Here is an 87596-nt window from a genome sequence, read left to right as displayed (position 1 = left end):
TTGAAAAACAATATGTCGCTTAATGCGGTGTCCAGTCTTACTGGAGCAGATCACTCTGCACCACCCACCATGTTAGACACTGCTTGTACCGAGAATAGATTGTAAAGCCAGTTCATTGCTGGGTGGTTTGCAATTAAAGGCTCAATTAGCATCGCTTCAGTTGGCGTAAACTTGTAAATACCAATCCAAGCTAACACTAATGCTACACCAATCACGCCTAGGTTGTATCCGACATTACTCTGTTTTAAATCATAGGTTTGAACATGCATAAAAGTACTCCATTTAATAAAATCTCTGAATATGACCGCAAGAATTCAGATTAAATTTCGCGTTGAGAGTAATACTTAATATATTTATCTAGAGACTCAATAGATGGTGATTTATTGTTTTGATATTAATGCGTAGGCTAGTGATGTTGAACACCAAAGTCATAGGTTGGCGATAGTGCTGTTTTGCAGGTACTACGAGCTTTCTAATTTTTGTTTTCAATGTTAGGAATTTGGATTAGATTACGCTGATGTGCACCCTAATTATAAGAAGAGTATAACCAGTGAAAATCCATAGAATTAACCCGACCAAACGTTGGTCTGATGTGACTGTGTTTAACGGTATTGCAAGCTTTGTTGAAGTACCAGAGACGGATACAACGGCAGGAATTAAGAGTCAGGTTCAGCAAATCTTCGAACAAGCTGAAGAAATGATGAGTTTGGTTGACAGCGATAAATCTCGTGTATTGTCAGTGACTATTTACCTAACGGATTTCGCTAACTTTGATGCACTCAATGAAGTGTGGGAAGCGTGGTTCCCTGAAGGCTGCGCGCCAAGCCGTGCGTGCGTGAAAGCAGAACTCGCTAACCCTGAACTATTGGTTGAGATGTCATTCATGGTTGCTGCTGGTGAAAAGTTTCAATAAGCCGAAATCTCGGTAGATACAAGCGCTAGTAGACATAACTATTAATAAAGTCGACAGCGAACAGATAAAAAAAGCCACTCAGGTGAATCACTTGAGTGGCTTTTTAGTGTTCTACGCTATCCGAAACTAAATCGGATTAGGTATTAAGCGAGACCTTGATCTCTTGCCATCTGCTTCGCGATCTTCGGTGCATGCCATAGACATGGCAGCAAGATAAACGAAACAGGAACGGCAGTGATCACAATGAACGACTGCAGAGCTGAGATGCCGCCAGAGCCCATTGAGATAAGCGCGATAGCCACTGCCCCCATAATGACGCCCCAGAACGTTCTAACTGCTGAGTTAGGTTCTGTAGTACCAGTCATTACTACACTGATGGTGTAGGTCATTGAGTCACCTGTGGTCACAATGAACGTGGTCGTCAGGATAAGGAACAGGATTGCAATCAGAGTCGGGAACGGTAGTTGCGAAGTAATAGCTAGTAGTACAGCTGGAAGGTTGAAACCTTCGAATGCGCTAGATATTACGCCTGGGTTCTCTAATTCAAACGCTAAGCCACTACCACCAACAATGCTGAACCAAAAACAAGTCACAAGCGGTGCAACGATGCTGATGGAAACGATCATTTGGCGAATAGTTCGGCCACGTGAGATACGAGCAATGAAGATCGCCATCATTGGGCCATAACCTAAGAACCAACCCCAGAAGAATACAGTCCAGCCACCTAGCCACGCAGTATCTTGGCGGTATAGCGCCATTGGGATAAAGTTGTCGACCATTTCACCGATGCCTTGTAGGTAGCCATCAATGATAAAGCTGGTTGGGCCAACAAGGAGAATGTAAACGATTAGGCACACCGATAAGATGATGTTGTAACGGCTTACCAGTTGGATGCCTTTACTTAGACCACTTAATGCCGACAGCGTATACATTGCAATAGCGAATAGAATAACGACGCTTTGGGTAGCAAAGCTGTCAGAAATTCCAAATAGTTCGCTCAGTGCGTAGCTGATCTGTAGGCCAAGGAAGCCGATAGGGCCGATTGTACCTGCGGCTACTGCCACAATGCTGCACGCATCAACGACGTTACCAATCCAGCTGTTGATTGCCTTGTCGCCCAGTACTGGGTAAAGCAGGGTGCGTGGCTTAAGAGGAAGGCCTTTTTCGTAGTGCAAGTACATAAGCACAATCGAAGAGAGACCACCTAAGATAGCCCATGCAAGGAAACCCCAGTGCATGAAAGATTGTGATAGTGCATTGAATGCCATCGCTTGAAGGTCTGCATTGCCATACAGCGGTGGAGCTGAAACAAAGTGAGCAATTGGCTCTGCAGCTGCCCAGAACACGCCACCACCCGCAAGGAGTGTACATAGGACGATAGACATCCATTTAAACGTAGTCATTTCTGGTAGGGCAAGCTTCCCTAAACGAACATGGCCTGTGCGACTTAGTGCAAGCACTAAACCGATAATGAAATTGAGTAGTAGTAGGACTTGCCAGAAAGCACCGAACCATTTAGTTGAGTAACTAAAGCCGATGTTGACAAGTTCGGACAATACGGAGGTGTTGGTGAAAGCAAGGATGACAAAGAGGGTCAGGAAACTGCCACTCAGCCAAAAGACTGGGTTTCCGAGTTCCAGTTTTTCACCCAAAGATTGAGCTCTATTGAAATCGATAGAAGTAGATTCTGCGTTGATGTTTTCGTTGGCGACTTGCGTCAAGTTGGACATTATTTCTTCGCTATATTTGGCTCTTTCAAGCCTATGTATTTCTCCCACATTCGGATAAAAATGTGAGGCTCGTCAAAAAAGCCGCTGATACTAACATATTTGTAATCAAAAAGTGGGCGATTTCATAAAATAATCCCGAATCGCCAATAAATCCCTACTTTTTGGTTAGTTTTGATACGAATTTTTCTCAAACTCAAATCACATTTCTGACTCTTGAGACACTATTTTTTTAGCTTTGCGAAATAAATTAATATTAGTTGTTGGTGCAAAATAAGTGTCGAGTCATTGCATGCTATAAACAAATTAATGCGAGTCATTTTATAAATAAGGAATATTTTAGGTGTTTAATTGGCACTGTTACCTACAGTTGTTTTGCGAAGGAATTTAAGTGGCAAGAAAAGTGTCATTTACTTTAAATATCTTAAAACAACAACTTAAGGGACTGCAAACATGCACCTAAATCAAGGAAGAGTGGCCAAAAAGGTTTTTACACTCAGTACTCTCACTGCGTCATGCTTAATGGCTTTCAATAGCTATGCGGCTGTGGATTGCTCAACGTTAGAAGCGTGGGATCCTGCCACGGTTTACACCGGCGGCGATCAAGTTTCACATGACGGTAGTGCTTACAAAGCCAATTATTGGAATCAAAATAACAACCCAAACCAATTCGAAGGTGACCATGCACAATGGAAGAAGGTTGATGTGTGTAGCGGTGGTGGTACGCCCAATGAAGTGCCAACGGCTTCGTTAACGACTCCATCAGCCTCTGACATAATCACTGAAGGCGATAACGTGGTCTTGAGTGCAACGGCGCTAGATTCTGACGGCAGTGTTACCTCGGTTGAATTCTTCATTGATGGAACTTCAGTTGCGGTTGTAACAGCTGCACCTTTCGAAGCGGCTTGGGCTGCAACGTCTGGTAGCCATCAGGTTTCGGTTGTTGCTACAGACAATGAAGGCGCGGCTAGCTTAGCGAGCGCGGTCTCTATTTCTGTCGATTCAGTTACACCTGGAAATGAAGCGCCGACAGTATCGGTTGCGCTTTCTGCATCTTCGGTTGATGTTGGTGGTGTGGTAACGCTTACCGCAACGGCAACAGACAGCGATGGTACGGTTGATAAGGTCGATTTTTATGTGGCAGGTTCTTTAGTCGGAACGGCTGCGACAAGCCCATACACGCTTAACTACACAACCACTCAAGCGGGTTCTTTAGCGGTTTACGCAAAAGCGACTGACAATCAAGGCGCAACGACAGATTCAGCGCTGGCTTCTTTGACGGTGAATGGCGTACCAACGGTGAGCACTTGTCGACCTGATGGCTTGTATCAAACTCAAGGTGTCGATGTTCCTTATTGTACGATTTACGATGATGAAGGCCGTGAGAAAATGGGCGCGGATCACCCACGTCGTGTCATTGGTTACTTCACCAGCTGGCGTGCAGGGGATGACCCACAAGCTGCTTACCTAGTAAATGACATTCCTTGGGAACAACTCACACACATTAACTACGCTTTCGTGAGCATCGGCTCTGATGGCAAAGTAAACGTGGGTGATGTGAACGATCCGAACAACGCAGCGGTTGGTAAAGAGTGGCCGGGCGTGGAAGTTGACCCAGCATTAGGCTTCAAAGGTCACTTCGGAGCATTAGCGACAGCGAAGAAAAAACACGATGTTAAGACTTTAATCTCAATCGGTGGTTGGGCGGAGACCGGTGGCCACTTCGCCACTGATGGTAGCCGAGTGGCTGATGGTGGTTTCTATACCATGACGACCAATGCTGACGGTTCTATTAACCATCAAGGTATCGAAACATTCGCAACTTCAGCGGTTGAAATGCTTCGTAAATACCAGTTCGATGGTCTAGATATCGATTACGAATACCCGACGTCAATGGCGGGCGCAGGTAATCCGTACGATAAAGACTTTATGGAACCACGTCGTCAATACCTATGGGCTTCTTACCAAGTGTTGATGAAAGTGTTGCGTGAGAAGCTTGATGCAGCCTCCGCGCAAGATGGCAATCACTACATGTTAACGATCGCAGCGCCTTCTTCGGGTTACCTACTGCGTGGTATGGAAACATTCGATGTAACCAAATATCTCGATTACGTAAATATCATGTCTTATGACCTTCACGGTGCGTGGAACGATCACGTAGGCCATAACGCTGCGTTGTTTGATACAGGTAAAGATTCAGAGTTAGCACAGTGGAACGTATACGGCACAGCGGCTTACGGCGGTATCGGTTACCTGAATACGGATTGGGCCTACCACTACTTCCGTGGTTCTATGCCAGCAGGTCGTATTAACATCGGTGTGCCTTACTACACACGTGGTTGGCAAGGTGTAACTGGTGGTGAGAATGGTCTTTGGGGCCGAGCAGCACTGCCAAACCAAGCTGAATGTTCAGCAGGTACTGGTGAAGGCGAGAAGAACAACTGCGGCCATGGCGCAATTGGTATCGATAACATGTGGCACGATACTGATCCGAAAGGCAACGAAATGGGTGCAGGTTCAAACCCAATGTGGCATGCGAAGAACTTAGAGAAAGGCATTTGGGGTTCTTATGCAGCAGCTTACAAGCTTGATCCTGTTAACGATCCTTCAGATGTTCTAATGGGGACTTACACGCGTAACTATGACAGCGTGGCTGTTGCTCCTTGGTTGTGGAACGCAGAGAAGGGCGTATTCCTTTCAACGGAAGATAAAGATTCTATCGATGTGAAAGCCGATTACGTTATCGACAAAGAAATCGGTGGCATCATGTTCTGGGAACTAGCAGGGGATTACAACTGTTACGTACTCGATGCGAACGGTAACCGAACTTCAATCGATACAACCGAACAGGCGTGTAATAGCGGAAACGGTGAGTTCCATATGGGTAACACTATGACGAAAGCTATCTACGATAAGTTTAAGTCAGCTACTCCATATGGAAACAAGGTTGCAACGGGTGCTATCCCAACGGAAGCATTAGATATTACTGTTTCTGTAGGTGGCTTCAAAGTCGGTGATCAAAACTATCCAATTAACCCTAAGATCACGTTTACAAACAATACAGGTCAAGCGCTTCCTGGTGGTACTGAGTTCCAGTTCGATATCCCAGTGTCTGCGCCTGATAACGCAAAAGATCAATCGGGCGGTGGTTTGTCTGTGATTGCTTCTGGTCACACTCGTGCCAATAATATTGGTGGTCTAGATGGTCCGATGCACAGAGTAGCGTTTACATTACCTGCATGGAAAGAGCTTCCTGCTGGTGGTGTGTATGAACTCGATATGGTTTATTACTTGCCAATTTCTGGCCCTGCAAACTATACAGTGAATGTGAATAGTGTCGATTATGCATTTAGCTTTGAGCAGCCGGATCTACCACTGGGTGATATCAGTACTGGTGGCGGTAATCCTGGTGATGGCGGTACCAACCCAGGTACATGCGATACTGCGGGTTTAGCTGTATATCCCGACTTACCTCAGAAAGATTGGGCGGGTAACCCAAGCCACGCAAACACGGGCGACCAAGTGGTTCATAACGGTAGTGTTTACCAAGCAAACTGGTGGACAAGTGCCGAGCCGGGAAGTGACGGCAGTTGGACCAAAGTGTGCTCTTAATTTAATGCTAAGCAATGTATTTATAGACAATAGAGCGTAGTAATAGGTAATAAATGCGAATGCTTTTAAGTCGATTTATCAGGGCTTTAGTATAAATTAAGTTATCAATTTAAACGTAAAATCAAAACGCCGAACTGAATCCAGTTCGGCGTTTTTGTTATAAGTCAGAGATTGCACATGAAAAGCGCTATTAATATCGACTATCGTTCAGTAAAATCGATAAATATGATATAAAACAATCTACTTATAAAAACAATAGCGTTACCTAAAATTTAAAAGCTATGAGGTGATTTTGAAAGTAAGACGTAAGTATATCCTCAACTTTTCCATCGTGTTGGCCCTCGTATCTTTGGTCCTCTCTGCTATTCAATTTAACCGAACCAAAGAATCACTTTTAGAGTCTAATCAATTCTTCTTCCGTACTATTGTAAACGCAAGCTACGACATCGTAGATACTACCGTTAACGAAGCTATTAAAACCTATCTCAAAGGTGTGACTGATACTGTCGCTTCTCACACACTAGGTGTCACTCCAGAACAAGAAGTTAAAGAAGTCATCCGAATTGCTAACGAATTGGTGATTGGAGAGTCAGGTTATATCTATTTGATGTCACCACAAGGTGTCCACCTGTATCATCCGTTTTTACAAGGGCAAAATCGCGCGCATTTAACCCATATTCAAACGCAACTGACCTCAAAGTCTGGAATGACTCAGTATTCTCATGCTAATCCACATGAAGTCGGCAAGCGTGCGAAGGTCGCGTATTCAGTGAGGCTACCGAGTGGTAATACATTGGTGGCGACCACTTATAAAGATGAACTCATGTACTTGGTCGATCTCGAAGCGCTTAAAGATAAACTAAGAAAGTATTCATATGGCGATAGTGGTTATGTATATATTGTTGATTTGCAAGGCGAGCTAGTCCTCCGACCCAATTTTGAACACGAACACTTGAAAGCCTTAATTGGTTATTCATCAGAGTTGCTCATCGATAAGGTCGTTGCTGAGCCTGAAGGGCATTTTAGTTACTCAATTTCAGATGACAACGGTACGACAAACAAAAACATTTTCTATAAGTTCTACCCATATCTGAATTGGATCATTTCTGCTGGAGTTTTGGAGCAAGAGCTCAATAAGAACCACAGTTTATTGCTAGTTAGTTTGATGACCTTGGTTATAAGTTTGCTTAGCATCATCGCCGTTTTGGTGCTTTACCTGCGGCACCGTCATTTAAAGATCTTAGATGTAGCTAGCTTAGATTATCTTACGGGGTTGAGTAATCGGCGGGACTTTATTTCTCAGGTTAAGGTGAGAATTTTAGAGTGTTCGCCTTATCCGTTAAAAGGTGTTGGTATCATTCTTCTAGATATTGACCATTTTAAATCGGTAAACGATCTACACGGGCATAATGAAGGCGATAGAGTGATCTGTGCCGTTGCAAAAGTATTGAAGCAATTTGCAAATGAAAATCGTCTAATTGCTCGCTATGGCGGTGAGGAATTTATCTTTGTGACTTTTGATTGCAATGAATATCAATTGTACGAGTTGTCGGAAGAGCTTAGGCGTAGCGTCGAAAAAATTGAGGGGTTAGTGTTACCTGTAACGGTCAGTGTTGGGTGTCGCTATGCAAATGCACTGTTCCACATAGAAGGCACGATAGACCAAGCTGACAAAGCACTTTATCAAGCGAAAAAGAATGGACGCAATAACACACAGGTATACAGAGAGAGTCAATATCGTATTGTCTGTCATTGAAGTTTTCTAAAACTGATAAGCATGAAAAAGCCCAAATAGAACGTTCTATTTGGGCTTTTTTAGAATTGTTTGAAAGTGCTGGCCGTTAATCTAAGCTTTTGCTGCTTTCATCGCTTCATTTTTTTTTCCTTTTGCATTTTTGCAAGGAAGTAGATGTTCACACAAGCGATGAAACCGTTGGTTGCAACCACTGGCCATGCATCAATCATAACGCCGTATGCTGTGAATAGAGTACAGCCAACAAAGTTAAGGACACGCAGACGCACGATATCTTTCATTGTTAATGAAATTGCGACCATAATAGATGCCGCGTAACCTAAAATTTCAACCATATTGAATTCCATTGTGTGACCCTCTTAAATTTGCCGATGCTTTATCGGTACCAATTCTTCTCTTCATGAGATGATTGAGGAAGCTCCGTGCCCCGAATGGTTTGGTTATGTTTAACTAAGTTTACTATACCGAGTCTATTTCTGTGGTTAAACCCCCAAAATGAGTAGAAGTGAAGGTTAGCGATTACGCAAACGTTTAATGATCTTTCTATTAATATAATTACTGTTTATGTTGAAGGTCAAATTGATAATTATTCTTGTATAGGAAAGGAAGCCGCGAATGATAAAACGATTCATATGTGCAACAAAAGGCGTAAATAAAGTCGCGTTGTTGGCTTTGATAGCGATTGGACTGACAGCGTGTACAACCAATGAAACGACTCCAACTCACAATTATGGCGTGGTGACCAGTGGTGACTTTGATTTCATGAAGCATGGGGTAGTCACGTACTCATGGCATCCCGAATCAGAGCAAGTGTACCTTTCTGAAAAATATGACAAGACGGTCGTCACTGATCTTGTACGCGAAGCGATTAAAGAACAACTTTCATTGAAAGGTTATCAGTTGAAATCCGGGGCTGGTGATGTCGTAGTGGGTTTTGGATTAGCTGAAGAATCTGAACTGAACGATGAATCGATCTTTGATGCGATTCAGCTATCTACAGGTGTGCCATTTTATAGTGATGATGGAAAGGTAAGCGAGAAAGGATCTTTGTATATTGCTTTTTTTGTTCCTAATTCGGAAGTTATACAGTGGCAAGCACTGGCGCAGTCTGGTATCCAACCTGATTTAGAGCCGAGCGAAAGCAAACAGCGGGTTATGGGCTTTGTTGAAATGTTATTTAGACGTATGCCCGAGAGGTAAAGCGAAGTGTTGAATGCATTCATTGAGTCAATCGTTTTTGTGTAAAAAACGGACAGGTCGCAGATTATACTTTTTTATTTGTAACGAACCGTACAAATACGTAAAGCAACGTAAAGTTCGCGCTTCTTTTGCTAGCATTTGTCTATACTGAACAAAACGTTAACTTAGGTTTAATTCAATGAAACGGTTCTCAAAATACTCTCTCCCTCTATTAAGTATGTTCATTGTAAGTAACGCAGCGATCGTAGCAAATACTGCTGTCGCGGCACCTTCTATAGTACCAAGCCCACCTAGCCTAGGCGCAAAAGGGTATGTGTTAATTGATTTTAACTCTGGTGATGTGCTGGTAGAAAAAAACGCACACACTAAGTTGAACCCAGCGAGTTTAACCAAGCTTATGACCAGTTATGTGGCTGGACAAGAGATGAAACGAGGTAACATCTCTGCGGATGATCAGGTGCGAATTAGCGAAAACGCATGGGCGAAAAACTTCCCTGATTCTTCAAAAATGTTCATCGAAGTGAACACTGATGTCGCGATGATGGATCTTTACCGTGGCTTGATTATTCAATCAGGGAACGATGCGAGTGTTGCGATTGCAGAACATGTTGCAGGCTCACAAGATGCATTTGTTGACTTGATGAACTCTTGGGCAGCTTCGCTAAAACTGGAAAATACCCATTTTGCGAATGCACATGGTTTAGATGCGGACGATCTCTATTCAACGCCTTATGATATCGCTCTATTAGGCCGTGCGATTATTCGCGATTTACCGGATGTGTATGGTTTATACAGCGAACGCTCGTTTAGCTACAACAAGATTACACAACACAACCGCAATGGCTTATTACGTGATAGAAGCTTGACGGTCGATGGCATGAAAACAGGCTACACCTCTGGTGCCGGCTACAGTTTAGCGAGTTCGGCGACACAAGGTGAGATGAGACTTATTGCGGTTGTGATGGGCGCATCAAGCGTTAAGAGTCGTGAGTCAGACAGCAAACAATTGTTGAGCTATGGTTTTCGTTTCTTCGATACTCTAAACCCTCATCAAGGCGGTGACCAAGTCGCTGAAGAGAAGGTGTGGTTTGGTGCTCAAGATACGTTGAAGCTAGGCGTTGCAGAAGATACGTTTATTACGCTGCCTAAGTCAGACAGCAAAAAGTTAACGGCATCGATTGAACTAATATCTGAACTGAAAGCCCCGATTTCAGAAGGCCAAACCTTAGGCGTTGTTCATTACACCGTTGATGGTGAAGATGTTCAAACTCAACCTTTGATCGCGTTGGAAGCGGTAGAGCAGGCTGGCTTGTTCAAACGCTTGATGGACTACGTAAAGCTATTTTTTGCTAGTCTGTTCTAAATCGAGGCTAGTCTGTTGTAAAGCGAGATAGTGGCGACAAGTCGCGATGGAAAACCATAAATAGTATGGGCGTTGTGAGTAAATCACAGCGCCTATTTTTATTTCTACATCAATCAAAACACTGCGCCGCACTATCTTTATTAGCCGTAGCGGTCGGTTTCGATTACTATACGCAAAATTTAGCAGCGTAGTCACTTATGACGATTGAGATAAAGAACGTAACCGAACCCGAAGTAACATGTGCTAATTGTCAGGCATGCTGTTGCCGTTTAGAGGTTATGATCATCACAGATACAGGCGTACCTGAAGAGCATATCGCTTATGATGAATGGGGCGGCGAAACGATGTTGCGACTCGACGACGGTTGGTGTTCTGCTGTAGATAGAGAAACACTGATGTGTACTATTTACGAAAACCGACCTTGGATCTGTCGTGAATTCGAAATGGCCTCTTTTGAATGTGTTGATCAGCGCAAGGATGTAATGGGTTAAGACTTTATCTTAGCTATCGATGTTAGTTGAGCTCTAACTGTTCTTAGAGCTTTAACTATTCCTTGCGCTCAAATACTTCGCAAGAAAATCGATAAACACTCGGATTCTTTGGGGCAAATAATCGCTCGCATGATACACCACGTACATTGGTAGCTGGTTATTACTCCAATCTTCCAATAACCTTTTTAGTTCTCCTTTCTCAACATACTCTTTGCCCATCCAATCCGGTAAAGCAACAATACCTAAACCTTGTCGAGCCATTTTAAGTAGCATATCTGGGCTATCTGAAGTGAATATTTGATTTACTTTAATGGTATTAGTTTTGTCGCTCTTGTCGGTAAAACGCCATTCATTCGCAGGGCTCATCAGGGAGTAGGTTAAGCATTGGTGTTCGCTCAAATCTTGTGGATACAGAGGAATCCCTTGTTTTTCTAGATAATCTGGTGATGCGAAGTAGTGAACTTTGTTGTTAAACAAGAAGCGTGCTTTTAGCCCTGAGTCTTTGAGTTGTGACGCGCGGATGGCAACATCAATATTGTGTTCATTAAGGTTGACGATGCGGTCATCGATGCTGAGGTTAATGCGGATACCTGGGTGCTGTTCAATGAAAGCTTGAAGCGGCTCACTGAGTAACATCGATGAAAAAGCACTTGGCGCAGATATTTTAAGCTCACCTTCCACGGATTCTGTTTCACGCTTGAGCCTACTTTCTATGGTAGACATCTCTTCGAGTAAACGGGAGCAATAAGTCAGGTAGTCTTTGCCTGCATGGGTTAGGGATATTTTGCGACTGTTTCGCTGAAACAGCGTCATTCCTAAATCACTTTCTAACCACGCAATCTTTTTACTTACGGCACTTTGTGTCACGTCGAGTTTATTGGCAGTAGCAGTAAAACTGTTCAGCTGCGCAGTTTCCACGAAGATACGAATACACTCAATTTTATCCATTCTAGTTGTCCTATATCTTGTACCTAAACCCAATCATTCCAAATTGGAATCCTAACTATCATAAAACTAGCATTTATCGTTCTATTTATGAATGGTTAAATGATTCCACTAGGTTAATGATTCTTAAGAAAGGTGGCAACATGAGTACAGTAGTGAGTGTATTACTAGTGGTGTTCTTTTTATTGGCGAGTTCAATCAAGACAATTGCTTGGCAAAAGAAAGTGTTTGAAATCCAGCTTGGCTTTTTTAAAAGCTATGGATTAAATCGCGTCATCATGTTTCTAGTTGGCATGGTTGAGTTTACTGGAGCTGTATTGTTGCTCTGTGCTTTGGTTGGTTTAGCACCTGAACATACGCAACTGATGGGAGGTTTGATATTAGCGAGTACTTCACTAGGGGCGATTTACTTTCATTTGAGATTCGATACGTGGAAGGATGGTATTCCCGCGATAGTTACTCTGTTGGGTTCTGGCTTCTTGGTCATTGCATCGTACTAAGTTTATTCGACATGTAGCGATAGCTATGAGAGGCAAAGGAAATAAGAGTAGGGCACGAAGCCCTACCAAATGGAAACGGTTTAGAACTCAGAAGGCACTTCAAACTCGAGCCATTCACCGGTTGTTGGGTGAATCAGTTTTAAGTAGCCAGCGTGAAGGTGTAAACGCTCACGTTTGTATCCGTATAAGTCGTCACCACGAATCGGTACACCAAGGCCTGACGGGTGAGCACAGTGTACGCGCAGCTGGTGGGTTCGTCCTGTTTTAGGGTACAAGTGAACCTTGGTTTTGCCATTGTTGGTGCTGACCGCTTCCCAATGAGTTTCAGCATTACGTCCATGTTCATGGCAAACCAATTGTCTTGGTCTGTCTGTTATGTCGCCGCGCAAGGGCAAGCTGATATCGCCAGATTTGCCGTCGATTTCACCATCTAACAGAGCTGTATATCGTTTCTCTACGGTTCTATCAATGAACTGCTTCTGGATGTGTTTATTGGACTCTGCGGTCAGCGCCAAGATCAATAAGCCTGACGTCGACATGTCCAATCGATGGATAATCAAAGGGCCTGTTGCATCGGGATAACGCGCTTTAATACGGGTATAAACAGAGTCTTCGATAAACTTACCAGGAACCGACAAGAACTCCTCGGGTTTATTCACCACCACGATCTCGTCATCTTCATAGACAATATCAAACGACTTACCAACCGCAGGGTTCACGATAAGCGGGTTCTCTTCTAATTCGATGCCGTTTAACTGGTGGTCGAGGATCTCGAAGCTTTTACTTTGGCAAACCGGGTACAGGTTTGCGTGCTGGCGAATGACAGCCGTTGGAGGCAATCCCCACCAAAACTCAGACAATGCTAATGGCTGAAAGCCGTGTTCAAAAGCAAAATTAAGCAGCTTAGGTAGGCAGCAGTCGCCAGAGCCTTCAAGAGCGTCTTTGCCATCTAACAATTCAAGCAGGTTCTTTGATTCGAGAGCTTGGTTGTTAAAGCGATAATGAGACAACCGTTGCGCTTCTAATTCGGCTGAGATCGCTTGGTACTCTTGCTTGCGGCTCGTGAGTTCGCTTTCGATAGCATCAACTTGCGACTGGCGTTCTGCGATCTTTTGTTTCAACTCGATTCTAAGTGCTTTTAAGTCGCGTTTCTCTTGGCTGCTTTGATTGCCCAGTTGTTTGAGCAAATTCGCTGCTGACTCTAGATTCCCCAATGCCTTTTCTTGATTGGCTTGTTCTCTGAGTTCGTTACGCTGAGATTTGTTTGCTGCCATGGCTAATTGAAAGGCTTCGATAGCTTGTGCTGATTCGATTTTTAACTCTTCAAATTCAGCCAATAATGCGTCTAGGTTGTGCGACTGTTGTAGTTTTTCAATGTCATCCGCTAGTTGCGATTGGCGAGCAAGGTTTGCACTGTTGTGAGATTGAAACTGTTCTGAATCGAAGGCTGATGGAACAAAGTTAATGTTGTTTAACTGAGAGGCCAAAGACGGATATAACTGCAAACCTGAAAACGCAGAAAGGTAACCTAGCTCTTGTGTAGTTGGGTTCTGAACAAGAAGCACGGCGTAGAGGTTGCCTTGCGATGTTTCATTCACACCGCAGTCGAGTAACGACTGCTGAAGTTGCTGCATGGCAAACTCACACGTTGGATGTGGTGTGTAGTAGTACGGAAACGTAAAACGAGTCGGTAGCGGTAAGTCTACATTCGTATTGTCGTTTTTTAGGTGCAGTGGTGTGTATTGAGCAAGGTTTGCTGACATGAAGATCAAACTCTATGGCTGTTCAGTTAGAGTTCGGTATTGTTGTCGAAATGAAGGCAAATGAGAAGCCAAAGCGAAAGATAAATCGGCTTTGGCTTCATTTAGTTGCTTGTGCTTATCCGAAGCGCGTCCGAGCTTGATTGAAACTCGATCAGTTCGAGTGTTCTAGCTCTAGTTGCTCGGCTTTTTGGTAAGCAGGGTGGCTCGTTAAAAGATCACCGTATTTAGCAATGTTAGGGTAGAGCGCAGTGGCACCGAAGTTACCCACGATTTCTACGATGAACGACATCATGAAATCGGCACCCGTCAGAGTATCAGCAACAAGGTAAGTTTTACCTTCAAGCGCTTCGTTGACAAAGGTTAGGATCTTTTGGTTTTCATCATCAGCGTAGCCGCCAAGGAAATTAGTCTCGCAACCGTCTTTCATCACAAAGATTTTAAGTAGCATTGGCAGAATACCAGAGCTTTCAGCGAAGTGAAGCCACTGTGAGTATTCCACGTAGTCAGCGGTGCCGCGCACTGGTGCGAACTTACCTTGACCGTATTTGTCGATTAGGTACTCGGTGATAGCACCAGATTCGCTGATCACGACGCCATCGTCATCAATAACCGGAGATTTACCAAGAGGATGAACGGCCTTCAATTCTGGTGGCGCTAGAAACGTTACACTGTCTCGTTGGTATGGTTTGATTTGGTAATCTACTCCAAGCTCTTCCAATAGCCAGATGATGCGTTTTGAGCGAGATTTGTTTAGGTGATGCAAAGTAATCATGATTTTACCTAGTTAACTGGTTCAGTTTTTGAATTTATTTAGCTTCGTTTGTTTTGATAACAAGCTTACCGAAGTTTTGGCCTTCCAATAGACCCATGAATGCTTGTGGCGCCTCGTCTAGGCCTTCAACTAGGTGCTCACGGTAATGCATCTTGCCTTGAGACAACCATTCTGTCATTTGAACAGCAAACTCATTGTAACGGTGTGCGTAATCATCAAAGATAATGAAACCTTGCATCTTAATACGCTTGACCAAAAGAGTGCCCATAAGGCTAGACATGCGATCTGGGCCTTCAGGAAGTGATGTCGCATTGTATTGTGAAATAAGGCCACAAACAGGAATGCGAGCACCAGTGTTAAGCAACGGCATTACCGCATCGAACACCTTGCCGCCAACGTTTTCAAAATAAACGTCGATGCCGTTGCTACATGCTTTAGCCAGTTGCTCCGCGAAGTCGTCGGCTTTGTGGTCGATACATTCATCAAAACCAAGCACTTCTTTCGCGTACTGACATTTCTCTTGACCACCAGCAACGCCAATGACACGACAGCCTTTTAATTTTCCGATTTGGCCAACGGTTGCGCCTACTGCACCTGTTGCAGCCGCAACGACTAGAGTGTCGCCTTCTTTAGGTTGGCCGATATCAAGTAAGCCCATGTACGCAGTAAAGCCTGGCATACCCATGATGCCTAGTGCGTAAGAAGGGTGTGTTGGCTCTTTACCTAGTTTGATTAGGCCTTCACCATCAGACACACCAAGATCTTGCCAACCGGTGTAAGCCAGTACCCATTCGCCAACTTCAAAATCGCTATTGTTTGACTCTTCAACCTGACACACGGTTGCACCGACCATCACTTCATCAATCGCAACAGGGTTTGCGTAAGATTTAGCATCGCTCATTCGGCCACGCATGTACGGGTCTAGAGAAAGGTAAACTGAGCGAAGTAACATCTCGCCGTCTTTAATTGTTGGTGCGGCTACTGTCTCCAAACGGAAGTTATCTTGAGTCGGTGCGCCTACTGGGCGAGAAGCCAATACGATGCGGCGGTTGTCTTGTTGAGTCATTGGGTATCCTTAATTTTATATTATGTTTATTTAGAATTAGACCAGTCGTCTAGTTTTGTTGTCTAAAAATCCCGCCGTCATCAAATGATAAGAGGGCGGGTTATCTGTCGTTAGTAAAGACTAAACACACTACGTGGTTAGTTTTTACCTTTTAAAATCTGTTGGGTTAGGTTTAAAGCTGATTCTAAGCTACGTGAACTCTGGCTTAGTTTGCTTAATAAGCTTGCGCCTAACCACATAGAATATAGATTTTGAGCGGTTTCTTGGCTCTCTTCAACCTTTATCGAGCCATCATCAATACCACCGACAATGCACTGCTCGATGGTATGCGTCACTTTCTCAGCACCTTTCAATAGCGCTTGGCGCATAGGATCAGAAAGATCAGAAACTTCGGCGCTGAGCTTAACGACTAAGCATTTATGAGCGTTACAAGTACCGTTTTCAATCTGTGACCATCGAGTGAAATAACTGATAATTCTCTGGTAATGGTTGCCTTCACCATGAACCAAAATAGTTTCAACTCTGCTGATGTAGGTCCCAAAATAGTGCTGGATCAGAGCCTCGCCAAATTGCTCTTTAGATTTAAAGTAGTGGTAAAACGATCCTTTTGGAACATCCGCTTCTTTAAGCAATTGCGATAAGCCAACGCCGTTAAAGCCGTTGTTCACTATTAATTGGTAGCCAACATCTAAAACATGCAGGCGTGTGTCGTTCGTTTTATCGTTCATGGGCTTACTATAAGTTAAATTAGACCAGTCGTCTAGTCTTCGGCTTTTTGAGGTATATTCCGTCGTTACAAAAGTGGCTTCAACTATTCAATTATTCAATTATTCAAACGGTCACATATAAAAAAGCCCCAACATAGCTCGTATGTTAGGGCTTAAATCAGTATCTTCAATTATTTGATAGAGATTAACTCAACATCAAAAATCAAAGTTGCTGATGGTGGGATAGGGCCTGAACCACCTTTACCGTAAGCCAATTGGCTTGGGATAAACAGGCGAACTTTTTGGCCTTCGACCATGTAAGTCAAACCTTCTTGCCAGCCTTTTATCACTTGTTTAAGAGCAAATGAGATTGGCTCACCACGATCAACAGAGCTGTCGAAAACAGTGCCGTCGATAAGTGTACCGTGGTAATGAACCGTTACTTTGCTGTTCTTAGTTGGGTGCTCTGTACCAGTACCTTCTTCAAGAACTAGGTATTGAAGACCACTTTCAGTCGTAACAACCCCTTTTTTAGCGCCGTTTTCGATAAGGAATTGTTGGCCTTGTTCGATATTTTCTTCGCCAGATTTATGGTTCATCCAAGTGCGGTAGATCATGAAGCCAGCCAAAATAAAGACAATGACCGGGATGATAAATTTAGACATAGTAAAACCTATTTATTGTTGATTTTTTATAGAGAAAAGCCGTTACGGCTGAGTCAAAAGGTAGTTGATCGTTTTTGCGATACCTTGAACATCTTGGTGACCTGCTGTGAGTACTTGGTATTTACCGTTGATGATAAATGTTGGTACTGAGTTGATTTGACCTTTTACTGAGATCTCTTCAGCTTTCTTTACGTAGTCAAATAGAGCGACTTGCTGTTCTTTGTTCAGTTGGTATGGGCTAACCAGACCACGAGAAGTGAACGCAGTCTCTAGAGCTTGTTGACGTTGTTCAGGAGTCGCATCTGCACCCATTTGAACCGCAGCAAATAGGTCGTCCATGAACGCGTGGTCAGGTGTCGCATCAAGTTGCATTACTGCTGTGTAGTAGATCATTGCGCTGATTTGAGCACTTTCATTGAACGTAACGTGCATCTTGCCAATAGTTTGGTCTGTTAGAGATTCGATCTCTGGAATTGCACTTTCCATTTGACGGCAGTGACCACAATTTAGAGAGAAGATTTCAGTGATCGGAGACAGGTTAAATTCAGTTAGAGCAGTAGGCAGCGCTTCGTATTGAACGCCTTTCTGTGGCTCGTCTGTTTCACTACAACCCGCGATAATCAGTACGGCAGCAAGTGCTGTGATGAATTTAGTAAATGGTTTAAACATAATGTTTGCTCTAGCGTTGAGAAGTCGTGAGATTCTAACTATTTAGTACGAATTGGAAAACAATTATAAGGTAAATAAATGCAAACAGTTGGAACGGGCGGGCGATGACAGGCGAGTTGACGGTTAACTGTGATCAAAAACACTTTTTTGGGACGTGCTTTCTTTTCGTATAAAGTTTTTGTCTAAAGTTTTTCTCTCAGTGCCGATATAGACATTAGTGAATGGTTTATCTGCATAAGTGGTTGGTGAAGTAATGAGATATTTAGCGATAATGTTAAGCATAGCTTTGGCTGGGTGCGAAACTACGTTACCAACGGGGTTATTCGGTGAGGATATGTTACAAACTGCACCGAAAACTGATTACGACATTATGTACCCTGAATGGGGGGTGGTTCAAACCACTCATCAGCAAGGAACTATTACCACTAACTACGGACGTGGCGTTTCGACCAATGATCCACTGGAAGTCTTTTTAAGACAAAACCGTATCGATTTTGAAGTTTTACCTGGCAACCATGTGATGGTAAAGCTTGTACAGCATGTGAACTTTAAAACAGGTTCGACATCTCCTGAACCCGCTTACAACAATTGGTTGGACACGTTAGGCAGCTATCTTTCTCGACGCCAAGACATTGATGTCGTCATTGAAGGGCACACGGATAATACAGGCAGTGATCGTGTTAATGATCCGCTCTCTGAACAGCGCGCAAAAGAAGTGAAAGCTCGCTTAGAAAGTAACTATGTTTCGAGTCGTGCTATTTACACCCGCGGTTTCGGTGAGTACGTTCCCGCGTGTAACAACGCTTCAGTACAAGGTAAAGCCTGTAACCGCCGTGTAGAGTTGATGCTGATTGTGGCGAAATAGATGCGAGAAGCTTGATTCTTTGAATCGAAAGAGCGTATCGATTACAGACATAAAAAAATCCCTCATGAAGAGGGATTTTTTGTATTTTGCTTGTGTTGCTTTTTCCGCTTATGCGAACTGATTTTCTAAGTAAGATACGATATCTGAAGATTCGTACATCCACTCAGTTTTACCGTCTTTCTCGATACGTAGACAAGGCACTTTCACACGACCGCCGCCAGCTTCAAGCTCTGCACGGTGTTGTTCGTTGTTTTTTGCATCACGAAGTTCAAACTGAACAGACTGACGTTTCATCGAGCGTCGTACTTTTACACAAAATGGACATGCCTCGAATTGGTACAACGTGTGCATTTTTGCCTGCTCGTTCACTTTGCTTTGTTCTTCTTGAGAACGCTTCACACCGCGTGGGCTGAAAACAAAATTCAACAACAAGATGACGCGACCTAAAAACCAACGGATAAACTTCATAACTCTCTCTACATATTTAAAATTAGCGTTACAATTTGCAGCATTATATACACAAGTTTTGTCAGATGCTCGCAACAAACCGCTAATATCTATTTTGTCCGTTCGATCGTGTGAGACTTCGCCACATTTAGCCCTAAACGTTTGGACAGTCGAGTCAGGTTTGCTCGGTCTGTTTTCAGAACTCGCCCTGCTTGCGCCCAGTTAAAGTTGGCATCTTCCAACACCTCAGTGATGATGCTGCGTTGAAAATCATCGGTAGCGCCACGTAAACCTGCAGATAGGTCGATCGTTGGTGTTGATAAAGGTGTGTTTTTTACCTGTGTCGTCGCTATAGGCTGATCTTGGTCGAGTGGGCCACAATCTTCTTTAGTGATTGTCACGAGGTTTTTGTTGGTGCTACGAGCTAATGCTTTTAGTGCTGAGCGGCTAATCACGTGCTCAAGCTCACGTACGTTACCTGGCCAACCGTAACGGTTTAAAAATACCAGTACATCAGAGCGGAATTTAACTTGGTTGATACCAAGTTTACGACGTGCCTGTTCTAGGAAGAAGCCTGCTAGCAAGCTGATGTCGTCACCTCGGTCTTTCAGAGCTGGCACTGCGATAGGGTACACACTCAATCGGTGGTATAAATCGGCTCTGAATCGACCGTCTTCAACTTCTTGCTTTAAGTCTCGGTTGGTTGCAGCTAAAACACGAACATCAATAGTTTGAATGTTGTCTTGGCCTACAGGTTGGATTTCGTTGTTTTGCAGTGCACGCAATAGCTTACTTTGTGCTGCTAAAGGCAATTCACCAATTTCATCTAAGAATAGCGTGCCGCCATCGGCTAGAGCAAACTTACCTAAGCGGTTTTTGTCTGCACCAGTAAACGCGCCACGAACGTGACCAAATAGTTCACTCTCTACCAAGTTCTCAGGAATAGCTGCACAGTTGACATAGACGAGTGGGTTACGTTTACGCTGCGATTGGTGATGCAGGGTTCGAGCAACGAGCTCTTTACCAACACCTGTATCACCATGAATCAGAATATTAAATTCAGAGGGTGCGACAACCGCGATATCGTTTTTAAGCGCGACCATGGTGTCACTATTACCAATCAATTCGCCGCCGTCACGTTCCCACGCTTCAACATTCAGCTCTTCCAGTAATTGCTTTGACTGTTTTGCTTGATGTTCAAGTTGCGAGAAAGTCATCGCCATTTGCATCGTAGAGGCAGCAATAGCAGCGAGAACTTCTAGGTTCCGAGCAGGAATATTCGCGAAGACATCAGGTTTTAGGCTGTCGAGGGTTAGTACCCCTAACAATTTGTCACCAAAAAGAAGAGGCAAACCCATACAGGCATGCATAGGCAAATCGCCGTCGTGGTCGATCAGTAAGCCATCGAAAGGATCAGGCAATGAGCTATCCGCATCAAAACGAACTGGAGAACGCGATGCACAAATCGCATCAAAACGTGGATGTTCTGAAATAATAAAGCGGCGACCGAATGTATCTCGACTGAGCCCTTGCATTGCGATGGGTACTAGCGTGTCGCCTTGAAGGCTTAAAAGTGCGACACAATCACACGTTATGGTTTTACGAATGGCATCGATTAAGCGATTGAAACGGTCTTGATCGTTCACACCGCTGGCTAAACCAATGGTCATTTCCATGAGAGTGGATGCTGAGATATCTTGCATAAAGGGCTCATACTGTTTGTATTTTTATACATGGTAGAGTCTTTATGACATAAAAAAAAGGTCTTTTTGACTAAAGTTTGAAGAGGGTTTTTGAAGGAATGCTAGGCACAACAATCTTTCGCATGTTGGCACCGTTTGTGCAGTGTGTCCATTGCGTGTTGTCTATATGACTGAATATCTGACCCATCATTGATTTGAATCAATTAATGCGAATTTATCAGTCCACGTGATTCTCACAAAAATAGTAGCCAAAGAGCTCATTGAGAAAGAATTAATATAAAGTCATCTTTAAATAAATTAGTCAATTTGACATGAAAGGTCAAAAGACTAAGTGTTCGGAGTAAATCAATGCTAAACAATCTACATATCAACATCATCAAATCGACGATTCCTCTTTTAGAAAGCGCAGGCCCTGCTTTAACTCAACACTTCTATCAACGTATGTTTACACATAACCCTGAGTTGAAAGATATCTTCAATATGACTCACCAAAGAACAGGTCGCCAAGGTGTTGCACTGTTTGAAGCTATCGCAGCTTATGCAAAGAACATCGAAAATCTAGCAGCGTTAACCTCAGCGGTTGAGCGTATTGCACAGAAACACACAAGCTTTAATATTCAACCAGACCATTACCAAATCGTTGGTCTTCACCTAATTGAAACACTGCGTGAATTAGCTGCTGATGCATTCACCCCAGAAGTAGAAGAAGCGTGGACTGCGGCTTACCTATTCTTAGCGCAAGTATTCATCGACCGTGAAGCTGAACTTTACCTACAGCGCAAGCAAGCTGTTGGTGGTTGGGAAGCTGCACGTGCATTCGTAATTGCAGATAAAATTGAAGAATCAGCATTAGTAACAAGCTTCATCCTACAACCAAAAGATGGCGGTGACGTTCTGGATTATACGCCAGGACAATATATTGGTATCGAAGTGAAACCTGAAGGTGCTCAGTACAGCGAGATCCGTCAATACTCACTATCAGACAAGCCAAACGGCAAGCAGTACCGAATTTCTGTGAAACGTGAAGGCCAAGGTCAAGAAACTCAAGGCGTAGTATCTAATCACATGCACGATACTGTTGCTGTCGGTGATGAAGTTAGCCTATATGCCCCAGCGGGTGACTTCATGTATCAAGAGCGTAGCAAGCCAGTAACGCTTATCTCTGCAGGTGTGGGTGTAACACCAATGCAATCAATGCTTGAGTTCTTAAACAACCAGCAGAAAAACGAAGCTGTACTGTACCTTCACGCTTGTGAAAACGTAGGTCAACACTCTTTCACGACTCGCGTTAAAGATATTGTTGCCGATAAAGGTTGGGAAGCGAAAACGTGGTACATGAACAAAGGCGAGTCTGCGTGTGAGAACACACATGAAGGTCAAATGGATCTAGCGTCTATCTCCGATACTAAAGGCTTTGAAGAGAGTGATTTCTATATCTGTGGCCCTGTTGGTTTCATGAAAAACATCGTAGAGCAGTTAGACGCACTTAAAGTAGATCGCTCACGCGTACACTACGAAGTCTTTGGCCCTCACGCTAATTTCTAATAGCTATCGCTAGTTCTATTAACACTCGCCTGAACTATTGACACCTTGCCTATTCAAAGGCCTCACATTGTGAGGCCTTTTTTCGTTTGGTTTGTCCAGCGAGAGACAATTGGAGATTGGAGATTGGAGTAGGGGGTGATCAGGGTAAGATCTTCTGGTGTTCGTTTTAAGAACGCTTAACCTTTTTGGACATGTAATCAGAATCAAAAAACTCAGGCCAGTACATTTTCACATAACCGCCTGCCACCCAAATCACTAGGATGGTCGCGATGGTTAATTCAAAGAAGCCGAATTTATGCAGCCAATACCATTGTGGGTATTCAGCACCGAAAAATGTGGTTAAGCGGTGCATCGCAATGGCGCTGATCACGGACGGGAAGGTGACGGCTGCAATCGAAGGTTGGAACTTAAGACGCATTAGACGGATGTAACATAAGTAAATCAATAGAGTCATGGTGATAGCAATGCCAGCCAATGCTCCTGTCAGAATCGGATCTGGGTTGTCGAAGTTCACCAAGTAAGCGGCTAAAGATAAGTTAACCGGAGCCGCCATGATTGCGAGTGTTGGTCTTGCTCGACGTGGCAGGTTTCCTTCGAATACCAAGCGGTACAACACCACTGGCAGCATTAGGAAATAGATACCGATACAAGTGGCCGCCAGTGTCTCTGAAAAAACGGTGTGTCCAAACTGTGTACCTGCTAAGGAACTGCTGATTAACCCCACGGGATACAGGAACCAACTCGGCACAATGTTCGACATTTTGAAATTGAGGATCTGGAAACTAAAGAACAACACCATCATGGTAAAATGCAACAACAACGCGCAGAACCAGACGGGATAGGCGATTATTGGAGATATCTCGGCTAGATAGTCACACAGAATCAATAACGCCATGCTCATCGGCGCCATTAAGCTTCCACTTAGCGGATGGCGAATATCATTAATGAAGGTATTAAAGCTGGTGAGATAACGGAGTAAAACAGGCAGTAATAACAGCGCACCGAAAGCAGCAAGGTAAGGGCGAATGATCTCACCAACCCCAGGGAGGTATAATGCCCAAGCTTGCCCTAATCCAATTACACCAAGTGCTAAAGACGCCTGAGAGGGCGGCACATTTTTTACTTGGGTTAATCTTCTCCAGTTCAACGACTTGCTCCAACTTAGTTATTTATAGCTTGTGGGTGCTTATAGAATATCAGTGAGTAATAGATTTTTTGCTCTAGTTAGAGCGTGTAGTTGTGCCATCAATAGATGTTGAGGGCATTCAACTAATTTTGAGTGGATGATACCAAGTTTAACGTTTGCTTTTTTGATTTTGATGCGGAATCGGGACATTAAGCACGTTGAATGTGTGCTTTTGTTTCATGAGTCATTTGTAATTAACGAACTTCCTCTTGCTGAGGGAGGTCTTGTTGTCTTAACTTCTCGTTTTTAAGTGTACGGTTCAATAGTTGGCTGTAAATTGGCTGACCACCAAGCATCTGAGCAATGATTACCGCACCTAAGCAAGTGATGATCAATGGCAGGATAAGGTAGTAGTTATTGGTCATTTCAATAACCAGTAGGATTCCTGTGATAGGCGCTCGCACGGTGGCGGCAAACAAGGCTCCCATGCCAGCAATTGCAAACATACCCGGTTCAATATTCAGTTCAGGAAAGAATGCCGCCGCAATAAGCCCAAACGCGTAACCAAAGAGCGTTCCTAGAGCAAGCATTGGTGCAAAGATACCACCCGGTGCACCAGAGCCGAAACAAAGCAGGGTAGTGATCGCTCGGCCTAAGAAGATTAACAGCAGCACGTTTGCGCTGTAGTTGCCATTAGTGATGTTCGGGATGATACCAATACCACCGCCAGTCAACTCCGGTATATAGAGCAGCAATAAGCCAAAGCAACCGCCCAACAGGGAGCCTGTCATTAAGTAGCGTTTACGATCATTCTTGTGTATTGCCACAAACAGGTCTTGCGAAAGTGTAATCAGCTTATTGAAAATCACACCAAACAGGCCGAACAATACGCCTAACAACAAGAATAACCACAGAGCATCCAGTTCAGGCGGTTGGTATTGAGGCATTGTGATAACGGCAGATTGGCCATTGATCGAACGAAATACAATATTGGCTGAAACCGCCGAGATGATGACGGCTTTGATTGAAATGAGTGAGTAGCGAAACTGTGGTCTCATCTCCTCGACTACAAACATGATTCCGGCGAGTGGTGCGTTGAATGCCGCGGCCAAACCACCTGCGGCACCCGAAGCCAATAGTGAATGTCGGGCGTCGTCATCTTTGACTCGAAAGATATCGGTGACCATGCGGCCAATACTGCCGCCCATTTGAACGGTTGGTCCTTCACGGCCTAAAACCATACCAGAACCTAATGCGCCCATACCGCCAAAGAATTTTACTGGCAATACTCTCCACCATCGAACAGGGCGCATACCGTCCATCGCCCCTTCAATTTCAGGGATGCCTGAGCCTGCAGCCTCTGGAGCGAAACGGTGAACAAGGAAGTAACCAATAAAGGCAAATGCAGCACTGATCAAGAAAGCGGCGAGCCAAAGAGGTAAATAGCTACCGATTTCATCTTTAAGCCAATCGGTACGAGTTTCGGTGATGAAATGAACAGCGACTTCGAAATAGGTACCCACCACGCCAGCAAGTACACCTACAATACAAGAAAGAAAGAGAACGGAAGCGGGTGTCTTATCTCTTGAGAGAAATTGATTAATAGCATCCCTTGGCATTTTGGCTAATAAGGATTGCTTAATTTTCTCTCTTCTGGTCATTGAGATAAGGCTCCTGAATGGGTTGAGGCGGGTTCACCGTAAATTATACGCTTCCTCTACATATCCTATAGCAACAAAGATGAAAAGTTGAATTTCATTTATGGAATGCACGTGTTACATAAATGGAATCTATGGACAATAGTTGAATCGCCGTCACAATTTTGATCGATTCTCTGGTGGCGGCTTGAATATCCCCAAAAATGAACCATAGTTAAATCGTAAAGCAACATAACGAACCGCAAGGAGAAGTGAGGTTTTACACACAATTTGGATGGATTCAGAATAAAGTTTTAGTTCCTCGTTAAATGTTCAGGTCGATATTTAAGGCTTCCTGATTCGCGAACTCACGATTGAGTAACGAGGGTGAGGCGTACTGAGTAAGTACGCCTTTAGTTCGTCTGGAGTATTCCTTTTTCATAGTTCCCCCCTTTCTAGTGACACTCATACAACTTCTGGCCTAAATCATTCTCCGTATAAACAAGCGATTGGGGTCAATTTCTCCGTGATTGTGTATATACTCCTAAAAAAAGGAGAACTGATATGACCAAAAAAGTTCCTACAAACATAATTACGGGTTTCTTGGGTGTTGGCAAAACGACAGCTATTTTGAACCTGCTCAAAAATAAACCTGAGAATGAAAACTGGGCTGTTCTGGTTAATGAGTTCGGGGAAATTGGCATCGATGGCGCATTGATGACAGATCAAGGTGCTTTGATTAAAGAAGTACCGGGTGGCTGCATGTGCTGTACCGCTGGTGTGCCTATGTCAGTGGGTATTAATGCTTTACTACGCCAGAAGCCGGACCGTTTATTGATTGAACCTACAGGGCTTGGTCATCCAAAGCAGGTTATTGCGACGTTAACTTCAGAGCAATACACACCTTACGTTGACCTAAAAGCGACGCTAGGTTTGGTTGACCCAAGAAATCTGTCGATTGAGAAATATACGTCTAATCAGAACTTCAATGATCAACTGGACAGTGCTGATGTGATTCTTGGTACTAAGGTTGACCTTGTTCATTCTGAAGACATCGATGTGTTCAATGATTGGGTGACGGATCAAACGCCAGCAAAAGTCTTCCATAAGCTAATTCACGATGGTGAAGTGCCATTGGAAGTGTTGGACATTGAAAGAGTATACGGCAGTGCTTCCTCTCATATTGAAGCGCATCATCACGATCACGCTGAGCAAGAGCCTCAATTCCAACTTCCTCCCGGTGAAGCTTTCATCCGTAAAGAGAATAAAGGGCAGGGTTATTTTAGTTGTGGTTGGTTGTTTGGTGCAGAGCATAAGTTCGACTTCGATGCGCTATTCTCTATGTTATCGGAGCTAACGGCTGAGCGCGTGAAAGCCGTGGTAAATACTGACCAAGGTTGCTACGCGTTCAACGTGGCGAATCAAGTTGTATCTGTGAATGAAATTACACTGGACGGCTTTGAGTCTCGTCTTGAAGTGATTGACTCGCAGCTCATGCCGTGGAGCGATCTCGAGCAGATTCTACTCAAGCTGTGTGGCATCAAATAGCCCTGTTTTTGCTGTTTGAACTGATGATCTCGGTGTTTACTTCGTTGAAGGTGGGGTAAACACCAGATTAAATGAGAAAGTTTGCGTTATATCACGATAAATGTGAGATAAATCACTCTAATTACTTTATAGTGCTCGGCTGAAATAAGAATGTAGGCTGTCTGCTTAAGGAACCCGTAACAATGTCATTTTCCTCTCAAGGTTTTGCTCCTGAATTAGTCAAAGCGTTGACTGAGTGTGGTTATGAAAAACTCACTCCAATTCAACAAAAAGCGATTCCAATGGCTCGTAAAGGCCATGATATTTTTGCTACTGCTCAAACCGGTACGGGTAAAACAGCGGCATTTTCATTGCCTGTTATCCAACACCTTTTGAACAGCGGCAAAAAGGCGTCTAGAGGAACGGCTCGCGGCCTTATTCTTGCTCCAACTCGAGAGCTAGCTGCGCAGATCGCTCAAAACATTAAAGACTACGTTAAATACACTGAACTAAGCGTTTCAGCGGTTTACGGTGGTAACAAAATGTCTTCACAAGTTCGTCAATTAGAGCTGGGTGTGGATATTTTGGTTGCAACACCTGGCCGTTTAGAAGAACACTTAGAAGCGGGTAACGTGTCTATCGCAAACCTAGAATTTCTAGTATTTGATGAAGCTGACCGTATCCTTGATATGGGCTTTATCAATGCCGTTCGTAAGATCATGCTAGATGTAGAAACATCACCGCAAATCATGATGTTCTCTGCAACGACTTCTACTCAGCTAAACCAACTGTCTGTTGATATTCTGCGTAAACCAAAACGTATCAGTGTTGAGCGTGAAAACTCAACGGCTGCAACTGTTGGTCACGTGGTGTATCCAGTTGATCAAGAGCGTAAAACAGAGCTACTTTCTGAGCTGATCGGTCGTAAAAACTGGCGCCAAGTGCTTGTGTTCGTGAACTACAAAGAAACAGCAAACGATGTAGTTAAAGAGCTCAAGCTTGACGGCATTAAAGCGGTACTTTGTCACGGTGATAAAGCGCAAAGTGCTCGTCGTCGTGCGTTGGATGACTTCAAAGAAGGCAGAGCGCGCGTAATGGTTGCAACCGACGTTGCGGCACGTGGTCTTGATATCGAAGACTTACCACACGTAATTAACTATGACATGCCTTTCCTAGCGGAAGATTACGTTCACCGTATTGGTCGTACAGGTCGTGCTGGTAAACAAGGTCATGCAATCTCTTTTGTTAACCGCGAAGAAGAGCTGACTGTTGTTCAAGTCGAAAAACTGATTCAACAACGTATTCGCCGTGTTGAACAACCGGGTTATGAACCGAAGAAACGTGATGCTTACATCGAGAAGCTGAACACTAAATCGGCTTACAAAAACCGCCAAGGTCGTAAGAACAACGCGAACGAAGAGCCTCAAGATCAAGCAAGCGCTGAACGTCGTTTGACTATGATGAAGCGAATTAAAAACCGTCGTAAGTAATTACGGTTGGTGACTAAAAAGAGCCACTGTTATGTGGCTCTTTTTGTTTGTATTGTTCGTAATATTGGTTATTGTCATCACGACTTCGTTTCAACATCGCTTCATTTCAAGTCCGATCAAGAAGCAAAAGCCACTAAATAAAAATAAGCCAGTAAGGTAATAATATGGATAGCGCACTACTTTGGGCTTTTATTCCCACGTTTTTCTTCGTGTCAATCACGCCCGGTATGTGTATGACTTTGGCGTTGACACTTGGAATGAGTGTTGGATACAAACGTACATTATGGATGATGATCGGTGAATTGGCTGGTGTTGCGGTGGTTTCTATTGCTGCGGTATTGGGTATTGCATCTATTATGTTGAACTACCCGTGGCTTTTTACAGGCTTCAAATTTGTTGGTGCAGCTTACTTGTTCTATTTAGGCGTTCAGATGTGGCGTTCGAGAGGCAAACTGGCGATCAGCACTGACAACCAAACAACAAAAGTCAGCAATGATTGGGACTTGGTGGTTCAAGGTTTTGTCACTGCAATTGCGAACCCAAAAGGCTGGGCGTTTATGATTTCTCTGCTGCCTCCCTTTATTAACAGCAATAAAGACTTAGCGCCGCAGTTGTTGATTTTAGTGTCGATTATTCTGGTTTCTGAGTTTGTTTGCATGACCTTATACGCGACAGGCGGAAAGAGCTTAAAGCATATGCTGGGCAAAGCCGATAACGTTAAGTTAATGAACCGTATTGCAGGTACGTTGATGATGGGCGTTGGTGTTTGGTTGTTCGTGAGTTAATTGTGATTAACGGTATTGCGATCAACGATAACGATTAGAGATCCCGACTCAGTCGTTCCTCCTTCTCGAGGATGACGGTGCGTGATTTGGTTTGGGGTGAAGAGCAGTTTGCAAAGTCGCAGATCATTAGTTGAATCAAAGATCGTATAGGATTTAAAAAAGAGCGATAGGGCATTTGGCCTTATCGCTCTTTTTTGATTTTACTAGCTAGCGAACAGAAACTAGATAACAGTAAGGTTGCTGATCTTAGCTAGATTTGCTTATTAAACCGCGATTTCACCGCCGTCTTCACGACGAATCACAACGGTAGATGCTCTTGGGCGAACATTGCCTTGAGTCTGTGCGGTCGCATCTTCTGACGATGGCCAGTTTGCAGGGTGTTGAATGTTTACAAATAGCGATTTGAAATCTGGGCTGATGGTAAAGCCTGTTACTTCACAACCGTTTGGACCAACAAAGAAGCGTTTAAGTTGTGCTTGGTTGTTTGCATCAATTACCGCGCTGTTGCCGTTGTCATCCGTTAGCTGAGATGGAACCACTGCCAGCATTTGGTCATTGGTGTAGCCAGTAACTTCGTCTGCGCCGTTATCCGTCTGAATCCAGAGAATGCCACGAGCATCGAACGCTAAGCCGTCAGGGCTCGCGAATTGGTTCATGTCAGTTAGACCTGAGCGGTTAATAGACTTGTCATCCACTGCTGGAGAACCGAAGACAAAGATATCCCAATCGAACTCGCCTGCTGTCTTGCCTTCATCCCAACGAATAACATGACCGAACTTGTTGTCTACGCGAGGGTTCGCAGAGTTCGCTTCTTTACGCTTGTTGTTATTAGTCAGCGTAAGGTAAGCCGTCCCCGTCATTGGGTCAACAGAGCACCATTCAGGGCGATCCATTGGTGTTGCGCCTACAAGGTCGGCTGCGCCTGCTGTATTGATGATAAGCGCTGCTTGAGAGTCAAATGAATCGCCTAGCTTACCGCCGTTTGTGGTCTTACTGCTCAGAGTCAGTGGTAACCAAGTGCCTGAACCATCATCGTTGAACTTAGCCACATACAGTGTGCCTTTGTCCATGTACTTGTCACCCGCACTTAGACGGTTACTTGGCTCAGCGTCACGCGGGTCCCATTTCTCTTCAGAAACGAATTTGTACAGGTATTCAAAACGAGAGTCGTGGCCAGAATAGAACACGATAGGCTCACCTTCAGTAAGTTTGCCAAACGTACAGCCTTCATGACGGAAACAACCCAATGCTGAACGTTTCTTAGCACGAGAGTTTGCTGTGTATGGGTCGATTTCAACAATGTAGCCGTGACCATTTGCTTCGTTACGGTAGTCATCAATCGGCGAATCAGCGCTTGGTGTTACGTCAAAGCGCGCGAACTCGTCTAAGCGTTCTTGTTGGTTGCCAGAAAGCGTGTCCCAACCGTAACGTGTTTTGTCGGTTGCGATGCCAATACGTTCTTGTGCTGGCGTTGTCTCGCCTTTATTAACAAAATAACCCGGCCAGTTCTCTTCACATGTTAGGAAAGTGCCCCAAGGTGTGTAGCCATTACCACAGTTGTTCAGCGTGCCGCGAGCTTGGCTGCCGTCTTGTGAGAATTTGGTTTTAGTAAACTCACTGTGAGCAACAGGGCCAGAGAGATCCATTACGGTCGCGCCCGTGTAGCGGCGGTTCAGTGGATCGTTATCCACCATCACCCACTGGTTGCCATCCAGTTTTACACGAACCACACTCACGCCGTGCGCGTTGATTTCTTTGCGTACTTCATCAAGGCTAGGGCGGTTGCCTTCATTGTATGTTGGGCCATTAGCGTGCAGTGCTTTTTGGTCGATGTATTCGTGGTTGATCACCAACAAGCCGTCGTTACTGTTGCCATCAAGCGGGAAGAAGTGCATGCCGTCGTGGTGCATGCCCAGTGAGTTCGCTTGATCTTGTGCATTGTTGGTTCCATCTTTTAACCAAGCCTTGCCTTGCTTGTTTAGTGGGGTACCCCAAGGAACCAATACTTGTGCTGTATAGCCTTTTGGTACAACGACACTGTCTGTCAAAGAGCCTTTAACCGATTCGAAGGCAAGTGTTGCGGTGCTTTTGTGCGCGCCCGTTGCTTGCATTGTCGTAGCGTTAGCCGTGCTATGACCCGCTAAACCAAATGCGCCAAAGGCGGTCATTGCACTGATGCCAAGACCGCCTTTCAGAACGTTTCTTCTTGAAAGGTTCGCATCTAGAACTTCTTCGAAAGGCTTGTTGTTACTCTTGTTAAAACGAGTGCTATCAAATGTTTCCTTGCTCATCGGGACTGCTTCCTGTTGGCTGACTTTATTATTCGTTATTTATGACTTACCCATTTACTAATGAATTGGTTAATAACTTGGGCTGATGTGTGAGCAATCGTGAAGCAGTTAAGTGACAGATTTTTATAGTTTTGATTAAGGTTTTGTTTCTGTAGCACGATTTTTGCTGCTAAGCCTCTCGTGCAATACAAAACTCTTGGGAATTAACGAAGAACTGTGTATAAATGCTTTATCAAACGAAAAGAGAGACAGTTATGAAATTAGATAAAATCGAAAACAAAAATCGCCGCCTACGCAAGAAGTTATACCTAGGTGAATTCGCTATTCTAGGTTTTGAAGTAAGCTGCACGACTTCGATTGCTGATTTTGACCAGTACGATGTGTTCATTGACGAATTCATCGATTTCATTGATAGCATCGGTCTGTGCTTTGGTGGCGGTGGCCTTGAGCTGTTTGAAGGTTTCTTATGTTCTATTGAGCGCTACCGTTCAGTAACAGAAGCAGAACAACTGCAAGTAGCGCAGTGGCTTGAAGCTCGCGCAGAAGTAAGCAAAGTAGAAGTAAGCGAACTTGTTGACGCAAACTACGCATTCTAAATTGGTGGTGTATTGTTCGCTCAGCTGAAATCGATGGAGCTTTCGTGAGAGAACTTTGACACATCAGATAAAAGGCCCAGTCGGTATGTCGATTGGGCCTTTTGCGTTTGGTCAGCTCAACACCAGACCTCGGATTTCAGGTGTTGTAGTTTTCTTCGATTTAGAACCTGTACGACTTGTCCAAGGGGGAGCGACTAACTTGTTGGAGTGTTTGAAGCAGAATTGGAAATATGCGCTTTTTCAATTCGTCCCGTGACTTAGTGCTATTTACTTAGCGTCGTTTTCTTCGTTCACTTTTGCATAGAAATGCAGCAACTCTGTGAGCTCTTTTACCCAACCAAATGCTTCTGTCGGTGCTTTCGACAAAATCTTCTCGACTTTGTCACAGTGAGTTTCAAGGCTGATCGCTTGTTCAAGGTTGAACGACATTGCATAGAAGTGCCAAAGTAATAGGCGAGTCATGCGCTCGATGTTTTGTTGTGAGTTATCCGACTCACTAAACGCAAGGTTCACTTCACTTAGCGCGATTGCTGTCATTCGCAACATAGCATCAAATTTTGCTGATTGCATACGCTCGTCATTGGTCACTTCTTCCTGTTCGAACGTAAACAGTTCCGTCATTGCATCTTCAGGGACAAGGCGATGAATCATTCTTAAACTAAATTCTTCTAGTTCTTCACGAGGCATGTTGTTTAAGCAAGTTAAAGTGTAATCGCGTTGCATGGTGTTCTCTTAGATGAGCAAAAAGGTCGGACAGTTTAATGGAGAAGCGGACTTAGAAAAAGTAGATTTTGGATAAGCCTACATTTGTAGACTTATCTGTGTACTACAAGCCTTAAAATCACGGCTTAGACTGGCAGGTTTGAACGTAGTATCAGGCTTTGCTATGGCTTGGGGGTTGATACTGCATAGACCTGTCATGCCTCATGAAAATGTTGCTCGCAACCAGGCTGCCGATGCAAATCGAACCAAGCGCTAACCAAGTCATCGTATCCGGAATTTCGTTGAACAGTGGGATCGCCAACAAGGTTGCAACAGCAGGTGTTGCACTACCAAAAGCGGCTGAGCGTTCTGCTCCTAGTGTATTAACAGCATATAGATAAGTGAATGCTGCTATTAAGCCTGCACCTACGCCTTGCACCGCAGAATGCACGGCAAGCTCTGTAACTGGCCATTGAGCAATTGGTGTATCCACTAAATGGCTAGGGAGGGTTCCTGTAAGGATAAGGACCAGCAACAGCAAGGTGGAACAGAATGAGATAAAACCTGCACTCACGAGCGCATTAAGGTTGGCAACACGTGCTGAGATGGTAAAAGTCGCCCACATCAAACTGCCAAACAAAAACAACACGTGACCTTTGGTATATTCAAAGTTGAAGCTGCTTAAGCTACTTCCCAGAAACAACAATATCCCAAGCGAAACCAGACCTAAACCAACGACACGGTGTCGGCTAAGCGGCTGCTTAAAAAAGAGTACCGCGATCCCTGTTACGAATAGAGGAAGCGTTCCCGGAACTAAAGCACTCCCGTGTGATACCGGAACGAACTGCATGGCTGTTCCTGCAACGAGTAAATAAGGTAACCCGCACCCCACAAACATACCGGCCAAGTATCGATTCGGGACAGCAGCGATCGTGCTACGTGCTTTCCACACCAAAGGTAATAACGCCAATGCTGGCATGAGGAATCGAGTCAGTGCGATGTCTGCAGGTGTTAAATCTGAATTTGCGCCGCCTTTAAGAGAAAGGAAAAAGCTCGCCCAGATGAGCAGAGTGACAGTAATTGATAAATAGCCAAGCTTCATAATAAACAAGGAAAGTGAATGATGATTAATTATGGGGTACTTGGTGTGCCATAGGTTGGCAAGTTTTGTTCTAACTTGAGTTGTAGTTGATGATTTCTGCTAATATCTTGCCAATTGTTAACGAATTTAACCAATAATTGGTATTTGCTATGGATAGGATTGATAGACATCTTCTTGAGTTGCTTCAGAAAGACGGCAGGCTAACCACCGCTGAGTTAGCTGATGAAGTTGGCTTATCGGCTTCACCGTGCGCGAGGCGCATCAAAAGACTGGAAGAAAAAGGGATTATTGATGGTTACCGTGTGAGCCTGTCACGGGAACAGGTCGGCATCGCAATGAGCGTGTTTGTTGAGGTGAGCTTGAACAACCACCAAGAAGTGTCGATTGATAAATTTGAAAGTGCGGTTGTCGAGATGGAAGAGGTCATCAGCTGCCACGTTGTATCTGGGGCTTATGATTACTTGTTAGAAGTTGTCAGCCCTAACTTGATGGCTTACGAAGCATTTACCAGAAAGCTACAGCGACTCTCCAACGTAAAAGACATACATACCCATCTTGCGATTAGGCAAGTGAAAGGCAATGCGCCACTTCCGGTTTATACGGACTGACTGTTTATGCGAGCTAACGGTTTATACGAACAAACGGGCTATACGAACTAACTGTTTATACCGACTAAGCCGTAGGTAGGTGACACGCTGCCCGATGACATGAGCTGAAAAAGAAATGATTTTATGACGAATAGGAAGTACGGTCGCTATTAACGGCTATCTGACGAATGCGGATACGCAACAATAAAAAAACGGAGCACCTCGTGAAAGGTACTCCGTATATGATAGGTGCAAAACTTAGTGATACTTAAAGTTAGAGATTGAACAATCCCCGGTTTGAGCGTTGATTCTGAATGAAAAAGCATGTGAATGATAATCCACACCGTCATTCCAAATCGTCTCTCCAAATATCTTACATAGCTCTAGCTCACTTACTGAACCGAACTCTTCCATGTGTTTAGCGACAGATAAAAGTTTACCTCTTATCTCTGCAGTCCCTTCCGTGTTACTCAAGCAGTTGAAAGCCATAGTTTTTTGCATATTACCTAGCCAAAATATTTCTTGTTATTAAGTTATATGAATAATCATGATAACAATTTTCTGGCGTTTGTAAATCTATTTTGTGATGAATATCTCACATAGTCGCTTGCATTGGTCGGAAATTGAACGTCATTGTTGATAGTTACCACATTAGTTTTACAACTTATTGATAAAGCTTTGATTGATTGTATTTCTGAATGTGTTGGTTTGTTCGAACTATGATTATTGGGATAATCAAGTTAAGCAAGTGAGTAATCATTTTAGTTTTGTACATCGTTTATCGGTTGGTTTGTGTGGCGAGCTTCGTCAATCATCGTCGCTTCTTTACGGTATTTTGAAGAGAGCTGACGAAATTTTTTACTGAGTGTATGAAGATCTTGCGAGAGTGATTGTGAGCTTTGTACATGTACCTGTGCACTTTCTGTTTGACGCGGTAGTCTTGCTTTAGCGCAGTGTTTAGCTATGGTTTGCCACGAATGCGTTAGAGACTCCGCTCCATCTAGTTCTGTAGACACAATATACGCTTGTTTTAATAGAACCTCAGAGACATCATAAGCGGTATGCATATGACTATTGAGCTGCACATTAAATCTTTGTTCGTACTTTGCCCAAAGCCCAATGATCTGCTTTTCGTTGAAATGTTTAGATAGCAACGTTTGTGATTCATAGGTCGAGAGAACTTGGTTAAATTCTTTGGTGTATTGATTATAGCGTTCTTCAAATGATAACTGGCGATCTAACAGTGTTTGCCAGTTTTCACGGTCACAATGGTCTGCTAACGCGATATCGGCACTCAGAGGTACACTTATAATGACAACCTTCACCAAAAAATTCATGATTTACCTCTACTTAACTCGCTCTCTATTAAGAGTATAGATGAGCAGCAACATGAGTTGATGTACACTTGAAACATACCTAAAACGGAAGAGCTGGTGGATTTGATGAAAAAAGCGCTGATCGCTTTACTTGTGTTATTAATATTAGGCGGAGGAGGGGCTGCATACTATTTCTTCGTCATGAAAAAAGACCCCACTCCGCCAGAGAAAGAGGAAGCGCCGGCTGTTGAAGTCGCGGCGCAATCTGAATCTGACTTTGCATCCCTCACTACTACTCAGCCTGAGCCAGAACAGACTGAGTTCTACGTTTTAGATGGAAAACTAAAAGTAGTCGAGCGGCCCGAAATTGATGGTTTGATAACCGACTATCTTTATAAGGGTGAAAAGGTCGAACTACTAGAGAAGCAAGGCGAATGGGCTCGTATCTCTGACTATATTGTTTTAAAGGAAGGCGGACCACAGACGGCGGAATGGATTTCAATGTCTGGGCTATCTAGTGATGAAGTGATTATCTCTGAGCAAGAAAACAGAGAGATACTAGATTCATACTTATCTAAATCCGATGATCTGAAGCTCCATCAAGATAAGTTCCGCAACACGGTAGCTAAACTTATCTCTGAAGGGGAGTGCGACCCAAGTGATTTTGAAGAGTTAGGCGGTTGGGTTAAATCAGTTAAATACAGCAACCGAGACGTTTATTTTATTTATTGTGGTGGGTTGTCTCTTGAAAACAAAATTTATCTAGATGTAAATACTAATGAAACATTCACGAAGTAGGAGCCGATTCCTATTTAATATGGCTATTCGTCACTTAATTTTAATTACTCTATTTTTCCAAGAGAATAACTAAAGCCTACTCATAGATTGAGTAGGCTTTTTTATGCTACCTATAATGCTGGCTTTTTCTATTTACCCTATAATTCATATTGAATCTTATATATAACCATCATTAAATATTTATTAATGAGTAATAAGGTCTTTCCTATTATTCTCATGATCAATCATTTCAAATTCCCACATTGCATTCTTCTTGAAACAAGCTAGGAAGTGTTGGTTTATCTCTAATTAACAAAGGCTTACCTGCTTGTTGATAAAGTTGAAATTAAGTAAAGCTTATTTATTTCAGCGCCTTACGATAATTTACACGTGTGTAACATTTCACTAGAACTGTAAGGCAAGTCACGTTTTTAATCATACTCCCAAATTATTTTCGATTTGTAATAATACTTTTTGATTTTGAGTTGTAGGGTTTAATTAAAGCAAAACGTAAAGTTTAATTATCAACTAAGACATTATTTTATTAACATCATTGTTATTTAATTTCTTGTAAGGGATGGAATCATTAATGAAAAAGCTTGCTTTAATTACAGGGTCAAAAGGCGGTATCGGCTCAGCAATTTCCTCTAAGTTAGTTGCAGATGGCTATCGTGTTATCGCGACTTATTTTACTGGGAATTACCAATGCGCATTGGAATGGTTTAACGAAAAACAATTCACCGAAGATCAAGTGAGATTGTTTGAATTAGATGTTACCAATACTGCGGAATGTGCGCTGAGCTTAAGCAAGTTGTTAGAAGAAGAAGGCACGGTGGATGTGTTAGTCAATAACGCAGGTATTACACGTGATAGCGTCTTTAAAAAGATGGATGCCGAAGCGTGGAAAGACGTGATTGAAACAAACTTAAACAGCCTTTTCAACGTGACTCAACCTCTGTTCGCTCCTATGTGTGAAAAGGGTAACTGCCGAGTCATCAACATTTCTTCAGTGAACGGTCTTAAAGGTCAGTTTGGACAGACCAATTATTCCGCAGCAAAGGCTGGAATGATTGGTTTTTCAAAAGCCTTGGCAGCAGAGGGGGCTAGAAGCGGAGTGACGGTAAACGTGGTTGCCCCTGGCTACACAGGCACACCTATGGTTGAGCAAATGAAGCCTGAAGTCCTTGATTCGATTAAAAACCAAATCCCAATGAAACGTCTAGCGACGCCTGTAGAAATTGCAGACGCAGTGGGCTTTTTAGCGAGTGAGTCTGGGGCGTACATTACAGGTGAAACATTGTCTGTGAATGGCGGCTTGTACATGCACTAATTGGCGAAACTGAAGGGATTGGAATGATGGAAAAAGTATTTATGGTTGCGGCCAAGCGCACTCCTATTGGTGCATTTACTGGGTCGCTAAAAAACGTATCTGCGGGTGAGTTAGCTGGCGTTGCGATCAAAGGCGCACTTGAGTCTGTCGATCTTTCGTTAGATGCGATTGATGAAGTGATCGTCGGCAATGTGATTTCGGCAGGTCAAGGCATGGGGGTTGCTCGTCAGGCTTCCATTTATGCGGGGCTTCCTGAGGAAACGCCAGCATACGGCGTGAACATGATTTGCGGCAGCGGTATGAAATCAGTGATGGACGCAGCGGCGCACATCAAAGCACAAGATGCTGAAGTGGTTATTGCTGCTGGCGTTGAAGTGATGTCCCAAATTCCGTTTGTGGTGCCCGCGAGTGTTCGTAATGGTCACAAAATGGGTGATATCTCAATGAAAGACTTATTGGTTGGTGATGGCTTAACCGATGCGTTTAATCACTACCACATGGGCATGACGGCTGAAAATATCGCCAACACGTTAAATGTTTCGCGCCTAGCTCAAGATAACTATGCCCTAGAAAGCCAACAGAAAGCCGTCGCAGCGATTGAAGCGGGTAAGTTTAACGAGCAAATCGTGCCTGTAGAAGTTAAGCAGCGCAGACAAACCGTCATTTTTGATACCGATGAGTATCCGAAGTCAGACGCGACATTCGAAGCTTTGCAAAAGCTTCGCCCAGCCTTTGACCGTGAAGGTTCGGTTACGGCAGGTAACGCTTCGGGCATCAATGATGGCGCAAGTGCCATTATCTTAGCGTCTGAATCGGCGGTCGTGAAATATGGCCTGACACCACTGGTAGAGCTGAGCAGCTACGCGCAATCTGGTTTAGATCCCAAAATCATGGGGTTAGGCCCAGTAGAAGCGGTATCTAAAGCGCTTGATAAAGCGAATCTCACCCTCGAAGAAATAGATTTGTTTGAATTGAATGAAGCGTTTGCAGCACAAGCTCTTGGCGTAATGTACCAATTGTCAGAGCAGCATGATTTACCGCTTGATGCGTTCAAGCCAAAGGTCAATGTGAATGGTGGTGCAATCGCGCTTGGTCACCCTCTAGGTGCGTCTGGCAATCGAATTATTGTTTCACTCATCCATGAAATGCTTGAACAGAAAACGACTTATGGCGTTGCTTCACTCTGCGTGGGTGGAGGAATGGGAACCGCTGTTTTGCTAAAAGGTATTGAAGGTTAGAGCCTAAGGTATCGGTAGCAAGCTTAAAACATCGGATCAGCTTTTCAAAGCATCGCTAGCTCATAGATGAATGTTGGCTGAAACGATGATTATACAAACTTCTTAAACTATGTATTCATCAGGAGTTACTTATGTACACGGATATTTTCAAAACAATTACCGACCAAACAGAAAAGCAATTTGAACCGTACTTAAAGTTCAACAAGTTGGTTGCTAAGAACATTCAAACGATGACAGAACTGCAAATGAATGCGATGCAGACTTATACGGATATGGGTCTTTCTCAAATGAAGGCAGTAAGCGAAATCAAAGACGTAAACAGCCTGACCGCTTTCAATAGTCAACAACTCACGGCATTAACTCAACTGTCTCAGCAAATGATGAGTGACAGTACAAAATTGCAAGCGGCTGCCAAAGAGTTCAAAGACGATGTTGAAACACTAACAACTGAAAACTTGAAAACAGTCACACCTGCATAAATTTAATCGCCATCGAATGAGGCAGTTTTACTGTGACATTCGGTGGCGATTTTCCGATTATTGGAGTCATGTTATGTTTCAACACTTCTTTTCGGACTACCTTGTTAAACTTCAACAAACAAACCAGCAATGGTGGGATAATTTTGAACAAAACAAGGAAGCCGCGCAATCTCCCCTAAATCAAGCGATGCAAGAATTGAATTTTGATGATGCATCAAAAATCTTCGAGCAAGCCGCCAACCAACCCGCCGTCCTGCTTCAGCTGCAATCTCAATGGTGGGAACAGCAACTGCAAATCTGGCAAAACGCAGCACTGATGGGCAACACTGAAAGTATCATCTCAGAAGAGCGCAGTGATAAGCGCTTTATCGATGATGCATGGAAGAACGACCCTTTCTATAGCTTCATCAAGCAATCCTATTTGTTATTCAGTAAAAGCTACATCGACACCATCAATTCTATCGAAGGCATCGACGAGAAAACCAAAGAGCGTGTGGCGTTCTTTTCTCGTCAGGCAATCAATGCTCTCTCTCCAAGCAACTTTATTGCAACGAATCCAGAGTTGATGAAACTGACGCTTGAGCGAAATGGTGAAAACCTTCTCGATGGGTTAGAGCAGTTACAAGCAGACGTTGAAGCAAGCGCCGATATACTCAAGATCCGCATGACCAACAACAACGCTTTTCGATTAGGTGTGGATGTTGCGAACACCGAAGGTGATGTTGTCTTTCAAAACGAGTTGTTTGAACTGATTCAGTACCAACCAAAGACACCGCAGGTCAATGCGACGCCTTTGCTGGTCGTCCCGCCATTCATCAACAAGTACTACATTCTTGACCTTCGTGAGAAGAACTCGATGGTACGCTGGTTACTTGAGCAAGGACATAGTGTATTCATGATGTCTTGGCGCAACCCAGGTGAAGCGCAGAGGGACACTGAGTTTGGTGACTATGTCACGGAAGGCGTGGTTAAAGCCGTTGCTGCGATTGAAAACATCACAGGCAAAGAACAAATCAATGCGGCAGGTTATTGTATTGGCGGCACGGTACTCGCGTCTACGGTGGCTTACTACGCTGCGAAGCGCATGAAAAAGCGCATCAAAACAGCGACCTTTTTTACCACCTTGTTGGATTTCTCGCAGCCGGGTGAGGTGGGCGCGTATATCAATGAGACAATCATCAATGCTATTGAGAAGCAGAACGATGGCAAGGGCTATATGGATGGTCGTTCGTTGAGCGTGACGTTCAGTTTGCTTCGAGAGAACAGCTTATACTGGAACTACTATATTGATAACTACCTCAAAGGCAGTAGCCCGATGGAGTTTGATCTTCTGTACTGGAACAGTGATAGCACTAACGTGGCGGCTAAATGCCATAACTTCTTGCTGCGAGAGCTTTATCTTGAAAACAAACTGGTTCAAGACAAAGGCGTGAAAGTGGGCGGCGTATGGATTGATTTGAATAAAATTAAGATACCAAGCTACTTCATCTCGACCAAAGAAGACCATATCGCGTTGTGGCAGGGGACTTACCGTGGTGCATTGAACACTGGTGGCAACAAGACGTTTGTTCTGGGCGAGTCTGGTCATATCGCAGGCATTGTTAACCATCCAGAGAAAAAGAAATACGGCTACTGGTTGAACGACAACCTAGACGACTCTGCTGACGAATGGCTAAACAACGCAAGTCACAACGAAGGCTCATGGTGGACACATTGGGATCAATGGTTACAAGGCTTTGAAGCTGACGAGAAAATCGAACCTTTCAATCAAGGTTCCGAGCTTCACCCTGTGATTGGCAAGGCACCGGGTAACTATGTAAAACAGGTACTTCCTATCGTCGATAAAGAAGTCGTCGATGTAGAGGCTCCGAAAAGCGACGCTTAGCTTGTTTAACGTGAGTGGTTGATACCTATTTCTACTAGGGTATTAGCCACTTATATCAGAGGTGCACTTATCAAGCGCCTCAATACCCAAACGCCCAATACCACTTGAGGTGTAACAATACAAATTGTCGTAAAAAACGGCTGTATCGAGTTGTTGCATATGCCGTCAGTATATTCCCATAATGAAGTATCTCTATTCACCCCAAATTTACCTTCGAGTTGGCAAACTATTCGCTACTTTCATAAGGAGAAGTAGCGATGAATTACCGCATGTTAATGACTCTAGGGGTTTTGTTTAGTGCAAATGTATTGGCTGAACTTGATGAACCAGGCTGGGGAGGCGAAGTTGGAGTATTGGTCGGCTTTGGTAGTGAAACCGATGACTCAGAGGCTGTAAAAAAAGGCAGCTTGAACAGCAAGGGAGAATCGGATTCGAGTGCGCTTGTTGTACCACTGGGACAGTTGCGCTACACGTTTGGTTCAGATAGCGACCAGCAGGTCTTTATGGGGACCTCACGTGGCGATATCATTGAAGGTGTTTTTGCTTTTGAATTTGGCTACGCACTGGAATATGGCAACGAATCGGTTGTATCGTTCTCTTACCTCCCAACAATCGCAAATGGTGAAGTATGGGAAGACCCGTTTATAGCCAATACTGCGAGGACTAAAACCGACATCTCTGGTGATACCTTTCGCGTACAACTCGACAACTTATTAGATATTGGTTTATCGGGTGATTTCGCTGTCTACAAGCAAGACATTAAAAATGACAAATCGGGCGTTCATCTAGGAGTGCCAACAGGTGTACTCCAACGTGACGCTAAAGGCTATTATGCAAGCCTATCTATGGAGATGCCTGTTAGTGAGAGCTCTTTTATCGAACCATCGTTGTCTTATCAAAAACATCTTGCAGACGGTAAAGCAGTTTCTTTCTCTGATTACTCTGGCTCGTTGACCTACATAATGATGGTGGATGATCATGCATTCTCGGTCAATGCAGATTACAGTCACCGCTCATATGATGCATCCAATCCAGTATTCAAGAAAACACGTGAAGACAATGGATATAGCGCAACGCTTGGCTATGAATATATGGACGTTATGGGTTGGGAAGACTGGGGATTCAACGCATTAGCGGGTTATTCTAGTAACAATTCCAATATCGCATTCTACGATACCAGCGGATATTTGATGAGTGTTGGTGTTAGCTATCACTTTTAAGTAATTGACTACTTAATCACGATGAGTTGGGGCTAGCATATTTGTTAGCCCTTTTTATTGTTTACTTTTTCGGCTAGAGGCTGCGACTGAATATGAGTGATGAAGCTTAAATTCAGTCAATGGCGACCAAAACACCCGGTCGGATTGCCCCGAGGCTTGGTCATTCGACTTAAACGAAGTTAAGCATTGGTATTTGATTTTTCTTCGCCCGGCAAATGAAGCCGAGCCAACAAGCCTCCCTCTATTTCCTCTGCTTCAAGGTGCCATCCTAGCTTCTTACATATTTTCTCGGTTAAATCCTGCCCAAGGCCAAAGCTATCTTGAAATGGCAGATCAAGTTCCTGTGTATTGATGTTCTTGATCACTATGCTGTTTTTTTCGAAATAGATATGGATCGTACCGCTGTGCGTGTATTGGAAAGCGTTACGAATGAGGTTACCAACGACAATTTTGATTGGAGTCTCTGGAAGTTCCACTGTTGGGGCATGAAGGTAATTGCGGATGATGTCGATCTCTTCACCTTGAATTAAATACTCCAACTCTTCTATCAAATTATCTAATAAAGCGACTACCGAAACTAAGCTCTGATTCGGTGGCGTTTCACTCTTTCGGACTAGCCAGAGCATGGTTTCGGTAATTTGCTGCATGTTGCTGCTCGCGCGGTCGATACGATTGATCGGGCGCTGTAAATCTGAGGGCAGGGAGATGCGCTCTAAGATCTCCATATTTGCTCGTATGATTGCAATAGGCGTTCTCAATTCGTGACTAGCATGAGATAGAAAACGTTGTTCTCTTTCTACCAAATGCGCATTCTTACTGAGTGCCTTTTCTAGATAAAGCGCAACTCGATTGTATTCACTGAATTTAAAGTTGGGAGCGGGGTTCGCCAATAGGTCGTTGGACGCGCTTTCTGACCATTCGACGAGTTGTTCGGTTTTTTTTCCTACTCGGTAACTGTAGAGCCAAAGCGCTAATACAATAAAAAATATATAGCCAAGAGCAATATAGATAATAAGGTTGAAGCGATGATCGAACCACACATCTATTGTGTCGCCAATTAGGCGGTAGTCGTACCGAGCGACTCCGAATACCAATCGTCCGTCTTCGAGAGCAAAACGGTAGACACCAAAGACAGCCTCTTTCTTGATGTCGTTGGTAACCGTTTCATCAACGAAGACGACAGTGAACTCATCATTAACAAATGTCACATCCCGAAGTACGTCTTTACCATCGACCTTTATGTTAGGCAATTGGTCATAATAAAATGACACTACGTAAGATTTAGGTAGTTTGGCTTCTGGATTTATAAGGCGTACTTCGTTAAAGCTCAACCATTCACTGGCGAGTCGCATTTTTACTGAATCTTCTATTCCATATTCAAAGTGACGGATTAAAAGTTCTCCGAATAGTAAGGCTGTCAGAAGTGACAAGCCCAAGAAAAAGGTAGTAAGGTGACCCCGTATTGGGAAGCTCTTTTTCATGCTCATGGTTACTCTTTTATCCTCAGACCTTGGCCAACGACGGTTTCAATCAACTTAGATTCAAAAGGCTTATCGATTTTTTGTCTCAGTTGATAAACCTGTACTTTTATGTTGTTACTTTCTGGTGCGTCATTTGGCCACAAACACTCCTCTATTTCTCTACGAGTAACGACTTGTGGAGTTCGGCGCATGAGGAGTTCTAAAAGCATTAGATTGAGTCGATTTAAGTCCAAGACTTGTCCTGATCTTGATACTTGCTGGCTTTCTAGGTCATAGACTAAGTCACCTTGTACTAACCTTTTTTGTTGGCTACTTCTTCGCTTAGAGAGCGCCTTGATACGTAAGGCGAGCTCTTTCATTGCAAATGGCTTGATTAAGTAGTCATCAGTGCCAGCATTGAAGCCAGCTTCTTTGTCTTGCAGCGTATCTTTTGCTGTCAGCATCAAAATAGGCGTATCGTCACTGTCGTCTCGAAGTCTTTCACAGACAGTAAAACCATCTATTTTAGGTAACATTAGGTCAAGAAGAATAACGTCATAGTAGTTTTGTTTTGCGAGTGTAAAACCGCTTAACCCGTTGTAAGCATGATCGCATTTGATGTTTTCAAATTCGAGAAACTCTGCAACAGAAGCGGCGAGCTCCTTGTCATCTTCAACTAATAACACGTTGATAGATAAGTTAGATTTCATTTTTCTTAACCCCAGTTAAAGAAGCGGATCTTTGGGTAATTATGTTGTGATACAGCCGCTTGATATCTTGTTGAACCATTAGCAATACGGGTACCAAAAGAAGTGTTATTACCGTTGCGAATAAGATTCCATACCCCATTGACGTAGCTGCTGGTATTAAAAACTGAGCTTGAGGAGAGGTTTCTGACAGTAAGGGCACTAAGCCAAAATACGTGGTTGCAGAAGTCAGCACAATAGCCCTTAAGCGTCCTGTTCCTGATTCAATTAACGCCTCGTATACGGTATCACCGCTCATTATCTTGGTATTAAAGCGTGAGATCAGTAAGAGGCTATCATTCACGACGACCCCGGTTAATGCAAGCATTCCAAACAGAGAAAGTATACTGATGGGTATCCCTTGGATTAAGTGTCCCATCAAGGCGCCCACAATACCAAATGGAATTGTGCACATGATCAGCAGTGGCTGGAAATATGAATTGAGTGGTATTGCAAGCAATGCGTAGATGCCGATAAGAGCGATAGCAAACACGCTATACAGTGAATTTGATATTTGTTCCTGCTCTTGTTGCTGTCCAGAAAGGACAATGTTTAGGTCACGATACTTATTCTGTAATCTTTTAAACAGGTCGCTATCTAGCTTATCAATGATCTCTTCTGGAGAAGCGATCGTTTTATCAACATCAGCTGTTATCACGTTGACTCTGTTACGATTCATTCGTTCAATATTTTTGGACACATATCGAGTCGATATATTGGCTACCGCATTGAGTGGTACTAACTTACCATTGCTCAAGCGAATTTGTGCGTATTTGAGGTTATCCAGTGTTTGTCTTTTTGCCCGTGGATACTGAATTTTGACCTTTATTTCATGCGAACCTTCTTGAAATTGCTGCACTTCATAACCTTGATAGGCCATGTTGAGTTGTTGTAAGAGATTCGATGTAGTAAGCCCCATAGTTAACCCCATTTCGTTAACTTTAATATCAATTTGGGCTTGTGTATTCGCGAGGCTACTTTTTATTCCATGCACACCTTGTACATTATTGAGATGATCAGTCAATTCACGAGTTGCGTTGCTGATCGTTGCTTTATTTTGACTTCTTAATTCTATGCTTATGGCTTTATCGCTGATCATATCGGCTAAGAAATTGGCGCTGTCTATGCCTTCAAGTGTTGGGACCATAGATTGCCATTCTTTAGCGATAGCACCCGCGCTGATTGGGCGTTGAGTGTTGCTCGAAAGGCCAACAATGATTTGCGAACTGTTATTGGTGGTTTCTACCAATACACTTTGGATTGGTGGTACAGACAGCGCATATTGCTTCACCAACGAATCATTCAATGATGCCGCCATTTGTTCAACTTTAAGTGTTTCACGTTGTACTAATCCGTAGCCAGTATCATCTTCGAATGCGAGCTCGATCGTGATGAAGTTAGTAGAAATCTCTGGGAAAAATACCGACTTAAGTTTGCCGGTTATTAGCGAGCCGCCAACTAGAATACACAGGGAAAAAAAGCCACAAATTACAGCATAACGGTAGCGTATAGCCAGTTGTAAACAGGGTTTGTAGAGATGCCAAGTGATGTATTTGAAACCACGTAGAACACGCTGTTGAATATAGTGCCATACGGCAGGAATACCCCATGCTGAAGTCGGTTCCATTTTGACTCGGGCAAGGTGAGCTGGGAGAATTAATTTGGACTCAATGAGTGAGAAAATCAGACAGAAAGTTGCAGCCATGGCAAATTGCGCAAAGATCTTACCGAGTTCCCCTTCGATTAAGCTGAGAGACATAAAAGCGACGATGGTCGTCAACACACCAAATGTGGTTGGTGTTGCCACTTTTTGCGCGCCAGCGATGGTCGACTCAACGGAAGCTCCGTGTTTCTCTCTTTGTTCGTAAATACTTTCACCAATGACGACTGCATCATCAACGACAATTCCGAGGGCCATGATGAAGCCAAAGGTGGTTAATTCATTAAGGGTGAGTCCAAAGAAAGAATCTCCCATAAGGACCATTGCACCGGCAAACGTAACAGGTAGGCCAACGGCAACCCAGAAAGCCACACGTATGTTTAAGAGCAGAGCCAGTAAAATAACAACGAGAGCGATACCTTGAGCACTGTTCTTAAGTAGCAAAGATAAACGGTTTTTAATCGGCTCACTTTGATCATTCCATTGGGTCAGGTGGATACCGTTCGGCAGAGTCAATTGGTAAGCATCAACGATGGATTTGGTCTCTTGGGCTAGCTGGTTGATGTTTGATTGACCATACATTTTCACCTTTAATCCTACTGATGGATGGCCGTTATAACGAGTAATGATGCCGTCGTCGTCAAATTCTAATTCAATATGTGCCACGTCGGACAAGAGTATGGTTTGCCCTGTTGCTGTGCGTTTAATTGGCAGCGAAGCGAACTCTTTCGCGCTGCGGTGTTGCTGGTCCGCTTTAAGAACTAACGTCCCTTGAGAACCTTTGAGCTGGCCGGCCGTTTGGGTTAATGATTCTGCTCTAATTTGGCTGACAATTTGCTCCATCGTAAGACTGAAAGCTTGCAATTTGGCCTCGTCAATTTCAATCGAGACCTGCTGAGATTTTCGGCCAATGTAATCAACCTTTTGTATCAAAGGAGAGTTTAGGAGCTTGTGTCGTAACTCGTCTAAATAACGCTGTAATGCACCGATAGGCACGTCACCAAACAGGTTAATTGAAACTACCTCTTCAAGGTCGGCTTGACGCGTGATCACTGGTTTTTTTGCTTCACTAGGTAAATCGCCAATAGCATCAACCGCACTTTTTACATCTTGTTGCAGTTTGTCGAGTGAATAGCCACTCGACTTAGTGATGGTTACCGTAGCACCGTCACTATTTGAACTGCTGTGTATCTGTTTGATGCCTTCTACACCTAACAATGAATCTTCTATTTTTATCGCAATGCTTTCTTCAGCCGAGCGGGCTGAGCCACTTTGATATTCGACACTTACCGTAATATTGGTTGGGGGGAGTGAGGGGAAGCTTTCTACCCGTGATTGGATAACCGAAAAACCACCCGCGACTATGATCAAAACCATTAAAAGATTTGCAGCAACAGGATTGTGAACAAACCATGCGATAACGCCATGAGTTTTTAGGTTATTGTCCATCATTCACCTCTTTAAGTGATTTGTCCCCAGAGGCAGGAGTCGGGAGGATCCGATTTAATGCGAGTTTGTCCGTGTCGTCTGTCTGAGGGCTATCCGAGAGTACTTGCATTCCCTCCACGTAGCTGGACAACGGCTTTACAACCAAAGTGATGTGTTGATTTAGGTTGCCCTGTTCAAAACCAATCGCATCGATATCTTGAAACAGTGATTGAGTCTTGTGACGATGAAGTTGACCTTCTTTGACGTACCAAATATTGCCGTCTGCAGTAATGGAAGAGGATGAAACTACAAAACTATCTGAGTAGCTCTTACCTTGAATGACAACTTTAACAAAGCTCCCGATCAGTAAAGGCTCTGGCTGTTGAAGAGGGGAGTCTATTTTTAATATGAGGTTACGCATACGTGTTGATTGTTCCACGAGCAGTGAAAGGTGACTCGCCCGTGCTGCCCATTGTTGCCCTGAATCTAAATCAGATGCTGACTGAATTGTCACCGACAGTGCACTCAAATCGGAGGGGATCTGTTGCCAGTCGCGTTCTGTGAGCTGAAGATGTACTTCAGCAGTTTCTATGGATTTGATCTGTCCCAACGAGGTTCCGGATGCAACAACACTGCTTGTGCTGACATTGCTTTGGCTGACAATGGCATCAAAAGGAGCATGGATATTCGTGTTGCTTAGTTGTTGCTTAGCATCTTCAACTGCTTGTTGTGCGGCGTTTAATCGTGCCTTTGCTGCTTTAAACTGAGGTTCTCGCAAAGCGAGGGGACTCGGCGCCTCTTCTATACCTGAAGTTTTCCACTCTTTTTGAGCACGTTGATGTTTGCGTTGTTCTTGGAAAAACGAAAGTTGTGCGTTAGCTAGCTCCTTTTCTGCGTTAGCCAGCAGTACTTGGTAACTGGAATCGTCAATGTGAAATAGCAGATCACCTTTAGAGATTTGTTCACCTAGTTGAAATTTTTTTGCTTTTGAAAGAATCACTCCTGAAACCTGGCTCGTGAGCGTTAAAGTTTCTTCTGGAATTACCTGCCCGTAACCTTCAATGGTAGAGCGGTGTTGCCCGGCAGCAATGTCGACTGTGGTGACTTTGATATATTGTCGAGACTGAGCTTCCAGCGCTAACGTTGTTTCTTCGGGGATTGACTTCATGATGTACATCGCGGTGGCAATGATACTGAGCAAGCCCAAAGCCGTAACAAGTATCTGTTTCATTTTAAACCCCCATTCCTAATGCTAACCCTAAGGTAATTCTGTTTGAGAGCCGAGTACGCTGAGTATTAAGCAACTGGATTTTAGATTGGTAAATAGATTGTTGGGCGATAAGCAGTGCCAAAACGTCACTGGCTCCTTCCTGATAAAGGTTTTGATAGTTTTTCATACTAGCCTTGGAGAATGTAAAAGCATCTCGATAATGCTGTTCTTGTTGTTTGAGGTAGAACTCTTTGTCTAGTGCATTTCCTACCTCATTGATGGCAACCAATAGTTTCTTTTGGTAATCAACAAAGCTCTCTTCTGCTTGAAGCTGAGCTATTTTTGCTTGGGTTTGTAGTGATGATTGGTCAAGAAGAGGTGCGCTGATCCCCCCAACGAGATTCCACAGGGAAGGATTGTCGATAAGCTGGTTTGGTGTTGAACCGCTACGATAAACAGAGGCAGACAGCGTGAATTTAGGCAGTAGATCTTTGTAAGCAACTGCCGCGCTTTTGTCGGCGGCGAGCACTTGCTGATAAGCGGCAAGGAGGTCAGGACGTGATCCAATCATTTCTCCGGGAAGACGTAATGGCGGAGCTTCAACTTCTGGGATCGTGAAAATCATTCGGTTAAGCTGGGTGTCGCTCTTACCTCGTAAGGTATTAAGGCCTCTGATTGCGATAAGCTGATCTTGTTCTTTAGCCGCTAAACTCGCTCTTACTCTGGATGTTGCAGCACGAGCGGTGTCGAGGTCTGCTTGTTCTTTAAACCCATCGAGCACTTGCTCTAGTACAATATTCTCAGTATTTGAAAGGCTTTGTAGCCAGCGTTGCTCAACCCCTATCACTCTTGCTCTGTAAGCAACATCAAGCCACGTCTCTATTACGCGAGCCGCGAGAGAGTTTTGTGCGTAAACATAATCAAGTTGTGTTGCCTGTTGTTTCGCGTTAGCTGCGCTTGCTGTGTCAGCTAAGCGTCCCCAAACATCAAACTCCCAACTTAAATTCAAAGACAGTTTGTGACTGTTCTGAATCTGACTTGTTTTTTGTCTAGAGGCTTGAAAGTCTGTATTTAAAGAAGGTTGAAGGTATTGATCACTTTGAGCCGCTAATAGTTCAGCTTGCTTCAAGCGAAGTGCAGTTTTATGTAGGTCGTGGTTATTGGTGAGGGCTTCTTGAACCAGATCGGCGAGAGCTTGATTGTTGAACAGCGAGAGCAATTGTGTTGACATCGTAGTGTTTACGTATCGTTGAGAGCTTTCCCATTGCTCGGGAATCTGGATTGTATTGTTCAAACTGGCTTGCGGCGTTGGTGATAGAGAAGCGCAACCCGTGAGATAGGTCAGACTACCCAGTAGTAATAACGCGGATAGGGGGCGGTGTGTGTTCATGCTGTCTTACTCTAAGATATTTATCTATAGATATACCTAACAGCGAGTAAATTGGAGGTGAAATGAGTGTTTGGTTATTGATTAAAATTGGATATGGATATGGGCTAGTAAAGGGTTTATGAAAGAACTTCTGAAAACATAAAAGCCACTGAAATCAGTGGCTTTCTAGACTTGTCCGTTTTATCTAATCAGGCCATACATGGAAAGTGCTGACCTCATCCCCCTCGAATAGCAGGCTCTATTAAAAGAAAGGGGTGACATCAATTTCAGCCTTCGTAGGAGAAATTGCTTTTACAATCGTATGCCAGCTGTGTTTTAAATCCACATACTTGACGTCAATGAAACGTTTATTCTTTCGTGAATAGAAGCACTTAACGACAGGCTCAACAGGAGCATCATCATTCGATGACCATACAATTCCAAGATGGCCATTGCTCAGCTCAACGATGGCCCCAATAGGGAAAATACCAATGCAATTAATAAATTTGTACACCAATTGCCGGTCTAAGTGATTAGGTGTCATACCTAACATGATTTTAAACGCTTCCGCTGGGCTCATTCCACGTTTGTAGCAACGGTCAGCCGTTAATGCGTCATAGATATCGACGATACAAGCCATTCGGCCGTGCTGCGGGATTTGCTCGCCACTCAGTCCATTCGGGTAACCTGTACCATCTAACTTTTCATGGTGCATTAAACATACATCACGGCTAATTTGACTTAAGCCTTCTATTTTTTTAATGATAGGTTTAGCAAATACTTGGTGTTGCTTGATGTGAGCGAATTCCTCCTCGGTTAAACGAGAAGGCTTATGCAAAACGTTATCATCGATATGCACTTTACCGACATCATGAATAATCCCACCAATAGCCAATGGCTTTAATCGGTCTTTGCCAAAACCCAAATGCTTGCCAAAAGTGACCAAAAGTGTGGCGACATTAACGGAATGTTCAAGCAAATAGGCATCTTTCTTACGTAATGCAGAAACACATTGCAAGGCATCTGAATTGATCAGTGCTGATTCAATCAGCTCATTCGCCCAACCATCCAGTTCATCCGCAACAAACGTATGCGAATCAAATGTTGCCGTAATAATTTTCTGAGCAAGACCACGCGCTTCTTGGATGATTCGCTCTGCATTTTTTTGCCTTATTTCTCGAGACGCTAATTTACTTGGAGACGTTTTATTACTCTGTTGTGGCCTATCTGCCGTTTCATCCTCAGGCACGGGATGAAACTCGCAACCTTTGGCAGAGAGTTTCTTGTCAACCCAGACATATTGAATGCCTTTATTAACTAATGTATCAATTCCTTTTTTTGAAGACACGCGTCCAGCGTTAGATAAATAAACACGCTCACTTTTCTGAATTGATGTAACAAACATTCCCACAACCAATGTGTTTATGGAAATTTTTACTGAGTCTTTAAGGTCGAACTGCATTAAATTCAATTAAGTGTTGTCAAAAACAGTGTGATTCTAATCCAATTTCTCAGCGAATCTAGTCAATTATTGATTTATTGTTTCTTAATGCCGAAATTTAATGGCAATAGCCGGAAAATTCATCGAGTTATGCGTCGAACTCGACGATATTGTTCAGCTCGGCTAAGCAACAGTGTCGTAGTCAATCAAACTAGTTGTTCGTCATTAACAGTGTTTCCTAATCGGAATGTCCAGAAAAGGACTATGTAGAAAGCTATTTTGTATGGTGAGAGTGTTGAAACAGGTGAAGTAGGGGGGACTTATTAATAAGAAAACAAAACGTCAGATATTAAAAAGCCACTGAGGTCAGTGGCTTTTTTGAGTTAATCCAATCAAAGCGGATTACACATAAATGGTAAAAGTTGATGCAATCTTGGTTCTTAATCGATTTCTTTGTCTTTACCCATAGATAAAATCCAAAGAGAGACAGCAGCAACACCTGCAAAACCGCCAAGAATGATAACTGGCATAGCGCTGTAACCTAGGATGTGCCAAATTACGTTCTCTAAAGTACTCATTCAATCGCTCCTTATTGCCAGCCTTCAACGCCGTGCATGTCTGGTAGTTTGTGTGCGATACCTTTGTGACAGTCTACACACGTTTTTTCACCAGAAGCTAGCGCTGTCGAGTGTTGTTTCGCACTACGAGGGCTCTGCTCTGAGAAGTCCATGTAATCGAACTGGTGACAGTTACGACACTCAAGTGAATCATTCTTTTTCAATCGAGCCCATTCGCGTTCTGCTAAGTGAGCACGACGTGCTTTGAACTTTTCTTCAGTATTGATGGTTTTCGCAATAAAGTGTGCGTATAGCTCTTTAGAAGCCTGAACCTTACGAACAATTTTATCTGTCCACTCATGAGGTACGTGACAGTCTGAACAGATAGCACGAACACCAGAACGGTTAGAGTAGTGAATTGTTTCTTGGATTTCAGCAACGATAGGTGCGTGACAACCAGAACAGAACTCTTCCGTATTGGTTGCTTCCATACCCGTGTTGAATGCACCCCAGAACAAAAGACCACCCGAGAAACCCAAGAACAAAACAACGCCTACCGCTGCTTTACTTGGTGTCGCGAGTCTTTTCCAAAACGCTTTAAGTAATTTTATCATATATAGCCTCTCTTACAGTCCGGCTACGATTAACGCAGTGAATCTACAGGTTTGAACTCGTTCTCAACTAGCGGTTTAGCATTAGCTTGAGGTACGTGACACTGTAGACAGAAGTAACGACGAGGTGAAACATCAGCAAGTACCGCATCTTCGCGGTTCATGTAGTGAGTTACACTCACTTTAGTTGCACCCATTTCTTTAGCGTTTTTCCAACTGTGACAAGCAAGACACTTGTTAGCGTTAAGAGACACTTCATAGCTACGAATAGTATGAGGTACTAAAGGTGGTTGGTATACGTAGTCACTCTCAAGTACTTGGTCACGAGGAAACTTTTTGAAGTCATCTGCTGCGCGAGTTGCTTCAAGTTCACTTGCACCACGTAGAGATTCTACGCCACCAATGCCGCCTGGGTTATCCAGCTCAGCTTGAGCTTGAACTGCACCAGCTAGCAAAAGACCAGCTGATAGTAGGGCAGTAATCAGTTTTTTCATGGTTAATTTCTCCGCCTAAAGGCTAATTCTTTGAGTGGACTACTTCCTTCAAAAAGTGATGAAAAAAGTAGTCGCAATATTAAATACGTTAGATCTTGTATCTAGGTTCTAAAAGCGCTTGGCTCTTAAGAAACCTTAGTGATCTTAACTGGACACTTCTTGTAATCCGTCTGCTTAGACAGAGGATCCGTTGCATCCAAGATCAACTTGTTGATCAGAATTCTTGCATCAAAGAATGGTACGAATACCAAGCCTTGTGGTGGACGGTTACGACCACGAGTTTCAACACGAACGCGTACTTCACCACGTTTGTTTTCGATAAGAACTTCATCACCACGGCGAAGGCCACGAGCTTTAGCGTCAGCAGGGTGGATGTAACAAAGTGCATCCGGTACTGCTTTGTAAAGTTCTGGTACACGACGAGTCATAGTACCTGTGTGCCAGTGCTCAAGAACACGACCTGTACATAGCCACATGTCGTATTCGTCGCTTGGCACTTCTGGTGGTGCTTCGTAAGGAGCATTGATGATAAGAGCTTTACCATCTGGTTTACCGTAGAAATCCCAACCAGAACCTTTCTTAGCGTATGGATCTGAACCTTCTTTAAAGCGCCACAGTGTTTCTTTACCGTCAACAACAGGCCAACGTAGGCCACGGACTTTGTGGTAAGTGTCGTAAGGTGCTAAATCGTGACCGTGATCGCGACCAAAGGCTGCGTATTCTTCGAATAGACCTTTTTGAACGTAGAAACCTTGAGCTTGAGCATCGTCGTTAAGCTCTTGTGCTTCAGACAGTGGGAATGCATCAACGTTGCCGTTTTTGTACAGCACGTCGTACATCGTTTTACCACGATACTCAGGTGCTTTAGCTAGAAGCTCTTCGCCCCAAACTTCTTCAACAGTGAAGCGTTTAGAGAACTCCATGATTTGCCATAGGTCAGACTTTGCTTCACCTACGGTTTTAACTTGTTGGTACCATGCTTGTGTACGACGCTCAGCGTTACCGTAAGCACCTTCTTTTTCAATCCACATTGCTGTTGGAAGGATAAGGTCAGAAGCTTGAGCTGTTGCTGTTGGGTACGGGTCAGAACATACAATGAAGTTATCTGGGTTACGGTAACCTGGTAGACGTTCAGTGTTGATGTTTGGACCAGCTTGCATGTTGTTGTTACACATTACCCAGTACGCGTTGATCGTACCGTCTTTTAACGCACGGTCTTGAGCAACAGCGTGTTTACCCGGTTTAGGTGGGATAGTGCCTTCTGGAAGCTTCCAGATGTCTTCTGCAATCTTACGGTGTTTAGGGTTAGCAACAACCATATCTGCCGGTAGACGGTGAGAGAACGTACCTACTTCACGAGCTGTACCACACGCAGATGGCTGACCAGTTAGTGAGAATGGGCTGTTACCTGGGGTAGAAATCTTACCTGTAAGAAGGTGGATGTTGTACACAAGGCTGTTCATCCATACACCACGAGTATGTTGGTTCATACCCATAGTCCAAAGTGACATTACTTTGATGTTTGGATCTGCGTATTGCTTAGCCAGCTTGATAAGGTCATCTTGAGATACACCTGACATTTCAGATGCTTTTTCAACGGTGTATTCAGCAACAGAAGCTTTGTAGTCTTCGAAGCTGATATCAGTCATTTTACCTGAGTTAGGGTTCGCAGCTGCTTTCTGTAGTGGGTCATTGTCACGAAGGCCGTAACCGATGTCTGTCGTTGCTTGCTTGAAGTTCGTGTGTTTGTTCACGAATTCCCAGTTCACCGCATCGTTTTGAATGATGTAGTTAGCGATGAAGTTAGCAATCGCAAGGTCTGATTGAGGTTCGAAGATGTAACCTGTGTCTGCAAGCTCGAAAGAACGGTGGTAGTAAGTAGACAGTACGTTTACTTTAACGTGTGGGTGGCTTAGACGACGGTCTGTAATACGAGTCCATAATACTGGGTGCATTTCTGCCATGTTTGAACCCCACAGAACGAATGCGTCTGCGTGTTCGAAATCATCGTAACAACCCATTGGCTCATCGATACCGAAGGTACGCATGAATGCACCTACCGCAGAAGCCATACAGTGACGAGCGTTTGGATCGATGTTGTTTGAACGGAAGCCCGCTTTCATCAGCTTAACCGCTGCGTAGCCTTCCATTACTGTCCACTGGCCTGAACCGAACATACCAACGCCTGTTGGACCGTTCTTCTTCAGAGCGGCTTTCCATTTCTCAGCCATTACGTCGAAAGCTTTGTCCCAAGATACTGGTGCAAAATCACCATCTTTGTGGAACTCACCATCTTTCATACGAAGAAGAGGCTGTTCAAGACGGTCTTTACCGTACATAATTTTTGAAAGGAAGTAGCCTTTAATACAGTTAAGGCCTTTGTTTACCGGTGCTTCTGGGTCGCCTTGAGTCGCGACCACTTTACCGTTTTGAGTACCAACTAGTACCGAACAGCCCGTACCACAAAAACGACAAGGCGCTTTATCCCACGTGATTTTTGTTTGATCAGAGCTAGCAATCAGGTTGGTTGCTGTTGCTGGTAGAGTTACACCTGCAACGGCTGCCGCTGATGCAGCTGCGTTTGCTTTCACAAACGCGCGTCTTGTCATTTTCATACTTCACCCTCAAGTTGAGAATTGTTGCTTCCAGTTTCTAAATCCGTTTCGTCTAGTCCAGTCTCGATTTGGTGGTAAACCAAAGCTGTCCCTAAAACGTTCGTAATATTATTAATTTCTTCGATGGTGTCCGTAACAAAACCTTGGTTCTCGGTTTCTAGGACCACGATGATTTTGCCTTCAGGGCTACTGCCGTAGATTTCCGCATTATCGTATTGCTCGATTTGTGCTTTGATCTCGTCTAGATGCTCTGGGCTCACATGCACGACTAAACTTGATATATGCACTTCATTTAGTGCCATAAATTGCTCTCGTTATTTTTGTTTTATGCATTACTCACAAGAATAGCCGAAGTAGGGCAAACTGCTACGCAGGCTCCACAACCGCTACACTCATCTAACTCGATTTTTGGTAGAGCAACACTGCCTGCTCTAAGTTGAAATTGAATCGCCATAGGTTCACACATGTCACCACAGCTTCGGCATTCAACATTTTGTTGGGCCAAGCATTTATCAGAGATAGTTGCTTTTGCCAGCCAAGGCGTTTCTTCCTCGGGTTTAAAAATTGGCTCTGGACAAACGTCTGCACATTGATAACAGAATGTACATTCGTCTTTTGAGAAGTCGACAGTAGGAAAACCACCGTCGCCGACAATGATGATGTGTGTCTCGCAACTTTCGATGCATTTACCACAACGTGTACAATCATCTGCGAAGCTTTCTAGACTTTTAATCCAAGGCAATCGAATTTGGCTTGAATCTACTTTGCGCCTAGAGAATAGGCGGCGTCTCGATAGGTCTACCACTAAATGCCTACTAATGTTGCTAAGATGTTGTAATTGTAGATCATTGTTTCGTTAATATCTTGTCATTTATCCTCACAAGTAGTGTAGTTTTAGAAATATTTGTATAAATACCCCTTAAGGGCTAAATAGGATCCTATATTGTCTTAGATCAATAAATTATGAAGCGTTTGGTCACATATTGAATGGAGCTCTGTTTTTTGATGTGTGACAATAGGTTCCCGACAGCCATTTTTATACCTTCAGGATATTAACTTTGCTTATTAAACCTGTTTCATCTGTGACGAGTACAATAGCTAAATCATTGCTATTTATATTGCTCCTTTCAGTTGCCACCACCGGTTTTGCTATTTTTACATTAGCGTCCAGCCTTAATGATGCCGAGGCGGTTAATGTGGCTGGCTCGATGCGCATGCAAAGCTACCGTTTAGCGCATGATATTCAAATAGAATCAGTGGATTACGATTCTCATATTCGTGAATTTGAAAGTTCCCTTTATTCCACATCGATGACTAATTTGGTGAGTTGGGAAGTGCCAACTGATATTACAAATGATTATTATTTAATAATTGGCCGTTGGCATGAATTGAAGCAGGTCTTAAATAGCGAAGATAGAAAACACTACCTGGTACTTGTTGAAAATTTTGTTATTGAAATCGACCGCTTTGTTTTTAAGTTACAAGAATTTTCAGAAAATAAATTAATTAAATTGGCATGGGCTGGTGGTATAGGTCTAGGTGGAATACTCGTCATATCTCTTTTTGTTGTTCATTTTGTACGTAAACAAGTTGTTAAGCCTCTACACGCTCTCGTTAGAGCTAGCCAGAGAATCAAAAATAGTGATTTCGAGGTTAAGTTAGAGGTTACCAACAATAATGAATTGGGCATTTTGACCAAAACATTTAACTCGATGGCGAAAGATTTAGGCGTGCTGTATCGAAACCTTGAAGATGTTGTCGATGCCAAGACGGTTGAGTTACAAAATGCTAACCAATCATTGCAAGCACTCTATTATTCTTCTCAAGAACTCACGGTAACGCGTGTTGCACCGGAAAATTTCCGAGCTATTTTGCAGCACTTGGTCAGTCTAGAAGGGATTGAATCGCTAAGGTTAGAAATAGTCGATAATTCGGGACGTTCTTTGATTATGGATGAAGGTTACGACCCGACTTGCGATTATGAAAAGTTTGAAATGAAACTGGATGATAACGAGCTTGTTTTGGGCTATCTGTATTGCTCATACCATCATGGTCATTCAACTAAGACGCTAATTGAGAGTTTTATTCAACTGTTATCGAGAGCTATCTACTATAATCGCGCTCAAAAGAAAGCTGAGCAGCTTATTATTATGGAAGAGCGAGCGACGATTGCGCGTGAACTGCATGATTCATTGGCCCAATCGCTGTCGTATTTAAAAATCCAAGTGACATTGTTAAAGCGTGTTATTGGTAAACTTCCGGAGCACAAACATCGAGAGCAGTCAGAGCAGATAGCATCTGAGCTAGGGAATGGATTAGCGGGTGCTTATACTCAATTGAGAGAGCTACTCACCACATTTAGGTTATCCATCAAAGAGGGTAGCTTTGGAGATGCTTTGAGCACCATGCTAGAGCAACTCAGTGAAAGAACCGATGCGAAGATTAAATTAACTAATAACCTTTCATCGCTCGAGCTTGATGCACACAGTCAGGTTCACTTGCTTCAATTGATTCGTGAAGCAACAATAAACGCAATAAAACACGCCAATGCCGACTTGATAGATGTATGCTGTATCGATGAGGACGGACAAGTATTAGTCGTGATTAAAGATAATGGAGAAGGCTTTGACCCAAGTAGTTCGAAGATGAACCACTACGGAATGAGTATTATGCAGGAGCGTGCGGCAAGACTGAATGGTGACTTAACGATTGAAGCGGCTCAAGGTGAGGGCTGTACAGTCATATTGAAATATAAAAGTTTAAAGGAAGTTAAAGTTGACGATTTGTAAAGTAATGTTGGTTGATGATCATCCATTGATGCGCAGAGGTATAAGCCAATTACTGAGCTTTGAAGATGAATTTGAAGTGATTGCAGAAGCAAGTAACGGTACTGAAGCGGTCGCTCTTGCCCATGAAGAAGAACCTGATTTGATCCTGTTGGATCTGAATATGAAAGGCATGTCTGGGCTAGATACCCTGAAAGCACTTCGTACTGATGGTTCAAGCGCTAACATCGTTATTTTAACGGTTTCTGATAGCCCTGCGGATATCGAAGCGATTGTTAAAGCGGGCGCTGATGGTTACTTACTGAAAGATACTGAACCCGATGAGTTGATTGAACTGCTTAAACAAGCACATAGCGGCGATAAGGCATACAGCAGTGTGGTCTCTCGCTATTTGAATGATGCTGACAGTCGAAATGATATCTTCGACCAATTGACTGAACGTGAAATGCAAATTCTTCAAGAAGTCGCGAAAGGTTACCGTAACAAGCAGATCGCCGATCACCTGTTTATTTCTGAATCGACAGTTAAGGTACATATGAAGAGTTTGTTGAAAAAGCTGCAAGTGCCTTCTCGTACCGCAGCAACCGTTCTTTATTTAGAACGTTATGGTGACATGAAGTAGGGTTTGTTCTTTTTAAGTAATACTATTTAAAGCCGTGCTGTTTCAATCCCTTGTGACATTTTTAGTGTCAAGCTCCAATAGATAGAGTTTTGAATTCTCTAATTAATATGACGCAAAAAAGGCGCTGAACTTATTAAGTTCAGCGCCTTTTTGTTAGGGCATTTTATATCGGCATCTCTATCTTAGCTTGTATCAGTCTAGATAGAGTGTTTCTTTAAGTTAAGCTGCCATTGGAACCAATACCAGCGTACCAAAGATAACCGTGATAAGACCACAGATTACTGGAACAGAAGTACGTTTTACAACTTCAAACGGGCTGATTTTACCCATACCCGATGTCGCAACAATTACGCCAGATACTGGAGAAATGGTACGGCCTAAGTTAGAAGCTTGAAGCATAGGGATGATTAGGAACGCTGGGTTCAAGCCCATTTTCGCCGCTAGTGATGGAGCCAGCTCTACGAATGCATAGAAAGGCGCGTTACCAGAACCTGTCGCGATAGCTGCAGCAACCGTTAAACCTGTTAGGATAAGCATCAATGCGATACCGCCTGCGCCTGCCGATTCAGCAAGACCGATTAGGTTATCAATTGCACCGATAGACATTAGACCTTGAGCAAATACGCCCGCCGCAACCAACAACATTACCACGCCTTTGAACGCGTCAGCCATGCCTTGGTAGCAAGAATCTAAGTCTTCTAATGTTTTCTCGCCGTCAAACTTCTTAACAACGTAATCGATAACTGCGCCCACGAAGATAGAACCTACCACAATAGTGTAGATATCAAGTGAAAGCCCCGGAATCGTACGGCCGTTGAATAGGAAAACGCCGATGATAGGTAGGAATGGCAGTGCAGCGTAGAAAGCCGGTGCTGTTGTTTCGATTTCCGAAACGTCTACTTTTTCCATTGGCGTGTTTTCTTTTTTATCTAGGTATTTGTTCCAGAAGAAAGCCGCGCCAGCCATCACGATGATTGCACAGATAGAAACAGGCAATACTGTTTGAACAGCAAACACATCAAGAGACATGCCTGATTTTTCAGCTGCGATAACCACATCACCAGAGGTTGGTGAAAGAATGATGGCTGCAGGTGACGCACAAACCGCCACGGCTGCTGGGCGAGAAATACCCATTGCCGTCATCATTGGGAATAGGGTTGCCATCAATAGCACACCAAGACCCGTTGCAGAACTTACCGCTAGAGACATTAGACACGCTACGATGTAAGCCGCTACAAGAAGCACATAGGGAGATTTGATAGCAGCAAGCGGTTTAGAGAACTGTTTCACTACTACGTTGTTAGCACCAATGTGCGTCATGTAAGAAGCAAAACCACAAAGAAGCATGATCTGCATTCCGAGGCCTCCACCTCTATATTGTAACATATACTTAACAAACTCTAGTGAGTCGGTAACCATGTTACCTGTTGAGGCGACTTTAGCTGGTAAGACTGTGTGACCAATAAGGCCAGTAATAAGAAGTAGGGCAAGGCCAGCAGTTAGTAATACGCCTGCCGCTTTATAGCCTTTCACAATAAAGTAACCAACAGCGATGGTAATTACTAATCCGATCAAGAGCTCTAACATAGAAATCTCCACAAAGTTTAAAAAGTATAAGAAAGTGTTTCAGAATATGACAATGAATGTACAGAAAACTGCACTGTGGCACGAGGCATAGTTGAGGTTGGTATGATCTAAGACAAACATTTTTTTCTATGTTAATTGTGGTTGTAAATATTGATTAACTACTGTTGTTTGGGTGTTAATAAACAAATTTTGTGACTCCCTAGAATATAACTTGGATCACCTTTGCTTGTTTTAGTTTCATATGACAGGAAGGGTTGGATAACTTTAGCCGTTGATGTGCAAATGGTGATAATAGCGAGAAAAAGAGAGTTATGTGGGGCAAGAGACGAACGGGCGATTTGATGTGGGAAGCACAATCAAAGTGTTACAGCCTTATGATGTTTTAGAGTGGTTTTAATGCTATCGAGCACTTCGCGTTGAAGCCTGGAGGGAGATTTAATTCTCGGTGATCAAATCACACAACGCGTATCTGGTGTGTGATTTGGTATTAAAGGTAAAAGAAGCTCTAAGTGTGGAAGAGCTTCTTTGGTGCATTCGTTTAGGTAAACCAAAGCCTATAGTATTGCTTACCTTTGGCGTCTTGCGACCAAAGTAAATCGGTAATCGTTAGACGTGAAGTAGTTACGGCTGTATTCAAACACCGTGTTATTGACAAGGTAACCGCGAGTACGTTTTTCAATGATAGGCTGAGCTGGGTCAATACCTAGCTGTTTCGCAACATCTTCAGGCGGAAGAATCGGCACCAATTCTTGCTCACTTCTATCAATCACCATGCCTTTGGTGTTCTCAATAAAGTCGTACTTTGATGTCTGCATCACTTGATAGGTGAGATCTGGGAATAGGGCAACAGGTAACCAAGTTTCTTCAACCGTGATTGGATTGTTGTCTATGAAACGAACACGCTTTACGTAGAAAACCAATTCGCCTTCTTTGATATCTAAATGCTCAGACATCGCCAAAGAACACGGCTTCATTTCAAAGGCCAGAACGTCACTGTGTGTAACCACATCCAAATGCGCCCACTTTTCTTGAAAGCTCGACTGTTTGTAGATGTCGTAATTGATCTTGTTCTCTTTGACGTAAGTGCCGCTGCCTTGAACGCTTTCAAGCTCATCGTTTTCGATCAGTAGTTTCAGCGCTTGTCTAACCGTTACACGGCTTACCGAGAATACTTCACGCAATTGCGCTTCTGTTGGGAGTGCTTCTCCAACTTTATATTCTCCAGAACTGATTTTTTCTCTTATTGCATCTGCGATTTGGCGATACATCGGGAGTCTTGCCATTTTTGCCTCATTTGTGCGCTAGAACAACTAGACTTTGATTAACAACCTGTACCTTAAATACGTAAATTTGCTCTATATAAGCCTTGCTTTAAAGGTTAGTGTGAGCGTCGTATCGGCGTTTTGTAGTACATATAATACAAATTAAACGATACATAACAAGCTTTCTTAAAGGAATTACCAATATGATTTAAATACAAATTAAATACAAATATGTATTGGTGAGATCGTGATCACGGATTAAATGTCTTGAAGTTGTATTATTCTTCTCGTCGGCAGGGACGACTGTCGTACTAATCCGTGACTATGGGACAAAGGTTATGAAACTTACTACTCTAACGAATAAGTCGCTCGTAAATCTGCAAACTACGTTTAGCAGTCGAGAAGAAGCGATTTACGCACTTGCTGACCAACTGGATCAGCAAGGCAAACTGCATAACAAGCAAGAGTACCTTGATGCAGTATTTGCTCGTGAAGAGCAAGGCCCGACAGCGCTTGGTGAAGGCCTAGCAGTACCGCATGGCAAGACTGATGCGGTTAAAGAAGCTGGCTTCGCTGTAGCAACGCTTAAAGAAGACATGAAATGGAAAGGCTTGGATGAAGACGAAGATGTAAATCTTATCTTCCTAATTGCGATTCCAAATGCAGAAGCGGGTTCTACCCACATGCATCTGCTCACTGCATTGACAACTACATTGGTTGATGACGATGTTCGCGAAGCGGTATTAAAAGCGACAACCGCTGAAAAAATCTTCGCGCTTCTTGATGGCGACAATCAACAAGATGAAAAACAAGACAACTTAGATACAAATGCCCCGACAATTGTATGTGTGACGGCTTGCCCAGCAGGCATTGCTCATACCTATATGGCGGCAGAGTATCTTGAAAAGGCGGGCAAAAAGCTTGGCTATAACGTGCATGTTGAAAAACAGGGCGCAAACGGTATAGAAGATCGCTTAACGGCTGAGCAATTAAACAATGCTGTGGCTTGTGTTTTTGCTGCTGAAGTGGCGATTAAAGAATCTGAGCGCTTTAACGGCATTCCTCGTGTAGAAACGCCAGTTGCAGAACCGATTAAACACGGTGAACGCATTCTAAACGAAGCAATTGAAGAGTCGAAAAAAGGCAACGGTGCAGAGCGTAAAGTAGCTACTGATGATAAACCTAAGAAAGTGCCACTGAAAACAGAGCTCAAACAAGCACTGCTTTCTGGTATTTCTTACGCGGTTCCTCTTATCGTTGCTGGTGGTACTGTTCTTGCGGTTGCTGTTCTTATCGCGCAAATTTTTGACCTGCAAGAGCTCTACGCAACAAAAGATTCTTGGCTATGGATGTATCGCAAACTAGGTGGCGGCCTACTGGGTACATTGATGGTTCCGGTGCTAGCCGCTTACACAGCTTACTCATTAGCCGACAAACCGGCACTGGGTCCTGGTTTTGCCGCGGGTATTGCAGCAAACATCATTGGTTCAGGTTTCCTTGGTGGTGTTGTTGGTGGTTTGATTGCGGGTTACGTGATGCGCTGGGTGAAAGAGCATGTTCGCTTAGGCCCTGCGTTTAACGGCTTCCTTACTTTCTACCTTTATCCGGTGATCGGTACTTTGGTGGCAGGTAGCTTGATGCTATTTGTTATAGGTAAACCTGTAGCGTTCCTAAACCAAGGTCTAACGGACTGGTTGAACGGTATGTCTGGCACCAATGCGCTGTTATTGGGTGCGATTCTTGGTCTGTTTGTATCATTCGACTTAGGTGGTCCGGTAAACAAAGCCGCTTACGCATTCTGTTTAGGTGCAATGGCGAACGGTGTTTATGGCCCATACGCAATCTTTGGTTCAGTAAAAATGGTATCGGCGTTCACCGTAACGGCTTCAACCATGATTGCTCCACGCCTATTCAAAGACTTTGAGATTGAAACCGGTAAATCAACTTGGCTACTTGGCTTAGCGGGTATTACTGAAGGTGCAATCCCAATGGCGATTGAAGATCCAATCCGTGTAATCGGTTCATTCCTACTAGGCTCTGTGGTTACAGGCGCGATGGTTGGTGCGGCAGGTATTGGTCTATCGACTCCGGGCGCAGGTATCTTCTCTATCTTCTTGTTACACGATTCTGGTTTGGGCGCATTCTCTGCTGCGGCAATCTGGTTCGGTGCTGCGATTGTCGGCACAGCAATTTCAACCATTACTCTTCTGATGTGGCGTGGTCACGCTGTAAAAAAGGGTAAGTTTGAAGCAAGTACTGCAACACAGAACTAACTGAATTTTGAGTTAGCTGCTAACTCACTGCGAAATCAATATATAAAAAATAACAAACAACTGGCTGTCCTAAATACCTGTGCTCCTAACGGTTTTATTCTCACAGATTCTGGGCGTGGTTTTCTGCACCCTAAATTTAGTGGCAGCCAATTTTAACCCCTTGAAAAACTTTAATTTAGTCGTATTTGAGCTCGAATTTAAGATTTACTCGAAGCGACACATTTAGGTAAATGATTATGACTACATCACGCGTACATATTACTCCACACATGCACTGGGATCGTGAATGGTATTTCACAACAGAAGAGTCTCGTATTCTTCTAGTGAACAACATGGAAGAAATCATGAACCGTCTGGAGAGCGATCCAGAATACAAATACTACGTTCTAGATGGTCAAACAGCCGTTCTAGAAGATTACTTCGCGATCAAACCAGAGAACACAGAACGCGTAAAAGCATTGGTTGAAGCGGGCAAGCTAATTATTGGCCCTTGGTACTCTCAAACCGACACAATGCAAGTTTCTGGTGAGTCGATTGTACGTAACATGATGTATGGCATTCGCGACTGTATGAAATTTGGCGATGCAATGAAGATCGGTTACCTACCAGATTCATTCAGCATGAGCTCTCAGCTGCCGATGATCTATAACGGTTTCGACATCACGCGTGCAATGTTCTGGCGTGGTTGTTCAGAGCGTCATGGCACCAACAAAACAGAATTCTTATGGCAGTCTAATGACGGCAGTGAAGTGACTGCACAAGTGCTTCCACTGGGTTACGCGATTGGTAAATACCTTCCGCAAGATGAAGAAGGTCTACGTGCTCGTTTAGATAAGTACTTCCCAGTGCTAGAAAAACCATCGGTAACGAAAGATATCCTATTGCCGAACGGCCATGACCAAATGCCGATTCAGAAAGACATCTTTGAAGTAATGGACAAGCTTCGCGAAATCTACCCAGATCGTGAATTTTCAATGAGCCGCTTTGAAGAAGTATTCGAAAAAGTAGAAGCGGCGCGCGACCAACTCGACACAATCAAAGGCGAGTTCAACGACGGTAAATACATGCGTGTTCACCGCACGATCTCTTCTACACGTATGGACATCAAACTGATCCACGCGGAAATCGAAAATAAGATTGTAAACATCTTAGAACCGCTAGCTTCTATCGCTTGGACATTAGGCTTTGAATACCACCACGGTTTAATTGAGAAAATGTGGAAAGAGAGCATGAAGAACCACGCTCACGACTCGATTGGTTGCTGCTGTTCAGACAAGGTTCACGCTGAGATCCTAAACCGCTACATCCTTGCGGATGACATGGCGACCAACCTGATTCATTTCTACAAGCGTAAGATTGTCGACCATATGCCAGATCGCGAAGGTTGCGACAAACTAGCGATGTTTAACCTTTCTCCATACGAGCGTGAAGAAGTGGTCAACACGACGATCACTATCCGTGCACAAGAGTTCTCTATCTTTGATGAAAACGAAAACCCAGTTGAGTACTTCATCCAAGACAAGCGTCAAATTGATCCAGGTAAAGTAGATCGTCAAATCGTTCACTACGGCAACTATGACCCATTCATGGAGTTTGATATCCAGATCAAACGTACTGTGCCGGCAATGGGCTTCACTACGTTACACATCCAAGGTAACGAGAAGGGCGCAGTTAAAGTTGCTGAGCAGAAGGACTACCTATTAGAAAACGAATACTACCGAATCAATGTAAACGACAACGGAACTCTGACTATTTTCGATAAAGAGACAGAGCAAATATTCGACCAAGTGCTTCGTTTAGAAGACGGTTCTGATGACGGCGATGAGTACGATTACTCTCCATCTCGTCAAGAGTGGTTACTGTACTCAGATGAATTCCCAGTCGAAACATCGATTGATCACCAAGGCTTCCAATCGGTAGCGAACATCGCTTTCCGCATGAACGTGCCTGCCAACCTTACAGAGCGTGAAGAACGTACGGGTCAAAACGGATTCGTTGAAGCGCAATGCCAAGTGGTATTGAAGCAAGGTTCTCGCCGCATTGAAGTACGCATGGAACTAGACAACCAAGCCGACGACCACCGTGTACGTGTGCTAGTACCAACGCCATTCGTTTCTGAAACTGTGGTTGCAGATAACCAGTTCGGTTGTATTACTCGACCAACCAATGACCCTGCTATAGCGGTTTGGGAAGAAGAGAAGTGGAAAGAAGCGCCAGTTCCTGTGTATCAGTTAATGAACTTTGCTGCGTTAGAAAACGGTAACGCGGGCATGGCAATCATGTCGAATGGTCTACGTGAATTTGAAGTGATTGCTTCGCAAGGCGACGATAATAGAGATACGTTCGCACTAACGTTATTCCGCGGTATCGGTGTATTGGGTAAAGAAGAGTTATTGCTTCGTCCGGGTCGTCCTTCCGGTATCAAGATCCCGACACCGGACTCACAAGTACGCGGCAAGTTAGTGTGTGAATTCACTCTATGCGGTTTCTCTGGTAATCACATAGACGCGAACATCATGGCGCAAGCACGTGACAATGTCACTCAAATCGAGTGCTACAACAAGATCCCTTACAACGCGATGAAGCTAAACGTAGGTGAGCAGAACCTTCCAATGAGCTTTAGCCTTCTGTCTAAGCAACAAGCAGGTGCGGTGCTAAGCGTACTTAAGAAAGCGGAAGACGAAGATGCGCTGATCATGCGTGTCTACAACCCAGAAGAAACGGGTTCAGTATCGGATTCAATCTCGTTCACTCAAGCGGTTTCAAGCTGGAAAGAGACGAGTATGGACGAGCGCGTTCGTGAAGGTGATGTAGCGACAGAAACCTTTGGTGACTTGTCTTTTGGCGAACTGGCATCTTGCCAAGCGAAAACATTCCAAGTGAAATTCTAATTCAAGGCACTCCGCTCAAGCAATTAGGCGGAGTAGGTGAACGACGATGAAAATTGTTATTGCTCCCGATTCATTTAAAGAATCTCTATCTGCAAAACAAGTTTGTGAAAGTGTTGAAGCAGGGTTTGCTCAGGTTTTTCCTGACGCCGAATACGTTCATTTACCACTAGCTGATGGTGGTGAAGGAACGGTAGACGTGTTGCTAGAGGCGCTCAATGGTAAGAAACAACGGTTACAAACGACGGATCCAATCGGTCGCGAATGTACGGCTTATTGGGCTTCACTTGTACAACAGGTTGATGGCAAAAGCGTAAACACTGCCTTGGTGGAGTTTGCCCAAGCGTCGGGTTTAGATCGATTAATCGTAGAAGAAAGATCACCTCTTACGGCATCGTCTTACGGCACAGGGTTGCTGATGAGAGATGCGCTAGATAAAGGCGTAGAACAAATCATAGTTGGTCTGGGCGGTAGTGCCACCAATGACGCAGGTGCTGGCATCTTACAAGCGTTGGGAGGCAAGTTATTAGACAAGCAAGGCAACGAACTATCTGGTGGCGGCGCCGAGTTAAGCCAGTTAGCAAGCATCGATCTTGATGGACTACACCCGAGATGCAAAGAAGTGACGTTTGTGGTCGCGTGTGATGTGAACAATCCACTGTGTGGTGAAAGCGGAGCCAGTGCCGTGTTTGGTCCGCAGAAGGGAGCATCAAAAGTTCAAGTTGAACAACTTGATACTGCGATCGGACATTTTGCCGATATCGCTCAAGCGCGCACGGGTATTAATCATCGAGACACTGCTGGTTTTGGTGCGGCTGGAGGCACGCCACTGGGGTTAAGTCTTGCATTCAATATCCAAATTAAAGCGGGTATTGAGATGGTATTAGATGCCTTGGGTGCAGATAAGGTTCTTGAAGGTGCTTCACTGGTCGTGACCGGAGAGGGGCAGATGGACAACCAAACCCTACAAGGTAAAACACCTTTCGGCATCGCTCAGCGAGCTCAAAAGTTGAGTATTCCAACCATTGGAATTGCGGGCTCTTTGGGGCAAGACGTTGAAAAACTTTACGGCTCAATGTCTAGCTTATTTGGAACCGTACGTTCACCTCAGTCTTTAGACCAAGTTTTATCAGAAGCGAATCAAAACCTGACTCGCACTGCCCGTAATATCGCCGCCACGCTCAAGCTTGGCAGCCAGATTTTTAATGAGAAGTAATTATGTCTCTATTTAAACTCGATAACGTTATTCAAAATTACGCATGGGGAAGCAAAGACTCCATCAACCAACTTTTTGGTATTGTGAACCCAAACCAAGAACCTCAAGCAGAAATTTGGATGGGTGCTCATCCTAATGGTTGCTCAAAAGTAGGCGATACCGGTGAGCCGCTTTCTCACATGATTGATGAAAATAGAATCGATGTCTTAGGCGGGTACACGGCGGCACGTTTTGGTGAATTACCTTTCCTGTTTAAGGTGTTGGCCGCTGAAACTCCGTTGTCTATTCAGGTTCATCCGAATAAGCGAAAATCTGAATTAGGTTTTGAGCGAGAGAATGCACTTGGCATCCCTTTGAATGCGTCTAATCGTAACTACAAAGATCCAAACCATAAGCCTGAGTTGGTTTATGCGTTGACCTTTTACAAAGCGATGAATGGCTTTCGTCCAATCGACGATATTATTGCCTTGTTCGAAGAAGCGGATATTCCTTCGTTAGCGATTGAGCTTAATGTACTTAAAGCCAATGCCGACAGTGATTCTTTGAAGTCTTTCTTTAGCGCCATTATGTCTCTTGAAGGTGACCGTAAAGCGTCTGCGCTTAATGAGCTTTATGCTGCACATGCGCGACCAGCTAAAACGGTCATGGGACGTGAAGCTCTGCAATACAGCATTGAATTCAAACAGCACTATCCGGGTGATATTGGTTTGTTTGCACCATTGATGCTTAACACAGTTGAACTGGCGCCGGGTGAAGCTATGTTCCTATTCGCAGAAACCCCACATGCTTATGTTCAAGGTACGGGTTTAGAGATTATGGCAAACTCAGACAATGTGCTTCGTGCCGGTCTCACCCCCAAGTACATAGACGTTCCTGAGCTTATCGATAACACGATCTTTGAGCCGATTAAGCCAGAAGATATTCGCCTTAAGCCTGTATTGAAAGAGGGCAAGATGAGCTATCCGATTCCTGTGGATGACTTTGGCTTTGATATCTTGTCTGCGACTGATGAGAGCAAGTCACAGTATCTACGTAGCGCGGAGATCTTGTTCTGTGTGGAAGGAGAGGCGACCATCACCTCAGAAGGTCGTACAGTTTCTCTTAAGCCCGGAGAATCAGTCTTTGTAAGTAGTAATTCAAGTGTTTACCAATATCAAGGGAATGGCATTTTGGCTCGTGCTTTTAACTAGTGCCCCCGTGCTAGCGATCAGCAAAAGAAATGTCAGAGTGCCACTGTAAAGAGGCACTCAATATTAGATTGATGGTTGTTACCTATCTGTCTTTGACAGTCATGATTATTGACCATACCCGCTACTCTGGCGGGTTTTTTCATTATTAGAATGAGCAGATATAAGCTTGTAGAAACGAAAAACCCTGCGTTCAGAGCAGGGTTTTTATTGAATCAGTACAGAGTGACTGGTTAGGCAATGTGCGTCATTTTATTAAGCACAAAGGTTTCGATACAATCTTCAGTCGCAGCCATGTACTCGGCGATGTGTTGGCTCGCTAAGTGCATCTCGAGATGAGCTTCAGACTCCCAGTTCTCATGAAAAACGAAGTGAGCAGGGTTACTGTTATCTTGGTGCAGATCGTAGTTAATACAGCCGTCTTCAACACGGGTTTTGTCGATCAATTTAATCATCTCTGATTTAACTAACTCAATCTTATCTTCTTTAGAGACGATTGTTGCAATAATAGTCAGTTTGCTCATTTTCAATTCCTTAGGTCTAAACTCAGTAAGTTAAAGTAATATAAGTATAAATTCAGATTGAAGAAAGAGTTCTGGAATCCAATAACTATGGTTCTTGAAGTCCATAATTTAGACTTGAGAGTATTTGGCTAATGGCTAATGGCTAATGGCTAATGGCAAATAGGTTACGCTCATAAAAAAGCCCTCATAGTAATATGAGGGCTTCAAATAAGAGTTAAGCAGTGTCGTTACTGGTGCATTAAGCGGACTATCCTGCCTTAAGTATATTGTTCTATCTTAAGCATACTGTTCCACTGTCATTGCCCAATTTTTTTTCTGTTGCTCAAAATTCATTTTGATTTGTTGGTAACGAACTTTAAGTAGAGAGTGTTCGTACTTCTTCACAACATCTTCTCGTTTGCTTTCAAGTAGCTGCTTTTTGACTTCGTAATACTCGTTCATGTTTGATACTAGAGCATCGAATTCTTGTTGAAGTTTGTCTGCGATTTGTTGCTTGTCGGCACGATGCATGATCTTTTGCTGCGTGCGTTTAAGTAACATTGATGCTTCTGCTTTTTCGATACGAGCTTGAGGGGTTTTCTTAAGCTTGCTTGCCAGTCCCATCAAAGAGGCACTCTTGATCAACCATTTTGTAGGATCGTATTGCCACCAGTAGATGCCGTTGCGGTAATCGTTCTCAAAGATGTGGTGGAAGTTGTGGTAGCCTTCGCCAAAAGTGAGTACTGCTAACACACCGTTATCACGGGCCGTGTTTTTGTCGGTAAAAGGTTGGTTACCCCAGATGTGGGCTAGAGAGTTAATGAAGAATGTTGTGTGGTGGTTAAGTACCAAACGAACCGCACCTACGATTAACAACATGCCAATCACGTCACCGTAAATCACGCCCAATGCAATAGGAACACCGAAGTTCATGATCAACGCCAGAAGAACATAGTGCTTGTGCTGCCACATTACGATCTTATCTTTCTTCAGGTCACGACAGTTTTCATAGTTTTCGTACATTGAGGTACTGTAGTTACGAATCATCCAACCAATGTGCGAGTACCAAAAGCCGCGTTTTGCAGAGTACGGGTCTTTGTCATTGTTATCCACGTGCTTATGATGCACACGGTGATCAGAAGACCAGTGTAACGCGCTGTTTTGCAGGGCAAATGCGCCACCTAATGCAAATAAAAATCTTAGGCTCGAATGCGCTTCAAACGCTTTATGAGACCATAAGCGGTGATAACCCGTTGTGATTGAAAGGTTACAGAACGTAAAACAGATTGCTAGCCATATCCAGTGCTCCATACCATAGCCAAAAAAGTAGCCATAAACGGGAGCCGCAACAACAGCAAGCAGCATACTAAAAGAGAATACAAAAATATTGAGCCAGATTAATGGCGGCTTTTTTGTAGATTGTTTGTCGGCACTATTCATTAGCAAATTTCCATTGAGCTTACATCTGTGCGCTAGAATATCAGCGTACACGTGTAAGTCAATATTGAAAGTGTAAACGTGTATTAGTATGTTTTGCTTAAATATTGTATAAAGGTAGTGTGAAATGTAGTAGCAAGTCATAAATGGAAGTACTAAGGGCTAATAAATGGAAATTAAGGTAGCTGAATATAAAGATTATGAGCGGATTGCCCAATTACACGCGGATAGCTGGAAGCTATATTATCGTGGCATTCTTGCTGATGATTACTTAGAAAATGATGTTTTGGAGGACAGATCTGTTATTTGGCAGACTCGTTTGATTAACCCTCCTTTTAACCAACATGTTTTATTGCTTGAAGAGGGCGGTTTACTGGTTGGTTTCGTCTGCGCGTTTGGTAATCACAACTTTGAGCGTGGCACGTTCATCGATGCGTTACATGTAGATAATGCCTATCGCGGTCGTGGTGTTGGTAAGCGTTTATTGTCTGAATTATCGAAGTGGTTGCAGCAATACTATTCGGATTCAGGTCTGTACCTAGAGGTGATGTCTGAAAATCACCAAGCGATTGCTTTTTATCAAGCGATTGGTGGTAAAGAAGAGCTAGAGCAAGTTTGGAATGCACCATGTGGAAGTCAAGTGAATGAGAAGGTGATTTCTTGGAGCTCTCCCGTTGAACTTGAACAGAAAACAGCAAGCATTGTGTATTCTTAGTCACTTCAAGTTGAATAATGGTTCCTTGCTCAACAGCTGCCTCTTACTGAAGTTGCTTTAAAGCTGAAGAACAAACCAAAAAGCCCCGAGCATTAAATTGTTCGGGGCTTTTTTGATTAGAATAGACGCTTCAATTATTTGGCGTTTAGTCGCACCATGTGATTTTTTTCATAAAACGAAGAGAGATTAACGCTTGTTCTTCAAGTAACGCTTACGACGCTCTTCTTTTTTCTTAATCTGTTGTGCGGCTTTCAGCGCAGCCGCTTCTTCAACTTCGATCAGTTCTTGTGTGATCATTTCTGGTAGCTCTAACGTTACTTTACCTAAAGTACCATTACGCAGTTCGTGAAGTAGGATTTCCGAACATTTGTGAATGTCGATATGACCACCAGCACGAAGTGCGCCACGCTTACGACCAATCGCTTCCATCAATTCGATGTCAGACTCTGGTAGCTCTTCAATTTGGTAGCGTTCTTGCAAAAGGTTAGGGTATTGCTTTGCAAGGTACTCGACTGTGTAGAATGCCACTTCATCGTATTCCATTGCCGTATCTTTTACAGCGCCTGTTGCAGCCAAGCGGAAGCCACTGTGTGGGTTTTCTACTTTAGGCCATAGGATTCCAGGAGTATCTGAAAGGATCACGCCATTTTGTAGATTGATACGTTGTTGACGACGAGTTACCGCAGGTTGGTTACCAGTAACCGCGATCGTACGTCCCGCTAAACAGTTGATGATGGTCGATTTACCCACGTTCGGGATGCCCATGATCATTGTACGAATGTTCTTACCCATCTGTTCACGGTGCGGTGCTAACTTACGCACGAGCTCCATAACGTGGTTAACTTCTTCTTTAGCGCTAGTAGTAATCGCAATCGCTTTAACGCCTTGCTCTTTCTCGAAGTGCTCAATCCAACGCTCAGTAAGCTCAGGATCCGCAAGATCGCGCTTGTTCAACACTTTTACACAAGGCTTATCGCCGCGCAGTGAAGAGATCATTGGGTTTTCACTACTGAACGGGATACGAGCGTCCAGTACTTCGATGATCACATCAACCTGTGGGATAACTTCTTCGATTTCTTTACGGGCTTTATGCATGTGACCCGGAAACCATTGAATAGACATAGAGATAAACCTTGATAAATATATTTGCTGCACATTGTAAGGGTTGGATGATACGTGTAAAGGTATATCTCTCCCGACCTTCAATGAGCTCAGTGAGTTTGCTTGAAGTATAGGCGACTTAGTGATGTTTATTTAACTTAGACTGATCTAATGAAGGTGAAATCCATTACTGTTGTGAAGCATAAAAAGCCGCAATATCTTTCAAGTCTTGATCATTGAGTTTACTCAGTTGTGTTTGCATCATTTCAGCGTAAGCGCCTTGTCTATCACCGTTTTGGTAAGCTTTCATTGTGTTATAGAGGTAAGTTGAATCTTGGCCAGAAAGTTTTGGGTAAGCAGTGTTACTTGTTTCACCCGTGGGGTTATGACAGAAAATGCAACTTGGTGACTTCATTTTACCCAGTTCAGGATCGCCAAAATTAGAGGCATGAAGGCTAGGGGAAAGAGCGAGTAATAGTAAAGTGAAGGGTCGGTAAGTCATGCTTTTTCTCCGGTAAAAACATAACAATAAAGCTTACCCTAAGGGGAAGCTCAAGTCCGAATTGCTTTAGATGCTTTATGCTTTAGATATTTTAGAAGCTAATAGTGTTGACAGTTACAACTGACTTCGGTCTGTTAGGCGAGTAGAGGGCTTAAGAAGTGATGTTTTGTGAGTTCAAAAATTCTATTCGTACCTTAGAGGGCAGAATGTAATTAAGTCACTGATGATAGGATTTAAACCTAGTTGTTCAGTCTAACTGTGATTTTATGACGGAGGGGGGGATAATAGAAGCTCACATCTTCAAGGGCCTAAATTATAATACGATCTGTTGTAAAAATAACTGCAATCCAGTGTCTCTATATTTGTGACTCAAATATTAACTACATGCCTGGTTGTATAATAGTCTCTAAACTATTGATAAAATTTGCTTTTCTTATTGCTTCTTTTCGGTTGGTTACGTTTATTTTTTTATATATATTATATACATGTGTTTTCACTGTACTTTCTGAAATAAATAGTTCACTTGATATCTCTAAATTTGTATCTCCTCTGATAACTCGTTTAAATATTTGAGCTTCTCTTTTTGTAAGGGTAGATAATATTACCTGTGACTTGAATGTTTGGGAGCGCGCATTGGATAAAATATGTGACATTAACTTCCTCGGTAACCATAGGTCGTCATCGCAGACCGTTTTCAAGCAACGTGTAAGGTGCTCTACAGGAGCATCTTGATAGATTATGCCCTTTATATTAAACATGTTGAATAGTTGCATTACGGTAATACTCTGTCCGGTAATATCAGAGGGAACGTCATAGATTACCCATTTGTTGGACTCTACTTTTGATAAGGTGATGTAGACATCTTTGATGTCAGCTAAGAGTAAGTAACTAATGAGAATGACATCGAACGTCTTGCGATGATTCGAACGTTCAATGCCTGAAATACATTCACGACTAAAACAAAAGTCACTGTATTTCTCTATTTCTCGTTGAATAAACTGGTTATTTATACCGTTGTCGCCAATTAGGAGCATGTGCTTTAAATTATTTTTACTGTTATGCATACTTTACTCCGAAACTGACAAATCGTGTTGTGATTATATGATACTAGGTTTTATATAATTGCGTTGCATATCTCAGGATTTATATAATTACATATTTAAGGCTGCTGTGAAAGGAGAGGTTCTATAGAAATTTGTAATGTATCTTCATATATTCCTCCCGGTTTGTTCTCTGTTTCCCCAATTACAAAACTCAAAGGAATAGGTTGACCGAGCGTAGCCGAAATACGCTGAATTTTTGCATCAAGTTGACCGAGGTTTACTCTATCGTTATCTAGGGAAAGTTCGTATGGAATATCCCATTTTGTCTCATCAGATTCATGACGTAGCATCCCTTGATGGGATGATTCCAATACGATGGTATACGCTGTATTACTTTGCACCCATAGGTTCGGTGCAGAACGAATAATCTTGTTTGAATATAATGTTCCTAGATCAAGGTCATAATGCTGTTGAGTTAACCCATAAAAGTGAACTTTTGCAGCTGGTGGCACGGTAACGGATACTGGGAGTGAGCTAGGGCTGATCTCTATTTGTTGGTTGTCTGAGGTATAAGAGGGCGACACTTCTAAAACCCCCCGGTAGGTTCCTGACGCTAGCCACTGTTTGCTTGGGAAACGCATTTGTATGGTTGTCGAAGGTTGACTGTCGGTTAATGATAAATGCCACTGATTCGCGATTGGTACACCCATTTGTCCACTCCACTCGAAGTTGAGTTTGTCTTGGTTTACCCCTTTTAACGTCCGACTGGTATCGTTAAGTTGTAAAACCAAACTCAATTTGCAGGCTTCGCCAATTATATTCGCATCGATCCTATAAGTATTAATTGTTGCGTAAGTACCTGTGTTGAAAACGTCGTATTGCGACTGGGATGAGACGGGTTGAATCGTCAATGCACTAGCTTCACATGCTAATACAGAGGATACAGAATTTATGGCGATGAGGAACCATCCTCCCCACCGAAGTTGTTTAATCCACATACACATCTCCTAGTCTGATCAAGTTGTCACTGCGCTCGCTGAGAGTAATGACGGCTGACTCTTGTCCTTTAGTGTCAAGAATCAGTTGATATTTCCCTGGCTTTAACCCAGATATCGCAAATATGCCGTTCCGATTGGTAAAGAAGTCAATCGGTAACTGTTTAGCTTCACCAAGGTAATGTGCTACACCAGCGACAAGTGAAATTGGATTGTTACTTTGACGGTCGTATAGCTTACCAATCACGGTTAAGACAGCATCGGAACCAATTTGTAGTTGGAAGCCCCGCTTGTAATCAGGTTTAACCCAAAAAGCACCATCCCCCAAATCATATCCCGGTGGTAAGTTATCGACCTCATAACCGATGACTTGGCTATTGTAAGCAACAAGATCAGGAACCATGGCACTGGCATCTCCGTTAAGGTAAACACGTGCGTACTCTCCGTCTTTTGTTGGGTCCAATGCCACGTCATTCTCTGCGAGGCTTTCATGCTTGCTGACAATAGCAAATGCTTCTCGGACTGGTCTGCCGATCGTTACCGATGAACCTGCAAACGCAAGTGCACTGCTGATGGTTACGTCGGTACTGTGGTTTCTTGTGTCACCACTAATGTCGTCAAGTCGAGAGGCATGGGTCGCACTCAATTCGTAACGGTTTGCCGTATAGTTAATACCAGCGTCCATATCGGAGTCCGTTTCTTCATTCGTAATGACACTCGCAAACCCCGATATCCCTCCGGTGTTACCTATATTATTCTGATAGCTGTAATCTAAGGCGGCTTCTCTTAGCTCTGTACTGTAACGACCGACGACACGAGTTTGTCGGCTAAGAGGCCAACTTATGGTGAGCGTAGTGCTGATGTCATCGTCTTTACTGGCGTGATCTTGATAGCTAACACGGGCACTCCAAGTCGCGTGAGTATCAAACAATCCGTCCGATAAACTCGGGCTAATTAGCCAATAGTCGTTCTCTTTGTCTATTCCTGAACGGTAATTGACTGTCATGGCGGCACGTAAAGATCGACTTAGATAAATCGAACCGAATGCAGAAGCATAATGAGTGGTTAAGTTGATGTCTTTATCGGAGGCGTCAAACCCAGCAACACCAGTAAAATTGTTGCTCAGATACTCATAACTAACACTCAGTTGTGGAGCCAGTGTATTCTTACTGGAAAATTCCGCATCGAATGCAAATTTGTAAGCATCGCCGTTTCCTAATACAGGATGTTCGCTACGTGAAGCATTGAGTTCAGTGACTCCCCATCTAGAAGCGATGAGTGCGGTAGTACCATATTGGTATAAATCTTCACGGGTTTGAAAGTTGGTACCTAACGTTAACCAAGGGTTAATCCCAACATCAACATAACCATGGAAAATACGCTCATCGGTTAGGTATTCTAATTGTCCATTTTGGAGTTCAGAGGGTGCTCCATACATAATGCTATATTCAAACTCACCGCTATTGAGTAAGTCGTTACCCGTCGCAATAGAAAACTCGATACGCTCTTCGTTTCCAGAACGATCGGTAATGACGAGTACAATATCGTTACTACCTTGCGCAAGAGGTATATCACTCAGGTTGTAGCTACCAGCGCCTAAAGTTAGTCGTTGGACTGCAATCCCATCTATATAGACATCGACATTCGAGGCTCTTTGAAGTGTGAATGATTGATTGGCTCGTGGTCGTGCATTTCTGGTTGGAATCAGTGTGAAATCTCGAGTTAAGCCAATACCAAGTATATCGGTACTGTCCTGAAAAGATTGGCCACTGTTGTACATATCGCCGAGCACAAGTCGTGTACCTTGCTGTGCAAAGTCAATATTAAGACGAGTTCCTTCTCTCACATATTGTGACTTTTTCGATGAACCATTTTCTAAATAGGATTCATATTCAAAATTGAAAAAACCAATGTTAAGTGCAGAGTCGAATTGACTGCGATAAAGATCTTGCCTTGACGATTTTTGATCGACATATTGGCTCTCATTGGTGGAAAGGGCGACGTTAACGTATCCGCTTAACAGACTTGGCTCAGCATAGTTATAAAAATCATCTGCGCCGTTCATCGAGAGTTGTTGGGTTAAGCTAAATTCTGGCGGAACCGTCACGATACATTCCAACGAAGAAAAGTCGAAATTTAGTCCCAGCCCTACGCTCATAAAGTGGTGCTGCGACAGCATCTCATCGTCTGTCGTGTCATGGAGCTTACCAATACCTTCTTGAGTGACGACAGACGAAAGGAGAGACAGCGTACTTTCCTTTGGCAAAAGAATTTCGTTGTTTGCGGTAATGATAATATCCGCTTCACCAAGAATGGTGTCACTTATCCTTAGTAAAGAGGTAAGTTGAATGTCGCGTCCTGTCGGGTTCAATACCATATCCTGGCCCCAAGTTACAGGGCTTAAGGCGGCACAATAAAACAGTACTAATCCCAAGACATAGAAAACTTGACACATCTTGTGAGAGGTTTCAGTTTTCATATCCATGATAAGTGCCTACTGGTAAGTAATTTAAAGAAGAAGGCAAAGTAATAGTCGAGCGTGGTGGAATAAACTGTTCACCTAAAGCCTCATGTACCTTTTGGTTCTGAGATTCGAGCCCCTTAAAATGAAGTAACGATGTATAGGTAAATCGCGACCCTGAATTAGTGAGTGTTAGTTTTCCTTGTTCATCTATATGTAAGTTCACGTCAGGCTCTAGCGAGGATGAGTGAATGTGCAACAACGCATTGTAGTGAACTTGCAAATTGATACCGGTTGTTAAACTGGTAGGACTGTCCATTTTTTCGTTGTTTTGACCAATATTTACGGTACTGAAACGAACAAAGTAACTTTGGGAAGTTTCGAGTTGGCGGTTTCCCAACCATTGTATACGGAATACTTGACGTTCACCGGGTGCCAACATAGCGGCAGGTGGAAACACAAACATTACCTCACTCGATAGATCTGATGTTTGGAACGTACCATCAGGTAAGAATTTCAAACGACGAACGTTAGCTTCAAGTGGGAGATCCCGCGTTGAGTTGTTAGTCACAACCAGTTGCGATGTTGCCCTGTGATCGGTATTGAGTTCAATGACGGTTGGAAACAGTGTTATGCCAAGCGCTTGTGCACACAGAAAACAAGAAATGAACCCACCAAAAATATAACGTCTCATTGCTACTGATCCTGCTCGATTTCAATCGATAGCGTCTCTACATTGTAATTTTCAAGTGGCTGCATTTCGAAAAAACGAGTGGAATAGGGAAGAACTAAAGTTCCTGGAATACGTTTGGCGATTTCTACGCCTTTTAAATAGGTTGATTTTTTGCCGTCAGAAATTTTCCATGTCGTATTGGTTAACCGACCATAACTATTACCGCTGTTCAGTACTTCAAGGACCCATTTGTTATTCTTGTTATTTGGTTCGATACTTTTAATTTCTAGTTGAGAGGCAGTGTTCTGAGGTCGCACGTTGATAAGCGTATTAAACTGAAGTAACAGACTCACTTGCCCTTGGTTGCTACTTGCTCTTTGAACTTTCACTTGCTTAACAGCAATACGAAAAGCTTTTGACTCTGTAATGGACGGATCGCCTAAATATCGGACCATAATAGATTGCGAACGTCCAGGCTCTATAATTGCAGTTACTGGAATCACTAATAGCTCGTCATCTGCAGGCGTCGTGGTCTCTTTTCCGTATTCATTCATAGTCATAAATACTGGAGACAGTTCGACTGTGAGTGGTTCGGTAGACGAATTCTCAACCCTCATTGTCATTTGAGCTCTTTTACCAAGTGGCGTCATCTCCATAGACATCGGCTCTACTTTGAACGCATGAGCTGACAAACAAGTGAGTGACAATAATAAGAGAACAGTCCATTTATGCATGATCCATTTATACATCGCGATGAGCTCCAAATTAAACTAGAGTCGTAATACAACTGAGGTTAAGTTTTAATACAACAAAGGCTTAGATGAAGTCGGAGGCCAAATAATAGCCCCCGACTTATTCAACCTCTAATTTGAGGTGATATTTACGGTTAACGTATCTGAATAACCACCTGCCCATGGGGAGGTTTCTGTTGTCACAATATCAATGGACGCGGCAACACCAGTCGCCAATACTCCTGAACCACCATAAGAGTTACTGATTGAAACGTCATTTAGGCCTGGGCCTCCTGGCGCATTAAGCGTGAAAGGAGCTAAGCCAGAAGGGTTAAATGTTGCTTCGTATGTAAGAGCGTAGTCTTCGCTATCATCGGACTCTAGACCACCCTCAGCACTCGTCAGTGTTACAGTTGCACCATCGACGTCATTACACTTCATGTTAAGGCCACTAACAGAAAGGTTTTGAATTTGAGATACATTACCAAAGTCCATCAGTTGTGTTGAAAGACCAGTAACTTCACATACAGGTGAAACAAAACCAACTAGCTGGACATCACCAGGAGCGGCTTGAACTTGAGCACCAAAAATAGCTGTGACTGTTGCTGCGTAGAGTGTTAGCTTTTTCATTAGAAATTCCTTTATCTTAAATGATTGGCTCGAATACTGCTGAGCGTATGTTGTTCTGCAGATACATTGCAGAGCTTTTACTTGGTCACGCTATGAATCGAAGGGTAAACTTCGATCTCAATAACGTCTTGATAATAACCCGCGAAACGCAAGCTATTTTCGAGTGCTACCCTAAGGCTCCCCTGTTGAGAGAAAGGAATAACACCAGAACTGTTTATCATTACTGGTGAAGTAAGTTGGCTGCTGTGCCTACTTTCATAAAGACGAAGCTCGTCTATTTGTAATGACAGATTATAAGTTTCAATAATATCAACCCCTTGGTGTTGATATTTTAAGCCTCCATATTTTGAATTAATCGTTATACCCAACGGACGGTTACAATACATATTAAAAGGCAATAGTTGCACATCACGGTGTTCCGTAAACTTCATGACATTGCCAGAAAAGAAATTTATTTCGCATCGATCTTTGATCTGGCCATTAATTCCTAACGTTAAGGTGTTAGCACTGGTGTAGAATGAAAGTGACAGACTAAAAATTAACGTTGAGACGATGAATTTGTGAATAAATACGAATGCTCTAATCATCATTTCACCTCTCATTGATTGAATGTAACCTGTTGCTTAACTTTCAAAACTATAAGTGCTTTAAAAAATGGTGAAGTAGTAAAAAAAGTTTATTATTTAGACGAAGTATGAGTTTTAGTATGAGTTTAAGGTAAGGTATAAATAGTACATTTTTAGATAATAATTTTGTTTTCAATTAGATAGGCAGTTTTTGACCCACAGTTAAATTTACGAGTGGATTTTTATTAATTGATAAAATTAGAACTATGGTCTACGGCGTTATTTTTGGTGAATTTTTCGATGGATTATTCTTCCAGGAATATTTTATTTTTAGTTTTATTCACTGGTTTATAATTTGAATGTGACGATTTTAAATTGTAATAGTGAAAAGTGGCTATCTATATTAGTTGGTAATTTCTATTTAAATTAGCCTCTTACGATGTTTTTTTAGAATTGGTGTGTTTTATTCTTAAATACCGTACGCATGGCAAATAAAAATTAAATTATTACGATTAAATTATTTGATTTTATCGTGCATGAAAAATTTAATCTCACAAATGAAAATCGAAATTTAACGATAATTTAATACTTAAACGCAGGTTTAATACATAGAAGGTATTCACATAGGCCAAAACAAGATTGCGTTCTGTTGCAGTTAATTTAGTTGAGTCTATTAGTCAGATTAGTCGGTATAGGTATAGGTATAGGTATAGGTATAGGTATAGGTGAGGTGGAAGAGGTGAATGATTTTTTTTAAAAGACTAAAGCTTCGTAAGGGAAGCTCTAGTCTTAATTGCTTTAATGTGAATCTTGTTCAGCGTTAAAGCGCACTTTCCAACTTAGTTAGGAAAGTCGCGATGTCTTTTGAACTGATATCTCTATGAGTAACAAAACGTACAGGGTTACCTGGTGACATTGTAATGCCTTGCTCTCCTAACTCCCGTGCGATACGGTTAATATCAATCGACTGATCTAACTTCGCAAACACAATATTAGTCTGAATGAAATCAGGGTTAACTGAGAAACCTTCTAACTTGCTTAGACCAATCGCTAGTTTTTTTGCGTTTTCATGGTCTACTTTAAGTTGAGCCACGTTCTCCGTGAGCGCCATTTTACCTGCTGCAGCAAGAATACCAGCCTGACGCATACCACCACCGACCATTTTACGCAATCGACGAGCTTTAGCGATGTACGCTTTGCTACCAAGAAGTAGAGAGCCAATCGGAGCACCCAAACCTTTTGATAAACAAATTGTCATCGAATCGAAGTGTTGTGCGATCTCTTTAATGTGAACATCTAGTGCAGCCGCCGCGTTATAGACACGCGCGCCATCTAAGTGCATTTGCAGGCCGTGTTGGTTTACGAACTCACGCGCTTCCGCTAGGTAAGAGACTGGCAGCACTTTACCATTGATTGTGTTTTCTAAACTAAGAAGCTTAGTACGAGCAAAGTGGCTGTCGTCTGGCTTAATCGCAGCAGCAAGCTTTTTAAAATCTAACGTGCCGTCAGGGTTGTTCTCGATTGGCTGAGGTTGAATCGAGCCTAATACTGCAGCGCCGCCAGCTTCGTATTTGTAGTTGTGCGCTTGTTGGCCACAAAGGTATTCGTCACCACGCTCACAGTGCGCCATTAAACCCAGTAGGTTGGCCTGTGTGCCGGAAGAAGTGAACATAGCCGCTTCAAAACCGGTTTCATTTGCAGCCCATTGTTCCAGTTCGTTGACGGTTGGGTCATCGCCATATACATCATCGCCTACTTCTGCATTTGCCATTACATCACGCATAGCTTGCGAAGGTTTAGTTACGGTGTCAGAACGAAAGTCCATGTTTATCTCCTAGAGTACTATTAGGTAGTCATATAATTGGCTATAGATGGCCACATAGTTGGGCTTTGCTTAAACAAGCGATGGTTTTGGTATCGGTAATTTGATCGTTGCGAATTTTATGTTGCAGTTCTTCCAAGCTAAGTTCGATAACCTCTATTACTTCATCTTCATCACATTCAAAGCGGGTAGTAAGGCTTAAGTCTTTTGCGATGAACAAGTGTTGGATCTCATCACAGAAGCCAGCTAAAGGGGTAACTTGTCCCAAGCTCTGGAAATAAGTTGCACTGTAACCCGTTTCTTCTTCGAGTTCGCGTTGTGCACATTGAAGAGGTGTCTCATCAATTTCCATCGTGCCAGCAGGGAGTTCCAAAAGCCATTTTTTAAGAGAAGGACGAAACTGGTTAATGAGGATGATTTTTCCAGACGAAGTGATAGGAAGAATAACGGCCGCGCCGGGGTGGTTTATTGTTGTATGTTTTACCACGACGTTCGTAGGGAGCGTCACGTTCTCTTCTATAAGAGAAATACTTTTCCATTGATGGATAACTTTACTCATGCAATCTGGCCACTTTCCTTGCCAATTTTTCTTATAACTGAAGACGTGTACCACCATAACGTCTATGGTGTCGAAAATAAAAGAAAAATTAGGGTTAACAATAGATTTAGTTTCACACCATTCGTGATGCTACTCTCATAATTGGAATCTATGATTGCGCGAAAATTGCAGCTTAACCATCTGATATAAAGGCAACTAAATAATAAAAGATACTTGTAACAAAGTGCTAACAAATGTATAAAAACGTATCTACACTCTCAACTGTTCAAAGATTTTCGGAGTAACGCATGAACCCTTCTATTTCCTCACATGCTGACAAGGCGCTACTCTCTGAAAGAATCAATAAATTAGCGCATGCTCTCTCTGATGGCGTTTATGAAAGAGAAGACACCATTAAGCTTTGTTTACTGGCGGCTCTGGCTGGCGAAAGTGTGTTCCTATTGGGCCCTCCGGGTATCGCAAAAAGCCTTATCGCTAAACGCCTCATCCAGGCTTTTGACAACAGTAGCTACTTCGAATATTTGATGACACGTTTCTCTACTCCTGAGGAAGTGTTCGGCCCACTAAGCATTCAAGAATTAAAAGACAACGGTCGTTACGTAAGGCTGACCGAAGGCTACCTACCAACCGCGCAAGTCGTATTCCTTGATGAGATCTGGAAAGCAGGCCCTGCCATTCTCAATACGTTACTGACTGTGGTTAACGAAAAGACATTTAAAAACGGCGCAGACATTGAGCGTGTGCCGATGCGCTTGTTGGTTTCAGCGTCTAATGAACTTCCTGACGAAGACAGTGGACTAGAAGCACTTTATGACCGAATGTTAGTTCGCGTGTTCGTCAACCGTATTCAAAACAAACAAAACTTCAAATCGATGCTAACGACAGGTACTTCTCAAGAAGCCGTCATTCCAAAAGGGTTAGCGATTACAGACATTGAATATCATCAATGGCAGAAAGAACTCGATAATCTGGAGTTGACGGATAATTCGTTTAACAAGTTATTTGAGCTAAAAACCATGCTTGAAGACACGGTTAAGAAGCAAGGCTCAGCGTCAGAGTCGGATTTGTATGTTTCGGACAGACGCTGGAAGAAAGCGGTTAAACTATTGAAAGCGAGCGCATTTTTCAGTGGCCGTGATAGCGTTAACCCGCTCGATATTATGCTTCTTCAAGATTGTTTGTGGCATAGCCCTGAATCTCGCGATGTGGTTCGTAGCGTTGTAAAAGATTTTGCGTTGAACCGAGCGTTTGATCAGCAAGAGTCGAAATCTCAAATTGAAATGTCTCGTGAAGAGCTAGAAGAGATTCAAGATGATGTTGAATCGACTCTGTCGGTGTCGCTCTCAGTGGAGTCAACCAGTGGCTTACGACGTAAAGACGTTTACCAAAATGATATCAAGAACGCGAAAATGTACAGCGTCGGTAGCGCATACAATCTTATTAAATTGGTTATGCTGCAAAGCAATATGTCGGTGTCTGAATCTGAGAAAGGTGATAGTCGTTGGGTGTATGTAGCCAAAGATGATTTTGACCGCGTTCTAAAAGAAGGTCATGGCGATATTTATGGTTACGTAAACGAAAACAAAAATCTATGCCGCTTAAAGCTCGACTTGGATGCATCGAATCAATTAGTGATCAAAGATATTGCTAATCGTTCTGTATTGGTGAGTGTGGTGACTACTGACGGTTTAGATCAAGAACTGTATAACAAGTGGTTGAATGGCGCTGAGAAAGCCCTAGAACAGTTAACTGCAGCTGAATTCAAGTTAAAAAGAGTACGCACTGAATTCCATGACGCATTACCGCATAACTATATTGACCCTGATTTACCGAAAGCGATGGAATCAAGCTTACAGGCGGTAACACAAGAGCTTGAAACGACAAAAGTGAAGAGTAGCAAGATCGCGCAACGCATTAAGTTCATGAGTCAGTACTTTGAGTAAGAGGGGGAGCATATGTTAGGAGCTGACGGCTTAAACCTCGCTTTGATGGTGGCTGACTCAGGTATCATTGATACCGCGATGAATGATCTTATCGCTCGTTCTCAAGTGATGATGGCTGCTGAGAATAAAGGTGTGAAAACATCAGTCAAAAACCACTTAGTTAAATGGCGCGGTAAAGTAAAAAAACGCGTCACTAAAGTGTGTGAAACCGACCGTTTCCAAGAGGAAATCGCACTTTACCAAGAAGTGATTTACTGGGATGAATCTCAGTTTTTTGACGAGATTGATCGCGTTATTAAGAAGCTGGAGTGGCACTCAGCATTTTATCTACAAGCAAGACGTTTGATGGAAAACAATAAAGGTGTTTATAACGCGATGTTTCCACATTACTTTTGTGATCAATGGTACCAATCGCTGTCAGATGCCATCAAACAAGCTCAAGTCACCGAACTCGAAACAAGCAAAGAAAAAGTCTTAGCTGATCTTTATCAGCGCATGGAAACCATGAAAAACATGGACAAAGTGACAGAGTCGGGCGATGAAGGCAGTGTAGGGCGTTTGTGGGACATGGCATCGGCCAAATTAAGCAAAACAGACCTAACCATCATGAAGCGCCACGCTGAGTTTCTGAATAAGCACAAGGGTTTGCAAGAGATCGCAGAAAAACTAGGACGTATGGCTGGTGAGGAAGATGATCCTTCGCTACACAAAGCTCCTGTAGAAGAACTGCAGATGGTTGAAGAGAAAAGCGATGAAGCGGTCGATGATATTGTTGGGATTCACGAAAGTGATGATCTCAACAAGATGCTGCCAAACGAAACCATGTTCCTCGCTTACCCTGAACTTGAGGTTATCTTTTATAAGCACTTGGCCGACAAGCGTTTATTGAGCTATCGTTCGCAAGGTAAATCACGGACATTACGTAAAGTAAAAGCGCAAAAGCCTGATAGCAAAAACGTCGATATTGAAAAAGGGCCGTTCATCGTCTGTGTGGACGCTTCTGGTTCTATGAGTGGGTTCCCAGAGCAGTCAGCCAAAGCAATGGCTTACGCTTTGATGCAAATCGCGCTTGCGGAAGAGAGAGACTGTTACGTGATTCTGTTCTCTTCTGAGCAGATTACCTATGAGTTAACAAGGCAAGATGGCCTGCGTGAAGCGAGCGACTTCTTAAGCTATTCATTCCACGGCGGTACGGATCTAGAACCTGTACTCATGAAGTCGATTGATTTGATGACGGGTGACAAATACAAGAACGCAGATTTGATCGTGCTTTCTGACTTTATTGCTCCTAAGCAGTCTGATGAAATGATTGCTCAGGTCGAAAAATTGAAAGAGCACAAAAACCGTTTTCATGCGGTTAGTCTTTCGAAATATGGCAACCCACAACTTATGACGATGTTTGACCATTGTTGGGCTTACCATCCAAGTCTAGTCGGTCGTTTTATGAAGAAGTGGTAACGTCGAATTCCTTAATTTGCTCCATTTTGCTGCGTGTTTATTGATTGAAGAGATCGAACATGCAGCAATTTGATTTAAATGTCAGCAAACGGAATTGAAATTCATTTTTTTGTTTGACTATCTTCACTCAATCCGTAAAGTAGGCACCCGAACACAGCGGGGCTAACGTTTAGTCGGTTCTAACGTGTTGAAAAATGGCGCCTTGGCAGAGTGGCTATGCAGCGGATTGCAAATCCGTGGACCTCGGTTCG

At 43.3% G+C, this 87596-nt stretch carries 74 protein-coding genes and 1 pseudogene; 29 read left to right on the top strand and 46 right to left on the bottom strand.

Annotated features, from left to right (window positions below):
* Positions 1–53: 53 nt before the first annotated feature.
* A pseudogene (locus ACED59_RS15930) lies at positions 54–269 on the bottom strand (DUF417 family protein); the annotation flags it as partial.
* 281 nt (positions 270–550) lie between these two features.
* On the opposite strand from ACED59_RS15930, the gene ACED59_RS15925 reads away from it, so the two are divergent.
* Complete coding sequence (locus tag ACED59_RS15925) at positions 551–913, top strand: RidA family protein (protein WP_017097511.1); 363 nt, start codon at positions 551–553, stop codon at positions 911–913.
* Positions 914–1056: 143 nt separating this feature from the next.
* Here ACED59_RS15925 and ACED59_RS15920 read toward each other — a convergent pair whose 3' ends face one another.
* Positions 1057–2643, bottom strand: coding sequence for a BCCT family transporter (locus ACED59_RS15920; protein WP_029223883.1), 1587 nt, complete (start codon positions 2641–2643; stop codon positions 1057–1059).
* A gap of 450 nt (positions 2644–3093) precedes the next feature.
* Here ACED59_RS15920 and ACED59_RS15915 point away from each other — a divergent pair, with 450 nt between their 5' ends.
* The gene (locus tag ACED59_RS15915; protein ID WP_017101777.1) at positions 3094–6252 is read left to right on the top strand and encodes a chitinase C-terminal domain-containing protein; all 3159 of its coding nucleotides are present in this window, start codon (positions 3094–3096) and stop codon (positions 6250–6252) included.
* Between the two features lie 292 nt (positions 6253–6544).
* Entirely contained in the window at positions 6545–8008 is a 1464-nt protein-coding gene (locus ACED59_RS15910) for a sensor domain-containing diguanylate cyclase (RefSeq protein ID WP_029223882.1), read from the top strand.
* Positions 8009–8115: 107 nt separating this feature from the next.
* Here the strand turns inward: ACED59_RS15910 and ACED59_RS15905 are convergent, their stop codons facing one another.
* Positions 8116–8352: a YgjV family protein gene (locus ACED59_RS15905; RefSeq protein ID WP_371705045.1), complete on the bottom strand. Its 237-nt coding sequence runs from the start codon at positions 8350–8352 to the stop codon at positions 8116–8118.
* A gap of 268 nt (positions 8353–8620) precedes the next feature.
* Here ACED59_RS15905 and ACED59_RS15900 point away from each other — a divergent pair, with 268 nt between their 5' ends.
* The 3 genes from ACED59_RS15900 (at position 8621) to ACED59_RS15890 (ending at position 11059) form a co-directional block, all read left to right on the top strand.
* Entirely contained in the window at positions 8621–9205 is a 585-nt protein-coding gene (locus ACED59_RS15900; protein WP_009845499.1) for a DUF4136 domain-containing protein, read from the top strand.
* Between the two features lie 178 nt (positions 9206–9383).
* Positions 9384–10568 carry a D-alanyl-D-alanine carboxypeptidase family protein gene (locus tag ACED59_RS15895; RefSeq protein WP_017097507.1) on the top strand — a complete coding sequence of 395 codons (1185 nt, stop codon included), beginning with the start codon at positions 9384–9386 and terminating at the stop codon, positions 10566–10568.
* Between the two features lie 197 nt (positions 10569–10765).
* Entirely contained in the window at positions 10766–11059 is a 294-nt protein-coding gene (locus tag ACED59_RS15890; RefSeq protein WP_012600484.1) for a YkgJ family cysteine cluster protein, read from the top strand.
* A gap of 51 nt (positions 11060–11110) precedes the next feature.
* Here the strand turns inward: ACED59_RS15890 and ACED59_RS15885 are convergent, their stop codons facing one another.
* A complete protein-coding gene (locus tag ACED59_RS15885; RefSeq protein ID WP_009845496.1) occupies positions 11111–12007 on the bottom strand; it encodes a LysR family transcriptional regulator in 897 nt (298 codons plus the stop codon).
* A 116-nt stretch (positions 12008–12123) separates the two neighbouring features.
* Here ACED59_RS15885 and ACED59_RS15880 point away from each other — a divergent pair, with 116 nt between their 5' ends.
* Positions 12124–12504: a DoxX family protein gene (locus ACED59_RS15880; protein WP_017097506.1), complete on the top strand. Its 381-nt coding sequence runs from the start codon at positions 12124–12126 to the stop codon at positions 12502–12504.
* An 80-nt stretch (positions 12505–12584) separates the two neighbouring features.
* Here the strand turns inward: ACED59_RS15880 and ACED59_RS15875 are convergent, their stop codons facing one another.
* The 6 genes from ACED59_RS15875 to ACED59_RS15850 form a co-directional block, all read right to left on the bottom strand.
* Positions 12585–14267: an RluA family pseudouridine synthase gene (locus tag ACED59_RS15875; RefSeq protein WP_032499740.1), complete on the bottom strand. Its 1683-nt coding sequence runs from the start codon at positions 14265–14267 to the stop codon at positions 12585–12587.
* Positions 14268–14418: 151 nt separating this feature from the next.
* Positions 14419–15039, bottom strand: a complete 621-nt coding sequence (locus tag ACED59_RS15870; RefSeq protein WP_017097504.1) for a glutathione S-transferase family protein — start codon at positions 15037–15039, stop codon at positions 14419–14421.
* A 34-nt stretch (positions 15040–15073) separates the two neighbouring features.
* Positions 15074–16105, bottom strand: a complete 1032-nt coding sequence (locus tag ACED59_RS15865) for an NADP-dependent oxidoreductase (RefSeq protein ID WP_017097503.1) — start codon at positions 16103–16105, stop codon at positions 15074–15076.
* A gap of 137 nt (positions 16106–16242) precedes the next feature.
* Complete coding sequence (locus tag ACED59_RS15860) at positions 16243–16833, bottom strand: TetR/AcrR family transcriptional regulator (RefSeq protein ID WP_017097502.1); 591 nt, start codon at positions 16831–16833, stop codon at positions 16243–16245.
* Positions 16834–17003: 170 nt separating this feature from the next.
* The gene (locus ACED59_RS15855; protein WP_017097501.1) at positions 17004–17477 is read right to left on the bottom strand and encodes an FKBP-type peptidyl-prolyl cis-trans isomerase; all 474 of its coding nucleotides are present in this window, start codon (positions 17475–17477) and stop codon (positions 17004–17006) included.
* Between the two features lie 42 nt (positions 17478–17519).
* Entirely contained in the window at positions 17520–18146 is a 627-nt protein-coding gene (locus ACED59_RS15850) for a thiol:disulfide interchange protein DsbA/DsbL (protein ID WP_017097500.1), read from the bottom strand.
* 271 nt (positions 18147–18417) lie between these two features.
* Here ACED59_RS15850 and ACED59_RS15845 point away from each other — a divergent pair, with 271 nt between their 5' ends.
* A complete protein-coding gene (locus tag ACED59_RS15845) occupies positions 18418–19011 on the top strand; it encodes an OmpA family protein (RefSeq protein WP_032499738.1) in 594 nt (197 codons plus the stop codon).
* 108 nt (positions 19012–19119) lie between these two features.
* On the opposite strand, the gene ACED59_RS15840 is transcribed toward ACED59_RS15845, so the two are convergent.
* Together ACED59_RS15840 and norR are read right to left on the bottom strand one after the other, a co-directional pair.
* Positions 19120–19479 (bottom strand): glutaredoxin, encoded by a 360-nt coding sequence (locus ACED59_RS15840; RefSeq protein WP_029223881.1) that lies wholly within the window; start codon positions 19477–19479, stop codon positions 19120–19122.
* Between the two features lie 89 nt (positions 19480–19568).
* The gene (gene norR / locus ACED59_RS15835; RefSeq protein ID WP_009845485.1) at positions 19569–21161 is read right to left on the bottom strand and encodes a nitric oxide reductase transcriptional regulator NorR; all 1593 of its coding nucleotides are present in this window, start codon (positions 21159–21161) and stop codon (positions 19569–19571) included.
* A 348-nt stretch (positions 21162–21509) separates the two neighbouring features.
* Between norR and hmpA the strand changes: the two genes are divergently transcribed.
* Positions 21510–22706 carry an NO-inducible flavohemoprotein gene (gene hmpA, locus ACED59_RS15830; protein ID WP_017097498.1) on the top strand — a complete coding sequence of 399 codons (1197 nt, stop codon included), beginning with the start codon at positions 21510–21512 and terminating at the stop codon, positions 22704–22706.
* A gap of 166 nt (positions 22707–22872) precedes the next feature.
* On the opposite strand, the gene ACED59_RS15825 is transcribed toward hmpA, so the two are convergent.
* The gene (locus tag ACED59_RS15825) at positions 22873–23853 is read right to left on the bottom strand and encodes a TDT family transporter (RefSeq protein WP_017097497.1); all 981 of its coding nucleotides are present in this window, start codon (positions 23851–23853) and stop codon (positions 22873–22875) included.
* A 233-nt stretch (positions 23854–24086) separates the two neighbouring features.
* On the bottom strand, positions 24087–25493 hold the full coding sequence (clcA, locus tag ACED59_RS15820; protein ID WP_017097496.1) for a H(+)/Cl(-) exchange transporter ClcA: 1407 nt from the start codon (positions 25491–25493) through the stop codon (positions 24087–24089).
* Positions 25494–26033: 540 nt separating this feature from the next.
* Between clcA and ACED59_RS15815 the strand changes: the two genes are divergently transcribed.
* The 3 genes from ACED59_RS15815 to ACED59_RS15805 all read left to right on the top strand — a co-directional run bounded on the left by ACED59_RS15815 (position 26034) and on the right by ACED59_RS15805 (position 29271).
* Complete coding sequence (locus ACED59_RS15815) at positions 26034–27017, top strand: GTP-binding protein (protein ID WP_017097495.1); 984 nt, start codon at positions 26034–26036, stop codon at positions 27015–27017.
* 182 nt (positions 27018–27199) lie between these two features.
* Positions 27200–28486 carry a DEAD/DEAH box helicase gene (locus ACED59_RS15810; protein ID WP_012600498.1) on the top strand — a complete coding sequence of 429 codons (1287 nt, stop codon included), beginning with the start codon at positions 27200–27202 and terminating at the stop codon, positions 28484–28486.
* Positions 28487–28650: 164 nt separating this feature from the next.
* A complete protein-coding gene (locus ACED59_RS15805; protein WP_004731394.1) occupies positions 28651–29271 on the top strand; it encodes a LysE family translocator in 621 nt (206 codons plus the stop codon).
* Positions 29272–29534: 263 nt separating this feature from the next.
* Here the strand turns inward: ACED59_RS15805 and ACED59_RS15800 are convergent, their stop codons facing one another.
* Positions 29535–31562, bottom strand: coding sequence for a PhoX family phosphatase (locus tag ACED59_RS15800; RefSeq protein ID WP_017097494.1), 2028 nt, complete (start codon positions 31560–31562; stop codon positions 29535–29537).
* Between the two features lie 254 nt (positions 31563–31816).
* Between ACED59_RS15800 and ACED59_RS15795 the strand changes: the two genes are divergently transcribed.
* Complete coding sequence (locus ACED59_RS15795) at positions 31817–32158, top strand: YggL family protein (protein ID WP_004731398.1); 342 nt, start codon at positions 31817–31819, stop codon at positions 32156–32158.
* 267 nt (positions 32159–32425) lie between these two features.
* Here the strand turns inward: ACED59_RS15795 and ACED59_RS15790 are convergent, their stop codons facing one another.
* Together ACED59_RS15790 and ACED59_RS15785 are read right to left on the bottom strand one after the other, a co-directional pair.
* Positions 32426–32881 carry a hypothetical protein gene (locus tag ACED59_RS15790; RefSeq protein WP_017097493.1) on the bottom strand — a complete coding sequence of 152 codons (456 nt, stop codon included), beginning with the start codon at positions 32879–32881 and terminating at the stop codon, positions 32426–32428.
* 151 nt (positions 32882–33032) lie between these two features.
* A complete protein-coding gene (locus ACED59_RS15785) occupies positions 33033–33962 on the bottom strand; it encodes a DMT family transporter (protein WP_029223879.1) in 930 nt (309 codons plus the stop codon).
* Positions 33963–34111: 149 nt separating this feature from the next.
* Between ACED59_RS15785 and ACED59_RS15780 the strand changes: the two genes are divergently transcribed.
* Positions 34112–34570, top strand: coding sequence for an Lrp/AsnC family transcriptional regulator (locus tag ACED59_RS15780; RefSeq protein WP_009845472.1), 459 nt, complete (start codon positions 34112–34114; stop codon positions 34568–34570).
* 237 nt (positions 34571–34807) lie between these two features.
* On the opposite strand, the gene ACED59_RS15775 is transcribed toward ACED59_RS15780, so the two are convergent.
* Both ACED59_RS15775 and ACED59_RS15770 read right to left on the bottom strand, forming a co-directional pair.
* Positions 34808–35050: a hypothetical protein gene (locus tag ACED59_RS15775; protein ID WP_009845471.1), complete on the bottom strand. Its 243-nt coding sequence runs from the start codon at positions 35048–35050 to the stop codon at positions 34808–34810.
* Positions 35051–35310: 260 nt separating this feature from the next.
* Positions 35311–35886: a hypothetical protein gene (locus tag ACED59_RS15770; protein ID WP_017097491.1), complete on the bottom strand. Its 576-nt coding sequence runs from the start codon at positions 35884–35886 to the stop codon at positions 35311–35313.
* 96 nt (positions 35887–35982) lie between these two features.
* On the opposite strand from ACED59_RS15770, the gene ACED59_RS15765 reads away from it, so the two are divergent.
* The 6 genes from ACED59_RS15765 to ACED59_RS15740 all read left to right on the top strand — a co-directional run bounded on the left by ACED59_RS15765 (position 35983) and on the right by ACED59_RS15740 (position 42794).
* Entirely contained in the window at positions 35983–36663 is a 681-nt protein-coding gene (locus ACED59_RS15765; protein ID WP_017097490.1) for a hypothetical protein, read from the top strand.
* Positions 36664–37231: 568 nt separating this feature from the next.
* Positions 37232–37972, top strand: a complete 741-nt coding sequence (locus ACED59_RS15760; RefSeq protein ID WP_009845468.1) for an SDR family oxidoreductase — start codon at positions 37232–37234, stop codon at positions 37970–37972.
* 26 nt (positions 37973–37998) lie between these two features.
* Entirely contained in the window at positions 37999–39210 is a 1212-nt protein-coding gene (locus tag ACED59_RS15755) for an acetyl-CoA C-acetyltransferase (RefSeq protein ID WP_017097489.1), read from the top strand.
* Positions 39211–39341: 131 nt separating this feature from the next.
* The gene (locus ACED59_RS15750) at positions 39342–39689 is read left to right on the top strand and encodes a phasin family protein (RefSeq protein ID WP_012600514.1); all 348 of its coding nucleotides are present in this window, start codon (positions 39342–39344) and stop codon (positions 39687–39689) included.
* 73 nt (positions 39690–39762) lie between these two features.
* Positions 39763–41574 carry a class I poly(R)-hydroxyalkanoic acid synthase gene (phaC, locus tag ACED59_RS15745; protein ID WP_371705047.1) on the top strand — a complete coding sequence of 604 codons (1812 nt, stop codon included), beginning with the start codon at positions 39763–39765 and terminating at the stop codon, positions 41572–41574.
* A 257-nt stretch (positions 41575–41831) separates the two neighbouring features.
* The gene (locus ACED59_RS15740; RefSeq protein WP_009845464.1) at positions 41832–42794 is read left to right on the top strand and encodes a DUF2860 domain-containing protein; all 963 of its coding nucleotides are present in this window, start codon (positions 41832–41834) and stop codon (positions 42792–42794) included.
* A gap of 179 nt (positions 42795–42973) precedes the next feature.
* Here ACED59_RS15740 and ACED59_RS15735 read toward each other — a convergent pair whose 3' ends face one another.
* The 12 genes from ACED59_RS15735 to napF all read right to left on the bottom strand — a co-directional run bounded on the left by ACED59_RS15735 (position 42974) and on the right by napF (position 57190).
* On the bottom strand, positions 42974–44281 hold the full coding sequence (locus tag ACED59_RS15735) for a HAMP domain-containing sensor histidine kinase (RefSeq protein ID WP_017097487.1): 1308 nt from the start codon (positions 44279–44281) through the stop codon (positions 42974–42976).
* A 2-nt stretch (positions 44282–44283) separates the two neighbouring features.
* A complete protein-coding gene (locus tag ACED59_RS15730) occupies positions 44284–44964 on the bottom strand; it encodes a response regulator transcription factor (protein ID WP_017097486.1) in 681 nt (226 codons plus the stop codon).
* A complete protein-coding gene (locus ACED59_RS15725) occupies positions 44954–48109 on the bottom strand; it encodes an efflux RND transporter permease subunit (RefSeq protein WP_017097485.1) in 3156 nt (1051 codons plus the stop codon). Before ACED59_RS15725 ends, ACED59_RS15730 begins: the two co-directional genes overlap by 11 nt.
* Entirely contained in the window at positions 48099–49319 is a 1221-nt protein-coding gene (locus tag ACED59_RS15720) for an efflux RND transporter periplasmic adaptor subunit (protein WP_017097484.1), read from the bottom strand. Before ACED59_RS15720 ends, ACED59_RS15725 begins: the two co-directional genes overlap by 11 nt.
* A 1-nt stretch (position 49320) precedes the next feature.
* Entirely contained in the window at positions 49321–50529 is a 1209-nt protein-coding gene (locus tag ACED59_RS15715; protein ID WP_371705050.1) for a TolC family protein, read from the bottom strand.
* Positions 50530–50929: 400 nt separating this feature from the next.
* Complete coding sequence (locus ACED59_RS15710; protein WP_029223878.1) at positions 50930–52129, bottom strand: HD-GYP domain-containing protein; 1200 nt, start codon at positions 52127–52129, stop codon at positions 50930–50932.
* Positions 52130–52548: 419 nt separating this feature from the next.
* The gene (locus ACED59_RS15705; RefSeq protein WP_017097480.1) at positions 52549–52686 is read right to left on the bottom strand and encodes a TIGR02808 family protein; all 138 of its coding nucleotides are present in this window, start codon (positions 52684–52686) and stop codon (positions 52549–52551) included.
* 11 nt (positions 52687–52697) lie between these two features.
* Complete coding sequence (locus tag ACED59_RS15700) at positions 52698–53279, bottom strand: NapC/NirT family cytochrome c (RefSeq protein WP_009845456.1); 582 nt, start codon at positions 53277–53279, stop codon at positions 52698–52700.
* 29 nt (positions 53280–53308) lie between these two features.
* Entirely contained in the window at positions 53309–53770 is a 462-nt protein-coding gene (locus ACED59_RS15695; RefSeq protein ID WP_009845455.1) for a nitrate reductase cytochrome c-type subunit, read from the bottom strand.
* A gap of 125 nt (positions 53771–53895) precedes the next feature.
* The gene (napA, locus tag ACED59_RS15690; protein WP_009845454.1) at positions 53896–56385 is read right to left on the bottom strand and encodes a periplasmic nitrate reductase subunit alpha; all 2490 of its coding nucleotides are present in this window, start codon (positions 56383–56385) and stop codon (positions 53896–53898) included.
* A complete protein-coding gene (locus tag ACED59_RS15685) occupies positions 56382–56687 on the bottom strand; it encodes a chaperone NapD (protein WP_009845453.1) in 306 nt (101 codons plus the stop codon). Before ACED59_RS15685 ends, napA begins: the two co-directional genes overlap by 4 nt.
* Positions 56688–56710: 23 nt before the next feature.
* On the bottom strand, positions 56711–57190 hold the full coding sequence (gene napF, locus ACED59_RS15680) for a ferredoxin-type protein NapF (protein ID WP_017097479.1): 480 nt from the start codon (positions 57188–57190) through the stop codon (positions 56711–56713).
* 253 nt (positions 57191–57443) lie between these two features.
* On the opposite strand from napF, the gene narQ reads away from it, so the two are divergent.
* Positions 57444–59174 (top strand): nitrate/nitrite two-component system sensor histidine kinase NarQ, encoded by a 1731-nt coding sequence (gene narQ, locus ACED59_RS15675; protein ID WP_017097478.1) that lies wholly within the window; start codon positions 57444–57446, stop codon positions 59172–59174.
* On the top strand, positions 59161–59793 hold the full coding sequence (locus ACED59_RS15670) for a response regulator (RefSeq protein WP_017076057.1): 633 nt from the start codon (positions 59161–59163) through the stop codon (positions 59791–59793). Before narQ ends, ACED59_RS15670 begins: the two co-directional genes overlap by 14 nt.
* A 219-nt stretch (positions 59794–60012) precedes the next feature.
* Here the strand turns inward: ACED59_RS15670 and dcuC are convergent, their stop codons facing one another.
* Positions 60013–61380 (bottom strand): anaerobic C4-dicarboxylate transporter DcuC, encoded by a 1368-nt coding sequence (gene dcuC, locus ACED59_RS15665; protein ID WP_009845449.1) that lies wholly within the window; start codon positions 61378–61380, stop codon positions 60013–60015.
* Between the two features lie 566 nt (positions 61381–61946).
* On the bottom strand, positions 61947–62663 hold the full coding sequence (locus ACED59_RS15660) for a GntR family transcriptional regulator (protein ID WP_017097477.1): 717 nt from the start codon (positions 62661–62663) through the stop codon (positions 61947–61949).
* A 317-nt stretch (positions 62664–62980) separates the two neighbouring features.
* Between ACED59_RS15660 and mngA the strand changes: the two genes are divergently transcribed.
* The 4 genes from mngA to manA all read left to right on the top strand — a co-directional run bounded on the left by mngA (position 62981) and on the right by manA (position 70209).
* Positions 62981–64915, top strand: a complete 1935-nt coding sequence (mngA, locus tag ACED59_RS15655; protein ID WP_371705048.1) for a PTS 2-O-a-mannosyl-D-glycerate transporter subunit IIABC — start codon at positions 62981–62983, stop codon at positions 64913–64915.
* Between the two features lie 236 nt (positions 64916–65151).
* Positions 65152–67806, top strand: coding sequence for a mannosylglycerate hydrolase (gene mngB, locus ACED59_RS15650; RefSeq protein ID WP_017097475.1), 2655 nt, complete (start codon positions 65152–65154; stop codon positions 67804–67806).
* 46 nt (positions 67807–67852) lie between these two features.
* Positions 67853–69019, top strand: coding sequence for a glycerate kinase (locus tag ACED59_RS15645; RefSeq protein ID WP_017097474.1), 1167 nt, complete (start codon positions 67853–67855; stop codon positions 69017–69019).
* 2 nt (positions 69020–69021) lie between these two features.
* Positions 69022–70209, top strand: coding sequence for a mannose-6-phosphate isomerase, class I (gene manA / locus ACED59_RS15640; protein WP_017097473.1), 1188 nt, complete (start codon positions 69022–69024; stop codon positions 70207–70209).
* 230 nt (positions 70210–70439) lie between these two features.
* On the opposite strand, the gene ACED59_RS15635 is transcribed toward manA, so the two are convergent.
* Together ACED59_RS15635 and ACED59_RS15630 are read right to left on the bottom strand one after the other, a co-directional pair.
* Positions 70440–70730, bottom strand: a complete 291-nt coding sequence (locus tag ACED59_RS15635; protein ID WP_017097472.1) for a putative quinol monooxygenase — start codon at positions 70728–70730, stop codon at positions 70440–70442.
* A 276-nt stretch (positions 70731–71006) separates the two neighbouring features.
* Entirely contained in the window at positions 71007–72149 is a 1143-nt protein-coding gene (locus ACED59_RS15630) for a fatty acid desaturase (RefSeq protein WP_029223877.1), read from the bottom strand.
* A gap of 166 nt (positions 72150–72315) precedes the next feature.
* Here ACED59_RS15630 and ACED59_RS15625 point away from each other — a divergent pair, with 166 nt between their 5' ends.
* On the top strand, positions 72316–72861 hold the full coding sequence (locus tag ACED59_RS15625) for a GNAT family N-acetyltransferase (RefSeq protein ID WP_009845441.1): 546 nt from the start codon (positions 72316–72318) through the stop codon (positions 72859–72861).
* Positions 72862–73047: 186 nt separating this feature from the next.
* Here ACED59_RS15625 and ylqF read toward each other — a convergent pair whose 3' ends face one another.
* The 11 genes from ylqF to ACED59_RS15570 form a co-directional block, all read right to left on the bottom strand.
* The gene (gene ylqF, locus ACED59_RS15620; protein WP_029223876.1) at positions 73048–73983 is read right to left on the bottom strand and encodes a ribosome biogenesis GTPase YlqF; all 936 of its coding nucleotides are present in this window, start codon (positions 73981–73983) and stop codon (positions 73048–73050) included.
* Positions 73984–74149: 166 nt separating this feature from the next.
* Positions 74150–74464 (bottom strand): cytochrome c, encoded by a 315-nt coding sequence (locus ACED59_RS15615; RefSeq protein ID WP_017097469.1) that lies wholly within the window; start codon positions 74462–74464, stop codon positions 74150–74152.
* 380 nt (positions 74465–74844) lie between these two features.
* Positions 74845–75528: a helix-turn-helix transcriptional regulator gene (locus ACED59_RS15610; protein WP_009845438.1), complete on the bottom strand. Its 684-nt coding sequence runs from the start codon at positions 75526–75528 to the stop codon at positions 74845–74847.
* Between the two features lie 95 nt (positions 75529–75623).
* On the bottom strand, positions 75624–76505 hold the full coding sequence (locus ACED59_RS15605; protein ID WP_029223875.1) for a hypothetical protein: 882 nt from the start codon (positions 76503–76505) through the stop codon (positions 75624–75626).
* Positions 76495–78987: a fimbria/pilus outer membrane usher protein gene (locus ACED59_RS15600; protein WP_017097467.1), complete on the bottom strand. Its 2493-nt coding sequence runs from the start codon at positions 78985–78987 to the stop codon at positions 76495–76497. The genes ACED59_RS15605 and ACED59_RS15600 overlap by 11 nt, the downstream gene beginning before the upstream one ends.
* Positions 78971–79657 carry a molecular chaperone gene (locus ACED59_RS15595; RefSeq protein WP_009845435.1) on the bottom strand — a complete coding sequence of 229 codons (687 nt, stop codon included), beginning with the start codon at positions 79655–79657 and terminating at the stop codon, positions 78971–78973. Before ACED59_RS15595 ends, ACED59_RS15600 begins: the two co-directional genes overlap by 17 nt.
* Before the next feature lie 2 nt (positions 79658–79659).
* A complete protein-coding gene (locus ACED59_RS15590; protein ID WP_009845434.1) occupies positions 79660–80385 on the bottom strand; it encodes a molecular chaperone in 726 nt (241 codons plus the stop codon).
* Between the two features lie 114 nt (positions 80386–80499).
* The gene (locus ACED59_RS15585; RefSeq protein ID WP_009845433.1) at positions 80500–80997 is read right to left on the bottom strand and encodes a hypothetical protein; all 498 of its coding nucleotides are present in this window, start codon (positions 80995–80997) and stop codon (positions 80500–80502) included.
* A 77-nt stretch (positions 80998–81074) separates the two neighbouring features.
* A complete protein-coding gene (locus ACED59_RS15580; protein WP_017097466.1) occupies positions 81075–81599 on the bottom strand; it encodes a hypothetical protein in 525 nt (174 codons plus the stop codon).
* A 784-nt stretch (positions 81600–82383) separates the two neighbouring features.
* The gene (gene ltaE, locus ACED59_RS15575; RefSeq protein ID WP_009845431.1) at positions 82384–83388 is read right to left on the bottom strand and encodes a low-specificity L-threonine aldolase; all 1005 of its coding nucleotides are present in this window, start codon (positions 83386–83388) and stop codon (positions 82384–82386) included.
* Between the two features lie 40 nt (positions 83389–83428).
* Positions 83429–83944: an NUDIX hydrolase gene (locus ACED59_RS15570; protein ID WP_009845430.1), complete on the bottom strand. Its 516-nt coding sequence runs from the start codon at positions 83942–83944 to the stop codon at positions 83429–83431.
* Between the two features lie 287 nt (positions 83945–84231).
* On the opposite strand from ACED59_RS15570, the gene ACED59_RS15565 reads away from it, so the two are divergent.
* Entirely contained in the window at positions 84232–85887 is a 1656-nt protein-coding gene (locus tag ACED59_RS15565) for an ATPase RavA domain-containing protein (protein WP_017097465.1), read from the top strand.
* A gap of 12 nt (positions 85888–85899) precedes the next feature.
* Entirely contained in the window at positions 85900–87345 is a 1446-nt protein-coding gene (viaA, locus tag ACED59_RS15560) for an ATPase RavA stimulator ViaA (RefSeq protein ID WP_017097464.1), read from the top strand.
* Positions 87346–87596 lie beyond the last annotated feature (251 nt).

The organism is Vibrio sp. FF266 (genome assembly GCF_041439695.1).
GTDB lineage: Bacteria > Pseudomonadota > Gammaproteobacteria > Enterobacterales > Vibrionaceae > Vibrio > Vibrio tasmaniensis_A.
This window is presented reverse-complemented; position numbering and strand designations above follow the sequence as displayed.

Bases quoted from the DNA above. Each gene is read 5' to 3' on its own strand.
- ACED59_RS15920 (WP_029223883.1), bottom strand. From the start codon at position 2,643: ATGTCCAACTTGACGCAAGTCGCCAACGAAAACATCAACGCAGAATCT.
- ACED59_RS15915 (WP_017101777.1), top strand. From the start codon at position 3,094: ATGCACCTAAATCAAGGAAGAGTGGCCAAAAAGGTTTTTACACTCAGT.
- ACED59_RS15905 (WP_371705045.1), bottom strand. From the start codon at position 8,352: ATGGAATTCAATATGGTTGAAATTTTAGGTTACGCGGCATCTATTATG.
- ACED59_RS15900 (WP_009845499.1), top strand. From the start codon at position 8,621: ATGATAAAACGATTCATATGTGCAACAAAAGGCGTAAATAAAGTCGCG.
- ACED59_RS15895 (WP_017097507.1), top strand. From the start codon at position 9,384: ATGAAACGGTTCTCAAAATACTCTCTCCCTCTATTAAGTATGTTCATT.
- ACED59_RS15890 (WP_012600484.1), top strand. From the start codon at position 10,766: ATGACGATTGAGATAAAGAACGTAACCGAACCCGAAGTAACATGTGCT.
- ACED59_RS15885 (WP_009845496.1), bottom strand. From the start codon at position 12,007: ATGGATAAAATTGAGTGTATTCGTATCTTCGTGGAAACTGCGCAGCTG.
- ACED59_RS15880 (WP_017097506.1), top strand. From the start codon at position 12,124: ATGATTCTTAAGAAAGGTGGCAACATGAGTACAGTAGTGAGTGTATTA.
- ACED59_RS15875 (WP_032499740.1), bottom strand. From the start codon at position 14,267: ATGTCAGCAAACCTTGCTCAATACACACCACTGCACCTAAAAAACGAC.
- ACED59_RS15870 (WP_017097504.1), bottom strand. From the start codon at position 15,039: ATGATTACTTTGCATCACCTAAACAAATCTCGCTCAAAACGCATCATC.
- ACED59_RS15865 (WP_017097503.1), bottom strand. From the start codon at position 16,105: ATGACTCAACAAGACAACCGCCGCATCGTATTGGCTTCTCGCCCAGTA.
- ACED59_RS15860 (WP_017097502.1), bottom strand. From the start codon at position 16,833: ATGAACGATAAAACGAACGACACACGCCTGCATGTTTTAGATGTTGGC.
- ACED59_RS15855 (WP_017097501.1), bottom strand. From the start codon at position 17,477: ATGTCTAAATTTATCATCCCGGTCATTGTCTTTATTTTGGCTGGCTTC.
- ACED59_RS15850 (WP_017097500.1), bottom strand. From the start codon at position 18,146: ATGTTTAAACCATTTACTAAATTCATCACAGCACTTGCTGCCGTACTG.
- ACED59_RS15845 (WP_032499738.1), top strand. From the start codon at position 18,418: ATGTTAAGCATAGCTTTGGCTGGGTGCGAAACTACGTTACCAACGGGG.
- ACED59_RS15840 (WP_029223881.1), bottom strand. From the start codon at position 19,479: ATGAAGTTTATCCGTTGGTTTTTAGGTCGCGTCATCTTGTTGTTGAAT.
- norR (WP_009845485.1), bottom strand. From the start codon at position 21,161: ATGCAAGATATCTCAGCATCCACTCTCATGGAAATGACCATTGGTTTA.
- hmpA (WP_017097498.1), top strand. From the start codon at position 21,510: ATGCTAAACAATCTACATATCAACATCATCAAATCGACGATTCCTCTT.
- clcA (WP_017097496.1), bottom strand. From the start codon at position 25,493: ATGACCAGAAGAGAGAAAATTAAGCAATCCTTATTAGCCAAAATGCCA.
- ACED59_RS15815 (WP_017097495.1), top strand. From the start codon at position 26,034: ATGACCAAAAAAGTTCCTACAAACATAATTACGGGTTTCTTGGGTGTT.
- ACED59_RS15810 (WP_012600498.1), top strand. From the start codon at position 27,200: ATGTCATTTTCCTCTCAAGGTTTTGCTCCTGAATTAGTCAAAGCGTTG.
- ACED59_RS15805 (WP_004731394.1), top strand. From the start codon at position 28,651: ATGGATAGCGCACTACTTTGGGCTTTTATTCCCACGTTTTTCTTCGTG.
- ACED59_RS15800 (WP_017097494.1), bottom strand. From the start codon at position 31,562: ATGAGCAAGGAAACATTTGATAGCACTCGTTTTAACAAGAGTAACAAC.
- ACED59_RS15795 (WP_004731398.1), top strand. From the start codon at position 31,817: ATGAAATTAGATAAAATCGAAAACAAAAATCGCCGCCTACGCAAGAAG.
- ACED59_RS15790 (WP_017097493.1), bottom strand. From the start codon at position 32,881: ATGCAACGCGATTACACTTTAACTTGCTTAAACAACATGCCTCGTGAA.
- ACED59_RS15785 (WP_029223879.1), bottom strand. From the start codon at position 33,962: ATGAAGCTTGGCTATTTATCAATTACTGTCACTCTGCTCATCTGGGCG.
- ACED59_RS15780 (WP_009845472.1), top strand. From the start codon at position 34,112: ATGGATAGGATTGATAGACATCTTCTTGAGTTGCTTCAGAAAGACGGC.
- ACED59_RS15775 (WP_009845471.1), bottom strand. From the start codon at position 35,050: ATGCAAAAAACTATGGCTTTCAACTGCTTGAGTAACACGGAAGGGACT.
- ACED59_RS15770 (WP_017097491.1), bottom strand. From the start codon at position 35,886: ATGAATTTTTTGGTGAAGGTTGTCATTATAAGTGTACCTCTGAGTGCC.
- ACED59_RS15760 (WP_009845468.1), top strand. From the start codon at position 37,232: ATGAAAAAGCTTGCTTTAATTACAGGGTCAAAAGGCGGTATCGGCTCA.
- ACED59_RS15755 (WP_017097489.1), top strand. From the start codon at position 37,999: ATGGAAAAAGTATTTATGGTTGCGGCCAAGCGCACTCCTATTGGTGCA.
- ACED59_RS15750 (WP_012600514.1), top strand. From the start codon at position 39,342: ATGTACACGGATATTTTCAAAACAATTACCGACCAAACAGAAAAGCAA.
- phaC (WP_371705047.1), top strand. From the start codon at position 39,763: ATGTTTCAACACTTCTTTTCGGACTACCTTGTTAAACTTCAACAAACA.
- ACED59_RS15740 (WP_009845464.1), top strand. From the start codon at position 41,832: ATGAATTACCGCATGTTAATGACTCTAGGGGTTTTGTTTAGTGCAAAT.
- ACED59_RS15735 (WP_017097487.1), bottom strand. From the start codon at position 44,281: ATGAGCATGAAAAAGAGCTTCCCAATACGGGGTCACCTTACTACCTTT.
- ACED59_RS15730 (WP_017097486.1), bottom strand. From the start codon at position 44,964: ATGAAATCTAACTTATCTATCAACGTGTTATTAGTTGAAGATGACAAG.
- ACED59_RS15725 (WP_017097485.1), bottom strand. From the start codon at position 48,109: ATGGACAATAACCTAAAAACTCATGGCGTTATCGCATGGTTTGTTCAC.
- ACED59_RS15720 (WP_017097484.1), bottom strand. From the start codon at position 49,319: ATGAAACAGATACTTGTTACGGCTTTGGGCTTGCTCAGTATCATTGCC.
- ACED59_RS15715 (WP_371705050.1), bottom strand. From the start codon at position 50,529: ATGTCAACACAATTGCTCTCGCTGTTCAACAATCAAGCTCTCGCCGAT.
- ACED59_RS15710 (WP_029223878.1), bottom strand. From the start codon at position 52,129: ATGCAGTTCGACCTTAAAGACTCAGTAAAAATTTCCATAAACACATTG.
- ACED59_RS15705 (WP_017097480.1), bottom strand. From the start codon at position 52,686: ATGAGTACTTTAGAGAACGTAATTTGGCACATCCTAGGTTACAGCGCT.
- ACED59_RS15700 (WP_009845456.1), bottom strand. From the start codon at position 53,279: ATGATAAAATTACTTAAAGCGTTTTGGAAAAGACTCGCGACACCAAGT.
- ACED59_RS15695 (WP_009845455.1), bottom strand. From the start codon at position 53,770: ATGAAAAAACTGATTACTGCCCTACTATCAGCTGGTCTTTTGCTAGCT.
- napA (WP_009845454.1), bottom strand. From the start codon at position 56,385: ATGAAAATGACAAGACGCGCGTTTGTGAAAGCAAACGCAGCTGCATCA.
- ACED59_RS15685 (WP_009845453.1), bottom strand. From the start codon at position 56,687: ATGGCACTAAATGAAGTGCATATATCAAGTTTAGTCGTGCATGTGAGC.
- dcuC (WP_009845449.1), bottom strand. From the start codon at position 61,380: ATGTTAGAGCTCTTGATCGGATTAGTAATTACCATCGCTGTTGGTTAC.
- ACED59_RS15660 (WP_017097477.1), bottom strand. From the start codon at position 62,663: ATGGCAAGACTCCCGATGTATCGCCAAATCGCAGATGCAATAAGAGAA.
- mngA (WP_371705048.1), top strand. From the start codon at position 62,981: ATGAAACTTACTACTCTAACGAATAAGTCGCTCGTAAATCTGCAAACT.
- mngB (WP_017097475.1), top strand. From the start codon at position 65,152: ATGACTACATCACGCGTACATATTACTCCACACATGCACTGGGATCGT.
- ACED59_RS15645 (WP_017097474.1), top strand. From the start codon at position 67,853: ATGAAAATTGTTATTGCTCCCGATTCATTTAAAGAATCTCTATCTGCA.
- manA (WP_017097473.1), top strand. From the start codon at position 69,022: ATGTCTCTATTTAAACTCGATAACGTTATTCAAAATTACGCATGGGGA.
- ACED59_RS15635 (WP_017097472.1), bottom strand. From the start codon at position 70,730: ATGAGCAAACTGACTATTATTGCAACAATCGTCTCTAAAGAAGATAAG.
- ACED59_RS15630 (WP_029223877.1), bottom strand. From the start codon at position 72,149: ATGAATAGTGCCGACAAACAATCTACAAAAAAGCCGCCATTAATCTGG.
- ACED59_RS15625 (WP_009845441.1), top strand. From the start codon at position 72,316: ATGGAAATTAAGGTAGCTGAATATAAAGATTATGAGCGGATTGCCCAA.
- ylqF (WP_029223876.1), bottom strand. From the start codon at position 73,983: ATGTCTATTCAATGGTTTCCGGGTCACATGCATAAAGCCCGTAAAGAA.
- ACED59_RS15615 (WP_017097469.1), bottom strand. From the start codon at position 74,464: ATGACTTACCGACCCTTCACTTTACTATTACTCGCTCTTTCCCCTAGC.
- ACED59_RS15610 (WP_009845438.1), bottom strand. From the start codon at position 75,528: ATGCATAACAGTAAAAATAATTTAAAGCACATGCTCCTAATTGGCGAC.
- ACED59_RS15605 (WP_029223875.1), bottom strand. From the start codon at position 76,505: ATGTGGATTAAACAACTTCGGTGGGGAGGATGGTTCCTCATCGCCATA.
- ACED59_RS15600 (WP_017097467.1), bottom strand. From the start codon at position 78,987: ATGGATATGAAAACTGAAACCTCTCACAAGATGTGTCAAGTTTTCTAT.
- ACED59_RS15595 (WP_009845435.1), bottom strand. From the start codon at position 79,657: ATGAGACGTTATATTTTTGGTGGGTTCATTTCTTGTTTTCTGTGTGCA.
- ACED59_RS15590 (WP_009845434.1), bottom strand. From the start codon at position 80,385: ATGTATAAATGGATCATGCATAAATGGACTGTTCTCTTATTATTGTCA.
- ACED59_RS15585 (WP_009845433.1), bottom strand. From the start codon at position 80,997: ATGAAAAAGCTAACACTCTACGCAGCAACAGTCACAGCTATTTTTGGT.
- ACED59_RS15580 (WP_017097466.1), bottom strand. From the start codon at position 81,599: ATGAGAGGTGAAATGATGATTAGAGCATTCGTATTTATTCACAAATTC.
- ltaE (WP_009845431.1), bottom strand. From the start codon at position 83,388: ATGGACTTTCGTTCTGACACCGTAACTAAACCTTCGCAAGCTATGCGT.
- ACED59_RS15570 (WP_009845430.1), bottom strand. From the start codon at position 83,944: ATGAGTAAAGTTATCCATCAATGGAAAAGTATTTCTCTTATAGAAGAG.
- ACED59_RS15565 (WP_017097465.1), top strand. From the start codon at position 84,232: ATGAACCCTTCTATTTCCTCACATGCTGACAAGGCGCTACTCTCTGAA.
- viaA (WP_017097464.1), top strand. From the start codon at position 85,900: ATGTTAGGAGCTGACGGCTTAAACCTCGCTTTGATGGTGGCTGACTCA.